Source organism: Wujia chipingensis (assembly GCF_014337155.1).
In the GTDB taxonomy this organism is placed as follows: domain Bacteria; phylum Bacillota; class Clostridia; order Lachnospirales; family Lachnospiraceae; genus Coprococcus_C; species Coprococcus_C hominis.
Genome location: NZ_CP060632.1, coordinates 1,740,074 through 1,855,416, shown reverse-complemented (window position 1 = coordinate 1,855,416; position 115,343 = coordinate 1,740,074). Strand labels below are relative to the sequence as shown.

Below are 115,343 nucleotides of genomic sequence, written 5' to 3'. Positions count from 1 at the left end.
CGAGATGCGCTGAGTGATTTCCTCTGGAAGAAGATGAAGCGAAGCCCGATGATTCTGCCGATTATCACAGAGGTTTAATATGAGACAGGTTATTAACGAGAGCAAACAATTAAATGAACATATCCGGGCATCTGAGGAGTACCGCACTTACCTGCGGACAAAACAGGCGCTTCTTGAAAATGAGGAATTGAGCAGACATCTGCAGGAATTCCGTGCCAAGAATTACGAGCTTCAGAATCGGCAGGGCGTAAACCCTTACGATGAGATGATAGAACTGACAAGGGAATACGATGAACTGCTGCACAACTCTGTGGTAAGTGATTTTTTGCAGGCAGAACAGCAGATCTGTAAGCTGCTGCAGCGGGTGTTTGATTCCATAGCAGAAGGATTGGAGTTTGATTACATCAATGAGTGAAAATGTGAAAAAAACAACAAATGGAATAGCAAAGAAAAAAACAAGCAGGAAAAATGTGCGTAAAAAAGAGGAGAATCTGCGAAAAGGTTTAAAGAATTCTTCTGGGTTTATGTTCAGTTTATTTGTCAATATACTGATCGTATTTTTGATCGTAAAGCTGTTTACATATTCTTTTAATTTTGCTTATGGCGTATTTGGCAATGTTGCATACCATCCGGGAAGCCAGCAGTATATCGTGGTCGATATTCCAGCAGATTCCTCGATCATGGAGATTGGAAGTGCTTTGCAGGATGCGGAGATTATTGAAGATAAGTACGTCTTTTATGCCAAGGTAAAGGTAAAGGGCTATGGAAATAAGATCACAAGTGGAAAATATCATTTGTCAGCCAGCATGACCTATGATGAGATATTGCAGATTATCTGTAATATAGATACAAGCAGTGACGAGGAAAACGAATAAGTATGAATGAGTTTGCGAGAATTACATCCTTTGTCCGTTCGATGGCAAAGGAGGATGCCGGGGCGTTGGGAGAATTATATCGGGATGCTGTAAAGCACGGTGTTCCGGTGATCCGGCCAGAGGCAAGAGAATTATTAAAGACACAGTTACTATTGAAAAAGCCGAAGCGTGTTCTGGAGATCGGAACAGCCGTCGGCTATTCTTCTATCTACATGACAGGATTTCTGTCAGAGGATGCGCAGATCACAACGCTAGAATTGAGCGAGGAACGGACTGCGGAAGCAAGAACAAATATCAAACAGCTTGGAAAAGAGATGCAGATTCAGGTGATCTGTGGAGATGCGGCAGAGACGTTGAAGGAGCTTCCAGATGATACTTATGAATTTGCGTTTGTCGATGCAGCAAAGGCACAGTATATTTATTATCTGCCAGATGTGCTGCGCGTGTTAAAACCGGGCGGTGTGATCGTATCGGACAACATCCTGCAGGAAGGGGAAGTATTAGAATCCCATTTTCTGGTGGAAAAGCGGAACCGCACGATCCATGACCGGATGCGGGAATATCTGTATGTGCTCACACATGATGATCGGTTGGAGACAGCCATTCTGCCAGTTGGGGATGGCATGGCAATCTCGGTTGTGCGGGAATTATGTAAGGAAAGTGTATTATAGTATATCAGGATAGCAGGTATGTGTATGATTTTGTTGAGAAATCAGGATACATACGGATGAAAGAGGATCGAAGATGGATAAGTTACAGAAACCAGAATTACTGATACCTGCCGGAAGTCTGGAAGTATTAAAGGTGGCAGTTGATTATGGCGCAGATGCAGTCTATATCGGCGGCAAGAATTATGGACTTCGTGCGAAGGCTGGGAATTTCACAATCGAAGAGATGCATGAGGCAGCAGACTATGTGCATGCGCATGGAGCGAAGCTGTATGTGACGGTAAATATATTTGCACACAATGAGGATATCGATGGAATCAAGGCGTATTTCCATGAATTGAAAGAGACTGGACTTGAAGAGAAAATAGATGCATTTATCATTTCAGATCCGGGTATTTTCACATTGGCGAAGGAAATCCTGCCGGGCATTGAGATTCATGTCAGTACACAGGCGAACAATACGAATTACTTGATCTACGATTTCTGGAGAAAACAGGGCGCGACGCGTGTGGTAGCGGCGCGGGAACTTTCATTAAAGGAAATCAAAACGATCCGGGAACATATTCCGGCAGATATGGAGATCGAGGCATTTATGCATGGAGCGATGTGTATATCTTATTCCGGAAGATGCCTGCTCAGCAGTTATTTTACAGGCAGAGATGCAAATCAGGGAGCCTGCACGCATCCATGCCGTTGGAAATATGCGGTTGTGGAGGAGAAGCGACCGGGCGAATATCTTCCAGTGGAAGAAGATGACAGAGGCACGTATATCTTTAATTCCAAGGACCTCTGCATGATTGAGCATATCCCGGATATGATTGACGCAGGAATCAACTCTTTCAAGGTAGAAGGACGTATGAAGACAGCACTGTATGTAGCAGTTGTTACCCGGACATACCGGGAGGCAATTGATGATTACTATACATCGAAGGAATTGTATGAGAGCAAGATGGAACATTACCGTGAGGAAATCGCAGCATGCACATTCCGTCAGTTTACAACTGGTTTTTATTATGGAAAACCAAACGAGGAGACACAGATTTACGACTGTAACACCTATGTGAAGAACCGTGTCTACCTTGGTACAGTTGAAGAAGTGACAGCGGCAGGAGAACTGGTTATCCACCAGAAGAATAAATTCTGCGTGGGTGATGCGATCGAGGTTATGGCGTTTGACGGCGAGAATGTGGACGTAGAGGTTCTTGCAATTCATGACGAACACGGCACAGAGATGGAATCTGCACCGCATCCAAAACAGTTACTCTGTGTGAAGGTTTCAAATTCAGAGAAAATCAGAAAAGGTATGATTATACGCACAAGGCACTGCGCAGCTTAAGCAGTGCCTTTTTCTCTATCCGTGAGACATAGGAGCGCGAGATATGGAGTAGGTTTGAAATCTCTTTCTGCGTAAGCTCCTGATTGTCATATAAACCGTAACGGAGCGCGATTACCTGCTGCTCGCGGTCATCTAATATTTCGGTAAACAAGTCATTGATATTTCTGAGACTTTCGGACGTGATAACATTCAAAAGCACATTTTCTTCGTCGATTCGGATGACATCCATCAAACTGATCTCATTTCCTTCCCGGTCAGTGCCGATTGGTTCATATAGGGAAATCTCGCGCACTTCCTTGCGCTCCTGCCGCAGCCGCATCAAAAGTTCGTTTTCAATACAACGGCTGGCGTAGGTGACCAGCTTTGAACCTTTGTCAGTATCATATGTATTGATCGCTTTGATCAGACCGATGGTGCCGATGGAAATCAGATCCTCGGTGGAGCGGTTTCCAGTCTGATATTTCTTGACGATATGCGCGACGAGACGCAGATTGTATTCTACAAGGATATTGCGCGCGGATAGATCGCCCGCCTTTGCTTTTTGCAGATAATGCGATTCCTCTTCGGGAGAGAGCGGGTGATGAAAAGTCTGCATGGCTGCCTCGCTATCCCTCTTTGTATATACTATGACGAATGATGGAAAATAGTGCTTTTCCAAGATGGAAAAAGATGGTATGATGATTCTAATAGTTTGGGAAGGAGAGGGTTATGTTTCATTTAAAACACGATGTGCAGATACATCTAAAAAAAGAAAAAGAAGTTTTTCAACTTGTTCGGTTGTTTTTGTTTACATTTATATTATCGGCTGTGCTGATGGGGTTACCTGACTATATTTGGAATATGCATTTATATAGAATATCGTTAATAGTAGTTCCGTGGCTGATAGCAGTCCCATCTATTGTTTATTGTATTAAACAAAGAGTTCAATTAGTTAATAAAAAATGGATTCTTGATTTTGGAATTGGTATAGTAATTGGAGTAGCACTTTCTTGTTTGTGGCTTGTGATTGCAAATCAAATGGGAATAACAGTGGGAAGATTTTATACCAATAATATGTGGACAATAGTCTTCTTTTTTATATATTACGTTTTTTCGGTTGGACCTGCAGAAGAACTCATTTATAGAGTGGCATTTAAAGAAAGCTTGGAAAGTGTAACAGATAAGGCAAAATGGATAGCTCCGATTTTAGCAAACGTTTTATTTGGACTATCACACTTATTTCAACATAATATATCAAACGCGGTATTTGCGTTTTGCGTCGGGGCTATATACACGCTATTATACAATAAATGGAATAAATGCAATTATATTATGGTAGCAGCGATTCATGGAATGTATGACTTTGCTATATGCTTTATTCCGTATATGCTGGATAAGGTGTAGGCTTGGATAAATGAAAATCTTGAAGAACCATAATGTTATGTAAAATAAACGACTTAGACAGATTTAAACAGATATCAAAAAATTGCTTTTTTTTTCAAATAGGCTATGCTATAATTATACATACTATAAAATTTATGAGAGGGTATTGCTATGCGAATAACTGGAGGAAGAAAAAAGATTCGTATAGGTGATTTGCTTGTTGAAGCGGGGGCTATTACGGAAGAAGAGCTTCAGGAGGCACTTGCCTATCAGAAGGAAAATGGTGGACGTATCGGTAATGTAATCATGGAGCTTGGCTTTATCAGCCAGGAACTGTTGATCACAGTATTGACGACACAGATGGGAATTGATTACATCGAGCTGAAAGCCTGCAAGTTGGATGAAGATTTGTTGAAACAGGTACCGGAAAACCTGGTCAACAAATACAAGGCAATCCCGATTGGGTATGATGAGAATAATCCGAATATCCTGCGAGTGGCAATGGTAGATCCAATGGATTTAAATGCTATCGATGATATTGGTATTGCGACGAATACACAGGTAGAACCATTGCTTGCCATGGAAGATGATGTCATGGAGGCAATTGGTAAATATTATGGTAATGCACAGGCGATGGAGGCTGCTGAACAGTACCGTAAGGAGATGCAGGAGAACGGCGTCAATGATGCGGATGAAGAGGCGCTGAATGAAGATATCGAGAATTCTCCAATCGTACTTCTGGTAAAACAGATTATCGAGGGTGGTGTCAGACAGAGAGCTTCCGATATACATATCGAACCGCTGGAGAGTAGCGTTCGAGTTCGTTACCGTATTGATGGTGCGTTGAAGCATGTTATGACCTACGATATTGGACTTCTGGCAGGTATCAGTGCCCGTATCAAGATCATCGGCGGTATGGATATCGCAGAGAAACGTAAACCACAGGATGGTCGTATCACAATTATGGTTGACCGGAGAGAGTACGATGTCCGTGTATCTATCCTTCCAACTGTATATGGTGAGAAAACCGTTATGAGACTTACTTCCAAGGACGGTCTGACGAAACCGAAGAGCGCGCTTGGATTTGGACCAAAGGAATTAAAGGTATTTGATGGTATCCTGAGTAACCCACATGGAATCATCCTTGTAACAGGACCAACCGGTTCCGGTAAATCAACTACACTGTATACATCATTGAGTGAGTTAAATACCGAAGATGTAAATATTATCACGGTAGAAGATCCTGTCGAGGCAAATATCGACGGTATCAATCAGGTTCAGGTAAATGTAAAAGCAGAGATGACTTTCGCGGCAGCCCTTCGATCTATCCTCCGTCAGGATCCGGATATTATTATGATCGGAGAGATTCGAGACAGTGAGACTGCACAGATTGCTGTTCAGGCGGCTATCACCGGACATTTGGTAGTATCCACACTGCATACAAACTCAGCCGCATCTACGGTTACACGTATCATCGATATGGGTATTGAGCCTTATGTAGCGGGCGATGCGTTGGTGGGTGTTATCGCACAGCGACTTGTTCGTAGACTTTGTAGCTCTTGCAAACAGGCAAGATTAGCAGAACCGGAAGAAAAGAAGATTCTTGGCGTCAAGCCAGAGGATATGGATGATGATGTCATTATCTATGAGCCGGTTGGATGCCCGCTTTGCGGAGATACTGGTTATGCAGGACGAATTGGTGTATATGAGATGATGCCGGTATCCAAGGAATTGCAGGCGGTTATTTCTAAGGGCGCTACGGCAGATGTTATTGAGAAACAGGCATTAAAAGAAGGTATGCTGACCTTGAAGATGGGTGCAGCACAGCATGTACTGAATGGTATTACGTCGATTAGTGAGATGAAGAAAATCACATATGGGACGGGTGATGAATATTAAAACTATAATGTAAAAGAGGGAGAGAAAAGAACATGATAGACATGAAAGAACTTCTGGCATTCGCCGTAGAACAGAATGCATCCGATATCCATATTGCGGTAGGTATCCCGCCGAAACTTCGTATCAACGGTCGGTTGACAGAGGTAGAACTTCCGGCAATGACACCGGCAGATGCAGCAGAAGCAATTGGTTCGACGATGCATGATCGTCATAAGCAGATCTTAAAGGAACGAGGAGAGGTCGATTTTTCCTTCGCATCTCCAGAAACTGGTCGATTCCGTGTAAACGTATTTATGGATCGTGGAAATATGGCGGCTGCTTACAGAAAGGTCGATACCATTATTCCTAGACCGGATCAGTTAGGAATTCCAGAAGCAGTTGTACAGTTGTATAAGAAGAAAAGAGGCTTGGTGCTTGTAACAGGACCAACCGGTTCCGGTAAGTCGACAACACTTGCTTCTATTATCAATAAAGCAAATGAAAACCTGACCGATCACATCATTACACTGGAAGATCCAATCGAGTATATCCACAAACATAAAAAATCAGTTGTAAACCAGCGAGAAGTTGGTATGGATACACTCTCTTATGCAAATGCACTTCGTGCAGCCCTCCGTGAGGATCCGGATATCATCCTCGTAGGAGAGATGCGTGACCTGGAGACAATCTCTACAGCGATTACGGCTGCTGAGACTGGACACCTGGTATTCTCCACACTGCATACAATTGGTGCGGCATCTACGATCGACCGTATCATCGACGTGTTCCCAACACATCAGCAGCAGCAGACACGTATCCAGTTAGCGATGATTCTGGAAGGGGTTATCTCACAGGCACTGATTCCGACAGCAGATGGGCATGGACGAGTGGCAGCGTTCGAGGTTATGCTTGCCAGCCCGGCAATCCGAAGCTTGATTCGTGAGCAGAAGAACCATCAGATCCAGTCTACGATTCAGACAAGCCGTGCACAGGGTATGATTACACTGGATGATTATATCTTGGATTTGTATAAGAGTGGAACGATCACCAGAGATATGGCACTTGTGTATGCACAGGATCAGGTTGCAATGAAGAAACAGATGTAACATTTGTGCAAGTTTCACAAAATTAAATTATTTTATTGAACTTTATTGCAAAAAACTATCAAATAGAGTAGTATCAGTATATAAATTGTTCATAAAATGTTCATTTTTTAGAAAAATAAGAGGTCGGAGGAGTTAAAATGGCACAATACAATTACAAAGCCATGGACAAAAACGGCAAGGCGAAAAAAGGCTCGATAGAGGCGATTAACCTTGACAAGGCAAAAGAAAAGCTGAAGTCCGAAGGACTGATTGTCCAGGATATAAAAGAACAGGGCGCCGGAAAAAAGGGAGGCGGCAAGAAAGTCAAAGACAAAGATTTGGCAGTGTTCTGTAAGCAGTTCTCGGCAGTTCTGAATGCAGGTGTTACGATTATCAGTGCGTTGGAAATGATGTCAGAACAGCTGGAAAACAAAACTTTGAAACGCGCATTACAGGAAGCTCAGTCGTATGTGCAAAAGGGTGGTACACTGGCGGATGCATTCAAATTGAATCCAAAGGTATTCCCACCGATTATGATCAACATGACAGCGGCTGGTGAGATGTCCGGTAATCTGGAAATCTGTTTTGATCGTCTGACAACACACTTTGAGACAGCAAATGCACTGCATTCAAAGGTGAAAGGTGCAGTTACATATCCAATCGTTATCTTGATTGTCGTTGTAGCGGTTGTAGCAGTGTTACTGGTTGGCGTTATCCCACAGTTTTCACAGATGTTTGACGATTTGGGATCAGAACTTCCGGCGGCTACACAGATGCTTGTAAACTTAAGTAACTTCTTGCAGCATAAGTGGTATATCTTGGTGATTATTGTTGCAGCGATCGTATTTGGCTTGAAAGCATTTGGCAAGACAGAACCTGGATCATTGATGTATGCAAAGATTGGCATTAAATTCCCATTGTTTGGTAATCTGACGATTAAGTCAGCCGCAGCAACATTCTCTCGTACGATGGCAACTTTGATGGCTTCTGGTATCAGTTTGATCGATGCAGTGGAGCAGGTCGCAAAGATGATCAATAACCGGATCATTCGGGAAGCACTTTTGGATGCGAAGACACAGATTGCAAAAGGTGTTCCGCTTTCCAAACCACTTCGCGATTGTGGAATCTTCCCACCGATGCTTCCTCAGATGACAAAGATTGGTGAGGAAACTGGTAATATCGAAGATATGATGGACAAGGTTGCAGATTACTACGAGATGGAAGTAAATGATGCAACAGATGCACTTACAGCAGCAATGGAACCACTCATCATCGTAATCATGGGTGTTGTTGTCGGTGGTATTGTAATGGCTATCTACAGTCCAATGCTCAGCATGTACGACGCAGTTGATAGTTATTAAAGTGAAATTGGATACAAACCGTTGGGCGAGGACTTCGGTTTTATCATAGAAAAAACTATATAAAGAAAAGGAGAGTAAATTTATGAAGAAAACAAACAACAAAGGTTTCTCACTCGTAGAGTTGATTATCGTTATTGCTATCATGGCAATCCTTGCTGGTGCAATCGCTCCTGCATTGATTCGTTACATTGATAAGTCAAGAAAGTCTAACGATGTTAGCTCATGTAAGACAATTAAGACAGCAGTTGAGACTGCACTTGGTAATGAGGATGTATATGCATTCTTGACAAACTGCGGTGATGATGATGCTAATTTTACACTCATCACATTTAATCCAGGAGAATCTACATCAACAGCAACAATGTCTAACGATGCAATGACAATTTCAGGTTGTACAGAGCCTACTACAGGTGTTAGCGTTGCAGATGTTGGAACTTTGGCATTGACAGAAATTGGTACAAACATTGGCGAGAAGATTCCAAAGCTTAAGTACACAAAGGCTAACAAAGATGATAGCGCAGCAGCATGTACAGTTAAGCCGGAGAAGTTCTATGCAGCAATCACTGCAAAGGGTACAGTATATGTAATGATCGGTTCCGATACAGCTCCTTCAGCTACACCATCTGGAGCAAAGGTTGCTGAGTATGATTCTGCATACATCATCAGCCCAGAGTGCTGTGCAGCATATCAGTAAAATATGTGATTAAATCACAAAAACAGATTCCACTCGAATGATCGGGTGGAATCTGTTAAAAATGAGACGGAAAGGTTAGGACGATGTTAGTAACAATAGTATTTAGCATTTTTTTTGCGTTATATGGAATTGTAATCGGTAGTTTTGTCAATGTTTTAATTTTAAGACTTCCGATAAAAGAAAGCATAACCTTAAAACGGTCTCATTGTATGACATGTGGGCATACCTTATCCTGGTATGAACTCATACCTTTATTTAGTTATTTATTTTTAGGTGGAAAGTGCAGGCATTGTAAGGCACATATTTCAGTACAGTACCCGATTGTGGAGGCTGCAAATGGAATCATATATGTGGTTGTCTTCCTCGCAAAAGGAATCACATTGGAAACGTTCCTTTATTGCCTGTGTGCTTCTGCCTTACTAGCGTTAAGCGTCATAGATTGGCGTACACAGGAAATCCCCTTGGGATTCAATATTTTTATACTAATTTTGGGACTGGTTAGACTCTTTACAGATATAAGTAATTGGAGTCAGTATGTAATCGGTTTGTTTGCTGTCAGCGTTTTTTTACTTCTCATTAATCTTGTTACAAAGGGGAGAGGCATAGGACACGGTGACATAAAGCTTATGGCGGCAACCGGCTTACTGATGGGCTGGAAACTAATTACGGTAGCATTTATCATGGCGTGTATCATCGGAACGGTGGTACATCTCATACGAATGGCTGTTAAGAAAGCTGGCAGAAAGCTGGCTTTTGGCCCATATTTATCTATGGGTATATTTATAGCAATGATATGGGGTGAACAGCTCGTGAGCTGGTACCTATAAGTATATGGACGAAAGTCCTACATATAAAATCACTGATTAGCGAGGGAGGCTATAACGAATGGCAAAAAGCAATAAAGTGTTATCGATTGATATCACAAACGAAAGTATTACAATTATTGAGCTGACTGCTTCAGCAAAAAAGCAGACGATGATTCATAATATCATCATTTTTGAAACACCAGAAGATTCCTATGAAGATGGTGTATTAAAGGAGCCAGAGAAGATTGCAGAGGCAATTACACAGCAGTTGATGGCTCGCGGTATTAATAATAAGAATGCGATCTTCGTTCTTTCATCGACAAAGATTGTAAACAGAGAGGTTATGATACCGTTTGTTCCAGAGAAAAAGATCAGAGGAATTATCAATTCAAACTCATCCGAGTATTTCCCTGTAAATATAGAAGATTATGTTGTTTCTCATTCTGTGCTTGAGACTGTAACAGATGAAGAGAATAACAAGCAGCTTCGCGTACTGGCAGTCGCAGCACCGGAGCATATGGTAAAGTCTTATTATGACTTAGGTCAGATGGCTGGATTGAATGTTGTTGCACTGGATTATATCGGTAATGCAATGCTCCAGCTTATTAAAACACAGACAAATCAGAACACAACAACCATGGTTATCCAGTTAGGTAGCGAGAGTACAGTATTGAATATTGTACAGGGCGATAACCTGCTGTTACAGAGAACGGTTCCATATGGTACAAACTCTGTTGTAAATGTAGTCATGGATGACAAGGGCGTTGATGCAACAACCGCTATGACATTGCTCCAGAACGATCGTTTGATCACTGTAGATTTTGATGATAACGAAGTAACTGGTGCATTCCGTTATTTGATTAACAACATTGGACGTGTTATGGACTTCTATGCATCAAAGAACCCGGACAAGCCAATTGAGGATGTATTCCTGACTGGCGATGGTGCGTTGATTCGCGGTATTGACGGACTCTTTAAGGTACAGTTGAATGTCAGCACACGAATTATGGATACATTGTACAATATCAAGTTTGATCCAAGTATCGACTTGAAAGTATACAATCCAGTATATCTTGTTACTCCAATCGGAGCAGCGTTTGCTCCAATGGGATTTGAACTTGCAGATGTAGCAGCATCCGCAACAAAGGCAGAGGGAAGTCTGGCTCCATTTATTGCATTGATCGCAGTTGCTGCAATTGGTGCAGCTGGCATGGCGTTCTATTCTATTAATAAGAAGAATACTGTGACTGAAAAACGAGATCAGTTAGAGTCAGATATTGCAAGAATCAGTGATATTGAAGATATTATCGATGCATATGATGCAGCTGAAGCAAAGTATACAGACATGGAGTCTATGTACTATACAACATACCAGTTGAACGAAAATGCAAGACAGTTTATCTCAGAATTAGAGAGTAAGATTCCTACAAGTATAGTCGTATCATCATTCTCATCTGATAACAACGGTGTATCAATGCCATGTGTATCAACAAGCTATGATGCAATTGCAGATTTTATTATGCAGCTGAAGACAATTGATTGTGTAGACAATGCGTATGTAGCAAGCATTTCAAAGAAGGATACAGATGGAGAAATCACATATGAATTTACTGTCACAGTCAACTATGTACCGATGATGGAAAACCCTGAAGCTTCAACTGATGATGCCGGGGATACTGAAACGACAGAAGCAGAAGCTGAGTAAGGGAGGGAGCAGAGTATGAAATTAAGCAAAAGTAATATTAAAATTATTTTATTTATCGTGGCAGTTGCAATTTTAGGCCTTACATATCTGTATGTATTTAAGGATAATATGAGCACTGCAGATTCAATTCAGTCAGAGGTAGACACATTACAGGCTCGCTATGATGAATTAAATGCAAAACAGAAAGATCGTGACATGTATGAGGAAAAGACTGCTGAATATGAAAAGCTTTTTGCTGACAGACTGGCATATTTCCCTGCAACATTGGATCAGGAAATTTCTGTTATGTTCATCAAAGGTGTTGAAAAGGATGAGGGGAATTTACAGTTTGGTGTAAACTCTGTTGGCCTTGGACAGCCTGAGACATTCTACAGTTTAAGTGCAGCAGCAAGTGCGTCTAATGATACAAGCGATACAGAAGAAGCAACAGATGAAGATACAACGACTGTTGCATCTGGTGATTATCAGTGTATGTCAGCAGCATTTCCTATTACATATACAGGATCATATGAAGGCTTGAAGGATTTCATTGATTATATTATGGGATATAAGTATAGAATGAATATTTCTTCTTTCAACATTGCATATAATTCACAGGATGATGTATATTCAGGAAGCATTTCTTTGAATGCATATTGCATAACAGGTGGTGGACGTGAAGCAGATAGTGTGGATGTAGATGTACCAGAAGGTGTATCGAATATCTTCCTTGGAGGTCCTGGTGCAGCATCTGTACAGACTTCCAGCCATGATGCAGGTCAGGGTGAAGATATCGCGAGTGATCATGATATCCTGATTGGTTTGAACAATGCAAATGGAGACAGCTCAGATGGTATTATTGTAAGTGCAGGAAGCAACAAGGTAAGCTCAACAGCAAACGATGTAGAGAAGGTTACACTTACAATTACAGATGAGGATGGTAAGAAAATGGTCGAGGTTGCAATGGGCAGCGATTCTTACTCATTTGAGCTGACAGATAAGGATTTAACAATTTATGTTGAGTCATCTGCTCGTGTAGATAATGATGACAAGAATGGAATTACATTGAGTGTAAGCAACTCAACAGATGTTCCGGTTTATGTGAAGGTTGCAGACGATGACAAGAGCGCTCCTAGATTTGCCTTAGGCAGCAAGACAGGTACTGTTAAGGTATACTAAGAGAGGGTGAGGATTTATGGCAAAAACAAATAATAAAGGTTTCACTTTGATTGAAATCGTCATAGCTGTTGCCATATTGTCAGTCCTTTTAACTCCGATTTTAAAACAATTTGCCAATACCCTGGAGACAAGCCGGAAGGCAAAAGCTCTCCAGGAGGTAAATGAGATGGCTGGTAGTGAGATGGAGGAATTCCAGACGGTTTCAAAAGAAGACTTGAATGATCGATATGGAGATCCTACGATACATGCAGATCTTTCAGTTACCATGTATGATACATCGGCAAATGAAATCGCAACGGATCTTACATATTCTGCATATGAATATCAGTTACCGGAAAGCGAGATTGGAGCTAAGAGAGATAAGTATTCAAATGTTGTAGTACTCGATGACTTGTCAAATAAAGTACGTGCGTATGGTGGAGAGAGTGCACCAAAACATTATAAAGTTGCATATAATCTGACAAGCACAGAATTGGCAGCCTTTGGCGAAGGGTTTGAACTCACCAATGAAGGTTCGATTGTAAAGTATAATGATGAAGGTTATGTATCAGCAGTTGTATGTACAGATACCAATTCCGATGGATCGGCAGTAAGTTATGTACAAAATCCGAATGATGTAAATCTGGGTAATATGCATGATCTTGATAAGAATACGGTTGCGCTTATATTGGGCGGTACATCCAGCTTTGACTCAGAAGCATTTTCGGCTTTGTTCTCCAAAGCAATGGATCATCTTCGTGAATTGGATTATGAATCATGGCAGCAGGCATTGCTGAATGTTGATAATGAGTCAATATTGTCGCAGGATAGTATGAACAATTCAAAGAGATTAATCAAGATATATACGGATAAGGCAACAGATGCTTCAACAGGAAAAGATTACTATATTGTAAAAGCGGATGTATATTATGATTATACATATAGCTTGATTGTTGATGGTGCTGCGACGAGTTCCTATCATGATATGGTAAGTTATACAGTTTTCAGTCAGAAATTCTATACAAAGCAGGCACCGGAAATTTATTTTGAATACCAGCCGTATTGTATTTCTGGCGCAAATACTGAGAATGCGGTATATCAGAGTGATGATTATATCTTATTTGATAACAATGTAGATGAGAGCAAACTGTATCTCTATAAACCGTATAAGGATCAGCAGAATGCCAAGGCAAGCTTGGATGATTATTATACGATAGATTCAGATGGAGATGGAGTTCCTGATAAGAAAGCAGAATATTATACATACTATACTGATTCAACACAGACAAGAAAAGTTACGATACATCTTGCAAGTAAGAATAACAATACATCTGTAGAACTTGATAGCACTGGTAAGGCAACAAATCCAGATGGCTACAAACGTATATACATCTTTACAAATCTTGATACAAATGGTTATTATGATGGAGATAATGATTCTCAGTTCCAGTCAGATGCATTTTCAGGAGTGTTTGATTATGTAAAGGGAGAGAAAGAATCAAGAAGTTCCGTAGAAAATGAAGTGGATGCGGTTTATCTCAAATATGCATTGGGTAATTCTTATGTTACAAATACAGTATCTTCCGATGGAACAACAACGACTGGAGATATGAAGGTTCTGTATATGCTTAGCGAAGATACACGAGAATCAGAAAGATTATACACAGTTACAGTAAAATTAACACCGGACAAGGAGAGTTTGAATACAGTTCGGTTATCTGGAGCAAAGGGGGCTAATTAGTTGAAAAAATTCAAAAAACTGTTGAAAAAACTAAAAAGTAATGCCGGCTCCAGTATTGTAATGGTAGTCGTTTCTGTTGCGTTTATTGGAATTATTGTTGGAGCGTTGTTAGCAGCTGCAGTTCAGTCTTATCGGTTAAAACTACAGGAGCTGAATGACCGGGATAATTTCTATTATGTTGAGCAGGCGTTAAATGAAATTTATGCAGGTGTGGGTTCACAGACAGTGGAAGACTTGCAGGATGCATATGTTTATACGGTAGAGAATATGGTTGAGTATGATCTGATTAAGGGACGTTATGTGACGAAAACACAGGACGAGGCTCAGGAGATGTTCTCAAAAGAGTTCTACCGTCAGCTGCAGAATAATCCATTCTTTAAAGTAAGCTTGGATGATTTGGCAGTAAAGTTGACATCTTATATCACAAATGATTCGGTAAAATTGGATGCGAGCCGGATACAGGTTGTAGATTATGAAGATGAAAACAATAATAAGGTTGGTAAGATCATTAAGAATCTGAAGTTAAGCCGTACGCAGGAATACAATCGTTCATCTGCAAATGGTGTGTTTACACAGAGCATCACAACAGATATCGTAATTGGCAATCCTGATTTTGCAGTATTGTTCGATTCTATGAATGATACAGATCCTAACATTTTCAAGTATGCTTTAGTAGCGGATATGGGTGTTGAGGTTGATCAGCCAACAGTTCCGCTTACCATTGCTGGTAATGTATATGCTGCTTCTGATTATTATAATAAGCAGTATAACGAAAGCACATGGGATGAAGATGTAAGTGATGATAGTAAAAAGCTTACCACATCCGACACTTATGAGATTGAACAGGAAGATGGAGAAAATGTTAATATTGCAGAATTATATCAGCATGGCAGTGTAACATCAAAGAGTGCCAAGGGAGAGAAAACTTCAAGTACATATACCTATTATAATAATTATGCAACACAGAACAATCAAACGGAGGTTGCAGGAAGAAACGATTATTATGATGGTGCAACAATTAAGAGTAAATACTCAGGATTCTATGTAAATGGTTCTCAGGTATCTATTATGGCAGATACGGTTATTGTACCAGGTACAATGGCAGTTATGGATAAGGGATCTCTTTCTGTCTATGGTAAGAATGGAAGCCAGACAGCAGAATCTGAGGTATGGACAGACAATATTGTATTAGATGGTTATAGTACAGTTAAGGATAATACAGCAAAAGATGGTACTGTCACAACAACATACAAAGGCGCAGAGGCAATTATGAAAGCAAATATGTATGTAAAAGATGACACGGAAGTAAATGCTGCAGGATCTTCTTTCCAGTTAACTGGTAGCTATTTTGGCTATGGAGACAGCACAGAGAAAGATGATCGTAAGTTTACACCAGTTGTGGATGCCGCAAACTTCCAGATTGAAGTTACAGATGCAGCAGGTAATAAGAAAACAGAAAATCGCGGGCATTATAACAGTAGTGCTATTATCGTAAATGGTGAGCAGTCAACATTGAATCTGGCACAGGCAAAAACATTGTTCTTAGCAGGACGTACATACATTGAGCTTTCAAAGGATGTAAACAGCGTAGATGGAACGACAAGAGAAGATGATGCAGTTGTAAACACAGTGAAGGATACATATGCATATCATCCAACGGATTATAATCCGGAAATGCCAGATGCATTGCGGACAGATGATAATAAGACTACAACCATCCGCGATTATAAGATGGGTGAGAGTATTTCATTAAAGAGTAACCAGGAAGCTTATATTCCAGTAACCTATAATGGAATCCCTAAGCTTGCTAAGAATGACAAAGGGGAGTCGCTTGGATATTATCTTGCAGAACTTCCACCAGCATTAAAGGGCAGTGATTTGTTTGAAAAGTATTTCCCATCTTATCAGTTTGATGGTAAGGTACCATGTGTATTGCAGGAAATATCTGGTAAGAAGTATTATTATTATGATTTCCAGACTGCATACACTCAGACGGAACTGCTGTATCGTGCTAGAGTAATGGCAGGACAGATGACAAATGCAGAGTATAGTGCATGGTTAGATGAATTCCCGTCTGCACAGTATTTTGCTGCAGGCTTTATTGAAGATTATGATGCTGAATTGGAAATGCATAGAAAATATGTAGCAGCAACAAATAAGACCGGGCTTACAGATAGTGTAATTGCAGAATATTTGGTAGATATTGGCGATTATGAGGATTTTGATGCTGGAAATATTGTTCTTCCGGATGCAGATCTTGATCCAAATGTAAGTATTTATTCCAGCGGTGCAATTACAACGAAGAAAGATACAACATTTAGTATTGTCAGAGCAGACAATACAGATGCACTTACAAAGCTTTTGACTTCTGATAGTCTGAAGGACATGAATGAGGGAAATAGCTGGCTTGGTTCAGTAGATGCAAACGGAAAGGAATCAAAGTATACAGATGCATATCAGCTTTCCAATGATTTGGAAATGGAATATGACTATATGAAGTGGAATCTGGGACATTATAGTCAGGATCCTACATTAGATTCGGTTACACTTGCAAACAATGCAGTAGAGAAGCAGTATATTAAGGCGGTTGTCAATGATGAAGATCTTGGCGATGGAAGTATCACACCAATTAATAAGTTCCTGGATATGTCGAAGATAACAGAGAGCACAAACATTACACCTAATATTTCTGGTACAGATTCGGGCGCAAATGTTATGGATCTTGCATCTGGGTACTCTGTATGGATAAGTAATTCAGATGTAGTTGTCAAGGCAAAGAAGGAAGATAAAGGTGAGGTACGAGGCGTTGTAATCACAAAGGGAGATGTATACTTTGATACATCGGCTGAGAATGGTGTCACAGATTTTGAAGGTGTGATTATTGCTGGTGGTAAAGTATATGTTGCAGGAAATGTAAAAACAATTGCTTCTTCCGCTGAGATTTGTAGAGCAGTATTGCGTGAATGCTTACTGACTGGAGATGATAATTCAAAATTGATATTGAGTCTGTTCCGTGGATATGAGCCAAAGGAAGAGGATGCATCTTCCACAGACGCCTCCGAAGCAAAATCAATTGATATGATTGATTATACAGATGTTGTAAGCTTCGCAAACTGGATGAAGAATGTGGAATAGAGAGGTGGCCTATGGAGAAGAGAAGATTTATGAAGGATAACAAAGGCTACACACTCATTGAGATGATTATCGTTATAGCGATTATTGCAATAATGACTGGCGCGGCTATGGTAACAATCACGATTTTGCATAATGCAAAAGCCAAGGAAGCTTCTATTACATTGGAAACAGCATTGTCTGAAACACAGAAAAATGCCAAAGGGAAAATGTGTGTGGTAGCGGATACACAGCAGCCAGATTACAAATTTGCATTAGCTGTCTATAAAAGTGGTAGTAAGTATTATGTAAAGAAGGGTTATTATATAGGAAATGGTAATGATATGTCGCTGAATTCCAGTTATGTATTTGATGATTCAGAGAATGCAAACAGTGGAAAGGGCGAGAGCTTTTCGGCATATGTAAAGGTGAAGTACAAAGATTCATCTGGTACGGAACAGGATATTACCGGAATTGATGAAAAGCCTGTATATATAATTTATGACCGTCAAGGCATGTGTATATATGGTGATGGTCAGTATGAGTTTTATCGTAACAGCAAAGACTCATTGTTAAATACCGTGGTTTTGAATAAAAATGGAAGCCATACATTACATTAAGGAGGGGCGTGAAGATGAATAAAGATAATAAAAACAGCGGCTTCTCCTTGGTGGAATTAATTATAGCTATAGCAGTGCTTGCGTTCTTGATGTTAGCAGTTTCTTCCTTTATGGGATCGAGCGTATCACAAACAAGGAAAGAACAGGTGGATGTTAAGTTACAAACACAGGCTCAGGAAACATATAGCTTAATTACAGACACTATCATGCAGGCAAATGATATTGTGATGGTTGGATATACAGCATCAGAACAGTTGAATTTTGCAACGGTAGGAGAAGAGACAAGTGCAACAATGGCGAAGAAGTTCTATGTGAAAGATGAGGCAACAGCAAAAGCACTTGTAAAAGATCCATCTTTATATGGAATTACTGATTCAGTTTCAAAGGCAGATGTAATATGTTTTAAGGATATTGATGTAGACGATCCAATATATATATCATATCTGCGAATTGAAAGTTCTGTTCCGTTGGATATGAATCTGGTACCGGGTGGAAACCCAAGCATTTTGTCTGAACAGGTAATAACTAATTCATTGACAGGGGAAGCAACAAAGGTACAGTGCACAGAACAAAATTCCAAAATTGTATACAGCATAAATGACACATTAGTTTCTACCTTTTACTTCGAAAACAATAACATGTATTATGGCAGAAAATATGCATACATGACAATGTCAGATGATGAGGTGGATATGTCAGATTCAAATTCAAAGTTTGTACATCTGTATAATCCATATTTGTCATATGTTGAAGCAAAGCTAGGAGCGATAGGCGTTGGTGTTGCGGGATGTACAGCAAACATTGATGCAAAAAACAATTCAGTTAAGCTGGATATATACTATAATCAGTCTAATATGACGTATACAACGAATGGAAGAGTGAATCCAAGAAATTCGTATGTATTAGTACCAAAAAAGTAGGGAGGGGAAGTAGAACATGAAACGTAAAACAAAGATTTTGATATCTGCATTATCTGTAATGTTCGTTGCGGCGATTGCAGTTGCAATTGCATCGTTCTCCTTCGCTGGAAATGGTGACGAAGACGGCTTGCTGGAGAATGGCGAAATTATCGCAGATGCAAGTCAGAATGTGGATACAAAAACGATTATCGATTACATTATCGATAATTCAAATTCAGAAGATCCAGAAGTAGATAAGATTTATCATATCGCAGAAATTTCATCTTCTTCTGCTTCAAGCTTAGAGACATTTGTTAGTTCCAATGGCTTTAAGGATTATGTTATTGATGGAAACCGTACAATCGAGCAGGCGATGGCAGATGGTTGTATCGAATACAAATGTTTTGGCGGAAATGTAACAAGTGATGCAGATCTTGCTTATATTTCAAAGGCAGATTTCATTTATGTAAGTAATGATTCTGCATCGAAATTTACAAAAGACAATGACATGAGCGAGAAATTATATGATCTTTTGCATACATATGCAGTTGGCGATTTTAAGCCTTTAGTCATTGATAGTCCAAATGCAACAACCGTTGATCCGTCGACATCAAAGAATATGAAAGATCTTGCATCTTCTGTATTTGGCCCAAATGAAAAGTATTATTACACATTCAAGTGGGCAAGCAACTTAAGTGCAGATCAGTATTTGCAGCATGCAGGTGGTTCTTTGTATCTGGGAATTAACGGTCAGACACAGAAGACAAATGGTGTATGGACGGAAGTATATGAGTCAGACCCGACTGCCTCTGCTTCAGATGGATCCTCAGCGCAGCCGATGTCTATGGCGAAGATTTTGACAATTGGCGTCAATACTACATATACAAAGACAGATGCGCTGTTAGCAGGAAATCCGTCAGCAACGGGGTTGTATGCAGCAGATGGTTCTGCAATTGCAGATACTGCTACATCAAAATATTATAAGCTGGATGCAAATTCAATCTTCTATAAGAATGGTTATAATAACCGTGTCGGTGTAAGACCAACTTATATACAGAATGATATTGTAACATTGGCTGATTCAGAATCCGTTGATTTTGATCAGTACGACATGATTGTGATTGAAGATTCTTGTTATAATCAGACAATCACGGCAGATCTCTATAAGAAATTTGCATCAGCAATGTATGGTAAGCTCCATATTGTATATGGTGCAGATATGGGAACATCAACAGATGCAGCGATTGAAGTTCCGGACGACTTAAAAGAGACAAACTACTCTAAGTTATTTTATATGGTAGCAACAACAGAGTATGTTGCACGATATGAGAATATTATGGTAACTTCAAGAGCTGACTTTAGTGTTGTTACGACTTCAAAGAGTGCAGCGACAGCAAAGGTTATTGCAGATTTGATCAATGCATCGAAATATCGTGGAATTGGCGGTAGAGGTTCTTCTTCCTCATCCTTTACGGTGTTAGAGATTCAGCCATGCTATCCAATTGATGAAGCTGTGGCACAGGAAGTAGGCAAGGCAAAGCCAAGAAGTGGTAATGCATCAAGTATTTATGGAAGTGGAAATTATTATACAGCTCCAGCTAATGTCGTGAATGGAAAGACAAAAGAACAGTTAGCTGAAAATACAGAGTACTATGCCTGGGAGCTCTCTAAGGCAAAATTAGCAGATGCATTAAACTTACCAATTGATAAGATTAATTTGGTACAGATGTCATCCGAGGAGTTTGCGTGTGATAAATCAGAAGTTTTAGGAAAGTACGATTTGGTTTATATTGGTGGAAATACATCTGCATTAAAGGATGTGTTAGAATATCGTAGTTTGACAGGTCTTGCAAGATGGGGTGGGACATTGAAGTCTAATTCGGGTAGTTTGGATATGTCAAAGATTACAACTTTGCCAATCTACACGATGTATTCTCACAATGGTGATATTGTAAATCTGGATCTTTCAGCTATGGCACAGTCTCCAGGTCCTGCAAACAGTGGTACACCAACTGCGAAGGTTCGCCTGAATGGAAATTATACAGATACGTTTACAGTATTGAATGGTAATGATATCACATATAATCGGTATGAGGCATTAAAAGAATATGTTGATGCAGGAATGCCGGTTGTAGTAAGTAAGAATCTGACAACAGCATATACTCTTGCAAAGACAGATGGCTATTTGCAGAACTCGATTGATCCGGATTCTAATATGTATAAGTTATTGGCAGCATGTGAAGGCACTGATAAAGATAATGTACAGTGGAACTTTAATCAGACGGATGTGGAAGATATTTTAAGTGATGGTTCACTTGGTGATTCATTAACAGGATATGTCTCAGTGTTCAAGGGTGGTGCAGCAGATACTCCAAAGAATGAGTTGAGTTCAATCTATGCAACATCAGTGAAGAGACCAAAGCTGACAATCACAAGTATGCCGGCAACTTATAATCGGTATGATGAAACATCACAGATTACAGATGGTACATTGAAATTTAAATATACAGTCACGGGAAGTGCCAATTATACGGTTAAACTGTATATTGATGATGATGGAAATAGTACTTTTGATCGAAAAGAAGAGTACATGACATCAGGAGATGCGAATTCACTTACTTATCAGTGTGCGGACAGCTTCTATGGTCCACTGTATTGGATGATTGAGGTTGTTGATACAAATGGAAATTCAGTCAGCCAGACGGGTATTGCTTATGTCAAGAACAAGACTGACGAAAAACAGCAGGTAAATGTATTGCAGATTATGCCGGGAGGTAAGGCAAACCAGTGGTCAAATAACGCACTTGGCGAAGGCGCAGAAGGTTACAACTCCTTGTATTTCTGTACTGTATGTCAGCAGGCATATCAGAGACTGGAGTATAACCCATATACGAATTCAGGAAATCGTACAGCGTATGGAGCTCTTTATGGTGGTAATTTCCAGGATTCGAAGGATGGTATGCTGGGAAGTCATTACTTAGGTAAGCATGAGCATACGTTTGGTATCGTAAGTTATGACAGTCAGCTTGTTGTACCTGGAAAAGGTGTCAAGGGTATGGATGACTGGGATAACAACCTTGCAGATCAGGTAAATGATTTGTATGACTTTGATGTCGATATTATGCTGCGTAATGAGTTTGAGCAGGCTGCAAAGGATGCAGAAGCTGCATATGATTACAAGGTTGACAATGGAGAAGTTAATTACTCTTCAGCAATTACAGATGCAGAAAAAGAGGCACTTGTAAATTCATTTACAATTGATTCAACGGATACTGATTATGATAAGTATAATGCACTCACAACAGTGGAAGATAAATATAAATTTATTAAGAAACGTGAGTATGAGCAGTTGGCAGGCAAATATTGGCAGTTGTATCAGTTTATGAAGAATGAGAGTGCAACTGGAACATCCAGCATGAAGGATGAAACAGGTGTTGATATTCAGAAAACAACCGTTGATGCAAGAAAGGAACTTGATGAAGAAATTGATAAGTTAATTGCCGGAATTCAGTCAGGAAGCACAAATTCAGGCAAGACAACCTTCTCAAGTAATACATCAAAAGAGACTTTGATTCAGGAATTGAATCGTTTGAAGACAAAATCAACGTACAGTGATTATTATTCTATTGATGGTAACGCTGCACAGTATAATGATGTATCACAGGCATATCTTCCAAATGGAGAGAGTATGAACACTTATATGGAGGAGTACTTTAAGGTAAAAGATAAAGAACTTGAGTATAAGGAGCTTTACAAGAAATACACAAGATATGCAGCAGGTGCCGATTGGTTACAGGAATCATATAGTACAATTATTCTTGGACCATCTGAAGATTTCGGTGGAGATGATATTACAAGTCCGATTGCACTTGCAGATTTGAAGTCTTACATCGAAGATGATGGACAGCTCCTGTTGTTCCATGATACATTGACAAAGTTCTCTGATAAGGGTACTTCTACATTGACAGCAACACTTCGCTCATACTTTGGTATGGATCGGTATCACTTTAATGATCCTGTGACAACAGATGCAAGTCAGAATTATGTGAAGTATACAACTACACAGGATAGTGACAAGTACTTTATGACGAATCTGTCGACAACGAAAGATGAAAATCGGTATACAAGCTGGCTTTCAGATATGAAAAAAGTGTTTGGATCAACGCCAAGCAAATATCTGACATCCGTGGCATATACAGATGCGGTAAATGTCAGTGGTAATGATAATCCATATGCAATTCCTTATCGGTATGCCGATTTGAGCTGGGCAATCGCAGGATATTGGTACAATGCAGCTAGCTTTTCTGCAAAGGAGAATACAAAGTATGGTACTGATAAAGCGAGTCAGAACAATCAGGGTATTGTAACATTGTTCCCATTCACATTGGCATCTGAGTTGAATATTTCAGGAACGCACTCACAGGCATATGCGCTGGATGTTGAAAATGATGACATGACAGTGTGGTATTCTCTTGCAGGTGGTAATAATACAAAGGACGGTTCTTCCATCTATGCAGCATCACCGAGAGATGGTATGGACAACTACTTTATTTACACTTATAAGAACGTAAACTACTGTGGTGCCGGACATTCGAAGGTGACTGGTGTAGGAAAGGATAATAATGATGAGCGTTACCTGTACATCAATATTATTTGTAACTCGGTTCGTAACAGTGTAAAACAGCCAACCATTTATGTATATGACTATGGTAAAGAAACAAATAATATCATCAAACGTGATGTAAACGATGATTATTATACAAAGGTTGAGGAGAATACTTCATATCCAGAGTTTAGTTTTAAGGTAACTGTAGACCAGGATGCAACATTAAAGCAGGTTCGAATCTACTATGATTTGGATTACTCAGAGACAAATCGTGATAGTTCATATGTAGCAGATAAGAATCATGTATTGATTGCGGATTGGAATTCTACACAGGTAAAGGAAGGTATCATCAAGGATGTATTCCGATATGATTCTTCTCTTGAGAAGCTGTTGAATAAGGATGGCGGACAGATTGCTGAGAAGTATGTAGATTCTGATGGTAAGGAAGTTACAGTAGCGGCAACGAAATTGAAGCTTCAACCATCGTACTTTGAGAATTACAATAATGAATATACATATATTGTAATTGAAGCAACTGATTCCGAAGGTAACAAGGTTTACCAGAGAATTAAGGTTATGTTGAAGGATTATCTCTTTGATTTAACTTAAATATATTTAAAAAAGCATGGGAAACTCTGAAAAGAGTCCCATGCTTTTTTGCCATTTGATTGACTTTTTTATAAGAATCGTTATAATTAAAATATGTATGTAGTTAGGAATCAGGCGATATATGCCACAACGTACAAAATAATATGAAAGGGGAGATACTATGCGAAAACGCAAAATGAATCGAGCACTCGTTGTCGCACTGAGTGTTGCTATGGCATCAAGCAATATAGCACCAACAGTTACATATGCGGCGGAGTCATCTCAAATTTTCGAAGCGTCAGAACAAGAAAATCCACAAGAAGAAACAAGTGAACAGGAATCCAAGACAGAGGTTGAAACTGTAAGTGAAGATTTACAGCAGGCAGAGCAAACTGTTGCAGAAGATAAGACGATTACAGAAGAAACGTATTTAGAGTACACACCTGAAGAGGGAAATTATACTCTGTCTTATCAGATTCGTGTAAATAATGGAAAAAAGGAAGCTATTATTAAGGGATATGGTAAAAATAAGACAGATAGAAATATTACTATTCCAAGTGAGGTAAGTGCTTCCAGTGAGTACACAAATGCTGCAGACTATCAGAATATTCCAGTTACAGCGATTGATCAGGGTGCATTCGCATTGACGGAATGTCCGAGAGGCGTGAATATTCCTGCCTCTATAGAATCCATTGGTACAAATGCATTTGCCGGAGGAGAAAAACAGAAAGTTTACATATTGCAGTCCGTTACAATTGAGGAAGGTTCAAAGCTGAATTGGATTGGAGAGGCTGCATTTCAAAGTCAGGCAGGATTGAAAAGTGAAATTGTGATTCCTGATGGTGTTACCAAAATTGGTAAACAGGCATTTTATAATTGTGAAGGCTTGACAAAGATTACATTTAATGGTGGAGGAATCATTGGTGCGCAGGCATTTTCTGGTTGTAGAAAAGTCAATATGGAAAATGGGTTAAAATTTCCACTTAATGTAACAGAAATTGGTGATGAAGCATTTTTGAATTATGGGGCTTCCTCAACAAATGCAGGAGATCTTGCGCTTCCAAGTGGACTTACATCAATCGGAAAGAAAGCCTTTTCTGGCGCAAAGCTGAAAGGAAATCTTGTTATCCCAAGTTCCGTTGCGTTCATGGGAGATTCTGCATTTCAAAGTGCATATGCCGATACCGACAAATCAAATATGGGGATGTTATCGTTTGAAAACGGAAGTAAATTAACGAGTATTCCAGCGTATGCATTTGATAAGTGCCTTGCGTTTAAGGGCTCGATTGTAATTCCAGAGGGGGTTACAAGTATTGGGCAATATGCATTTGAAAAGTGTTCAGGGATGGATGGAACGCTTTCTTTGCCATCAGGGTTGGAAACAATTGGCAATTATGCTTTTTCTGAGTGTTCAAAGCTGACAGGAGGAATTACACTTCCAGATACGTTGACACAGCTTGGTACGTATACATTTAATAAATGTAGTAATATTAATGGAGAACTTGTATTAAGTAAGAATTTAAAGAATATACCACAGGCTGCATTTTCAAACTGTTCTAGCATGATTGGAAGTGTGGATATTCCAGAAGGCGTACAGAAAATAAATGCAAACGCATTTCAGGGATGTTCTTCGTTAAATGGAACATTAACAATCCCGGAAACGGTAGATACGATTGGTGCCTATGCCTTTGATCAATGTAGTTTACTCACCGGGACTTTAACAATACCGGGAAAGGTAACTAATGTATCGAATTATGCATTTGACGCATGTTCTGGATTTGATGCATTAAAGCTTTCGGATAGTATTACAACTATCGGAAATTATGCATTTGCAGATTGTGATGGTTTTAAAAATGAATTTGTACTTCCTGCAAACCTGAAGACGGTTGGAGAGTTTTCATTTAGTGGTTGTAGTGGACTTGTTGGAAATCTGGCGATGCCGGATACTGTCACTTCAGTTGGAAAGTCTGCTTTTGCAGGGATGTCCGGATTAAATGGATATATGTATTTGTCAAAGAAACTTACATCCTTTGGAGAGCTGTGCTTCTATGGTTGTTCGAAATTAACAAATCCGAAGGATGAGCAGGGTAACATACAAATTATTGAGATTGCAGAGGGAACAACGGCGTTACCACAGCAGATGTTTGGAAATTGTAAGATGCTGACAAAAATACAGGTTCCAAAGACTATTAAGACAATCAATACTGGTGTATTTATTGGAACGAACTCTGCACTGGATCTTTATGTATATGCGGGGTCTGATGGAGCTGCGTGGGCAAGAAATTTGTCCACAGAGCAGAAAACGTTTGATGTTATTTATTTGGATGCATTAGCTTCAATCAAGCTTTCCAATAACGCATACACAATGCGAGTTGGCTCAGAGAGAGACTTGTCTGCAACTATCAAATATTATAAAGAAGAAAATGGTGTGGATGTACCATATGAAGTTGCAGAGAAAGATGCACCAGATAAATTAACATGGACTATGAATAATAAAGATACAGGTACCTATGCATCCTATGCAGATGGCAAAGTATCAGCAATCAAACAGGGAACGGAAACAATCAAGGCAACATCACCGGATGGTAAGACAAATGGTATGTGTAAGGTAACAGTGTTTAATAAATATGTTACACAAATGTCGTCCTCTGATCCAGCAACAACAAAACTGAATGCTTCAAAGGATGGAGAGCAAACAACGATTACAGCAACAATCAAATTGCAGGGATTCAAAGAAGCATTGGAATATGGTGAGATTAAAGAGGAAGATGTGACACTTACATGTACACCATCTGTAGAAGGTGTGGTTAAGATTGAGACGGGAAAGATTGTGTTTAATGAAGATTATACACAGGCTACAGTTTCAACAGTAATTACACCGGTAAAGAGTGGAAATACAGTTATTACATTTGCTACAAGTGTACCTGGTGAAACGGAAACGAAATTTACAAAGACGATAAATGTCTATATGCCGTTACAGAGTATCAGTATTCCTGAAACAGCAACTGTAAAGGTTGGCGGCGAGAAGTTGAAGTTGACAGCGACATTGAATCCAGAAGGAGCAACCACACAGAAGGTCACATGGAAGAGTTCGGATACATCGGTTGCGACTATTAAGTCTACGACCGGAGAAATTACAGCAAAGAAGGCAGGAACAGTCACTATTACATGTACACCTTCAAACAACTCGAATTATGGTGATACGGCAGAAGCTGTTACCTGTACATTGACGGTTTTGCCAAAGGATGGAACAACGCCAACACCGACACCAGATCCAACACCAAATCCAAATCCGAATCCGGATCCAAAACCAACTCCGGATCCAAAACCAACTCCGACACCGACTCCGGAAGTGAAAGTTCCAACAATGTCAGTGAGCTATCGTACGCATGTACAGACATTTGGATGGGAGAAGTCATGGAGTAAGGATGGCGCTATGTCCGGTACGTCCGGAAAGGCAAAACGTCTGGAAGGCATTGAAATAAATGTCAGCGGAAATGATAAGGTTGGCATTCAGTACACGACTCATTGCCAGAGCTACGGCTGGCTGCCATGGTCATCAAACGGAGACATGAGTGGTACAGAAGGCGAAGCAAAGCGTCTGGAGGCAATTAAGATTCAGCTTACAGGTGCAGATAAGGATAAGTATGACATTTATTATCGTGTACATGCACAGTCTTATGGCTGGCTTGGTTGGGCGAAGAATGGCGCACCAGCAGGAACTGCAGGTTATGCAAAACGTCTGGAAGGAATTCAGATTGTAATTGTTAAGAAGGGCGAGAAGATTGACGAGAATAAGAATGGCATTAAATCTGTCAATAAAAGTGCATATATTGCATTATCTGGAACGTCACCAGTTGTGAATTCGAAGCCGACATCTTCAATGAATCCTACGATTGAAGGAAACAGTACACCAAATGTTACATACAGAACGCATGTACAGACATATGGCTGGCAAGGTTGGAAGTTTAACGGAAGTATGAGTGGTACAAGTGGACAAGCAAAACGTCTGGAAGGTATCGAAATTAAACTGACAAACAAGCCTTATAGCGGAGGCATTAGTTATACAACACATGTACAGTCCTATGGATGGCAGGGAAATGTGAATAATCCTTCTACTTGGAGATCAAATGGTGCAATGTCCGGTACAAGTGGTGAGGCAAAACGTCTAGAAGCGATTTGTATTACTTTAACAGGCAAGATGGCAGAGCACTATGATATTTATTATCGTGTACATGCGCAGACATTTGGCTGGCTTGATTGGGCAAAGAATGGTGCACCAGCAGGAACTGCAGGTTATGCAAAACGTTTGGAGGGCATAGAAATTAAGCTTGTTCCAAAGGGTGGACCGGCACCTGGTAAAACAGCTAGACCGTATGTAAGTAAGTAATTATTATATTATTAGTAAAATAAAATCCATGAGTGACTTCGATAATATCGGAGTTGCTCATGGATTTTTGTATGTAATAAATATGTTATATAAAATTCATTAGATAAATAAAAAATAGAAGAGACCATATAGATTCCCCAATCTATATGGTCTCCCTATGTAAAACATAGTTTGAGTTGTTGCGTCCGAACATCAACAACTCGCTCTCCCCAAGATGTCCAAGGACTGATCCTCGAACAAGATTATCGTAACATATAATTGATAAAAATCAAGGGGGCTGGCACAATTGGCGCTCTACAGAGCATACTTTTTTATTTGTTGCATTTTTGCGTTGTATTTCCAAATCTATGATTGTATACTACTACAGTAGGAGGCTTGATAGACATGAAGGAACAACTGGTACAAGTTATTGATAAAAAGGATTTACAGGTACTGATTCTGACGGATGGATATAACATCCATCATCTGTCTGGGTATCGGGGACATACAGGAATGCTTGTGGCGTTTCAGGGAGAACAGTATATTTTGACAGACAGCCGGTATACAGAGCAGGTAGAACTGGAAGCACCGGAATTTACCTGTGTGGATATTGGACGGGAAGGATATTCCAAGACGATCGCGGCGATGGTGCAGAAGGCATTTGCAAAAGAGGGCAGATCCACACTTCGAATCGGATTTGAGAATAAAGAGATTTCGTATATGCAGTATCAGGCTTTTGTAGATACATTTGCAAAAGAATTGACGGGAATGCAGGTGGAGTTTGTGCCACTGGAAGATGCAGTTAATGTGTATCGGGAAGTAAAGACAGAGGACGAGATTGCGAAGCTGGCACGTGCAGAGCAGATTGGCGATGAGGCGTTTACAGAGATTGTAAAGTTTATCCACGAGAACTGGAAGGATGGATTGACGGAACAGCGAGTTGCCTTGCAGTTAGAATATGAGATGCGGCTGCGTGGTGCCGAGGGAACGAGTTTTGATACGATTGCGGCAAGTGGTTCAAACAGCAGTCTGCCACATGCGATGCCACAGCCGAAGCTGCTTACGGAAGGTGATTTCCTGACGATGGATTTTGGCTGTATGTATCAGGGATATTGTTCGGATATGACGCGGACGATTCATATTGGAGAAGTGGTAGAATCAGAGCAGAAGAAGGTGTATGATACCGTGCTTCAGGCACAGCTTGCAGCACTTTCCGTTGTGAAACCGGGCATGGTATGTTCGGATGTCGATAAATGTGCACGTGACATCATCGCAGACGCCGGTTATGGAGATTATTTCGGACATGGACTCGGACATAGTGTGGGACTTTTTATTCACGAGGAACCTCGTTTTTCCATGAAATGTGATGCTGTGTTGAAGCCGGGTGTTGTGATCACAGTGGAACCGGGTATTTATCTGCCGGGCAGATTTGGTGTACGGATTGAGGATATGATCGTGGTGACGGAAGATGGATATCAGAATCTGGCATCTTCCCCGAAGGAACTGATCTGTGTATAATAGTCTAAAATGAAATATAATTTTGAAAAAAGTATTGACAACTCCATACCTGCATGCTATAGTATGCAAGTATGTTGATGAAAGCAGAGTATCCACTCTCACCTTAGCGCATAGGCGACTCGGGTTATGTAGTAAGAGAATATATAGATTTCTTATTATAACAATGTGTGGATAGTTTGTCTATCCACTTTTTTAATGCATTGATAATGGGAGGTGTATATTATTAGCGATTTAATGATTAACGAGCAGATTCGTGACAAAGAGGTACGTGTGGTAAGTGAGACAGGAGAGCAGCTTGGTATCATGTCATCCAAGGACGCTCAGAAGCTCGCAGATGAGCAGGGTGTTGATCTGATCAAGATTGCACCGACAGCAAAGCCACCTGTTTGCAAGATTATGGACTATGGAAAGTTCCGTTATGAGCAGACACGTCGCGAGAAGGAAGCAAAGAAAAAGCAGAGAGTCATTGAAATCAAAGAAGTTCGTTTGTCACCAAACATCGACAATAACGATCTGAATACGAAGGCAAACATGGCAAGAAAATTCCTGACTAAGGGCGATAAGGTAAAAGTTACACTTCGTTTCCGCGGTAGAGAGCTTGCGCATGTGGATAATGGTAAAGCGATTCTGAATTCCTTTGCCGAGATGCTTTCAGATGTTGCTGTTGTAGATAAACCTGCAAAGTTTGAAGGTAGAAGTATGATCATGTTTTTAGCTGAAAAACGTTAAATTCATATAAATAAGAAATTACCATGCATATGCATGATTTTTAAGGAGGAAAAGAAATGCCAAAGTTAAAGACAAAAAGAGCAGCTGCAAAGCGTTTTAAGAAGACAGGAACCGGTGAGCTTAAGAGAAATAAGGCTTACAAGAGCCACATTCTTACTAAGAAGACTACAAAGAGAAAGAGAAATCTTAGAAAAGCAACTATGACTGATTCTACAAACAGCAAAGTTATGAAGAAGATTTTACCATATTTATAGGATATTAGGAGGAATGAACGATGGCAAGAATTAAAGGCGGCGTTGGCGCTAAGAAGAGACATAATAGAACATTAAAGCTCGCTAAGGGATACAAGGGAGCAAGATCTAAGCAGTATAGAGTAGCAAAGCAGTCAGTTATGAGAGCTTTGACATCTTCTTATGCTGGTAGAAAGCAGAGAAAGAGACAGTTCAGACAGCTCTGGATCGCTCGTATCAATGCAGCAGCAAGAATGAATGGACTTTCATACAGCAAGCTTATGTATGGATTGAAGCTTGCAGGTGTAGATCTTAACAGAAAGATGCTTTCAGAGATGGCTATCAGCGATCCAGAAGGTTTCGCAAAGGTAGTAGAGGTTGCTAAGAGCAAGCTCGCTTAATAAAAGATTGTATTCAAAACCCGTTGTCTTCGGACAGCGGGTTTTGTTATAATAGGGGTGTAAAACTGTTGACCGGAGAGTACAAGGAGCAAAGGATGAATAAAAAAGTAACAAAATGTATAATCATGCTGTTGTGCACGATCTTTATCTGGACGGGGAATATGACAACTTATGCAGCAGAGACGGCGGATCCGGAGACATCGGATCTGAAGCCGTTGGAGCTTTACCAGATTGATGAAAGCTATGGAGATCTCGATGAGGCTGCCATGTCAATCAGTGATAGTAGCAGTGGAACCGCACTATCTGGTGTCTATCGTACGAATTGGGACTCATATGGAGATGATTATTGCTATCAGAATCTGAGTACAACATGGCAGGAACTCTATGATGAGATGAACTTGTATTGTACAGCGTATATGAATACATGTGTGGATGCGAAGGTGTTATCCGTTAATGGCAGGGCTGTTTCTGGTATCGGTCCAATCCGCTATGAAGGGTTGACATCGGAGGAGTTATCATCTCTGGTTTACATATTCACCTATCAGAATCCACAGTTTTATTTCATCAAGAATGCTCTGTATTACAATAGTAAAGTTGTATATCTGGGCGTATATGATACTTTTGCGGATGGAGATACCCGTTCCAATGCTTCCGTGCAGATGTTTAACCGGGTGGATGTATGGGTGCAGACGATTCAAAAAGAATCAACTGCGTATGCAAAGGAGAAGAAAGCACATGATATCATCTGCGAATATGTAGAGTACGAAGAGGGCACCTACGATCAGACAGCATATAGTGCTGTCATGCAGAAAAAAACGGTGTGCGCCGGATATGCGAAGCTGTATAGTATGTTGACGAATGCTGCAGGGCTTGAGACGGTATCAGTTACGAGTGCCACACACGGCTGGAACCGGACGAAGCTTGGAAATCAGTGGTACAATGTGGACCTCACGTGGGATGATGGAACGCCGATATCCTATCAGTTCTTCAATAAATCTGATGCTACGATGGAGAAGTACGATGGCTCTTCCCGGGAATCGCATACGCAGAATCACTATTATGATGGCGTAGCTCCTGGTTGTGAAAGTGATTACGGAGCTTCTGTGACGGTTGTGGATGCAGAGCAGATTCATGCGGATACAGCGACAGTCGTATTGGATCTTGTGAATAATCAGTCAGGGCAGATACGAACCAGTTTTGTGCCCGCAAATGTTACGGACAAACGGTTGGGATATGTGTCAGAGAATACAAATATTGCAACGGTCAGTGCATCCGGGCTTGTGACTGCGGTTGCACCGGGTAAAACATCCATTACAATCCGTAAACTGACAAACAATCAAAAGGCAACCTGTACCATAGAGGTATACGGATGGCAGGATGAACCGGAGACTCCGACGGTTGCAAAGTACGGTTCAACTTGGATTACATTGGACACACAGAGTGGCTGTGTGTATTCTGTGGATGGAATCCACTGGCAGTCAAGTCCGGCTTTTGTGAATCTCAAACCAAATACAGAATATACCTTTTATGTAAAACGTCCAACGAGCGGATATTATCGGGAGAGCAAAGCAGTGTCTGTCCGTGTGCGTACTCTGACGGAAGAAGTACAGGCGGCACCTGCAGTGACAGTGCGATATCGGACGCATGTGCAGACCTATGGATGGCAGAAGCAGGTGACAAATGGCACGATGAGCGGTACAAGTGGACAGGCGAAGCGCCTGGAGGGGATCGAGATCGCTGTGAGTGGCAACCAGAAGCTTGGAATCCAATATACGACGCACTGTCAGACCTATGGATGGCTGCCTTGGTCGTCGAATGGAGAGATGAACGGAACCGAGGGAGAGGCAAAACGTCTGGAGGCAATTAAAATCCAACTTACGGGCGCTGACAAAGATAAATACGATGTGTATTATCGTGTGCATGCGCAAAGTTACGGCTGGCTTGGATGGGCGAAGAATGGTGCGCCAGCAGGAACTGCGGGATATGCAAAGCGTCTGGAGGGTATTCAGATCGTGGTTGTAAAGCGTGGTATGCCAGCACCGGAAGTTGATTATGCTGGTGTATATGCAAGTGCGACTGTGCGTCAGACCGCCTCGTATATCGCGAAGAATGGAACATCTCCTGTGCTTGGTAGTTCCACAACCACAAATGCAAATCCGACGGTGAGCGGAGAGAATACGGTAAATGTGGCGTATCGCACCCATGTACAGACGTATGGCTGGCAGGGCTGGAAATATAACGGTCAGATGAGCGGCACAAGTGGACAGGCAAAGCGCCTGGAGGGAATCTGTATCAAGCTGACCAATAAGCCATACAGTGGTAATATCGTTTACACAACCCATGTGCAGACTTACGGCTGGGAGGGAAATATAAATGATGTGTCCACATGGAAGCAGAATGGAGTTATGAGTGGTACAAGTGGACGTGCAAAGCGTCTGGAGGCAATCTGCATCAATCTGACAGGTGAGATGGCAGTACATTATGACGTTTACTACCGTGTGCATGCACAGACGTATGGCTGGCTTGGATGGTCTAAAAATGGAGCGCCAGCGGGAACTGCGGGTATGGCAAAACGGTTGGAAGGAATTCAGATTGTGCTTGTTCCGAAGAATGGCGCAGCACCGTCTGTAAATTATCAGGGCATTCGCAGTGTGCAAAGTCGGTCGTATATCCAACGATAAAAGCACGGATTTATGCGCATTATAGTAGATGGTGAAAAAATATTTACAAAAATAGAAAAAAGTTGTTGACAAAGGGCAATCAAAATGATAATATATGTCTTGCGTTGAGCGTGAGCGACACGCAAGAGAATGCGGGAGTGCTGGAATTGGCAGACAGGCTAGACTAAGGATCTAGTGATGGCAACGTCGTGTGGGTTCAAGTCCCATCTCCCGCACGAAGAGAAAGAGAGATAGCAATTATCTCTCTTTTCTTTTTATATACATATGTTAAAATAGCAGCAGGAGCTGGATAAGGAGATAAAAGTCATGGCAAAGACGAAAAAATCAGACAATTTGGAATATTGCAGAGGAATTCGTGTGATGGATGTCGCGGTGTATGTATTTGCATTGTTGGCGTTTGGTGTGTATCCACTGATTTACGATGACCATTATTTTAATATTACGATCACAAAATATCATTTCTTTTTATATGCGGCCGGTATCTATCTGGCGCTTGCATTGATCGGTTATGTTGTGGAGGCAAATCTGAAGAATTATTATAAGTATGATTCTTTGCTCGTCGAGGATAGCGGGAAGAAACGGTTTTTTCGACCGGAGTTTTATGCACTTGCATTCCTGATGGCAAACTTTTTTGCATGGCTTTGTGCAGATAATAAAAAAGATGCTTTTTATGGCTTGCAGGGCAGACGGATGGGTCTTTGCATGTATCTGGTTCTGATGATCGTATTCGTTGTGCTGGCACAGCGTGTGCGTCCACAGATGATCATGTTTATCTTTTTTGCTGCGGCAAATGCATTTGCGTATGCGGTTGCAATCGGACAGCATATGGAGCATGATTTCCTGAATCTGCGTTATAACATTGCATCAAATCAATATACGAAATTCATATCAACATTCGGAAATATCAATATGTATGCAAGCTATCTGTCGATATCGATTCCGGTGTTGTTGGCAGTGTTTGCATTTTGTAAGAACTGGTTTTCGCGTATTCTGTCAGGAATCCTACTGATCGCGGCTGGCTGCAATATTCTGATCGCAAACAGTGATAGTGTATTCCTTGGTATTTTTGCTGGCGTTGTTGTGGTGACAATCCTTGCATTTATGCAGGGTAGACTGCGGTATAGTTCGTTTGCAGTGTTTTTATTGTTTGTCGGCAATCTGGTGCTTGGGTTTATCAATAAATATGGACATACAAGATATGACAAGAAACGGGGCGGACTTGCAATCGTCTTAAACCGGCTGGATATTGCATTTGTGTTATGTGGAGCAGCGCTGCTTGTATTTGCAGTTGTGTGTGTCTGCAACTGGAAGCTTGGCACGAGGGTTGCAGCATGGAATAAAAAGAAGATTGTGCTGATTGTCTGTGGTGCGTGTGTGGCGCTTGGCGTGATTGGTATTATTGTTTTGGCGGTAACTGGCTCTTCGTTACTGACATTCAATGATAAATGGGGCAGTTATCGTGGTTACATCTGGAGAAAGATTGTGGAAGTGTATGGTGATGCACCGTTTGTAAATAAGCTGTTTGGATATGGAAATGAGTCGGTACGTGTGACACTCAAGGCGGCATGCTACAATGAGATGGTTCAGGTCACGGGTAAAGTGTATGACAATGCGCATAACGAGCTGTTGCAGTACTTATTTACCACAGGTATTGTTGGTCTGCTTTCTTATCTGGCATTGGTCGGAAGCAGTATCGTCTATATGTTTAAGCATGCAAAGGAGCATGCATGGATCAGTGTGTGTCTGGCAGCGACAGTTGGATATTTCGCGCAGAGCATCCTGAATCTGAATCAGCCGATTACAACACCACTGTTCTTTGTATTTATGGCAATGGGCGTTGGTACTGTGAATTATTGTAGAAGAGTGAAGGAGTTAGAGAAACGTGCTTGAATTTCTGGTTCATAAGTGCATAAAGGATGCGGATGAGATCGAACGCCCGGAAGTGCGGAAACGGTATGGTTTTTTCTCCTCCATCGTCGGAATCATCTGCAATGTGATCTTGTTTGCAAGTAAGCTTGCAATCGGTCTGATCGCGGGCTCGATTTCGATTGTATCAGATGGTGTGAATAACTTATCGGATTGTGCGACTTGTATCGTGACGATGTTTGGGTATAAGATGGCAGCGAAGCCAGCCGACCGGGATCATCCGTTTGGACATGGGCGGATGGAATATCTGACTTCGCTTGTGATCGCGGCTGCGGTTGTGGCGGTTGGATTTGAGTTGCTGCGAAGCTCGGTGGAGAAGGTCATGCATCCGGAGCGTGTAACGTTTTCATTTCTTGCTCTTTTGGTGCTGGTGCTTTCCATGCTGGTGAAGATTGGGATGGGAGTTATGAACCGGAAGCTTGGCACGAAGCTTTCTTCGTCCATTATGCTTGCAACCTCTAAGGATAGCTTTAGCGATGTGTTTGCAACACTGGCAACCGCAATCGCACTTGTGATGTCGGCATTTTCAGATCTGCCGATGGATGGAATCATGGGAATCGTGGTGTCAGTCATGATTATGCTTTCCGGTTTTGGTATTGTGAAAGATACGGTGGATCAGCTGCTTGGACAGCCGGCGGATGAGGAGTTAGTTGCAAAGATCCGGGAGCTTGTGATGGAGAATATGTTCTGTCATGGCATGCATGATCTGATCATACACAGCTATGGTCCGGGAAATCTGATTGGTAGTGTGCATGTGGAAGTGGACTGTCATGAAAATATCATGGAGATTCACGATGCGATTGATGAGTTAGAACGGAACATCTACGATGAATTGCAGGTACATATGACGATCCACATGGACCCGATTGATTACGATGATGAGAAGACGAATGTTTGCCGTGATATGATGGCGGGGATTTTAAAGGAAATCGATGAAGGTCTTACGATGCATGACTTTCGGATTGTGTCGGGACCAACGCATACCAATCTGATCTTTGATGTGCTTGTGCCATATGAATGTAAGAAGACAGAAGCACAGATTAAGTCTGAGATCCAGCAGAAGCTTGCGGAGAAACAGGATACATATTATACAGTAATTACGTTTGATAAAGGATATTGTTGACAAACGGAAAATCATCATATATAATTTTCATATCATTGTGAATGATAGCAAAGGCGAGGAAGAGAACAAGTAGTGTTTGCGAGCAGCTGCCACAGAAAGCAGCCGGTTGATGAGAGGCGCGGTAAGTCGGAAACATGAATACATCTCGGAGCTGCTCCCTGAACGCTTGTCAAGTAGGGGCAGACGGATTGGCACACGTTACAGAGGCTGAAGTATTGATATCGATACTTGCAAAGGCGGTTATCGTGAGGTAAGCGTGAAATAAGGTGGTAACACGGAGTATACTTCGTCCTTATATTTTTATAAGGGCGTTTTTTAATGCCCAAAAAAGAAAATATATTTTGGAGGAAAGAAAGATGACATTGTACGAAGAACTTGTAGCAAGAGGTTTGATTGCACAGGTAACAAACGAAGAGGAGATCAGCCGTCTGATCAATGAAGGAAAGGCAACGTTCTATATTGGATTTGATCCGACAGCAGACAGCCTGCATGTAGGACATTTTATGGCACTTTGTCTGATGAAGCGTCTGCAGATGGGTGGCAATAAGCCAATTGCTCTGATTGGTGGAGGTACCGCAATGATCGGTGATCCATCCGGAAGAACCGATATGCGTCAGATGATGACAAAGGAGACCATTCAGCATAACTGTGATTGCTTTAAGAAGCAGATGAGCCGTTTTATTGATTTCTCAGAGGGAAAAGCGCTTATGGTAAATAATGCGGACTGGCTGCTTGATCTGAATTATATAGAGGTATTGCGTGAGGTTGGAGCGCATTTCTCTGTCAATCGTATGCTGACGGCTGAATGCTACAAGCAGCGTATGGAGAAGGGACTTAGCTTCCTGGAGTTTAACTACATGATCATGCAGAGCTATGATTTCTATGCGTTGTTCCAGAAGTACGGCTGTAACCTGCAGTTTGGTGGCGACGATCAGTGGTCGAACATGCTTGGTGGTACAGAGCTGATCCGTAGAAAACTTGGCAAGGATGCACATGCGATGACAATCACACTGCTCTTAAATTCTGAGGGTAAGAAGATGGGTAAGACACAGAAGGGTGCTGTATGGCTTGATCCAAACAAGACAACACCGTATGAGTTCTTCCAGTACTGGAGAAATGTCGACGACGCAGATGTTATCAAGTGTCTCAAGATGTTGACATTCCTTCCATTGGAGCAGATTCAGGAGATGGAGCACTGGGAAGGCAGCGAGCTGAATAAGGCAAAAGAGATTCTTGCCTATGAGCTGACTGCACTTGTACACGGCGAGGAAGAAGCGAAGAAGGCACTTGACGCAGCGAAGAATATCTTCGGTGGCGGAAATACAGAGAATATGCCAGTTGCTGAAATCACAGCAGATATCTTCAATGATGGACAGACAGATCTGATGTCGATTATCGTACAGGCAGGACTTGCAGCATCCAAGAGCGAGGCAAGACGTGCGATGGAGCAGGGCGGTGTCTCTGTCAATGGCGAGAAGATCACAGATGTGAAGAAGATGTTCACACCGGATGATTTCGCAGGGGAGTTCGTATTGAAGAAGGGAAAGAAGAATTTCCGTAAGGTTGTATATAAGGCGTAATGATTCGAAAATGTGTCAATACAATTAAATATGGAACGGCAAAGGCAAGGGCAATCGTGCTCTTGTCATTGCTGTTCGGAATCGGAACTGTCGGTGCGATTGTGTGTGCAATCGTGTTCCGGCAGATTCTGTTTATTTTTGCAGCAGTCGTATGTGTGTTTGTTGTGATTACGCTGGCGCAGACGCTTGTGATTCAGGGTGGTGTTGTGGAAGATGCGAAGAACGCAGAAACGCAGGACACAAAACGTTCCAAACGTACGAAGCCACAGGATGCGGACAAGAAAGTCGATCATATGAAGCCGCCGGTATTTGCGAAGCGAAAGAACGAGAAAGAAGCTTCGAATGTCGAGGAAGAACACAACCGGCACAAGCGGAAGAAACAGCAAAAGAAGGACGCAGATGAGGGCGGACAGGAGTCGCAGGACAGAGAGGAACGGATGGAAGAACAGTCGATTGTTGCTCTTACGCAGGAAACTGTCACAACATACGACCGGAAGAAGGTCAAGAAGACGCTGCATAAGTTCAAGGTGCGGCGGGAGCATCGTATGATCTTCGTAGATCGTTCCGAAAAGCTCAAGGCAAATCAGACACCTGCCTATATCTGGGTAGAGAAAAAGGATTTTCATCTGTTGCTGATTGAACAGGAACCGCGGCACATCACGATTCCACTATATCAGATCAAGAATATTACATATCTGAAGAAGCAGCCGGCAAATGAAGATATCGATTATGCAGCGTATAAGGGCAGCAGCGTACTTGCGGATATGTTCCGCCCGTATCTGCCGGATTATGCGCACAGTACGGTTGTGGATGATCTGTCTGCCTATAAGAATTTGTATGGAATCGGAAATGATATCTATGTGACAAACCGGTCGGCATCGGCGCTATTTGACCTGTTAGGGGTAGAGTTTCAGGTGGATGACCGGGTAACAATGTCCAACAAGGTGAATATTTATTTTAAAGAAGCATACAAGTCGAATATCTTATTACGGGACAATGTGATTGATGCGAACGGATATGCAGACCGGATCAGCAAGACGCTGGATAATCTGGCGCATTCGACAATCAGCTATGCAGAATTTAAAGATACGCTCAACCTGATGATACGAAACAAATTGATTACACAAGAGTTTGCCTCGTATTATATGGGTGTGAGAGATGATTTGACTAGATAAAAACAAGTAGAAACGGACTTTTGATGCGGTTTCACAAGTTAAGCGTTGCGAACGCCTATATTTACTTGCGAAAACGACACAAAAGTCTGTTTTTGCATACGATTCGCAAGTTGAAACTTAATAATGTATAGTAAAAATTCGATTTGACGTAATTTATGAAAGAAAAAAGACGGTTTTTTCAGTTTGCGTTTTCCTTAGACTTGAGTTATCTTAATTACGAGTTAAAGATAATTAAAAAAATTAAGGAAAAGGAGAATACGAGTATGGAAGTTACAGCAGAAGATTTAGGAAAGCGTTCATTTTGTGAGGCAGTCATGCGTGCAAGATTGCCAAAGGCAGTATTCAAGGAATTAAAGAAGACAATTGATTACGGTGCACCGCTTGACGCAGCGATTGCTGATTCCGTAGCGATTGCCATGCGGGAGTGGGCAAAGGAGCTCGGCGCAACACACTATACACACTGGTTCCATCCACTCACAAACCTGACAGCAGAGAAACATGATTCTTTCATGGATCCGGTTGGTGATGGTACATTCATCACAGAGTTCACTGGCAAGGAATTGATCAAGGCTGAGCCAGATGGTTCTTCCTTCCCTTCCGGAGGAATCCGTGAGACGTGTGCAGCAAGAGGTTATACAGTCTGGGATTGTACATCTCCTGCATTTGTCAAAGAGATTCCGGATGGCTGTAAGGTTCTTTGTATTCCGACTATTTTTATTTCATATACAGGCGAGTCTCTGGATCACAAGACACCACTTCTTCGTTCCATGGATGCCGTTAACAAGCAGGCACTTCGTATCCTGAAGCTGTTTGGTAAGACACCAGCGAAGGTAACTGCTTCCGTTGGACCAGAGCAGGAGTACTTCCTGATTGACAAGGATAAGTTCAATCAGAGACTTGACCTGAAGCTGACTGGACGTACATTGTTTGGTGCACCGGCACCGAAGGGACAGGAGCTTGACGATCAGTACTTCGGCGTGATCAAGGATAAGGTTTCTCATTTCATGAGAGAGCTGAACAAGGATCTGTGGGAGTATGGTATTCCAGCGAAGACACAGCATAACGAGGTTGCTCCTTCTCAGCATGAGATCGCACCAATCTATGGTACAACAAATGTAGCAACGGATCAGAACCAGTTGCTGATGGAGACATTGAAGAAGGTTGCAGAGAGAAATGGATTTGCATGTCTGCTTCATGAGAAGCCATTTGCAGGTGTCAATGGTTCTGGTAAGCATAATAACTGGTCTATCTCAACATCCGATGGCGAGAATTTGATTGATCCAGGCAAGGAGCCAGAGAAGAATCTGCAGTTCCAGGTATTCTTAGCTGCAATTCTGGAGTCTGTTGATAATCATGCTGCATTGCTTCGCCTGTCAGCAAGCTCTGCTGGTAACGATCACAGACTTGGTGCAAATGAGGCACCTCCAGCAATCATTTCTGCTTACCTTGGTGATCAGCTTGCCGATGTTGTTGATCAGATCATTGCAAATGGAGAGGCAACAAGCAGCTTGAAGGGTAAGGTTTACAAGTCAGGATGTTCAGTCATCCCTGAGTTCAAGATGGATGCGACAGACCGTAACCGTACATCACCATTTGCGTTTACCGGTAATAAGTTCGAGTTCCGTATGGTTGGTAGTACACAGTGTATTGCACAGCCAATGATGACTTTAAATACAATCGTTGCTGACACACTTTGCAATTTTGCAGATGTGCTGGAGAAGGCAGATGATTTCGAGGCAGCCGCAAAGAAGCTGGTTGCAGATAAGTTGAGAGAGCATCAGAGAATCATCTTCAACGGAAATGGTTATTCTGAGGAGTGGGTAAAGGAAGCAGAGCGCCGTGGACTCCCAAATATCAAGTGCATGGTTGATGCGGTTGATTACCTCGCAACACCGGAGAATATCGAAATGTTTGAGAAGCATGGTGTAATGTCTAAGCGTGAGCTGGTTGCAAGAGGCGTTGTTATGTATGATAACTACGCAAAGCAGATCAATATCGAGGCTAAGACAATGATCGAGATGTCCACGAAGCAGATTATTCCGGCTGTTATGAAGTATGAGGGTACTCTGGCTGCTTCTGTGAAGGATTTGAAGGAGCTTGGTATCAGCGCAGATACACAGATGGAGATTCTTTCTACCATCGATACAAAGCTTGCGGAACTTAAGAAGGCAACTGCAGAGCTTGAGGATATCGTAGCGAAGGCTGCTGAGAAGGAAGATGATCCAAAGGCTTGGGCAAAATATTATCACGATGTGGTATTTGCTTTCTTCGATACGGTTCGTAAGCCGGCGGATGAGCTTGAGAAGATTGTGGATGCAAAGGCATGGCCATTCCCTACATATGAAGAGCTGTTGTTTGAACAGTAGAATATGCTATAGACCATTTGGTTTATATATTTTCCCCCAGGGGCTGCTTTGGCAGCCCCTTTTTTACGTAATAGGAGATATTATGTGGAATGTTTTCAGTATTGAAAGTGAATTTTTTAGATTTGAATTGGAAATTTGGTTTATCGAGATGAGTTTTTCTGTTTGGGGCGATGGCAAATGGGCGTAGAATGGAGTATAATTATGAAAATGCCCACAACGTGGGCGTAGGACGTGGAAAGTAAGCGGAAAAACCCATCCCGGAAATTTTAAGCGAATTTCAGAGTGGATTCTGTATATCCACTCAGATGTACATATATAAAGATAAGAAGAGGATGAGACATGAAAATAAGGAACATTATATTTGATTGTAATGGCACGATGATTTTTGATGGCAAATATCATGATATTGCATGGCGGACATATGTGAGTAAGCTGGCTGGCAGGGAACTTACCAAAGAAGAATTCCAGCATCAGATACTCGGACATACGAACCGGGATATTTTCGAGTGGCTGCTTGGGAAGGGTGCTTTGTCCGAGGAGAAGATCATGCAGTTGACCGAAGAGAAAGAGGTTCTATACAGAAGCATGTATCAGGAAGATCAGGACGCCTGCAGGCTGGTGAAGGGGTTACCAGAATTTCTGGATGAGTTGCAGCGAAGAAATATAAAATGCAATATCGCAACGGCATCTGGTCTATCCAATGTCGACTTTTATTTTGAACGGTTTGCACTTGCAAAATGGTTTGACAAATCAAAGCTTGCCTATGATGATGGAACGATGCGGGCGAAACCAGCACCGGATATGTATATTCGTGCGATGGAGCGCATCGGGGCGGAGCCATCTGAGACGATGGTGATCGAAGACAGCCCATCCGGTGTGAAAGCCGCCGTTGCTGCGAACGCAGCTTGTATTGTAGGAATCTACGGCGATTCCGATAAAAAGCTGCTGCAGGATACAGGCGTGTGCGATTATCTGATTGAGGATTATACACGAAATTATGTTGGATATATAGAGCGGAATCTGTTAGAATAGAGTAGCGCATAAAGTTACAGCGTTGCATGAATTACGGATAAACGCGGAACAGCAATTGGTATGCTATGGAACGAAAAAGTATAAGGTAATACAATACAGGAGGACAAAAACATGCAGGTAACTATTTCGGATGCAATTCGTTATATCGGAGTGGATGATAAGGATATTGATTTGTTTGAGAGTCAGTACGTAGTACCGGAAGGCGTATCATACAATTCATATGTGATTCTGGACGAGAAGATTGCGGTTATGGATACAGTTGATGCCAGAGGCATGGAAGGCTGGGAGGATAAGCTGCTTCAGACATTGAATGGGGCAAAGCCGGATTATCTGATTATCTCGCATCTCGAGCCTGATCATGCGGGAAGTATCGGAAGAATGGTCGAGCTTTTTCCGGAGGTAAAGCTGGTTGCAAGTGCAAAGGCGATTGCGATGCTGCCACAGTTCTTTGAGGATAGATTGGATGCGCAGGAGAAGATTGCGGTCAAGGAGGGCGAAGAGTTATCGCTTGGAACCCATACATTGGTGTTCTATATGGCACCGATGGTACACTGGCCGGAGGTCATGGTGACCTATGAGAAGAGCGAGAAGGTGCTGTTCTCAGCAGATGGATTTGGTAAGTTCGGCGCGCTTTCCCTCACAGAAAATGAGGACTGGGCATGTGAGGCAAGACGGTATTATTTTAATATCGTCGGTAAATATGGCATGCCGGTGCAGACACTTCTGAAGAAGGCAGCAGGACTTGATATCGAGACAATCTGTCCATTGCACGGTCCGGTATTGAAGGAAAATCTCGGATACTATATTGGACTTTACGATACATGGAGCAAGTATGAGCCGGAGAATAAAGGCGTGCTTGTTGCGTATGCATCGATCCATGGCAATACGGCGAAGGCAGCTAAAAAGCTTGCAGACATGCTTCGCGCAGAGGGCGTAGAGAAGGTCGTTGTCAGTGATCTGGCGAGAGAAGATATGGCTGAGGTAATCGAGGATGCATTCCGCTATGACCGGATGGTGCTCTGTGCCGCAAGCTATGATGGTGGGGTATTTCCATGCATGCAGGATTTCCTGAATCATCTGCAGTCAAAGGCGTACCAGAAGCGTACCGTTGGTATCCTGGAGAATGGCAGTTGGGCACCATGTGCCGCCCGCACGATGAAGACGATTCTTTCTACGATGAAGGATGTCACGATTGTGGAGCCAACCGTTACGATCATGTCTACGATGAAGGAATCTGATTACCCAGCGATGGAAGCCTTAGTGAATGCAATCAAATAAGGAGAGTTTTAAGTGAAGAATTTGTACATAGCAGAGAAACCCAGCGTTGCCCGTGAGTTTGCAAAAGCGCTCGGCATGAAGGGGGCTGCAACTGCCGGTGCAAGGGACGGATACTTAGAGAACGAGGATACGGTCGTGACATGGTGTGTCGGACATCTGATCACGATGAGCTATCCGGAGGTCTATGATCCAGCCTTGAAGAAATGGAGCTTTGATACGATTCCATTTATACCGGAGGAATATAAATATGAGATTATTGATGCGTCAAGCAAACAGTTTCAGATCGTAAGCAGGCTGCTGAATCGTGAGGATGTTGGACGCATCTATGTCTGCACTGACTCGGGACGAGAAGGAGAATATATTTACCGTCTTGTCGAGCAGATGGCAGGCGTGGACAAAAGTAAAAAAGACCGGCGGCGTGTGTGGATTGATTCGCAGACCGAGGAAGAAATCATGCGAGGTATCCGGGAGGCGAAAGAGCTTTCTGCCTATGATAACCTGAGTGATGCGGCATATCTGCGTGCGCAGGAAGATTATCTGATGGGAATCAATTTTTCCCGTGCATTATCGCTGAAATATAGCTACACAGTCCGGAATTATCTTGGCATGGATCGATGCGTGATCGCAGTTGGACGTGTCATGACATGTGTACTTGGCATGATTGTGAAGCGGGAACGGGAGATCCGACAGTTCGTGCCGACACCATTTTACCGGGTGCTTGCCAGCACAGAAGGATTTGAAGCAGAGTGGAAGACGACGAAGGATTCTGCCTATCTGGATTCTCCTCTTCTGTATAAGGAAAATGGTTTCAAAAAAGAAGAGAGTGCTAAGCAGTTGATTACTGAATTGTCTGCGGATGCACCGATTGAACTGATCGTGCAGAAGGTAGAGAAAAAGACAGAGAAGAAAGCACCACCGATGTTATACAACTTAGCGGAGCTGCAAAATGACTGTTCACGGTTGTTTAAGATTAGTCCGACCGATACGTTGAATACCGTGCAGACACTCTATGAGCGAAAGCTGGTAACATATCCAAGAACGGATGCCCGTGTGCTTTCCACAGCCGTTGCGAAAGAAATCGGGAAAAATATCGGTGGCTTGCAGAAATATGAACCACTTGCACAGTATGCGCAGTATATTATGCAGCAGGGCGGATACAAGGGTGTTGCCAAATCCAAATATGTCAATGATAAACAGATTACCGACCACTATGCGATCATTCCGACCGGACAGGGACTTGGGAATCTGAATGGGTTAAATGATATTCAGCGGAAGGTGTATGACATTATTGCACGGCGGTTTTTGAGCATTTTCTTTCCGGCAGCAGAGTATGAGAAAGTAAGCCTTGTGTTGTCAAGACAGATTCATACGGTGGTTGGCGAAAAAGAAAATGGAACCGAAAGCTTTTTTGCAAATTTCAAACGACTGAAAAATCCAGGGTATCTGACGATAGCCGGACTTTCGTCTGACAAAAAACAGGAAGAACAGAAGCTGACGGATGAGGAGTTGGCGAAGTTTGCATCTTTGAAGAAAGGTGATGCGATTCCAGTACAGACATTCAATATCAAGGAAGGAGAGACATCTCCACCGAAGCGATATTCTTCGGGTACATTGATTCTGGCGATGGAAAATGCCGGACAGCTCATCGAGGATGAAGAGCTTCGAAGTCAGATCAAGGGCAGCGGTATTGGAACGAGTGCGACACGTGACAGTATCATCACGAAGCTTGTGACGAACAAATACATTGCATTAAATAAGAAAACACAGATCGTGACACCGACGTTTCTTGGAGAGATCATCTACGATGTATGTTTAAATTCCATTCAGAGTTTGCTTTGGGCGGAAATGACGGCATCGTGGGAGAAAGGGCTTTCCGGTGTTGCGGAGGGAACGATTTCGAAGGACGAATATACAGCCAAGATGAATAAATTTGTCTGTGATAACACGAATGCCGTGAAGCAGATACGAAATCAGAATCAGATCACGCGATTGTTTGACCGGACGAAGCCATTTTATGAGAAGGCGGGAGCGAAGAAGGCTGCAAAGAAATCGTAGATATATTGAAAAATGAGCAGAATCAGATGTTTCATATGCATGAAATAAGTTTCATGCGTATGGTTCAATAGATGGATGGAGGATAGAAAATGAAAAGTGTAAATGCAGTAACAATCAAGGAATTATATGATCTTTCCCATACGGAGGCAAAACCTTTGATGGAGCAGTATACCTATCCGTGGGAGGTGCTTCCACATATTGGAGAATTTATCGTTAAGCTTGGGGAGTCTCTTCCGAAGGAAGAGTATACCGAAGTAGCGGAGCATGTCTGGGTGCATAAGACAGCGAAGGTATTTGCATCAGCATATCTGGCAGGACCGGCAATCATCGGCGCCGAGACAGAAGTGCGCCAGTGTGCGTTTGTCCGCGGAAATGCGCTGGTTGGAAAAGGCTGTGTGATCGGTAATTCCACAGAGCTGAAAAACGTGATCATCTTTGATAATGTGCAGGTGCCACATTATAACTATGTTGGCGATTCTATCTTGGGATTTAAGTCGCATATGGGTGCTGGCTCGATCACATCGAATGTAAAGAGTGATAAGACACTTGTCCATGTGAAAGGAATGGATCCAGAGACAAATGAGAAGTTTGATCTGGAAACTGGTTTGAAGAAATTTGGAGCAATGCTTGGAAATCATGTAGAGGTTGGTTGTAATTCTGTATTAAATCCTGGTACAGTTATTGGCTCAAACAGTAATGTCTATCCGCTTTCCCCGGTACGTGGATTTGTACCGGCAGAAAGCATCTATAAGACGGGTGGCGTAATCGTAAAGAAACACGCATAAGTGGTTAGTTTGTATCAATCCGGGCAGATTGTGCTGCCTGGCGGGCGGCTTCCAGTATGAGCAGTGTGGTGTACTGGTTGTCGCTTGCATATGTAACAGAATCCAGATCACCGGTGATCTGTAGCTGCTCATTGATGGCATCCACGGAAGGTGTTAAAAGCGGATACATGGCTGTGACGGTTTCGTTTGTGTTTGATACTTCGATGTGTGTGACTGCATGTTTGTCGATGGTCGTCTGTAATTCCAGTGTGGTGCCACCAAGATTTAACTGCGAGGTATAGACACCTGGCTGGTATGTGGCAAATGTTTCCGTTGAGATGCTTGTATCTGTGGTATCCTTTTCGTTCTCCTTTGGCGAGAACATATACCAGAGCAGCAGGATCAACAGGATGCCGAGGACGATAAATATGCCAGTGTAGATGAGTTCTTTTGATTTTAAGACGATAATTTTCGTTTTGGATGACATAATAAAAAACTCCCTGTTCAGAATTAGTATAATATATTCTGAATAGGGAGTTTTTATTACTTTAGAATTAGGAAAATCAACACTTACAGGGAAGAATATCCGTGGCTGTTGATGATTCCCTTGATTGGTATGCCGGCTTTGCAGAGTGGGCAGTCAGCAGCAGAGTGTGTTTCGTAATTCGGGATATCCTCGGTACGGAAGATGGTGTTGATCTGCTCGTCGTGAATTTCATCGGCTGCGGAGAAAATCGAAGATACACCGACCACTTCACCACCGTAATATTCGATACACTCGAGTGCGGTCTGCAAGGTCTTTCCGGTTGTAGCAGTTGCTAACAATACAAGGACATGCTTGCCTTTGATCATGGAAAGATAATTCTCGCGGAATATAAGCTGTCCGCCAGAGTGCTGCTCCGGGGAAATGATGTATGCAGTATTGTGCAGGTTCGCAGATAAGATACCTGTGTTAAGAAGTTCGTCTGCAAGATAAGCACCGATCACATTTGTACCGTCCAGACAGACGATCGTATCAATGATCGTTGTAGCAGCGTAGCGGGCAGCCAGCACTTTGGCAGCGGCATGTGCTTCGCTTCGACGGCTCTTCAGACTTGTCATATCAATATAGTAGTTGATATGAGAAGAAGATGTTGCGTAGTGACCAGGTGTTACATTCAGTGAGATTAAGTTGCTGGATGTAGACTGTACCTTGAATGTATTTGTGTTTTCCATAAATAGTACCCCTCCTGTGCGTTTTATGACATACTGATATTATAAATGGTATACGGGATTTATGCAAGCAAAGTAGCACAATACACAGAAAATTCACCGTATATTTTCTCCGATTTTTGAGACACCGACATAGATCTGGGAGATCTTATACCACGTTGGAAAATCGACGATTCCACTTACCGGAAGGTTAAAAATAGACTGAAAGGCACGCACGGATTCTGCGGTTGCGGAACCATAGATACCATCGACTGTGACAGTCGGAATCGCCGGGTAATTCTGCGCAATACGGTTTAACTGCTCCTGAATCGTGATGACCGGTTCGCCGGAGCTTCCGATCGTCAGATCATAGCCCGGATAAGAGGATGGGATTCCGGAGACAATTTCTGCTTCATTTACATACATATCGGATCCGTAATAGTAGTGGATGATATCTATGGCAGAGAAACCATCATCCCCGAGTGCTTTAGAACCCCACTGTGTCATCCAGTTTGGACAGGAGACGCGCTTGCCATCGCAGTATTGTGTGAGAATCGGCTGCTTGACATTTGGACGGGCGAGATAGCGGTTGTAGAGCCGGTCGGCAATCTGCGAGATATTCTCGTAAATGGTCTTGCCGTAGATCCATTTGTGATCGTAAGCGGTGGAGGATGTAATCGTGAAATTATAGCCTTTGTTCCGGTACCATTCTGTATATACCCGGTTTAAAGTGAAGGACATGATTGCCAGAATATTGGCTTCGATCGTGCTTTCTGGCCAGGTGGAGTAGATCTCGCAGCAGGCGACATTTTTGATGTAGTCGATGTATGGGACATAATAATCGGTAGCAGTGGAGTCGCCGGGGACACCGTCGTGTACGACAATCGTTTCTGGTACGACGACGCGTGAGAGGACGATCTCGCCACTTTCGGATAAAGGCTTGATCTCCGGCTCGGCGATTTTCGGTGGATAGTATTCCCAGAGCGTGTGTCCGCCGATGACGATTGGGTTATAGACATAGTCAGGTGTCTGCTCGGATGGCTGCAATACGATGGACTGCAATCCGTTTTCGCCAGAGAATATCTGGACGCCCGAGACAAGTCCTTCCTGATAGCCGGGAGCGGAGATCTTTACATTGTATTCAGAATAGGGCTGGTTGTCAGTTGGCTCCATGCTGTATTCACGCGGTGGTGCGGAAAGCTCGATATTTCCGGTCTGTCCGTTTCGGTCTGTGTTGACGGATTCTAAGATCCGGTTTGGCTCTCCTGTGTTTGCGATTTCAATAGTAGCAGAAGAAAGCGGAGAGTAACTGTCTGTGCCTGTGACTATGACATTTAAATTTCCTGTATCACTAGAATATTGATCCATACGAGATACCTTGATTTTTCGTCCATATAATATATGAAAAAGCGTGGAGAATTATGTAAATAAAAAATTATACATGTTAAGAAAAAACACTTGACAAGCAGAGAAAAAGCATGTATGATGCAAAAGGTTTGTAAATGAAAAATACTTTACAGGTGATTCAGATGGAGAAGTTTGTACGTCAGTCATTGCTCTATGATTTTTATGGAGAGCTGTTGACGCAGACACAGAAAAGTATATACGAAGATGTTGTGATGAATGACCTGTCCTATTCGGAACTGGCAAGGGAATATGGAATCTCCAGACAAGGCGTGTTTGATATGATGAAGCGCTGTGACAAGAAGCTGGAGGACTTTGAGAAAAAACTGAAATTAGTAGAAAAATTTGAGAATGCCAGAGAGAAGGTAGCCACGATACAGACTGAGATTCAGGCATTGCGGGAACGCAATGAAAATCCGACGCTGGATGGAGCGTTTGCGGATATTGACACGAATCTGACCGGGCTGCTGGATGATTTTTAAAAGTTCGATGTTTGGTTTTGTTTGGGAGGAGACGCATGGCGTTTGACAGTTTAACAGACAAATTGCAAAACGTGTTCCGGAAGTTGAGAAGCAAAGGAACGATTACGGAAGCGGATGTAAAGGAAGCGATGAAAGAAGTAAAGCGTGCGCTGTTGGAGGCGGATGTAAACTTCAAGGTCGTAAAACAGTTTATCAATTCGGTTAGTGAACGTGCGGTTGGAGAGGAAGTCTTGAAAGGATTAAATCCCGGACAGATGGTAATCAAGATCGTAAAAGAAGAGATGGACAAGTTGATGGGCTCAGAGACAACCGAGCTGAAGCTTCTGCCATCCAATGAAATCACGATTGTGATGATGTGTGGTCTGCAGGGTGCAGGTAAGACAACGACTGTTGCAAAGCTTGCAGGCAAGTTTAAAAACAAGGGTAAAAAGCCGTTGCTTGTTGCATGTGACGTTTATCGTCCGGCGGCAATCAAGCAGTTGGAGATTAACGGTGAAAAAGTCGGAGTTCCTGTATTTTCGATGGGAGATGGACATAAACCGGTAAATATTGCGAAAGCAGCGATTGAGCATGCCGCAAAGAATGATATCAATTTAGTATTTTTGGATACTGCAGGTCGTCTGCATGTCGATGAAGACATGATGAACGAACTGGCAGAGATCAAGGAAAATCTGAATGTGACATACACAATTCTGACTGTCGATGCGATGACTGGTCAGGATGCAGTCAATGTAGCGACATCATTTAATGATAAGATTGGCATTGATGGCGTGATTTTGACGAAGCTCGATGGTGATACCCGTGGCGGTGCCGCACTTTCCATCAAAGCGGTGACAGGAAAACCAATCCTGTATGCCGGAATGGGAGAGAAGCTCACGGATCTGGAGCAGTTCTATCCGGATCGTATGGCGAGCCGAATCCTCGGCATGGGCGATGTGGAGAGTCTGATCGAGAAAGCACAGTCAGCAATCGATGAGGAAAAGGCAAAGGAGATGGAAGAGAAGTTTAAGAAGGCTTCTTTCGATTTCAATGATTTTCTTGATCAGATGGAACAGATGGAAAAGATGGGTGGCATGAATGATATTTTGAAGATGCTGCCTGGATTTGGAAATAAAAAACAACTCCAGAATCTGGAGATTGACGACAATGCGATGAATATGCCGAAGGCAATCATTTTGTCGATGACGAAGCAGGAACGTTCGCATCCGGAGATCATCAATCCGAGCCGCAAGAAGCGTATTGCAGATGGTGCAGGCGTTCCAATCAGCGAAGTAAATAAGCTGATTAAGCAGTTTGAACAGTCCAGAAAAATGATGAAGCAGATGTCCGGTATGATGGGTGGAAAGCGCCGCGGCGGATTCAAGCTTCCGTTTGGATTTTAATTTTTGATAATAGTATAACTATTATATATAGACGAAAGAATTTTAAGGAGGTGAAATTTAACATGGCAGTTAAAATCAGATTAAGAAGAATGGGATATAAGAAGCATCCTTTTTATAGAGTTGTAGTAGCTGATTCCAGATCACCAAGAGATGGTAGATTCATCGATGAGATCGGAACATATGATCCAAATCAGGAGCCAGCATCTGTAAAGATCGACTCTGATGCAGCTAAGAAGTGGCTTGCTGATGGTGCTCAGCCTACAGATACTGTTGCAAAGCTTTTGAAGCAGGCAGGCATCGAGAAGTAAGACTGATGTGCAAGGGAGGTGCAGGTTATGAAGGAATTAGTAGAACTGATTGCAAAATCCCTCGTTGATTATCCGGATGAAGTTGTTGTAAAAGAGACAATCGATGGAGATACCATAACAATCGAACTGAACGTTGCAGGAGATGATATGGGTAAGGTGATCGGCAAACAGGGCCGAATTGCCAAATCCATTCGTACTGTGGTGAAGGCGGCTGCATCAAAGGGTGATAAAAAGGTAATTGTAGACATCAAATAATTCTTAGATTCCCGGTGCCATATGGCATCGGGAATTCTTTTATCGGAGGAATGAATGAACGAAGATATGTTTCGAATTGGCGTAATCACGTCGACACATGGATTAAAGGGTGAGGTCAAGGTATTCCCGACGACCGATGATCCGGCACGATTCAAGAAGCTGAAAAAATGCTTTATTCGTACAAAAAGTGGCGATGTACCAGTGGAGAAAAAATCATGCAAGTTCTTTAAGAACATGGTGATTCTTTCTTTTTCGGAATTTAATGATATAAATGAGATAGAAAAATACAAGGGCTGTGAACTGTATGTAACACGGGAAGATGCAGTTCCACTCGAGGAAGATGAGTTTTATATTGCAGATGTGATCGACGCAGAGGTGTTCGAGGATAACGGCAAAAAGCTTGGGACACTTGTGGATGTGATGCAGACAGGTGCAAACGATGTGTTTGTCGTGAAGATGGAGAATGGCAAGGAAGTGTTGCTTCCGGTCATTAAGGATTGCGTGTTGGATATCAATGCAGAAGAAAAAAAGATTGTTGTTCACATGATGAATGGACTGCTGGACTAACGATATCGGAGGCAGATATGTATTTTCATATTATGACATTATTTCCGGAGATGGTGCTTGGAGGATTAAATGAGAGCATTACCGGAAAGGCAATTGAAAAAGGACTAATCGGTGTAGATGCTGTGAATATCCGTGATTTTGCAGGTAATCGGTATGGGCACGTTGATGATTATACCTATGGTGGCGGTGCAGGTATGCTGATGCAGCCGGGACCGGTGTATGATGCGTACCAGCATGTGCTTGCGCAGATTGCAGTACGTAAGGAAAAGAAAGGAACATCGGCACAGGCGAAAAAAGTACGTGTGCTTTATATGACACCGCAGGGACAGCCGTTTAAACAGTGCATGGCAGAAGAGTATGCGAAAGAAGAAGATCTTGTGCTTTTGTGTGGACATTATGAGGGCATTGATGAGCGTGTGCTGGAGATGATTGTGACCGATTATGTGTCGATTGGCGATTTTGTACTGACGGGTGGCGAACTTCCGGCGATGATGATTGTGGATGCAACAAGCCGTCTTGTGCCGGGCGTGCTTGGCAGCGATGAAAGTGCGGTATATGAAAGCTTCTATGATGGCTTGCTGGAATATCCGCAGTATACCCGTCCAGAAGAATTTATGGGGAAGAAAGTACCAGAGGTGCTGCTTTCCGGACATCATAAGAACATCGAAGAGTGGCGGTATGAACAGTCGATGCAGCGGACACAGGAACGGCGCCCGGATCTGTATGAGATCTATGTGGAGGTACACCGGGAAGAGCTGGAAAAACGCAGACGAAAAAAAGAAGAAAAAGAACGAAAGCGGCTCCGTCGGGAGCAACGTGCAAAAATGCAGACAAATGAATAACTACTGCTTGTCTTGCAGAGAAATATGGTATATAATTTTTATAATATCGAAAGAAAAACGGGAGAGAAAAACCATGAAAAAAAGAGTATATATTGCAGTTGTTACACTGGCACTTGCTAGTCTGTTTGCAGGCTGTGGAAAGAAATCCGCGGATGCAGCCGTTTCGGTAAAAGATGATGTTGTGGAATTCGTAAATGAAGAGCTTCCAGCAGCAAAGGCAGATCATGACAATGCGATTGGCATTTACAATGCATATTTTGCAGGAAGCAGTGATCAGGATCTTGATGCATTTAAGACATCTTTGCAGGATACCGCAATTCCAGCAATGGAGAATTGTATCACAACGATTTCTAATATCGAAGTTGCAACAGATGAGGTAAAAGCGTTAAAGGATTCCTATCTGCAGAGCGTACAGAAAGAATGCGAAGCCATGAAGATGGTTGTCTCAGCGATTGATGGAGAAAATGCAGACTATCTGACACAGGCAGACAGCTTGATTGCAGAGGCAGCTACACTTCGGAGTGACTACCAGACAAAACTTCAGGCAATTGCGAATGAGCAGGGAATTGTAGTAAATCAGTAATGGTAAGAAAGCTGTCGGTGAAACATCCGGCAGCTTTCCTGCGTTATATGAGGAATTTGCGTATGGAACAGACAGAACGTGAAAAGAAAGAACAGGCATATATCACACAGTTAAAGAAGAATATGAACCCGGAGGATGTCGCTGGACTGTATCACCTCTATCAGAAGCTGACAGAGAAAAGCTATTTTCGGACAGATGTGGGATTTGGATTTTTGGCGGAGCTGCGCGATTATCTGGTGAAAAATGGTTACCAGATTGATGCTTATACAATGCCGCAGTCACAGGCAAATAAAAAGGTATCAGAGACGCACACAGATGCGCATTTGCGCAGGAAATATGAGCGGCTGTGTGAGAAACAGGAACAGACGGAGAAGGAAGTGGAACGTTTGAATCTGCTTCGTATCCGGCTGACAATCGCGGTTGTCGCACTTGCGGTGGCTGTGATTGGTATGATATTTATTGCAGTGACAAATAAAAATGTTGGATACTTTCATGCTGAACAGAAAGTGCAGGATAAATACGCATACTGGGAGGAACAGTTGGATGCACGCGAGAAGGAATTGCAGGAGTGGGAAGAAGAGCTGAGTGAACAGGCAGAAAAAAACAATGACGCAAAGACACAAAATTGACAAAAATACATGCTATAATCGGGTACAATAAATGATAGAAAATGGTAGTTAGGAGGAACTGGGATGAATGATTTAAAAGTACTGGTCGTGGATGATGAGAGTCGTATGCGGAAACTGGTTCGTGATTTCCTTGTGAAAGACGGATATTCGGTTGTGGAGGCTGCGGACGGTGAAGAAGCGGTCGATGTATTTATGTCGGACAAGGACATCTCATTGATTATTCTGGATGTTATGATGCCGAAGCTGGATGGATATGGTGTTGCGGAGGAAGTACGGAAAATGTCCGATGTGCCGATTATCATGCTGACGGCAAAAAGTGATGAGAGAGATGAGCTGCGTGGATTCGATCTTGGAATTGACGAATATATTACGAAGCCGTTTTCTCCCCGGATTCTGGTGGCAAGAGTAGAGGCAGTGCTTCGCAGAACGCAGGCAGATGCAGATTCAAATGTGATCAGCGTAGATGGAATCGAGATGGATATTGCAGCCCATCAGGTAAAGGTGGATGGGGAACCAATCGAACTTTCCTATAAGGAATTTGAACTGTTAAATTATTTCTTACAGAATCGTGGCGTAGCTTTGTCCAGAGAAAAAATCCTGAACAATGTCTGGAACTACGATTATTTTGGAGACGCCAGGACAATCGATACCCATGTGAAGAAGCTTCGTAGTAAGCTTGGAAGCAAGGGTGACTATATCAAGACAATCTGGGGTATGGGTTATAAGTTCGAAGGCTAAGACCCGAAACTCAATTCGGGTCAAGATATCCATGATGGTTGTTTTTTTCTCAGTATTTATAATTGCGGCATCCTGGCTGCTTTGCAGTTATGTACTTGGAGGAGTATTTCGTTACAGCATAAAAAACAACTTGATCACAACGTACAATTCCTGCAATGAGCTGTTTCAGGATGAGAGCGGAGATTTGTTTGAAAATGGTGATCTGTTTGGACAGATTAAAAATCCGCAGGATGCAGTTGTGATGATCGTGGATTCAGATAATGGAAAATTATATACATCTATCAACGACGAAGGTCAGATGATGGAGGGTATGCGCAGTCTTATGAACAGCATCCGCAGTGAGGATAACGAAAGTCAGTTTGGCACGGGTGAATATATCATCCGAAGAAACCATGATACAATAACGAATGCGGATTATTATGATCTGATTGGAAGACTGAACAATGGATATGAGGTTTTGCTGCGTACACCGATTGCACGTGTCGAATCGGTTATGCAGGTTATGACGCATTTGTTTATCTATATCTGTATCGGGCTTATGGTATTTGGAACATCCTTTATGCTGTTGTTCAGCAATATTTTCGCGGCACCGATCAAGCGGATGTCCAAGGCTGCAAAAAGGATGAGTGAACTTGATTTTGACGTAAAGATTCCGGTTACAAGTAATGATGAGATCGGAGAACTTGGAAACAGTATGAATGAGATGTCTGAGAAGCTGGAACAGACAATCTCGGAACTGAAAGCAGCCAATATCGAGTTGCAGCGGGATATTGCAGAACGTCGTAAGATCGACGATATGCGGAAGGAATTTCTGTCACATGTATCGCATGAATTAAAGACGCCAATCGCTCTGATCCAGGGCTATGCAGAAGGTTTGAAAGATGATATGTGTGACGACAAGGAAAGCCGTGATTTCTATACGGATGTTATCATTGATGAGTCACATAAGATGAACACAATGGTCAAGCGTCTGCTTACGTTAAATGAGATTGAATTTGGCGATACGAAGCTGAATATCGAGCGGTTTGAACTGGTTGGTTTTGTGAATTCGATTCTGGCATCCACCAAGATTCTGGCAGAGGAAAAGGGTGCGGAGATTATATTCGAGGAAGAACCACCTGTGTATGTATGGGCAGATGAGTATATGATTGAGGAAGTCTTTACGAACTATCTGACAAATGCAATCCATTATGTACGAAAAGATGGTGTGATCCGTATCTCATTTAAACCGATGGGCAACGATATCCGTGTCTGCGTTTACAATCAGGGTGACTGGATCGCCGAGGAAGATATTGGACGTGTGTTTGAGAAATTCTATAAGGCAGATAAGGCACGGACAAGAGAGTACGGTGGTAATGGAATCGGTCTTTCCATTGTTGCGGCGACGATGGAAGCACATGGAAAGAAATATGGCGTGGAGAATGTAGCAGACGGAGTGCTTTTTTACTTTGATTTGGATGCTAATGTGCTTGCCGATAAGTAAAATAAGTGGTAAAATTATTTTATCCTTGTGGGTAAAGAAATAGGCAGTGCATATGACATGAGAAGATAGAGTATGAGAAAAAAGCAGGAAGCAAAACACGCAAATAAAAAAATATGGAAACGGCGGCTGCTGGCAGGGCTGATCGCATGCGGCATATTTGTGACGACTGGTTGCGGACAGGTGATTGACCTGACCGATGAGGAGAATCATCTGATCGCAGAATATGCGGCAGAGTTGTTGCTGAAATATGACCGGAATTATGATACCCGTTACAATCCAGATGAACTGGAGGATACGACGGAGACTATGACCGATACCGATGCGACGACAGAAGCAACTACAGAGATGGTGACGACAACGGAGGCTGCAACGACAGAGCAGGATGTACCTGCGGATGGTCAGACGACGCAGGCGCAGCCGGTGACAGACGAAGCAGTTAAGGAAGACATCGGAGCAACTGTGGATTCGGATTTTGATATCGCTGCATTTGTCGGGGAGAGCCGCATCTCTGTCCGGTATGCATATTACATGGTGGTGGACAGTTATCCATCGTATGATCAGGATGGTATGTATATCGAGGTGCAGGCACCGGAAGGGTATAAGCTGTTAGTATTGAAGTTCGAGGTAGAAAACAAGACAAACGAAGATCAGGCTGTTGATCTGTATAATAAAGATGTCAATTATAATATTGTCGTGGATAACAGCCGGACAACCAAGCAGATGCTGACGATCTTAGCAGATGATCTGTATACTTATGACAAGACGATTCAGGCGAGCAGCCGGGAAGAAGCGGTGCTTTTGTATACGGTTTCTGATTCCGTGGCAAACAAATGGACGGACTTGAAATTACAGATAAAATATGGCGGAACAAGTGCTGTGTTACAGCTTGAACAGTAAGAGCGGTCTTACATAGAGGGCTTGCATAAAGGAGGGTACATATGGATTCAAATATTTTATTGGAGAGCGGTACAAATGAACTTGAGGTTCTTGAGTTCATCATAAATGGCAATCATTATGGAATCAATGTAGAAAAGGTGCGGGAGATTCTTCCATATCAGGAGATTACACCGGTTCCAAATTCGCACCCATGTATTGAAGGAATCTTCATGCCACGTGGGGATATCATTACAGTTATTGATCTGTTCCAGACGCTGGGATTCCCGAATCCGGATAAGCAGAATAACTTTTTGATTGTGACGAACTTTAACAACTTAAATATTGCATTTGATGTACAGGCAGTGCTTGGTATCAACCGTGTATCATGGAAAGATGTTGTGAAGCCAGATGCAACGGTCAGTGGCCCGGGAACCGGAATCGCGACAGGTATTATTAAGAATGAGGACAATCTGTTGATCATTCTTGATTTTGAACGGATTGTGGAGGGTATCTGTCCGGAGACAAGTTTGAAGATTTCTCAGGTGACAGAGTTGGAAGACCGTGAGCGTAACAGCATTCCAATTCTGGTTGCAGAGGATTCCATGATGCTCTGTAAGCTGATTGAGGATGCGCTACACAGAGCCGGTTATACAAAGCTTACAATCAAGAACAACGGACAGGAAGCATGGGATTATCTGTGTGAACTGAAGAAGAATAATGGTGTAGAATATGGCGCGAAGTGCCTGATTACAGATATTGAGATGCCACAGATGGATGGACATCATCTGATCAAGAAGATTCGTGAGACAGAAGGATTAAAGCAGATTCCGATTGTGATATTCTCGTCTTTGATTAACGATGATATGAAGCGGAAGGGTGATCTGCTTGGCGCAGATGCACAGATCAGCAAACCGGAAATCGGTCAGTTAGTAGGAATTCTGGACAGTCTGGTGGCAAGCCAGATATACGGAACAAATAAGTAATATTATGCCGGCAGGTTTCCTGTCGGCATCTGAAATTTATAGCATATGAGGTGAGAGAGATGGATTTGAAGAGTACCGGAAAGACAAAAGAAGAAATCAAAGAGATGTATAACAAATACTTCTATGAGACATTTCAGCGTTTTGATTTCATTGCAGAAAAAGGCGAGGATGACTATGTCATCGATGAGACTGGAAAACGGTATCTCGATTTTATGGCGGGTATTGCGGTTAATTCAGCCGGACATTGCAATAAGAAGGTTGTGGAAGCAATCATGGAGCAGTGCCAGCAGATGATGCATGCGTCCAACTATTGTTACACGATTCCGATGGTTATGCTTGCACAGCGTATCTGTGATGCTATCGGTATGGAGAAGATTTATTTCCAGAATTCCGGTGCAGAGGCAAATGAGGTTATGATCAAGCTTGCCAGAAAATATGGAAAAGATAATTTTGGACCAAACCGTTATCATATTGTAACAGCCAAGAACAGCTTTCATGGACGGACACTTGCGACTCTGGCAGCAACCGGACAGCCGGGAACAGCAATCCAGAGAAACTATGATCCGATGATTCCTGGATTTTCTTATGCAGAGTTTAACAATGTACAGGCATTTGCAGATGCGTGTACGGACGATACGATTGCAATCATGGTAGAGCCGGTACAGGGAGAAGGCGGTGTGATTCCTGCAACGAAGGAGTTCTTACAGGGCTTGCGCAAATTGTGCGATGAGCGTAATATGCTGTTGTTATTTGATGAGGTGCAGACTGGCTGGGGAAGAACCGGAAGTCTGATGGCATATATGGGATACGGTGTGAAGCCGGATTGTGTCAGCATGGCGAAAGCAATGGGCGGCGGAATGCCGATCGGTGCAATGTGTACAAGTGCGAAGCTGGCGCTTACATTTGGACCAGGTGCACACGGAAGCACCTATGCAGGAAATCCGGTTGCCTGTGCGGCAAGTTATGCACAGATCGGAGAAATCATAGATCAGAAGCTTCCGGAAAATGCAGATAAGATCGGTGCATATTTCCGTGAGGAACTATTGAAACTTCCATGTGTGAAAGAGGTACGTGGACGTGGACTTATGATTGGCGTTGAGTTCAACAAGGATATTGCAACTGACGTGAAGTATCAGTCTGCCGACGAAGGTCTTCTGATCACAGCGGTTCGACCAAATGTGATCCGTCTGGTTCCACCACTCAATATTACAGAGAAAGAATGCGATGAAGCATTTGCAATTTTACATAAGGTTGTATCAAAGTTGGTATAATGAAGGTAAAGTGTTTTTGACAGGAGGCTATGACAATGAGACGTAAAAATGCATGGACAACGTACAATAAAAAGCAGTTAGATGAGCTGGAGAAGCTTTGTAAGAACTATCTGAAGTTTCTGGATAAAGGAAAGACGGAACGTGAGTGTGTAAAGCAGATTGTAAAGCAGGCAGAAGAAAAAGGCTATGTGAATCTGGCAGATATCACAAAGGATAAGAAAGCACTCAAGGCAGGTGATAAAGTATATAGCGTCTGCATGGACAAGACAGTTGCCCTGTTCCAGATTGGAAAGAAGAAGCTTGAAAAGGGTATGAACATCTTAGGTGCACATATTGATTCGCCTCGTATGGACGTAAAGCAGAATCCGTTGTATGAGAGCGAAGAGTTTGCATATCTGGATACACATTACTATGGTGGTATCAAGAAATATCAGTGGGTAACATTGCCACTTGCATTGCATGGTGTGGTTGCAAAGAAGGATGGAACTGTGATCACAGTCAATGTCGGTGAGGATAAGAATGATCCGGTCTTCTGTGTGACGGATCTGTTGATCCATCTGGCTGGTGAGCAGATGGAGAAAAAGGCAAACAAGGTAATCGAGGGAGAAAACCTGGATGTCCTCGTAGGCAGTAAGCCTTTGGAAGGAAAGGAAAAGGATGCAGTGAAAGAAGGTATCCTTGAGATTCTGAAAGAGAAATATGATATGACAGAAGAGGACTTCATGTCTGCAGAGATCGAGGTTGTTCCAGCCGGACATGCACGGGAGGCAGGTCTGGATCACAGTATGGTTATGTCTTATGGACAGGATGACCGTGTCTGCGCATATACATCTCTGGCAGCGATGCTGGAAGTGGAGGAAGTAGAAAAAACAACCTGTTGTCTGCTTACAGACAAAGAGGAGATCGGAAGTGTCGGTGCGACAGGTATGCAGTCCCGTTTCTTCGAGAATTCCGTGGCAGAGCTGATGGATGCAATGGGAGAATTCAGCGAGTTATCGTTGCGCAGATGTCTGGCAAACTCCAGCATGCTTTCATCCGATGTAAATGCAGCGTATGATCCTTTATTTGCAAATGCATTTGAGAAAAATAACGCGTCTTATTTTGGACGTGGTGTTGTATTCAGCAAGTTTACCGGTTCCAGAGGAAAATCTGGAAGTAACGATGCAAATGCAGAATACATTGCGCGTATTCGTAAGATGATGGATAAAAATGAGGTCTGCTTCCAGACGGCAGAACTTGGAAAGGTCGATGTCGGTGGTGGCGGAACGATTGCCTACATCCTGTCATTGTATGGCATGGAAGTGATCGACTGTGGAGTTGCAGTTTTAAATATGCATGCACCTTGGGAAATCACATCCAAGGCAGATATTTACGAGGCGTACAAGTGCTATAAAGTATTCTTAAAAGAAGCATAAACAATGAAAGATAAAGATTGATACCAATATGATAAAGAATAAGTGGAACAATCATAAATTGGCAGCAGAAAGTATGGCATTCCTTATGGTATGCCTTTTTCTGCTGTTTTCTTTTTGGAATCCGGTTATGTCCTATGCGAAGGATTCTTTTCTGGCTGGTTATATGCAGTCTGTATATAATCAGAAATCAGGCATCGGCAGCAATGAGGTAAATTGCTTGTATCAGTCGTCGTCTGGATATATATGGGCAGGAACCGATGGCGGACTTTATCGTTCCAATGGTTCCGGATTTCAGAGCATTGACCTGTGGGATACGGATCGTACGGATCTGTATTCGATCAATTGTATCATGCAGGATCAGGATGGACGGATGTGGATCGGCACGGACAACTATGGATTGTTTTATATCGAGGATGGACAGACACATCATCTGCAGGAAGAATATTACAATGGAAATAAAACGATTCTTGCAATCACGGAAGGACAGGATGGGACAATCTATGTGGCATGTACAAGTGGCTTGTTTGTGGTTGCACAGGCAGATCAGGATAAACGTTCAGATACTTCGGCGTATTGTCTCGCTGCGTATTCGGATGCAGTGCTTGCAAGTATGGAATTCCGTGGGCTGACTGCAAAAGACGATGAGATCTGGGGACTTGCTGCAGGTGGAAAAATCTATGTATTTAATCAGGAAGGTGTGCTGCACGAGATTACAGAGCAGGAAGAGTCGGGAGAAGAATGGAACACGATTCAGACTTGTCAGGATTATGTTTATGTAGGAAGCAGCGGCAGGGAAGTCCGTGCGTACCGGACAGCAACAAGCAAACGGACGCTGGCAGCCGGTGTTGAGGGCATTAACAATTTCATGCAGGATGCAGAAGGCAGACTGTGGGTGTGTGCAGATAACGGATATGGATATTTTGATAAGCAGTCAAATTTTGTTCGCATCAATGACAGCCAGATTGATACGTATATCTCCGATATGATTCAGGATTACGAGGGGAATTATTGGATTGCATCTTCTCGTCTTGGACTGCTGCTTTTGACGAAAAGCAAATTCTCTGATTACAATATGGCAAGTGGCATGGCTGAGAGCATGGTAAATGCTGTATATGAATATCGTGGGAAGAAATACATTGCAACGGATGATGGACTTTATATCTACAATGCAAAGGAAGAGCAGGAAGTCAATGATCTGACAGAACTTCTGAAGAATGTTAGTGTACGGCATATCACTGCAGACGATTCTGGTACATTGTGGATATCGACCAATCGAAAATATGGCGTTGTGAAATATCAGGCAGACGGAACGATCACGGTGTACGGAAGATCGGATGGATTGCCGGGTATGGCGGTGAATTGTACGCTGCCATTGTCTGATGGCAGGCTTGCGGTTGCTACGACAGAAGGACTTGCAATTCTGGATGAGACTGGAAAAGTGGAACAGGTTTATCATAGCGGGGAGGAACTTGCCGAGGTTAATATATTGTCGCTGTTTGAGACACGGGAGGGCGATATACTGGCAGGAACGGACGGTGAAGGAATCTATGAATTGGAAGCTGGAAAGGATACCTTACTGCATTACAGCACCGAGGATGGTTTAAATTCGGATGTTGTATCCTGTTTTGCACAGGGCGATCAGGGTGTCTGGATTGGGACAGACAGTGGTTTGTGCTTCTATAGCGAAGCGTTTCGTATGATCAGTAATGTAGAATATTCAAACAGTGTGTATGATATCGAGATCGCGCGTGGGTCTGTCTGGCTGATTGGTTCGATGGGCGTGCTTCGCTCTTCGGAAGATGAGCTGCTTGGAAGTAACGGAATATCCGGGCGGTATTTTGCGACGGGAGACGGTCTGACGAAGACGATCAATACGACCGGAAATGCATGTATTGATACAAAAGGAAAACTGTATATTTGCTGTAATGAGGGCATTTCAGTTTTAGATACGGAACATATCTGGTACAACGAAGTGCAGCCGATTATTAAGGTTACACGGATTGATATTGATGGAACTTCCTATGAATTTGATGATCTGAATGATGGTCTTGTGATCAAAAGTGATGCATCGAAGGTGACAATTGATTTTGCGGTATTTTCCTATACAAACCGGTCGAATATCAAGGTGGAGTACCGGTTGGAAGGATTTGAGTCCAATCCGACCGAACTGCACGGTGACGATGTGCTGCAGGCCGTTTATACGAATCTGGACGGTGGTGTTTACACATTTACTGTGAACGCGTATAATGGCGACGGAACTGCGTGTGCAGAGCCACTTTCGTTCGTGATTGAAAAGGAGAAGAGTGTCTTTGAAAGTCCGATGGCACGTATTATCCTGATATTCAGTCTGGTAATTGTATTTTTACTTCTGGTCCTCACGGTGATCCGTGTCAGACGGATGCTGAAATCCAAGACCTCTGCGTTGGAGCAGTTGTCGAGAGAGCATGAAGAAGCGGTCAAGACAAGTACCGCGAAGAACGATTACTTAGCAAACATGAGTAATGAGATCAAGACACCAATTCATGCGATGATGGTGAAGGCAGATGAACTTCTGCATATGGTAGATAAGGATTCTCCATATCGAAAGGATATCCGCGGTATCTATGATATCGGAAATGATATCCTGGCGAGTGTCGATGATATTATATTGCTTGCCAAACTGGAATCTGGACGTTTTGAGTTGGAGGAGAGTAATTACGCAATCTCGGATCTGGTAGCGGATATGTCGGAGCTTGCATTGCAGGAGCTTGCCGATAAGGATAAGTCTGTAAAGTTCTTTGTAGAGCTTGGTGAAAATGTAACAGACAATCTGATCGGCGATGTTGATAAGATCCGAAATATTCTGGTGCGTCTGCTGGACAATGCGATTCGCTATACGAAGCAGGGAAGTATTACCCTGTCTGTGGACAGCTATGGGTATACGGATCATGCACATCAGGATATGTTAAATATTGTATTTACGATTGCAGATACTGGTATTGGAATTCAGGAAGAGCGGCTGGATAATATATTTGATCTGTATGAGAGTGGAGACAGCATGAAAAACAGTACCCATCCGGGACATGGCGTTGGACTTGCAATTGCAAAGGGTTACGCGGATATTCTGGATGCGGAGTTATCTGTGGAAAGTGTATATGGCGCTGGTTCGACCTTTGTTTTGTCATTGAACCAGAAGCCGGCTGTAAAGCTGAGCAGTGGACAGGTTGTATCGAAGATCGAGGATACCGTATCCAAGGAGGATGCGGAGAAGCTGTGGCTGCCGGAGGTATCCGCACTGCTGGTCGATGATGATGAGGTCAGCATTGAGGTTAGCCGCAAAGTGCTTACATCCTTTGATATGAAGCTGGATGTTGCGACATCGGGACTTAGCGCAATTGATATGGTATTGAATCATGAGTATGATGTTGTCTTTATGGATTTGTCAATGCCGATCATGAATGGTATTGATGCAATGAAGGAAATTCGGGAACTGGATGATATCAGGTATGCGATGTTACCGATTATTGCGCTTGATCCAGATGCTATTGAGGGAAATCGTGGCAGTCATATATCGGCTGGATTTACAGACAGTATGGTAAAACCGATCGAACCACGACGGGTGGCAGCCATATTAAAGGATTGTCTGCCAGAGGATAAGTTACAGGAGCGTTCGGATGATATCCGCCTTTTGATCGAGGGCTCACGGTTCCGGGAAGGACTGCTTCGCCTACAGGAATCGCTGGATGTGGAAGAAGCAATTCAACGTATCGGTGGAAGTATCGAAGTGTATAATAAGCTGATACAGGCATTTTATTCACAGAACAAAGATGTAGCGAACACCCTGGCAGAGAAGTCAACGCGGGATATCCGGGCATTTAAGACGAAGATTCATTCGATTCGTACGTTATCGAATAGCATTGGCGCATATGAGCTTGCAAGATATGCAGCAAGAATGGAGACGTCAATCAATGTTGGAAAGCGTGACCAGCTGCGGCAGAATCTGCGAGGATTCATTGACGAGCTTGTATATCTGCTTTTGATCTTGGAGGATTATGAGCGGTTTGTTGATGAGGTATCCGGTATGACGGATGAAGAGTATGCGGCAAAGATGGCACAGCAAAGTGAAAAGGAAGCCGTCGTGGAAGATGAAGATTCTGACCAGGCAGAATCCGACGAAGCTATGCAGATACCACAGGATCTGACGGTAATTTCAATCGCGGTGCTTGATAAGATGGCGGAATTTGCCAAGACAGGGGATTTTGAGCAGGTAAGAACACATCTGGATCGCCTGAAAAGCTATGGCTATGATGGAGATAATCTGGAGTTTTTACAGGCACTTTCTGAGGCGACAGAATCAGAAAATGCCGATATGATCACAGAGCTTGTGAACACATACCAGGATTTGAAACTGTAAATAAAAAGGGGATGAAAAAATGGAGCATGAACAATTTGATGAGGCTTTGATGCAGTGTATCCATACACTTCGTGCGGGAAGTGATATGGATCACGCAATTCAAAATCTGCTGGAAATCATTGCGGAATTTCACGATGCAGATCGTGCGTACATTTTCGAGTTTGCAGAAGATGAAATTCATATGGATAACACCTATGAATATTGTAAGGCTGGAATCACACCAGAGAAAGATATGCTGCAGAACCTTGAGATATCCACGATCGACCGGTGGTTGGTTTTATTTGAGGAGCAGGGAGAGGTGTACTTAAATTCCAGAGATGGAGAACTGGATGAAAACTCTGAGGAGTACCGGCTGCTTAAAATGCAGGGCGTAGAGAGTCTGATGGTGGCACCGCTTTATTCAGAGACGAAGCTGATCGGATTTATCGGTGTGGATAATCCGAACGAAAACACTTATACACTGTCATTGCTCCGGTCTGTTGCTTCGCTGATCGTAAACGATATTCAGAAGCGAATCACACTGGAACAGCGTGTGATCAATGCGCTGGCACGTATATATATTTCCATGTATCTGGTGAATATTCCGGCGGATACACAGAAAGAATTTAACAGTAACAGTGATGTGCGAAAATATGTCAAGCAGACGGAGCATGCTTCAGAACAGATGCGTACCGCGATGGAGCATATGACAGATGCGCAGTATTGGGGTGGCGCACTTGCATTTTCCGAGCTTACAACGTTAAATGAGCGGATGAAGCACTGTGACTATATCAGCCATGAGTTTTACAGCTCCACAGACAAGTGGTGCCGTGCGAATTTTATCGTCGTTGACCGACTGGAAAATGGTGATCTGAATAATGTAATTTATGGTGTGCAGTTGATTGATGATGAGAAAAAGAAGGAGCTCGAATATCAGGCAGCCCTCGAACATGCATTGGCAAATCAGAATGAGATTTATGGAGAACTGCTTCAGATGCAAAGTGGCGGTGTGATTGCCGTCGAAATCAAGACGAACCGGATTCTTGTGATTAACCGTGCGTTGTTGGATATGCTTGGAATTGATGAGACAAAGAAAAACCAGCTTACACATGAGGATTTTCTGTCCCATTTTGTGGATAAAAAGGCGATGGAAAAGTATCTGGCAGTACGCGATACACTTGTGGAGCCGTATGTGCGGGAATATGAAGTCATGCGCGGCGATGAGCATGTGTTTGTGCTCTGTCATACAAAGCTGATTACGCTGGCAAATGGAGATCGTGTCAGTCTGACAAGCGTCATGAATATTACAGAGAATAAAAAGTTTGAACAACGTCTGCTTGTACAGTCCCGGATGGATGCTTTGACAAAGATCTGTAATCGCGGATATGGAGAAGCACAGATTGAAAAGTTGTTAAAGGCGAAGAAAAATGGTATGTTCCTGTTGTTTGATGTCGATAAGTTTAAGCATATCAATGATACATATGGACATAGTATTGGTGATGAGGTTTTGATACAGGTTGCAGATGCATTAAAGCGGACCTTCGAACAGGCGGGTGTCTGTATGCGGCTTGGTGGAGACGAGTTTGCGGTATATGCACCGGAGATAACGGAACAAATGCAGGCGGAAACGATGATACAGGCATTTTTTGAACGGATTCGGAATATTGCAATCCCTCAGATGGAAGGGGATGCTATCTCTGTCAGTCTGGGTGCAGTACTTTGTGCGCCAGATAGGGAGCATGTATTTGAAAAGGTATACCAGCGGGCAGATGCTACGATGTATACCTGCAAGAAAGTAATAGGAAACAGTTATGATTTTTATACAGGGAGGAACCCCGCATGAATATAGAATTATCTGGGAAAAATAAAACAGTTGCTGATGGAATCACCGTTGCAGAACTGATTGCGCAGGAGCAGTTAGAGACGCCAGAGCATGTGAAGGTGGCAGTGAATGATGATTTTGTGGAACGCGAACAATTCGCAGATACCAGATTGCACGACGGCGATGTGGTAGAATTTCTGACGTTTATGGGTGGCGGATGCAGATAACTGAAAAAGTACGGACATAAAAGGGGTAACAGTTTTGATTCGAAGCGTGTTACCTGGATTTTAGCTCGGAGGATAAGGACATGTACGATATTTCACCAGAAGAATTAAAGGATTATAAGGCATATACGATTGTGGATATCCGGGACAGTATGTCGTATGCATATGGACATCTGCCGGATGCGATTTCCGTACCACAGGCAGAGCTTTCCACGTATATTGATGAGTGGAAAGATGCAGGCAAGATACTGATCTACTGCAAACGTGGAGAGGCAAGTCTGGATGCGGTGCTGATGTTACGGGAACAGGGTGTGGAAGCCTATAACTTAGACGGCGGCTATATGGCGTGGCTGATGCTTGCCATGCAGGAACCGGCGGAACAGACAGATGTGGATTTTGCAAAGGATGTAGAGAACAGCATACGGAAGCGGTTCCGAAAGAAAATCTGGTGCAGGTTCACGAAAGCAATCAATGAATATGAACTTGTGAAACCGGGAGATAATATCGCAGTCTGTATCTCTGGTGGCAAGGATTCAATGTTGATGGCGAAGCTGTTCCAGGAGCTGAAAAGGCATAATAAGTTTCCTTTTGGTGTGCAGTTTCTGGTGATGGATCCGGGCTACAGTCCGGAGAACCGTCAGGTGATCGAGACGAACGCGAAGAACTTAAATATTCCGATCACGATATTTGAGTCGGATATATTTGAATCAGTCTTTCATGTCGAGAAATCGCCGTGTTATCTGTGCGCGCGTATGCGGCGCGGACATCTGTACAGTCAGGCGAAGGCACTTGGCTGTAACAAGATTGCCTTAGGACATCATTATGATGACGTGATTGAGACAATCCTTATGGGAATGTTATATGGGGCGCAGGTGCAGACGATGATGCCGAAACTCCATAGCACGAATTTCGAGGGCATGGAACTGATTCGTCCGCTGTATCTCGTGCGTGAGGACGATATCAAAGCTTGGCGCGATGCGAACCATCTGCATTTTATCCAGTGTGCGTGCAAATTTACAGATACCTGTTCTTCATGTGATAAGGATGGACAGAGTAATTCCAAACGTCTGGAAGTGAAGAAACTGATCCATGAGCTTGCGAAGACGAATCCATTTGTGGAAGGAAACATCTTCAAGAGTGTGGAGAATGTGAATCTGAGTACGGTGATCGCATACAAGCAGAATGGTGTGAAGCATCATTTCTTAGATGACTATGATAAAGAGTGAAAATACAAGAGAAAAAGGAGACGAGAAAAATGGCAACAATGATGGAACTGGCAGAGGAAATCATAAAGGGAAGAAGAATCACAAAGGACGATGATCTGTCTATATTTCTGACATGTGATCTGGATGAGCTGCGGGCAGGTGCAGATAAGATCCGTGAATATTTCATTGGTGATGATGTAGATCTGTGCTCGATCATCAATGGTCGAAGCGGCAGATGCCCGGAGGACTGTAAGTTCTGTGCACAGTCTGCGCACAATCATACAAACTGCGAGGTGTATGATTTCTTGGACGAGGAGAAGATCATGGAGGCATGCCGTTTCAATGAAGAGCATGGGGTACACCGGTTCTCAATCGTAACAAGTGGCCGTGCGCTGACCGGAGAAGAGTTCGAGAAAGCCATCCATGCATTTGAGCGGATGCATAATGAATGTAAAATCGATCTCTGCGCGTCTATGGGATTTCTGACACCAGAGCAGTTGCACCGTCTGCATGAGGCAGGTGTGACAAGTTACCATCATAATATCGAGACTTCGAGAAGAAACTTCCCGAATATCTGTACCACACATACTTACAATCAGAAGATCGAGACTTTGAAGGCGGTTAAGGCAGAGGGCATGTGTCCTTGCTCTGGTGGTATCATCGGTATGGGTGAGACATGGGAGGATCGTCTGAGCATGGCAGTTGATCTGGCAGAAGCGGGCGTGGAGTCAATCCCAATCAATGCGCTGATGCCGATCAAGGGAACACCGCTCGAAGATCGTGAGTCTTTGACCGAGGATGATATCCTGCGTACGATCGCATTCTTCCGTTATATCAACCCGGAGGCAAATATCCGTCTGGCAGCCGGACGCGCCCTTCTGACAAACGATGGTGAGATCGCGTTCCAGTCCGGTGCATCTGCAACGATCACAGGTGATATGCTGACGACCGTTGCCTGCGCAACAATTGCAAGCGACAAGGAAATGCTGGCAAAGCTTGGAAGAAATGCAACACCAGCGTATGTAAATGAGAAATAGTTGAGAAGTAATTGAGAAAACATATCAAATAAACCTGTTGACAAATACCCCCTACCGGTATACATTATATACCCGTAGGGGGTATTTGTCTTATGGAAGAAAATAAAGAAGAGAAGAATTGTCCTTGTTGTTCGGGGAAACATAAAGAACGACAGGAAAAAGAAAAAAAGGATTTGATGAACCGGCTGAAGCGTATCGAAGGACAGGTGCGAGGCATCGAGAATATGCTGGAGAAGGATGCATATTGTACGGATGTATTGATACAGGTTTCTGCGGTCACATCCGCACTCAACAGCTTCAATAAGGTACTGCTCGCCAACCACGTAAAAACCTGTGTGGCTGACAACATCCGCCAAGGAAACGACGAAGTGATTGACGAGTTAGTAACACTTTTACAAAAGTTAATGAAGTGAAGATGGAAATATATGTTAGGTAATTCCATACAACTCATTGGAAAGGAGAAAAATTATTACATGGAACAATATAAAGTGAAGGGTATGAGCTGCGCCGCCTGCAGTGCCCGTGTCGAGAAAGCGGTCTCCGCGGTGGATGGCGTGACAGATTGTACTGTGAGCCTGCTCACCAATTCGATGAGTGTGGAAGGAACGGCAGATGCAGCGACGATTATCCGTGCGGTCGAGAAAGCCGGCTATAAAGCCTCGAAGATGAAGGCTGGAAAGCAGTCTGGCGGTGCGACGGATGAGGATGACGCACTCAAAGACACCGAGACACCGTTGATGCGGAAACGTCTGATCGCATCGGTAGTTCTGCTGATCCCGCTCATGTATGTGTCAATGGGACATATGATGTGGAACTGGCCGTTGCCACCGTTTTTCGAGGGCAATCACGTAGCGATGGGACTTGTACAGCTTCTGTTCACGGTTGCGATCATGGTCGTAAACCAGAAGTTCTTCGTAAATGGTTTCAAAGGACTCATACACCGGGCGCCAAATATGGATACGCTCGTGGCACTTGGCTCTGCGGCGTCGTTTATCTACAGTGTGTATGCGCTGTTTGCAATGACCGATGCAGTTGTCAAGGGACAAGAGACACAAGTCATGCATTACATGCATGAGTTTTACTTTGAATCTGCGGCGATGATCCTGACACTGATTACAGTCGGTAAGATGCTAGAGGCAAAATCGAAGGGCAGGACGACCGACGCGCTAAAGGGCTTGATGAAGCTGGCACCGAAGACCGCAGTCTTAGTCAAGGATGGTGTGGAGCAGACAGTGCCAATCGAGCAGCTCCATATCGGCGATTTGTTTGCAGTCCGTCCGGGTGAGAATATTCCGGTGGATGGATTTGTTAAGGAAGGAAACAGTGCAGTCAATGAATCCGCACTGACCGGAGAGAGTATCCCGGTTGACAAGAATCCGGGCGATCCAGTATCTGCTGCGACACTCAATCAGTCCGGATATCTGCTCTGTGAGGCAACCCGTGTCGGCGAGGATACGACGTTGTCACAGATCATTCATATGGTAAGTGATGCAGCGGCAACGAAAGCGCCGATTGCGAAGGTCGCAGATAAAGTATCCGGCGTATTTGTACCAATCGTTATCAGCATTGCAATCGTGACATTTGTGATCTGGATGCTCGTAGGAAGACCGGTAGGATATTCGCTTGCAAGAGCGATTTCCGTTCTGGTTATCAGCTGTCCGTGTGCACTTGGACTTGCAACTCCGGTTGCCATCATGGTTGGAAATGGTGTGGGTGCAAAGCATGGAATCCTGTTTAAGACGGCCGTTTCGCTGGAGGAGACAGGCAAGGTACAGATCGTTGCACTCGATAAGACCGGTACGATCACGAAGGGTGAACCGCGTGTAACGGATATCTTTCCGGTAGGCTGTGAGGAAGCGTATCTGATGCATGCCGCATATGCGCTGGAACAAAAAAGTGAGCATCCGCTTGCGAAGGCAATTATCGCATGGGGCGATGCGAACAACCAGACGGAGGCAGGTGTCAGGGAGTTTCAGGCAGTTTCCGGAAATGGTCTGATGGGCGTCCGCGATGGAAAGCATCTGCAGGGTGGAAACTGGAACTATATTTCCGGGCAGATCAGGATAGCAAAAGAGGAAGAAACTGAACTTCGGAAGCAGGCAGAGGTCTATGCATCCGAAGGAAAGACACCATTATTCTTCGCGGAGGATGGCAAGATTCTTGGAATGGTGGCAGTTGCCGATGTGATGAAGGAGGACAGTCCGGAAGCAATCGCAGAGCTCAAAAATATGGGTATCCATGTTGTGATGTTGACCGGTGATAACGAGCAGACGGCTCAGGCAATCGGCAAGCAGGCAGGTGTCGATGAAGTGATCGCAGGTGTGCTTCCGGATGGTAAGGAGGCTGTGATCGCCAATTTGCAGAAGAAAGGAAAGGTTGCGATGGTCGGCGATGGCGTGAACGATGCCCCGGCACTCACACGTGCAGATATGGGTATCGCAATCGGAGCAGGAACCGATATTGCTATTGACGCGGCGGATGTCGTGCTGATGAAGAGCCGGTTATCGGACGTGCCTGCAGCAATCCGGCTTAGCCGGGCAACCTTGCGGAATATCCACGAGAACCTCTTCTGGGCATTTATTTACAATATTATAGGAATCCCGCTTGCGGCAGGTGCGTGGGTTCATTTATTTGGCTGGACATTGAATCCGATGTTCGGTGCAGCAGCGATGAGTCTGTCAAGCTTTTGTGTTGTGACCAATGCACTTCGTCTGAATCTGTTCAAATTCGGCAAGAAGCAGCGAGAGACAGCATAGGAGAGGTTGACATTCTATATAAATTCATGTAGTTTAAGGAGGAAAACAAAATGGAACAGATTATTGCAAAAATCGATGGTATGATGTGTGGTATGTGCGAGTCGCATATGAACGACATGGTAAGAAATAATTTCAAAGTGAAGAAAGTCACTTCTTCCCATGCGAAGAAGGAGACAGTGATCGTAGCGGAAGAAGGCTTCGATGATGCAAAATTTACAGAAGAAGTTGAGAAGCTTGGCTACAAGGTGCTGGGCATCGAACATCAGCCTTATGAGAAGAAAGGGTTATTTCACAGAAAATAGCAACTAGCAGATGAACGTGGGAAAGAAACTAAGAAAGTTCATATTTTTAAATGTATTTGCGATGATGGGCATGTCGTGCTACATCCTCGCAGATACATTTTTTATCTCCGTGGCAAATGGAACCCTTGGTATTGCGGCATTGAATCTGACACTGCCGGTTTATGGGTTGTTATTTGCCATTGGTTCGTTAATCGGGATTGGTTCCGCAACGCGGTATTCGCTTTGTAAGATGACCGATAATGAGACATCGAAGCTGTATTTCTCGAATGCCTTGATGTTTGCGGTTCTGATCGGAATCGGATTTACACTGCTTGGAAACTTCTTCCCGGCAGAGATTTTGAAGCTGATGGGAGCGGATGTGGATATCCTGTCGATCGGAACGGAATATCTGCAGATTGCGATGCTTTTTTCCCCATTTTTTATTGCAAACTATACCTTTACTGCGTTTGTAAGAAATGATAATGCACCGAATATCGCGATGGCGGCAACGTTACTCAGCAGTTTGTTCAATATTGTATTTGATTATGTATTTATGTTCCCGATGCATATGGGAATGCGTGGCGCGGCACTTGCAACTGGCGTGTCACCAATTATCAGCATCGGTATCTGCATGATCCATTATCTATCGAAGAAAAATACGATCGTATTCAAATGGCATCTGCCGAGCTTCAAACTGCTTGCTTCCGCAGCAGGTCTTGGCGTAGTGGCATTTGTCGGTGAAATCGCAAACAGTATCACAACGCTTGTGTTTAATTTTATTCTGCTTGCGTTATCCGGAAATAATGCAGTTGCCGCATATGGTGTGATCGCGAACATTGCACTCGTCGGAACGGCAATCTTTAATGGTGTATCGCAGGGCTTACAGCCACTTGCGAGTACCTCGTACGGACATGGCGACAAAGAGGATGTCAAGAAGATCTTACGTCAGTCGCTGGTGATCGCAGTTATCCTGTCAATCGTGCTTGTGTCTGCGGTATGGGTGTTCGCACAGGGACTGGTTGGTATCTTCAACAGTGCCCAGTCGGCGGAGCTAGCGAAGTTTGCCGTGCCGGGACTCCGGATTTATTTCTTAGGGTTCTTAGTGGCGGCGGTCAATATTGTACTGGCGGGATTTTTCAGTGCGACCGGACAGGCACTTGCATCTTCCCTGATCGCGGTATCGCGTGGAATCATTGTGATCAGCCTGATGGCATTCATGCTGTCGAAGCTTTTTGGTGTAACTGGTGTCTGGATGGCATTTCCGGTTACAGAGGTCGTGACATTTGGTATTGCGATGGGAATTCAGGGTGTGAGTAAAAGAAAAGAATAGGAGTGGCATATGACATTACAACAGCTACGGTATGCAGTGACAATTGCAGATATGAAGTCGATGAACAAGGCGGCGAGCGAGCTTTTTGTATCTCAGCCGGCATTATCGAATACAATTCATGATTTAGAGGAAGAATTACAGATAGAGATCTTTCTGCGGACGAACCGCGGTATCGTTGTGACAACCGAGGGCGAAGAGTTCTTAAGCTATGCCAGACAGATGGTGGAGCTGCAGCAGATGATGGAAGAAAAATATATGGGTGCTGCAGAACACAAGCGGAAGTTCAGCGTATCCATGCAGCATTATTCCTTCGCAGTGGAGGCGTTCATCAAGCTGGCGCGGAATTTCTCACTGGACGAGTATGAGCTTGCTGTCCATGAGACGAAGACCGGTGAGGTTATCGAGAATGTCAAGAATTTCCGGAGTGAGCTTGGCATCCTGTATCTGAACAGCTTCAACCAGAAAGCCATGCAGAAGGTATTTGATGCAAATGAACTGGAGTTTAAACCGTTGTTTGACTGTGCGGTTTATGTGTATCTCGCAAGTGGACATCCACTTGCGGGGAAGGAGTCCATTTCCTTCTCGGATTTAGAACCGTATCCGTGCCTGTCATTTGAGCAGGGCAATAAGAATTCCTTTTATTTTGCGGAGGAGGTATTAAGTAACCTCGAATATAAGCAGACGATCAAGGCGGACGACCGTGCGACGATGTTAAATCTGATGACAGGGTTAAACGGCTACACCTTATGTTCCGGTATTATCTGTGAGGAGTTAAACGGCGATGGGTATACGGCAGTACCGTTTGCAGCCGAGGAGACGATGACGATTGGGTATTTGAAACGGAAGGGAATCCCGCTCAGCCATCTTGGAAGCCGCTATATTGAGATCTTGAAGCAGTATGAAAAGCACTGCAAATGAAATTTATTCTCATTATAAATGAGGGTGGTTTCGTTGACTTTTGAAACATGTCTGATTATAATTTTTCATGGACAAAAGTAAAGAATTAAGGAGGCATTCATAGCAATGAGTGAGTTAATTTATTTAGATAATGCGGCGACAACGAAAGTTGCACCGGAAGTATATGAAGCAATGAATCCGTATTTCGAAGAGTACTATGGAAATGCGGCAAGTGTATACCGCTTTGCCGGCGAGAGCAAGAAAGCGGTGGAAGATGCCAGAAAGGAAGTTGCGGATTTTCTTGGCGCAAAGCCAAATGAGATTTATTTCACGGGTGGCGGAAGCGAGTCAGATAACTGGGCTTTGAAAGGAATCGCATTTTCCCAGAGAAAGAAAGGAAAACATATCATCACGTCTGCCATCGAACATCATGCAATCCTGCATACATGCGAGTATCTAGAGAAGCTTGGTTATGAGATTACGTATGTCGGCGTGGATGAAAATGGTATCATCAAATTAGATGAGCTTGAAAAATCAATCCGCGAGGATACAATTCTGATTTCGGTGATGTTTGCAAATAACGAGATCGGAAGCATCCAGCCAATCAAGGAGATTGGCGAGATCGCGAAGAAGCATAAGGTTCTCTTCCATACAGATGCGGTACAGGCATATGGACATGTGCCAATCAATGTGGATGAATGCCATATTGATATGCTTTCTGCCAGCGGTCATAAGATCAACGGACCAAAAGGAATCGGTATCATGTACCTTAGAAATGGTGTGCAGATTGAGTCCTTTGTCCATGGTGGTGCACAGGAGCGTGGAAAGCGTGCCGGTACACACAATACACCGGGTATCGTAGGCTTTGGCCGTGCGACAACACTTGCAAAAGAGAAGATGGAAGAGCGTACAAAGAAGGAAGTCGAGTTGCGTGATTACCTGATCAAGCGTGTCTTAGATGAGGTTCCATATACGAAGTTAAACGGCGACAAGGTAAAACGTCTGCCGAACAACGTGAACTTCAGTTTCCGGTTCATCGAGGGCGAGTCCCTTCTGATTATGCTTGACCAGAAGGGCATCTGTGCATCCAGTGGTTCTGCATGTACATCCGGATCACTCGATCCATCGCATGTATTGCTTGCCATCGGTCTGCCACATGAGATTGCACACGGGTCACTTCGCCTGACATTATCCGATGAGACAACAAAGGAAGAAATCGATTATACAGTGGAGGCAATCAAGACAGTTGTAGAGCGTCTGCGCAGTATGTCACCGCTTTACGAGGACTTCGTAAAGAAGAACAAGCAGTAAGTTCATACACGGGATACTGATTATATTTAGGAGGTAATGACGATGAGTCAGATTATAGATTACAGTGAAGAAGTTATGGAACACTTCACCAACCCAAGAAACGTAGGAGAAATCGAGAACGCCAGTGGTGTCGGTACAGTCGGAAATGCGAAATGTGGCGATATTATGCGTATTTATCTTGATGTCGATGACAACCAGATCATCCGTGACTGCAAGTTCAAGACATTTGGCTGCGGTGCCGCTGTTGCAACAAGCAGTATGGCAACGGAGATGATCAAGGGCAAGTCCATCCAGGAAGCATTGAAGCTTACGAATAAGGCAGTTATGGAAGCACTTGGCGGATTGCCACCGGTCAAGGTACACTGTTCCCTGCTTGCAGAGGAGGCAGTTCATGCAGCACTCTGGGATTATGCACAGAAGCACAACATCACGATCGAAGGCTTAAAGCCACCGGTGAATGATATCGATGAGACCGAAGCTTTCTACGAGATGCCGGGTGCAAATGATTAGAAATTTAATTCTATGAGAAGGCTTGCCACAGACGATTATGTATTGATTTACCGGGGATAGATATATGGGAGGAAATCTGTGATTTATACGAGTATGACAATCAAAGCAATGAAGTTTGCTTACAAAGCACACGAAGGTCAGGTGGACAGAAGTGGTGTGCCGTATATCTTTCATCCGATTCATCTGGCAGAACAGATGGATGAGGAGATAAGCTGTACGGTGGCACTTCTTCATGATGTTGTGGAAGATACGGAAGTCACACTTGCGGAGTTAGAACAGGCGTTTCCTCCGGCAGTAACGGAAGCTGTATGTCTCCTGACACATGACAAATCCGTTGATTATTATGATTATGTCCGGAATCTGAAACCGAATGTGATAGCAAAGAAAGTAAAACTCGCAGATCTCGCGCATAATTCCGATGAGATCCGCTCGAAGGCGGCCGGCTGCTCCGAAAAGCAGATTCTGCATTGGAGAGAGAAGTACAGCCGGGCAAAAGAAATTTTGTTATCTGAGTAAAACTATCAGCAGTTCTCTTTGACGCGGGCGCAGGATTCCCGGATGACAAGCGGACATGGAATTTTAGCTTTTAAAGGTGTCTTGATGCTTAAGTTCGATGCAACATAGACAAGATTCGCACCATGCTGTCCCATATCATAGGATGGGGCATGAATGGTCGTAAGCGGAGGGGTTATGAACGTACTGGACTCTTCGTCGTTGAATCCAACGATGGAGATATCCCGTGGGATTTTATAACCTCTTTCTTTGATTGCTTTCATAGCACCTAATGCAATTGCGTCATTTGCGGCAAATACAGCTGTTGGCAGGTTGCTGCTGTCAAGCAGATCCATCATCATATCATAGCCGGATTTGGCAGTGAAGCTGCCTTCCCGCACATATGTATCGGCATCCATTTCCCGGTGCTCCATGTATTTCTTATAAGCGACAGTTCTTGCGTCAACAAGACGTTCCCCATCTCCGACATATTCACACCCGACAAGCAGGGCAATCTTCGTATGACCAAGTCCGGTCAGATAGTCCATGACGTCATAGACGGCACGCTCAAAATCAAGCGTTAAGGATGTAATGTTATATTCATCGACAACCATATCCAGGAATACAATATTACTGCAGATGCCAAGAAATGTATCAATTTCTTTTTTGGAGAACTTGCCAAGACAGATTAATCCATTCACGGAGGCAAGCTGCTTAAGACCATCCGGTTCATTTGGAAAAATACGTACGACGCGGATGGCATTTTTCATACAAAAATCTTCCACACCCTGTCTGACTCGGAGATAGTAGCTGTCCTTTAATTCCTGCTCCGCCGTATACCAGAGTACGATTCCCATTGTAAATGTATTTTTTGCCATCGCTTTTGTGCGGGAGGATTTGGTATAGTTTAATTTTCTGGCAATCGCAAGCACATGTTCCCGCGTTTCCGGAGCGACACTTAAGGTAGCATCATTATTTAAAATTCTGGATACGGCACCTGCCGATACGCCAGCTTCTTTTGCAATATCACGAATGGTAGCCATAGAAAACTCCTTTCAATATGTTTACTAAACAAAATATACCACATATAATATGAAAAAGTCTATATTAATTTGAAAAATATTATAGTAAACTTTAGTAAAAAGGTTGACACGTTTACTAAACACATGATATATTGGGTGTAACAAGGAGGAACCGGTATGATTGTATTCGGAACCGGTTCTGGCGACTTACTGCAACGAGATAGTTATACATGTGATTAAAGGAGGAACGATATGATACAGACAACAGAATTAAAGAAGAATCTACAGGCAGGTGCATATGATGATGTATTGCTTGATATCTATGTGGATGCAGATGTGCTTCCATATCAGAAGGATCGTTATGTGGCAGCGATTGAAACGTATGAGAAGTTATATGGAGCAGATGCAGTGGAAATCTATAGTGCACCGGGCAGAAGTGAGATTGGCGGAAACCATACTGATCATCAGCATGGTGAGGTACTAGCAACATCCATCAACTTAGATGCAATCGCAATCGTGAAGAAGCTTCCGGACATGCAGATTCGTCTTGTATCGGATGGCTATGATGAGATCGTAATTGACGGAAATGATCTTTCTCTTAAGGAAGAGGAGAAGGAAACGACAACCGCTCTGATTAAGGGTGTGCTTGCGGGAGCGAAGGAACGAGGCTACGCAGTTGGCGGATTCCAGGCATATATCACAAGTGATGTCTTAATCGGTGCAGGACTTTCCTCTTCAGCGGCCTTCGAGACAGTGATTGGAACAATTGTTTCTTATCTATATAATGATGGCACGATTGATGCAGTCACAATCGCAATTATCGGACAGTATGCAGAGAATGTGTATTTCGGAAAGCCTTGCGGATTGATGGATCAGATAGCATGTTCGGTAGGAAATCTTGTACACATTGATTTTGCAGATGTGAAGAATCCAAAGGTGGAGAAAGTAGCGTTTGACATGAATGCATACGGATACAGCCTTTGTATCACAGATACGAAGGGCTCCCATGCAGATCTGACCGCCGATTATGCAGCCATTCCGACAGAGATGAAAGCCGTTGCATCATATTTTGGCAAGGAAGTCCTCCTTGGACTTACGATTGAGGATATCTTAAGCCACGCACAGGAGCTGCGCGAGAAGCTTGGTGATCGCGCCGTATTGCGAGCCCTGCATTTCTTATGTGAGGATGTGCGTGTAGAAGAGGAAATAGATGCGTTAAAGGCAGGCGATATCGATGCATTCCTGCAGAAGGTAAAGGAATCCGGCGATTCTTCGTTCAAATATCTGCAGAATGTCTACACAAGCCATGATGTGATGCATCAGAACGTGTCACTGGCGCTGGCGGTCAGCGAGATCGCGCTTGCAGGTGGAGCTGGCGTTGCCCGTGTGCATGGCGGTGGATTCGCAGGTACGATTCAGGCATTTGTGAAAAACGAGGCTGTATCCGGATATCGTGCAGCGATGGATCGGTTGTTCGGTGCAGATGCGTGCAAGGTGCTTAAGATCCGTAAGTATGGTGGTATGAAGGTGCTGGCGTAATTTTTGCGATGGTAGTGATGTGACAGGAAAGAATGTTGATATAGAAGCATGATGATTTGAAAAGCATGTGACATCACATATATAAAACCGCCGGTTTAGATGAAACGGACGTTTTGCTTGTAAAATAAGATGGAAGATAAAGAATGGAGGAATCACTATGATTACAGATCTGATTCGTGAATTAGTGATATATGGTAAGAACAATGGTCTGATCTGCGAGGCAGATGAGGTGTATGCGACGAACCGTCTGCTGGAGTTGTTTGATGTAATGGAGTATGAGGAGAACCCGGAGATTACAGAGTCAAGAGCTGTCTGTGAGATTTTAGAGGACATGATGACATATGCGCATGAAAATGGCATCATGAAAGAAGATACCATAACAGCAAAGGATTTGTTCGATACGAAGATTATGGGCTGTATTACGCCACCGCCAAGTGTGGTACGGGCAGAATTCGCGAAGCGTTATGCGGAAAGCCCGAAGGAAGCAACCAATTATTATTACCAGTTTAGTCAGGCGACGAACTATATCCGGAAAGACCGTATCGCAAAAGATGAGAAATGGGTGACTGACACTGAATATGGTCCGATCGACATCACGATCAATCTGTCCAAACCGGAGAAGGATCCGCGCGATATCGCGAAGGCCGGACAGGCGAAGAAATCCGGATATCCGGCTTGCCTGCTTTGCAAGGAGAATGAAGGCTACGCAGGACATTTCTCACACCCGGCAAGACAGAATCACCGTGTGATTCCAATCAAGCTGGATGGACAGAACTATTATTTACAGTATTCGCCATATGTATATTACAACGAGCATTGCATCATCTTCAATGAGCAGCATATCCCAATGAAGATTGATTATGCGGTGTTCCGCAAACTTTTGGATTTTGTCAGACAGTACCCACATTATATGGCTGGTTCCAATGCAGACCTTCCAATCGTCGGTGGTTCGATCCTGAGCCATGACCATTTTCAGGGTGGTGGCTATGTGTTCGCAATGGCAAAGGCAGATTATGAGCGTAAGTTTGTGATTCCGGGATTTGAGAGTGTCACAGCCGGTATTGTGAAATGGCCGATGTCAGTCATCCGTCTGCAGGGCGATGATATGGAAGTGATGGCGAAAGCTGCCGACCATATCCTTACAAGCTGGCGGGCATACACGGATGCGGATGCATTTATCTTCAGTGAGACGGACGGTGTCCCACACAATACGATTACACCGATTGCGCGGATGCATGACGATAAGCTCGAATTGGATCTTGTACTCCGTAACAACATTACAACCGAGAAATGTCCGTGGGGCGTTTATCATCCATCGGCAGACCTGCATCATATTAAGAAGGAAAATATTGGTCTGATCGAGGTTATGGGACTTGCCGTACTTCCAGCACGTCTGAAGGGCGAGATGGCAGAATTATCCAAGGCAATATTAGCAGGCGAGGATATCCGCAAGAATGCACTCATTGAGAAGCACGCAGACTGGGTAGATTCATGGATTGGCAATTATGAGATTACCGCGGAGAATATCACAGAGATCCTGCACGACGAGATCAGCAAGGTATTCGTAAAGGTACTTGAATGTGCAGGCGTATATAAGCGGACAGAAGAGGGACAGGCTGCGTTTATGCGGTTTGTGGATTCTTTGTAGGAATAAGGACTGAACATTCTGATAATTATAGTTTTGATTGTGGATATGATTATTAGATGTGATTATATAGGGCTTTTTAGAAATTATGGTGGAGACAGGAATGCGGTTTATGAAGGCATTCCTGTTTTCGCTTTATGAATTCCTGCTGGCAGGCTGAAATTTTAATCAGTAGCAAATTTTCTGTTTGGAGCAAGTACATGAAAAAAGAAGAGAATACTCCAAACGCGGACTCAAACGGACTCAAATTGCATAAAATAAAAAATCCGTAAAGCTAGTATTATCAATGCTTTACGGAGAATAAAAAAGAGCGCGAGACGGGGATCGAACCCGCGACCCCCTCCTTGGCAAGGAGGTGCTCCACCGCTGAGCCACTCGCGCAAATAAAACAAACTATTTAATTTTTGAGAGCGCGAGACGGGAATCGAACCCGCGACCCCCTCCTTGGCAAGGAGGTGCTCCACCGCTGAGCCACTCGCGCATTTTGTCGTTTTGTACTTCGTACCGACGACGTGTTATATATTAGCATAGTAGTTCTATATGTGTCAACAACTTTTTGAAAAAAATTTTAAAATTGTAGCTTGCTTTATACAGGCATTTCTCCTATAATTGAGTATCATTATAAAGATTATTATTGAAGGGGCGGTAAAATGTCTGAGAAGATAATAAAGGATCAGGAAGAAACAAAAGAAGAAACGAAAATCGGGTCTGAAGAAATCGTAAAAAATGGAGAAACGAAAACCGGGTCTGAAGAGATTGTCAAGAATGAAGAAAAAGAAGTACCTGAGAAAGTGGATGCAAATTCATCGTTCTGGTCAAAGGTAAAGCATTTTTTGAAATATTCGATTCAGACATGGATCGCACGGTGTTTTCTGATTGCATTTGGCCTGGAGCTTCTTATGGAGATATTGGGCAGGCGGTCGCTGGTACTTGGTGTGAAGTTTATGGTATCTTCGCCAATTGTGTTCTTATATAATACCTCCATCATATTCTTTACCTTATTGTTTGCGCTGTTCTTAAGAAAGCGGGTATTCGGTATCGTGTTGATCAGTATTGTCTGGCTGATCTGCGGTTTTGCAAACTTTGTGGTACTTGGCTATCGTATCACACCATTTGCGGCGATTGACCTTCTGATGGTGAAGGACGTGATATCCATGCTGGACGTATATTTCTCTAAGGTACAGCAGGTGCTTTTGGTCGTGGCAGCGGTGGCGGTGATCGCCGGAATCGTGATTTTGTTCCGGAAATCTCCGAAGTTTGAGGGGAAAAAGCATGTCATGCGGACGATGGTTGTTTGTATTGTTATGTGGATAGGCATTATGCTCTTTACGAACTTTAATGTGAGCCATAACATCATCTCGGACGATTTTGCAAATCTCGGTATGGCATATCAGGATTATGGATTTGCTTATTGCTTCACGAACAGTATTATTGACAATGGTATTTCAAAGCCGGATGATTACGATGAAACGACGATGCTCCATTTGCGGAATAAGCTGAACAGTGAGGAACTGGAAGCAGATACATCGAAGAAAAAGACACCCAATATTATCTGTGTACAGTTAGAATCGTTCTTTGATCCTAAGGTTGTGAAGGGATTGACGCTTTCGGAAGATCCTGTTCCGAATTTTACAAGATTGAAAGAAAAATTCCCGTCCGGATATCTGACGATGCCTGCACTCGGTGCAGGTACCGCAAATTCGGAATTCGAGGTTTTGACAGGCATCCGATCGGCGTATTTTGGAGCAGGAGAGTATCCATACAAGACGACGGTGAATAAAAAACCGATTGAAGGCATGTGCAGCCTGCTTGAGAAGGAAGGCTATCATACTTTCGCCATGCATAACAACAAGTCCTCGTTCTATGACCGGAAGGATGTCTATAATGAGATGGGGTTTGAGCGCTTTATCTCGCTTGAATATATGTACAATGTAGAGAAGACTTCAACCGGTTGGGCGAAGGACGAAATATTGGTCAACAATATTAAAAACTGTCTGCGGAGTACGGAAGGTCAGGATTTTGTATTTACAATCAGTGTACAGGGACATGGAAAGTATCCGGAAGAGTTAGGCGCCTGTGATGAGAAAATCAAGGTCAGTTATCCGCAGGATCCGGTAAAGGAAAACCAGCTCACATACTATGTAAATCAGATTCATGAGATGGATCAGATGATCCATGACCTGATCAATGCTCTTGATAGTATAGGAGAAGATTATATTCTGCTTTTATATGGAGATCATCTGCCAACGATCACATTTGATGATGATCAGTTACCGCACAGCCAGTTTCAGACAGAATATATTCTGGTCAATAATATGAATCTGGATATCCCGGATGAAGATATCCGGGCGAGCGAGGTATCGACAAAAATATTTAAAGCATTGAATCTGAATATGGGATATGTGCAGCGGGCACACTGCTTGTATCAGGATAACGAAGAAGAACTTGACCATGCGGTGACATTGCTGGCATATGATATGCTGTTTGGAGATGATTATGTTTATGATGGTCAGTCGCCGGTTCCGGAAGTTGGGGAAAAACCGATGATTATGGGATTGGAGGAGATTGGAATCAGCCGGGTTTCCAACGAAGGCGATCATGCCGTGGTACGGGGAAGAAACTTCAATGAATATTCCAAGGTGTATGATGGCGAGGATCAATTAGAAACGCTCTATGTTGATCGAAATACATTGATGGTACAGGATCAGACATTAAGTGATGGAGCCTTAATCACAGTCAAACAGGTGGATGACTCGGGACATGTTTTAAGCTCATCTTCGTACTATACATTTCATTGAGGTACAGATACACGGATTTAATGACAAAATTAACAACAATTTGGATTTAGTGTTTGAATACTCGATAGAGGTATGTTATAATTATCGTTAACCTATTTCAAAATAATACTAAGGAGAGGGCACATGGTACCTGCAATGGATGTAAAGCACATTAACCCTTTTTTGCAGTCGAGTATTTCTATTGTAGAAAGTGTTACTCAGGTGAAGTTGACAGTTGGCAAGCCTGAGATGACAGATTTTCATTTACATGACAAATATTATGCAATTCAGGTCGGCGTAGTGGGAGAAATGAAAGGTCAGGTAATTCTGGCAATCCGGGAGAACAATGCAAAGGATATTGCATCCCGTATGATGTTCGGAATGCCGGTCAATGAGTTGGATGAGATGGCATCCTCCGCATTAAATGAACTGGGGAATATGATTATGGGGAACACGGCAACGATTTTTTCCACACTTGGAATTATCATCGATATTACGCCGCCACTTGCTGTATATGGCGATGACTTACAGTTGAAGTCGGATATAGATGGAATTAAAGTACCTTTGATGTATGGCGGGGAAGAATACATCGGACTTTACATCTGCGTTTACGAGGATAAGTAATACCTGAACCTTCATCGGTTCGAATTACCTAATATAATCAGACTAAAGAAAGGAAAGGAAAAAGACAAATGGGTAAGATTATTGGTAAGGGAATCACATTTGATGATGTTTTATTAGTACCACAGTTTTCAAGTGTTATTCCAAATGACGTTGTTCTATCAACACAGCTCACAAAGAAAATCAGGTTGAATATTCCTCTTATGAGTGCCGGTATGGACACTGTCACAGAGCACAGAATGGCAATCGCCATGGCCAGACAGGGTGGAATCGGAGTTATTCATAAAAACATGTCGATTCAGCAGCAGGCAGAGGAAGTTGATAAAGTAAAACGTTCAGAGAACGGAGTTATCTCTGATCCATTTTCTCTTTCACCAGAGCATACACTTGATGATGCAGATAAGCTGATGTCGAAGTTCCGAATTTCCGGTGTGCCGATTACAGAAAACGGCAAATTGGTAGGTATTATCACGAACCGTGACTTGAAGTTCGAGACAGATTACTCAAAGAAGATCAAGGAGTCCATGACATCTGAGAACCTCATTACAGCAAAAGAGGGTATCACACTCGAGGAGGCAAAGGCAATTTTAGGCAGAGCCAGAAAAGAGAAGCTTCCTATCGTTGATGACAACATGATGTTGAAGGGACTTATCACAATCAAGGATATCGAGAAGCAGATTAAGTATCCAAATGCAGCCAAGGATGCACAGGGCAGACTTCTCTGTGCCGCAGCTGTGGGCGTTACACCGGATATCTGCGACAGAGTAGACGAACTTGTTAAGTCTAAGGTGGATGCAATCGTTATCGATACAGCACATGGACATTCTGAGAATGTTCTTAAGACATTTGCCATGATCAAGGAGAAGTATCCGGATCTTGATGTTATCGCTGGTAACGTAGCTACAAAGTCCGGTACACAGGCTATGATTGATGCAGGCGTGGATGCCGTAAAGATCGGTATCGGACCTGGTTCTATCTGTACAACGCGTATCGTAGCCGGTATCGGTGTTCCACAGATTACAGCAATCATGCAGGCATATGAGGCAGCACATGCAGCAGGAATCCCAGTTATCGCAGATGGCGGTATCAAGTATTCCGGCGATATCACAAAGGCACTTGCAGCCGGCGCGAATGTATGTATGATGGGCAGCCTGTTCGCGGGTACGGATGAGAGCCCTGGAGATTTCGAGCTGTATCAGGGAAGAAAATACAAGGTATACCGTGGTATGGGTAGTATCGCAGCGATGGAGAATGGTAGTAAAGACCGTTACTTCCAGGCAAATGCAAAGAAGCTTGTGCCGGAAGGTGTCGAAGGCCGTGTGGCATACAAGGGTACCGTTGAAGATACTGTATTCCAGTTGATCGGTGGACTTCGTGCAGGTATGGGTTACTGTGGTGCGAAGACAATCGAGGAGCTTCATGAGAAGGCAGAGTTCGTTGAGATTTCAGCTGCTTCTCTGAAGGAGAGCCATCCACATGATATCCAGATTACAAAGGAAGCACCAAACTACAGTGTGGAGTAATCGGAAAATCTCTATATAAAAATCAGAGACATTCTGTGAGAGAAATCTTGCAGGATGTCTTTTTTATGCATTTTTTTCCATATATATGATTGTATCAAATTCTATACAATTATCCTCCAAAAATATATTTACAAATGATAATTGAAATGTTATATTGCGAAATGGATGGTATTCGAAAGAAACTATACTGGGAAATGAATATGGTGCACACCCCTTTGGTCAGAAGGAAGAGGTGATGGTATGAAGATTGGATTGATTGGAGCTGGCAGAATGGGCTTTACGCTCGGCAGACATTTATCCGATTTCGCAAAGTCACATGCAGAGATGCTCTGTGTGGAGGGCTTCTATAGTCGGAATCCGGAGAGTGCGAGAGAGGCAGCGAGATTTACTGGTACGAAATACTATGAAGACATGGAGACATTGGTTCAGGCGTGTGATACTATATTTTTAACGGTTCCGGACGGACAAATCGCGAACGTGGCAGAAGAGATTGCAGCTAGTTCGGTGTGTCTGGATGGAAAAACGATGATTCATACAAGTGGGGCTCTTTCCTCACGTATATTTTCTGGTATGGGTAGTCGCGTAAGCGGGTATTCAATACATCCTATTTATGCAGTGAATTCGAAGACGGATTCCTACATACATTTCCAAGACTGTTACATGACGATTGAAGGCGAAGGAACGAAGACGCAGGAACTCATATGTCTGTTTGAGAAAATGGGACATACGATCCGGCAGATTTCCGCAGACCAAAAGGCGAAATATCATGCATCGGCAGTATTTGCAAGTAATCTGGTGATCGGACTATATAAGATGGGGACAACCCTTCTTTCGGAGTGCGGATTTACACCGGAGGAGGCAGAGCACGCACTGATGCCGCTCTTTGCAAATAATGCAGAGAATATGGAACGCTTTGGCTGCGAGAAAGCATTGACGGGACCGGTCAGCCGCGGCGATGTGGCAACGGTGGAGAAACATCTGCAGGCACTTGACGGTGATGCGCGCGAGGTGTACCGGCTGCTTTCGAAGCAATTGTGCAATGCGGACAGTCAGGCAATTCAAACTATATTGGATATGAAGGAGTAAACCATGAAAAAAACAGTAACTACTTTTGCAAAGGCAAAGGCTTCCGGCGAGAAGCTTACGATGTTGACAGCATATGATTATTCGACAGCCAAGCTGATGGACGAGGCAGGTGTGGATTCGATTCTGGTCGGCGATTCTCTCGGAAATGTCGTGCTTGGATATGAGGACACAGTTTCCGTAACAATGGAAGATATGATTCATCATGGCGCCGCAGTTGCACGTGGTGCGAAGGAAGCTTTGGTCGTGATTGATATGCCGTTTATGTCTTATCAGACATCGGTCTATGATGCGGTTGTAAATGCGGGACGTCTGATGAAGGAAGGTCGTGCCAATGCAGTGAAATTAGAGGGTGGTGTGGAAGTAGCACCACAGATTAAAGCAATCACACAGGCAGGTATCCCGGTGTGTGCACATATCGGACTTACCCCACAGTCTATCAATGCATTTGGTGGATTCAAAGTACAGGGAAAGACGGAAGCGGCTGCACAGAAGCTGATTGACGATGCGCTGGTTGTACAGGATGCGGGTGCATTTGCAGTGGTACTCGAATGTGTACCGGAGAAGCTGGCTACGCTTGTGACAGAGAAGTTAGATATTCCGACCATCGGTATCGGTGCCGGAAATGGCTGCGACGGACAGGTGCTTGTATATGCAGATATGCTTGGCATGTTCAGTGATTTCACACCGAAGTTTGTAAAGCGGTTTGCAGAGACCGGCGCGATGATGAAGCAGGGATTCGAGCAGTATATCAAGGAAGTAAAGGAAGGCACATATCCTTCCGCAGAGCATACTTATGCAATCGCAGATGATGTAATCGAGAAATTGTACTAAGGTGCGAAAACATTTACGTGTTCTAAAAGAGTTGTACATAATTTCAAATTCCACGCAGACGCGCTCTCGCTCGGTTCAGCACGCAATGGTACTAAACTCGTGACAACAGGTTGTCACTTGTTAAGTACCAGCGTGCTTCAACGGTCTGCGCTAAAATTTGAATTATGTACAACTCCATATACACCTATTATGTTTTCGTTGCTTTACAATAAAACTTTGAATATTGAAAGGAAGAAATAACATGGAAATCGTAACAACAGTGAAGGAAGTTCGGGATAGAGTCAAAGCATGGAAAAAGGAGGGCAAGCAGGTTGGTCTGGTGCCGACAATGGGATATCTGCATGAGGGACATAAGAGCCTGATCGACAAGGCAGTTGCAGAAAATGATGCGGTTGTAGTCAGCGTATTTGTTAATCCAATGCAGTTTGGACCGACTGAGGATCTGGCAAGCTACCCAAGAGATTTAGAGGCAGATGCAAAGCTGTGCGAGGCAGCCGGCGCAAGTCTGATATTCCATCCGGAACCGGAGGAAATGTATAAGGATGGTTTCTGTTCTTTCGTTGATATGAACGGACTTACCAATGCACTGTGTGGATTGTCCCGCCCGGTTCATTTTCGTGGTGTATGTACGGTAGTGAATAAGCTGTTCAATATCGTACAGCCGGATAAGGCATATTTCGGTGAGAAGGATGCACAGCAGCTCGCTGTAATCAAGCGTATGGTTACCGATCTGAACATGGATATCGAAATCGTTGGATGCCCGATCATCCGAGAAGCAGACGGACTTGCAAAGAGCTCCAGAAATACATACCTTTCCCCGGAGTCCAGAAAGCAGGCAGTGATCCTGTCCAAGGCCATCTTCCTTGGTAAGAAGATGGTAGAAGATGGCGAGCGTGACGCAGCGAAGATCAAGAAGGCTATGACCGACCTGATCAACACAATGCCGCTTGCAACGATCGATTATGTGGAGATCGTAGATGGTATGACCATGCAGAGCATCGACACATTGAAGGGTGACATCCTGTGTGCAATCGCAGTCAATATCGGCGGCGAAGCAAGACTTATTGATAATTTCCACTATACAGTTTAAGAGTTAGATAAAAAAGGAGATACATGTATGACAGTCAATATGCTGAAAAGTAAAATACATCGCGCAACGGTAAAGCAGGCGGAACTGCAGTACGTCGGCAGCATCACGATCGATGAGGCACTGATGGAGGCGGCTGGCATCTTCGAATATGAGAAGGTGCAGATCGTCGATATCGAAAATGGAAACCGCTTCGAGACGTATGTGATCGCCGGTGAGCGTGAGAGCGGCATGATCTGCTTAAACGGTGCTGCCGCAAGACAGGTGTGTGTCGGAGATAAGATCATCATTATGTGTTATGCAGATATGACGCCGGAAGAGGTACAGACACATAAGCCGAAGGTTGTATTTGTGGATGAGGAGAATAAGATTTCGAGACTGACAAATTACGAGAAACATGGTAGACTAGAGGATATGTGAAATATTTCTTAACTAGGAGGAACATTATGCTTACAGGAAAGAAGATCGTGCTCGGTGTAAGTGGTGGTATCGCAGCCTACAAGATGGCGAATGTTGCAAGCATGCTTTCCAAGCTGCATGCAGACATCCATGTTGTGATGACAGAGAATGCGACACATTTTATCACACCGGAGACATTTGAAGTACTGACAGGAAACCACTGTTATACAGATACATTTGACCGTTGCATGGAACTGCATGTACCGCATATCGCGCTCGGTACGCAGGCGGATGCAATCTTGATCGCACCTGCAAGTGCGGATGTCGTTGGCAAGATCGCGAATGGAATTGCGGATGATATGCTCACGACCTGTGTGCTTCCTGCAACCTGTCCGGTTATGCTTGCCCCATCCATGAATGTACATATGTACGAGAATCCAATCGTGCAGGATAACATGAAGAAGCTTGCCTCCTATGGATATGAAATCATCGAGGCGGACGAAGGATATCTGGCATGCCGGGATATCGGCAAAGGAAAGCTTCCACCGGAGCATGTACTTGTGGATTATATTATCCGTGCCTGCGCAATGGACAAAGACCTTGCAGGTAAGAAGGTGCTTGTGACAGCAGGTGCCACACAGGAGTCCATCGATCCGGTCCGTTATATCACGAATCATTCGACCGGCAAGATGGGGTATGCATTGGCACGTATGGCGGCATTCCGTGGCGCCAAGGTTACACTTGTGGCTGGACCGACGAATCTGGAGGATCCATTGTTTGTCGATATGGTGAAGGTTGTTACAGCGGAAGATATGTATGAGGCAGTGACAAGCCGGAGCGCGGATATGGATATCATCATCAAGGCAGCGGCGGTTGCCGATTACCGTCCGGAAAATGTCAGCGATGAAAAGATCAAAAAGCAGGATGGCAGCATGGCTATTCCGCTCACAAGAACAAAGGATATCCTGTCATATCTTGGCGAGCATAAGAAGGACAGACAGTTTATCTGCGGATTTTCTATGGAGACAGAGCATATGGTAGAAAATTCGAAGAAGAAGTTAGAGAAGAAGCATATTGACATGGTTGCTGCGAACAACCTGAAGGTAGAGGGTGCCGGATTCGGCGTGGATACGAATATTATGACACTCATAACAAAAGAGGGAGAAAAAGAACTCCCTCTGATGAGCAAAGAAGATGTCGCAAATGCGATATTGGATGAAATTATAGCAAAGATAAACTAATCATTTGGTATATCATGAAATCTGCCAGCGAGTTCTTCGGTTTTGACGATATTGATAAACGCATGTGAATCAATCGAACGAATCAGAGGAATGAGCTGGCGTTTTGCTTCTGTATTGATGACAGAGTAGATCAAAGTTTTCTCTTTTTCTTCATAACAGCCGATGCCCTGAAACAACGTCGCGTCGTGGTTGGTTGTTTCCCGTATTGCTTTATAGATCTGTTCGGAGTAATCCGAGATGATAAATAATGTTTCTTTTTTGTATCGTTTATAAAGAATCTGAATCGCCTGTGTGCTGCAGAACTGGAAGATGATCGAATAAAGCGCAATCGACCAGCCGAAGAGGTAACCGGCCAGAATCAGCAGCATGACATTTCCAAATAATATATAGTTCCAGGCATCAATTCCTTTGCGCTGGGACAGATAGATGCTGATGAAGTCTGTACCGCCGGTTGTTGTGCCGACATTTAGACACAGACTGATGGCGAATCCGTTGATCAGACCGCCGAACACACTGTTCAGCATGGCGTCCTGTGTAAATACATAGGCAGGCAGTATGTCGACGAAAATACTCGACAGAATGATCGTGAGAATCGAGTAGAGTGTGAATTTCCGTCCGATGAATTTGAACCCGATGTAGACTGGGATGATATTTAACAGGACATTCAGCAGTGTGTATGGAACATGAATGTGCAGGAATTTCTGGAAGATCTCCTGCAGAAGCAGAGATAATCCGGAGAAACCGCCCGGAAATAATCCCGCAGGACGTGCGAAACAGCACAGGTTCCATGCGAAGATGATGGACGCGAGGATAACGATGAAGATCCGGAATACCTGATAGAATTTCGGGTGTTTGTATTCAATGGACTGGAACATGGTGAACCCTCCTTTGCGGTGTGTGGAATTGGTGGATATGTTGGTATTTCATTGCAGTAATATGAGATGTATTGAAACTAAGAAGTACTAGATGTTCTGATATAGATAGTTGTAATTGTACGCAACCGCCGCCAATTCGCCATCCGTGGCTCAGTGGCGGCTTGTTTGAACATCGTGTTCAAACATTGCTGATTATACTCAGAACATCAAGAACTTCTAAGTTCCAAACATATCCATATTACTGCAATGAAATACAACCATATATCCACAAATTACAGAACATCTTGATGTTTGATTATTTGTTTCTTTTCTTCAAATTATAAATATAGTATACTATGATTAGTTGAATTTATAAATATGAATTAGGTAAAAAAGAGGAACGAAAGTGAAGAAAAACGATAGCATAGAATTAGTGATAGAGGATATGGGAACAGACGGCGAAGGAATCGGACATGTAGCGACCGAGGACGGCAGAAGCATCGCAGTATTCGTGAAGGATGCTGTGATGGGCGATACGATCCGTGCCGCAATCACAAAGGTCAAAAAGCAGTATGTGTATGCGCGGTTGGTGGAAGTAATTAAACCGTCACCATATCGCGTAGAACCGAAATGCCCGGTGGCAAGACCATGCGGAGGCTGTACCTTGCAGCATGTGAGCTACGAAAAACAGCTTGATTACAAATGGAACAAAGTTAAGAACTGTCTTTCGCGTATCGGTGGAATCGAGCATCCGGAAGATCTGATGGAGCCGATCATCGGCATGGAGAATCCGTGGAATTACCGGAATAAAGCACAGTTCCCGGTGGGACGGGACAAGGAAGGAAAGGTCGTAACCGGATTTTATGCAGGAAGAACGCATACGATCATTGATACGCCGCATTGTGATATTCAGGCGGAAGGCAATGATACAATTATTAAATGTGTGCGGGATTTCCTGCAGGAATATAATATTTCAACTTATGATGAGGAGACGCATACTGGTCTGATGCGTCATATCCTGACGAGGGTAGGATTTACAACCGGTGAGATCATGGTGTGCCTGATCATCAATGGCACGAAGCTCCCACATGCGGATGTGCTGGTAGAGCGGTTGCGCCAGATCGATGGAATGACGAGCATCAGCATCAATATCAATCAGGATAAGACGAACCGGATTCTGGGAGATACATGCAAGACCTTATGGGGACAGGATTATATCACGGATTATATCGGTGATGTGAAATATCAGATATCACCATTGTCGTTCTATCAGGTAAACCCGGTGCAGACAAAGAAACTGTATGACAAAGCCTTGGAATATGCAGATCTGCAAGGCGGGGAGACAGTCTGGGATCTGTACTGCGGTATCGGAACTATTTCGCTGTTCTTGAGCAAAAAGGCGGCGAAGGTGTACGGCGTGGAAATCGTCCCACAGGCAATCGCCGATGCAAAGGTAAATGCGCAGATCAATGGCATCGAAAATGTGCAGTTCTTCGTTGGCAAGGCAGAAGAAGTGCTTCCAGCCGAATACAAGGAACACGGCGTATATGCGGATGTGATCGTCGTCGATCCGCCACGCAAGGGCTGCGATGAGACATTATTACAGACAATCGCAGATATGCAGCCAAAGCGGATGGTCTACGTGAGTTGTGATCCAGCCACGCTTGCCAGAGACGTGAAGCGCATGGGCGAGCTTGGGTATCAGGTCGAGAAGGTTGCGGTCGTGGATCAATTTTGCCAAGGAGGGCATGTTGAGACGGTTGTATTGATGTCAAAGAAAGACACATAAGAGGCTCGAAAGCCCTTGATTTCAGGCGCTTTCCGGCTTTCGGCAGCTTCGAGAGCGTCGAGTGGATAATCGCTCTGCGGTAACTTATCCAAGGGCGTCTCCGGTAAAAGGTGTGAATGTTGAGTTGCCGAGATAGATGTCAATAAGTTGAGTTGCCGAGTTAGATGTTGGAGGTAAATTATGCTGGTATTGAAGATAGTGTCCGTTCTGTTGGGATTGTCATTTACTCTGTTCGGGTATTTTATATACCTCCGGAAAAAGTATAATCTCATCAATTGTTTTGAAGCTGATTTCAAAGCAGGGAGAAAAAATGAAGAGTATGCAAAACGCGTCGGAATGGTGGAATTTGTCATTGGTATAGCGGTTTTGGTTGCTGGAATCGTTCTCATCATATTTACATAAAGATGACAGTTGATGGCGCCACGCTGCCAACAGCGGAAGTATGGAGTTCATTATTCTTGACTCAACCAGCGGTAGAGTAAGCAAAAATCAACTGATGGTTCGTGTGAATTTACATGAATTCCGGATATGCTTGAGTCATGAAAGGAGGTGCCCGATATGGATCAAATCAAAATTGGAAAATTCATAGCGTCCTGCAGAAAGGAACAGGGCATGACTCAGGCAGTCCTTGCTGAGCAGCTCGGAATCAGTGACCGGGCAGTATCAAAATGGGAGACCGGAGTTTCCCATAGTTAAAGATACCACACCAAATATGATGAACCCACGCTTATACACTACCAGCTATAATAAACCGCAAGGACAGCAATTTGATGATACTGCTGTCCTTTCTTTTATAAAATTGCAGTACACATAAAAAAGCTGTAATATGATAAATATATTTGTCCTTGTAACAATTCTCGGACATTTGCCTGTTATACTATCTGCAAAAAGCAAAGGAAGTGAGGATATGAAGCAGATTTTAATTGTCGAGGACGACAGTTTTTTGAATAAGATGTTAGCCTATAACCTGACCGCAGACGGCTACGGCGTGACTTCTACTCTAAATGCCAGAACCGCAGCCGAAGCCATCCGCCAGCGGGAATTTGATTTAGTGCTGTTGGACATTAACCTGCCAGATGGGAACGGTTTTGAGCTGTGCAAGCTGATAAAGCCCCAGCACCCGGACACCATCGTAATATTCCTGACCGCCAACGATCAGGAGAGCGACCAGATACGGGGCTATGAGGTGGGCGCGGTGGACTACATCACAAAGCCCTTTGTGATCGGGGCCTTGCAGCGAAAAATCAAAGCCATGTTCGCTATGCTGGAACACCACAAACCGGCCAAGGACATTTACGACGACGGGCGGCTGTTTCTGGACTTCTCGGAGCAGACGGCTTCCCTAAACGGCAAGCCCCTGACCCTATCCCCGATGGAGTATAAAATGCTGAACCTGTTCCGCAAAAATCCCCGGCAAGTGCTGACCCGTGGGCAGCTTTTGGAAAAGCTGTGGGATATAGACGAGAGGTTTGTAGACGAACACACCCTGACAACCTCCATCAGCCGGATTCGCAGCAAGATTGAATCTGACGGCGGCGCACCCTACATCAAGACTGTTTACGGCATGGGCTATCAATGGACGGGAGGCGAGGCAAAATGAAGTTTCAAAACCTCTCGGTAAAGCGGCTGTTTGGCCGGGTGGCAATGGAGCTTGTCCTCTCCATGTCCGGGATCACCATAGCCCTGTTTCTTGTGACAAAACAGATTGCGGTGCTGCTGACAGGCGGGACGCTGCTGCTGTGCGCCCTTGTGGGGATTTTTGTACTGACGCAGGCGTTTGGAAAGCGGCTGTCGCAGTTTACCGCTGACCTGTGCCAGACCTTAGACCACATGATCGCCGGGAATGAAGCGCCCCAGCGGCCAGAGGACAGCGAAACCCAGCTTGCCAGAATCGGACACCGGCTGGCAAGGCTTTACCAGATCATGCAGGAGAACCGCCGCCGGGTGGACGAGGAACGGCAGGAGTTACAGACCCTTGTATCGGATATTTCCCATCAGGTGAAAACGCCGGTAAGCAATCTGAAAATGGCGACGGACACCCTGCTGGAAAAGCCCATGACCGAGGCGGAGCGCACCGACTTTATCCGGGGAATCCGCAGCCAGACGGATAAGCTGGACTTTCTCTTTCAGGCCCTTGTGAAAACCTCCCGACTGGAAACAGGCGTGATCCAGTTGGATAAGAAGCTGGGCCGTCTTTTTGATACTGTGGCGCAGGCCATGAGTGGGATCGTGTATGCGGCGGAGAAAAAGGAAATCGCCGTGTCCGTGGACTGCCCGGAGGATTTGACCGTTTCCCATGACAGCAAGTGGACATCGGAAGCCCTCTTTAACCTGCTGGACAATGCGGTGAAGTACACCCCGGCAGGCGGGAAAATCGCTGTGTCGGTGGTGCTGTGGGAAATGTATGTGGAGATCAAAGTGACCGACACCGGCAAGGGCATTTCCGAAAGCAATCAGGCTGCCATCTTCCGGCGCTTCTATCGTGAGGAAGAAGTACACGAACAGCAGGGCGTGGGCATTGGCCTGTATCTGGCCCGCGAGATTGTAATGCGGCAGGGCGGCTATGTCAAAGTGGTTTCGGAGCCGGGCAAGGGTTCGGAATTTTCCATTATGCTGCCTACAAAATGAAAGTAAACAAGCGAGGTGTTTCTATTATGAATGAACGAGAAAAAATAATCCGACTGTGGTTTGATATGTGGCTTTATCAGAAAGATATGGGCATTGATGATATTTTTGCGGAAGATGTACTCTATACAGAAAGTTGGTGTCCCCAGTATAGCAATCGTAAAACAGTAAAACATTGGTTTCAGGAGTGGAATACCCGTGGAAAGGTGGTAGTTTGGGAAATCAAGCAATTTTTCCATAAAGAAAATCAAACGATTGTAGAGTGGTATTTCAAAAATGGAATGAACAATGGGGATATAGAGGAATTTGACGGTATTTCTTTGATTGAATGGACAGAGGACAATAAAATAAAATCATTAAAAGAGTTTGGGTGTAACCGTAATACCTACAATCCTTATCAAGAAAGCGATACTCCTCAATTTAGAAATCAAAAGGCGAATTGGTTTTAGAACAGATCATGAGCTACGGCGGACGGCCATTTCCGGCTGCCCGCCGTAAATTTTTTTGAAATGTCCGAGCGCTGTAACATTTCACCCCGATTTTCAATGAAATTTTTTGGCCGCTGTAACATTTCGCGGACATTTGGGTTTTACAATGACCTTATCAACAGGCAGAAAGCCTTGAAAGGAGTTTTGAGTATGAGCGTTTTGCAGACGATTGATCTGAAAAAGTATTACGGCACAAAGCCGAATATCACCCGCGCCCTTGACGGCGTGAACTTCTCCGTAAATGACGGTGAGTTTGTGGCCGTTGTGGGAACCTCCGGCAGCGGCAAGTCCACCCTGCTTCACATGATGGGCGGGCTGGACACTCCCACCAGCGGAACAGTGATTGTCCGAGGCGAAGAACTGGCAAAGAAGAACGACGAGCAGCTTACCATCTTTCGCCGCCGCAACATCGGCTTTATCTTCCAGAACTATAACCTTGTTCCGATCCTGAATGTGTATGAGAACATCGTCCTGCCGGTGGAGCTGGACGGGGACACGGTGGATCAGAAGTTTTTGGACGAGATCGTTCATCTGCTGGGGCTGGAAGATAAACTGAAAAATATGCCGAACAATCTTTCCGGCGGACAGCAGCAGCGTGTGGCTATCGCCCGCGCCTTGATTACCAAACCGGCTATTGTGCTGGCCGACGAGCCGACCGGCAACCTTGACAGCAAGACCAGCGCCGAGGTGCTGGGGCTTATCAAGCGCACCAGTGCAGAGTTCCGGCAAACTGTTGTGATGATTACGCACAATGACGACATTGCCCGCCTTGCAGATCGGATTGTCCGCATTGAGGACGGCAAGATTGTGGAGTAAGGAGGTGGCAGGCTATGACATGGCCTTTTGAGAATGATACCAGCGCCATTACAAAGAAGCTGGCAAAGAAAAGTTTGCAAAGCGAGAAGCGCCGGAATCTGATGGTGGTGATTGCCGTTGCGCTGGCGGCATTTCTGATCTGCTTTACGGGAATTGTGTCTACCTCCCTGACACAAATGCAGCGCAATCAGGTTGTCGATACTTATGAGGCGGTCTGGCTGGGCGTAGAGGAAAACGACATTGAAACCCTGAAAGGACTGCCGGAGTTTGAGCGCGTAGGCGGCTACTATATGCTGGGTGAGGAGCTTTCAGAACAGGGCTATCATGCGTCTTATGTGTATTGCGACGCGCAAATGATGGAGATTACCAAGGCGCAGATGGAGTTGTTAGAGGGCCGGGTTCCTGAAAAAGCAAATGAAGTTGTTGTAAGCGAATACTTTCTTTCCACCTATGGAAACAATGCCAAGATCGGGGACACTGTGACCTTAGATACAGAGAGTTTTCATGGTGATTATGTCGTTACCGGCATTATGGACAGCGTAAATGAAAAAGAAGCGAATACCTGCGCTATCATTCTTTCCAACGCTGCCCTGACAGGATGGAAAGGGTTTGACCCGACTGGCTATCGCGCCTATGTCCATTTCAAAAACAGCGACCAGTTGGGCGAAGAACTGATGACCTCTTATTGCAGGGAGATTGCGGAGGAATATCAGCTTCCTATGCCCAAAATGAACAGCAAGTATTTTGCCTATGCTTCTAAATCCTTTGATTTTGCACTGATGGCTGGCGTGATTGCCATTGTTCTGATCGGCGGCTATATTGTGATCCAGAGTATCTTCCGTATCTCCATCAATGACAAAATCAAGAGCTACGGGCAGCTACGGACGATTGGTGCAACGCCAAAGCAAATCAAGCGGATTGTAAAGCGGGAGGGGCGTAAACTCGGCAGTATCGGGATTTTGATTGGTACAGTGCTGGGTGTATGCGGCGGTTTTCTTTTGTTTCCCAAGGGATTTAATGCTGTTTCCTATGTGGCAACGATTATTTTGACACTCATAAGCAGTTGGATCATGGTATCTGTTTCCATCCGTAAGCCGATAAAAATTGCGGCAGGGATTTCCCCGATTGAAGCCGTCCGTTTTACCCCGGCACAAAAGGACATCCGAAGCCGAAAAAAGAATATCAAGCTCAATCCTGTTTCAATGGGAATTGCGAATTTTAAGCGTGACCGAAAAAAGACCGTTGCTATTGTAGCCTCATTGAGTTTGGGCGGAATTATTCTGCTTGTGGTATCCTCCATTGTTTTGCTGCGTTCTCCAGAGGCGCTTGCAAGACGGTTTTTCCCGGACGGCGACTATAAAATTTATTTGGATTCTGAAATGACAGAAGAAAAGGTTATGGCAGCGGGAAATCCGTTGAATGAAGAATTAAAACAGGAAATCTTATCTATTGATGGTGTTACAGATATAATTTCAAGCAGACAATCTCTCTATGCAACCCTTAAGACGGACATTTACCAAAGCGGTGGTATGTGTGATATGCTGACCGACCAGAATTATGCAACAGTTGAAGCGGCTCTGACAGCAGGAACGATGCCAAAAGATTCCCGTAGTATTGTAATTGACTATAATGTGCTAAAGCAGAATGAGGATATGGGTGTTGGTTCAACAGTTGACTTTTATTTTGGAGAGGGGCAACCGCCTGTTTCCGTCACTGTATCAGGATTGTTTGATTCCAACAAGACGCCTTCCGGGCATGGAAAACTGGCCCTCGATGGAGTACTCTTTTTCGCACCAGAAGCATTGTTCCATGAACTGCACCCGGAAATCGCTTCTTTCGACTATTCATGGAGCATTGTAAACGATCCGAAAAAAACGGACTATGTGGGAGCTGAATTGAAAAATATTGTTGCCAGCCATAGTAATATTGCCTTAGATGAAATCAATACAGTGATTGAATATGAAGAAATGACAAATTCTTTTGCGTTTGGCAGTATGGAGATACTTTCATGGTTGGTATTTCTCTTTGGCGTTATCAACCTTATCAATACGACACTCTCTAACCAGATAGCCCGAAAGCAGGAAAACAGTATTCTGCGTTCTATCGGCCTAACACAAAAACAGCTATGTGAAATGAACATCTGTGAGGGGCTGTGCTATGCGCTCTTTGCAACATTGGCGACGCTGATCGTTGGGCTTCCGGCTTCCATCTTTGCTTGCAGAAAAATGAGTATAGGAGCTTTTGCCGGAAATGTAGTGCCTTACAAATTCCCGGTTTTGGAAATGGGACTGTTCATTCTGGTATTGTTCGGAATGGAACTGATCTTGTCTGTATGGACAATCCGCAGACAGAAAAAGCAATCCCTGATCGAACAAATGCGGGCGATGGAATAACCGTATGGGATCGGCGGGGCGGCGTGTGCTGCCCCGCTTTTTTCGCCATTTCTCAAAAAATTTTTGAAATGTCCGAGCTTTGTAACAATTCAGCCTGTTTTTTTGTTGAAATCAAAGGCACCTCGGACATTTATAGTTCTTCCAAAAGTTTGATGATAATATTACCATTCATGGAAGAAGCAATCTGTTATTGCAATAATGCGAAATTGACGATAGAAAGTTTTTCATATCTCGGTCAGCTCAACAATTACATTACTCTGCTGATACAGCCAGTCCGTAAATTCTTTCGGGCTGGCCGTTCCTGTTTTTACAGCCTTTTTTCTCTGTAAGGCTTCTTTCTTAAAGTCGGAAAAGGAAGCCTGTATTTTTTCCAGACGGTCAGCCGGAAAGCCTGCGGTATTTTTTACCCGGTTTATTTTGTTGCGCCAGTTCTGGCATTCATTTTTATAAAGCAGGTCATAGTTATTTTCTCTTGACCTCTCGTCAAATTCCCGCTTGTTTTGAAGCGCCTGTGCTTTTCGGCACTTGTCGCTGCACAGCTCATACCGCTGGCTCTTTGCCAGAAAATATTTTCCACAGACCTTGCACCGCCGGAAGCAAAGCCCCCAGTCATTCAGCCTGTTCAGATAATAGGTAATCAACGGGTAGAGGGACGCATAGGCAGACACACATTCTTCTGTGCGCCGGTTGTCCGGGAACCAGAGGTCAAGCCGGGTATCTTCTGACGGTGCGCCTTTGAAATAAAGGCTGCCAGCTTGAAATTGTTTCGGTTTTCCTGTCTCCCTGTCAAAGCTCATGGTTTCGTTTTGGAATACCCCGGTCAGTCTGCTCATTTTATCCATGAAGCGGTCACAGGCAGCGTTACGGTCACGGGGTTCTCTGGCAAGCAGATAGCTGTTCCAGATACGGAACGCCACATACATTTTCAGAGGGTCGTTGCTAAGATATTTCTCCCAAAGAAATTCGCTTGCCGCCTGCTCCAGCTCCGGCTGTTTCCATCGGTTGGAGTGGAGAGCTTGCCGCAGCGGAGAAAGCCCGTATAAGTTCCAGTCTCTGTCCGTGTCACGCTCAAAGTTTATCAAAAAAGTTCCCAGTGGGCGTGTCATATCACAAAGCACCTCTGCGTTTTGGCTCCCGTTCAGACGGAAGCGGATCTGCTGTTCTTCCCCAATCAAAATCCGCTCTTTCATTTTCTTCCTGTCCAGCGTCAGGACAAACAAAATCCTCTCAAAACATGGCTCATGCCGTATAAACTGATTCTCCATCCCTATCCCCTGCCTTTGTTTATGGTAATTATATAATTCAGTTATATCCGTTACACTCATGGTATCGCAGAATCATTGTTTTGTCAAGGATAGTACGCTATGATGATTGCGGTTGGTAATTTCGTACCGCACAGTACCTTGACAAGTGAATGACCGTCCAAAAGGGATATGACCGGCAGGAGAAGTGACGCATTCGGCGCACCAATGCAGGGAAACACCGCAGGAATGGGGCAGGAAAACGGCTTTTGGGGAGAACGGCAACAGGAAGCATTTTAACCTATTTGATTTATGGGAGGAACAGAATGAACGATAAAAAGAGATTGAACAGCTACGAGGATTTACCGCTGGTTCTGGATGTGGCGGACATTCAGCGGATTATGGGAATTTCAAGAGCGAGCGCCTATGAGCTGGTACACACACCCGGCTTTCCAGCGTTCCGCAGGGGCAGACTTATCAAGGTCAGCAAAATTGCTTTCTTTGAATGGATGGCAAAAGGCTCCGAAACCGTACCGGGAAGCGACAAATAAGCGTGAGGTATCATTCCCTGACTTGCAATACTGCCGCACTTTCCAAAGGGGCATACAGAGGGAAAAAAACTTAAAAATGATACCGAGACGCTACATCAAAACAGCCTATCTGCGTACATCAGATAGAAACGGAGAAAGGAGCCGGTTATGGCAAGAATGAGTAACAAGCGGCGGTTGGAATGGTCTTTCTTCTTAAATGACCGCAGCCGTATCACTTACAACGAACTGTGCCGGAAATGCCAGCACGAATGTAAACAGAGCTTCCGGGCGGTTGTGGTTGACTGCCCGAAGTATCTTTCCAAGCGTTCCAAGAAAAAGGACAAGACTGCCGGAAACGGCAAAATCCCTTAGGAACTAAGGGCGCACTTCTATACATAGTCTAAAGACCATGTATCGTGCGTCCTGCGGAGCTTACCTCTGCCGCTGATAAAATCAGCAATCCGAGGTCTGCGTTCGCTTCGCTCCGACAAGGTGGCTACACCCCCTTGCGCCGCTAAAGCGGCTATCCCCTGTGTATCCGCCGCAAAGAGAAATCCGCTCTGCGGTTTTCCCTTTTCATCGGGTTTTATAGAAGCACTGACACACGGACTGTCTGCGGATGGTCTTTCTTTATCTTATCAGCAAAGGATGTGAGAACATGGAAAAATCTTTGGAACAGTTGAAGCAGGAATATGAAAAAACCACTGTCCTGCTGGAACAGGAAAAACGGAAAATGCAGCGTTTGAAAAACCGGCAGGCGTATCTGGAAAGCGGTTCCCGGAAACAGAGGACGCACCGGCTGATTACCCGTGGGGCAGCTATTGAGAGCATTGCACCACAGACAAAGGAGCTATCCGAAGCGGAATTTTATTCCCTCATGGAAAGCATTTTGAATCTGCCGCAGGCGGAGCATTTCATCCGGTCTGCCACAGAGAACCACGCCCGTATTTCCGGGCAGGAGAAAGGCGGTGACTAAGGATAGCACTTTATCATTTTTCAATCGCACAGATCAAGCGCAGCGCCGGTCAGAGCGCCATTGCCAGCGCAGCCTATCGAGCCGGGGAGCGTCTTTACAGCAGCTACTATGGAGAAGTCAGCGACTACACCAAAAAGGGCGGCGTGATCGCTTCGGAAATCATGCTGCCGCCCCATGCGCCGGAAATATATCTTGACCGGGCGACCCTCTGGAATGCTGTGGAGAACTGCGAGAAACATCCAAAAGCACAGCTTGCCTATTCCTTTGATATTGCCATGCAGAATGAATTGACGCTGGAAGAAAACATGGAGCTGGCGAGGAAGTTCGTACAGGAGCAGTTTGTGACAAAAGGCATGATTGCCGACCTTGCTTTTCACAGCCCGGAGAAAGAGGACGGCGGCATCCCTAACCCGCATTTTCATGTGATGACAACCATGCGCCCTTTGAACCCGGATGGCACATGGGGACAAAAACAGCGTCGGGAATATCTTCTTGATGAAGATGGAAACCGAATCCGGGATAAAAACGGCGATTATATGTTTAACGCGGTCCATACAACAGACTGGCATGAGCCGGAAACGCTGGAACACTGGCGGGAGCAGTGGGCGGCTGCCGTTAATACAAAATTTGAGGAAAAAGGGCTGGATGTGCGTATCGACCACCGTTCCTATGTGCGGCAGGGGCTTGACCTGATACCTACTGTCCACGAGGGAGCTAATGTCCGGCAGATGGAAGCAAAGGGCATCCGCACCGAGAAAGGGGAACTGAACCGCTGGATTAAAGCCACCAACCGGCTCATGCAGGATGTGAGGAAGAAGATCAAAGCCCTGTTTGTCTGGATGGCAGAGGTAAAAGAAGAACTTTCCAAACCGCAGACACCGAGCCTTGCCGACCTGTTGATCGCTTATTACAACCAGCGCAACGCAGGGGCATGGAGCAATAAAGCCAGAACCGGAAACTTAAAGCAGTTTGCCGAAGCCGTCAATTATCTGACGGAAAACAAGCTGCTCACATTAGAGGATTTGCAGGAGCGTCTTTCCTCTGTCAACGAAGAATTTGAAGCGTTAAGCGACTCCATGAAAAAGAAATCTGCCCGGATAAAGGAATTGCAGGAATTGATACGGGAGGGCGAGAATTACCAGCGGCTAAAACCTGTTCATACGGAATTGAACAATATCAAGTTTAAGAAACAGAGGGAGAAATTTGAAACATCCCACGATGCGGAGTTACGGCTGTTTTATGCCGCCCGCCGTATTTTGAAAGAAAAACTGGACGGAAAACCCATTGCCCTGAAAGCATGGAAACAGGAATACGCACAGTTAAAAACAGAGTATGCCGAACTGTCTCCGCAGCACAAGCCACTCCGGGAGGAAGTCATACGGCTACGGCAGGTGCAGAACGCCGTAGATACCGCACTGCGCCGGAGGGAGCAGCCACAGGCAGTACAGAGAAAGAAACATGAGATGGAGCTATGATATAACCGGCAGCTTTACCGCTACCAGTATTTTTATGGAGGGAGCATTTGAATGTATTTGAAGCGGTGAAACAGTCTGTTACCACCCGGCAGGCTGCTTCATTCTATGGAATCCGGGTGGGGAGAAACGGCATGGTCTGCTGTCCATTCCACAATGACCGCACGCCCAGCATGAAAGTGGACAGCCGCTTTTACTGCTTCGGCTGCGGGGCTTCCGGGGATGTGATCGACTTTGCCGCTTTGCTGCATGGATTGGGGAAACGGGAAGCTGCGGTCAGGCTTGCGGAGGACTTCGGCGTTTCCTATGAGAAATCCGGCAATGCGCCGCCAGATAGGAAGCGTCACAACAGGTCACAGCCCCGACAAAAATCAGCGGAGCAGAGATTTCAGGAAACGGAACGGTATTGTTTCCGGGTGCTATGCGATTATCTGCGCCTGCTGGAGCATTGGAAAACAGCACACGCCCCACAGCCGCAGGATGCCATCTGGCATCCTCTTTTTGTGGAAGCGTTGCAGAGGATAAGCTACACAGAATACCTTTTGGATATTTTGTTATACGGAGAAATAGAAGAAAAAGCGGCATTGATCGCCGCACAGGGAAAGGAGGTGTTGCGGCTTGAACAGCGAATTTCAGAGCTTGCCGCCGGAAACGCAGGAAGCGGTCAAAAGGACGATGGACACAATGGAACCGGCGCAGACACCGGCAGAAATCCGGGAAACATTAGAGGGGACGCAGAAAGGCGGCGTGAAGAACAGCATCCGAAACTGCCTGACGGTGTTCCAGCGTGACCCTCTGTTTCGCGGGGCGCTGCGCCTGAACCTTTTGACGGAGCAGATTGACATTGTGAAGCCGCTGGGCTGGGAGCGCACCAGTACCACGCTGACCGACATGGACATGAACTACCTGCTTTTGTATCTGGAAGAAAATTACGGGCTTACCAGCGAGAAAAAGGTGCAGAGCGCCATCAAGATTGTTGCCAATGAAAACCGCTACCATCCAGTCAGGGATTACCTGAACAGCCTGCAATGGGACGGCACAGAGCGCATCCGTTACGCCCTGCATCACTTTCTGGGAGCCGATACGGACGAATACACCTATGAAGCCTTGAAACTGTTCCTGATGGGAGCCATCCGGCGGGTATTCAGACCGGGGAGCAAGTTTGAGGTCATGCTCTGTCTGGTTGGTGGTCAGGGAGCCGGGAAATCTACCTTTTTCCGGCTGCTGGCAGGCAGGGACGAATGGTTTTCAGACGATTTGAAAAAGCTGGACGATGAAAATGTGTACCGCAAGCTGCAAGGGCATTGGATTATCGAGATGTCGGAGATGATTGCCACAGCCAACGCCAAGAGTATTGAGGAAATCAAGTCATTCTTAAGCCGCCAGAAAGAAACCTACAAAGTGCCGTATGAGACACATCCGGCAGACCGGCTGCGGCAATGTGTATTTGGAGGGACGACCAACCGGCAGGACTTTTTGCCCCGTGACCGCACCGGCAACCGGCGCTTTCTCCCCGTGACGGTGTACCCGGAACGGGCGGAGGTTCACATACTGGACGATGAAGCGGCGGCGAGGGCGTATATCGAACAGATGTGGGCGGAAGCCATGACGGTTTATCGCAGTGGGAAGTATAAGCTGTCATTCAGCATGGAAATGAACCGATACCTGAACGCCCACCAGCAGGACTTTATGCAGGAAGACACACAGGCCGGCATGATCTACGCCTATTTGGAGGACTACACCGGCGACAGGGTATGTTCCAAGCAGCTTTATGAGGAAGCGCTGGGGAACTTAAATTCCCCGGCAGACTGGGAGACACGGGCAATCTGCGAGATTATGAATACCGGCATTGCGGGCGGCATCATACAGGGCTGGGTAGCCTACAAAAGCCCGAAGCGGTATAAGAAATACGGTTCTCAAAAAGGCTGGGAGCGTGTCAACCAAGCTCCGCCGGAGGGGGACGGTTTTCAGGAAATCACGGAAGAAGAAGCCCGGCAAATGGAACTTCCATTCTGAAAAGCCACCGGTTGACAGTTTGGTTGACGCTTTGGTTGACAGCCGGTTGACGGGGAAAAGCCTGATATTTGGGGCATTTCTCTCCTTTGTCAACCATGTCAACCAAGAAATCAAAGAAAAAGTAAAAAGTAATAATAGAGCGCCTATGGATTGTTTTCAAAGTCTTTTCTGCCGGTTGACACGGTTTGGTTGACACGGAGACAGTCTGCGGCTGTACACCTGTCTGACATTCCCTTGTCGGGCATATTTCATTTATGGAGGTAACTGCCTATGGCAAAAAGCAAAAACGAGAGCAATAACAAAAACAGCGGCACCCTGCTTACCGAAAAAGACGGCACCCAGTATTTTGTCATGGGGAAAGTCCGTATCAAGGTATCGGAGCATTTCGCACAGGATGGGAAGCCGCTTGACAGCCTGCTGGAAGATGTGATCCAGCACGCTGCCGCCGCTTCCTGAAAAAATACGGAATAACGACTGTCAATCAGCCCACGCTTATGATATACTTGTACCAGCGAGTATTGTATAAGCGTGGGTTGTTTCTTTTAGAAGGAGGATTTTTAACCGTGAAACAACCATACAATACAACGATTTATAACACTGCACTATATTTGAGATTGAGCCGTGACGATGAATTACAGGGGGAAAGCGGCAGTATCCAGACCCAGCGCATGATGCTTAGACAGTATGCCGCAGAGCATGGGCTGACCGTTGTAGACGAGTACATTGACGACGGATGGAGTGGGACAAATTTCGAGCGTCCAAGTTTCCAAAGGATGATTGATGACATCGAAGACGGGAAAATCAACTGCGTTGTCACAAAGGACTTATCCCGTCTGGGAAGAAACTATATCCTGACCGGTCAGTACACGGAAATCTATTTCCCCAGCAAGGGAGTACGCTACATTGCCATCAATGACAATGTGGACACCATCAACGGAGAAAGCGAGCTTGCACCGTTCTTAAACATCCTGAATGAAATGCACGCCCGACAGACCAGCAAAAAGGTCAAGGCTGCCATGCACACAAGATTTGCCAATGGCGCACACTATGGAGCCTATGCACCGCTGGGCTATGTAAAAGACCCGGACAAAAAAGGTCATCTTCTGATCGACCCGGAAACACGCTGGATTGTAGAGAAGATTTTTGACCTTGCTGTACACGGGCGTGGAGCCGCCAGCATTACACGGATTCTGGTGGAGGAAAAAGTACCTACCCCCGGCTGGCTGAACTATGAAAGATACGGGACTTTCGCCAATATCTACGCCGGTGCGCCCGCAGAAAAAGCCTATGCGTGGACGATTGCACAGGTCAAGAGCATTTTGAAAGAGGAAACCTACATCGGTCACAGCGTTCACAACAAGCAGAGCAACATTTCATTCAAGAACAAGAAAAAGGTGCGGAAGCCGCAGGAAGAATGGTATCGTGTGGAAAATACCCACGAAGCCATCATTTCCGAAGAAGTGTTCCAAAAAGTTCAAGAGCTGATTGCAAGCAGACGCAGGAAACGCAGAAACGGTACGACACAGATTTTCGCAGGATTGATAAAATGTGCAGACTGCGGATGGTCTTTAGCCTATGGGGAAAACAAGCAGAACAAAAACCCATACGGGTACTACCATTGCAGCAAGAACGGACAGGGATTACGCCAGTGTTCCATGCACTATATCCGCTATGATGTACTGTATGCCTATGTGCTTGCAAGACTGCAATACTGGTCTATGCTGGCACAGAAAGATGAGGACAAGCTGCTGAAACGGCTGCTCAATGTCAGCGACAGGGAAAGGAACTCTGCGAAGAAAAAGCAGGCTGCGGAGCTGAAAAAGGCAGAGAAGCGTAAAGCCGAGGTTGACGGGCTGTTTGCTAAAATGTATGAGGACTGGTCTGCCGGACGCATAACCGAGTATAACTTCAATATGCTGTCCGAGAAGTACCAGAACGAGCAAAAGGAGCTTGAAACAAAAATAAGACAGCTTCACGAAATGATGGAAGCCGCCGTACAGACCGCAGCGGATGCTGAAAAGTGGATTGCCCTAATGAAACAGTATGTCAACCCTGTGGAGCTGACCGCCGAACTTCTGAACACTCTAATTGAAAAAATAACCGTCCACGAAGCTGTCAAGGGCGAGGATGGAAGCCGTGAGCAGGAAGTAGAAATCTACTACCGCTTCATCGGCAAAATCGACTGACCTTTCTTTTTTTACCCAACAATATCTTTAATTAAGGGAAACGGGAAAGTCCATCCCGGATTCCGGGATCATGCTGGAGCTGTGTGAGCTTCTTAAAATTAACGTCAACGAACTCCTGTCGGGCGAAAGAATTATGGCAGAAGCATATGACAAGCGGGCAGAAGAAAACCTGCTGGCAATGAGACGAGAGGTTGAAGAAAAGAACAGGCAGATGCTCAGGACGGAATACTGGATTGGAGCTCCGGCAACTATTGCAGGACTGGTTATGTGTGCCGTAGCCGCATATGTCGAGATGGCGGTGTGGCTCAGGATTGTCCTTATTGTGTTTGCTCTGGTAATGATTGTCGCCGTTGCATTTATAGCAGTGGGGATCGAGCAAAAGGCCGGATACTATGAATGCCAGAATTGCCACCACAGATATATTCCTACATACTGGCAGACAAATCTTGCTATGCACATGGGCAGGACAAGATATATGAAGTGTCCGGAATGCAGCAAATGGAGTTGGCAGAAGAAAGTCCTCTCCAAGGAAAAGGAGGTGCAGTAATTCAAGAAAAAAGAGCCTGTTACATCGATACTGATCGGCGCGGCAACATTCTTGGTATTTACATTGATACTTGAAAAGCCTATTCAGAACGTGCTGGCGTTTCCGACAGCAATGGGTCTTTCGGATCACGCCGTCAGCCGGTTCCTGAACGCAAACCCTGTTCTACTGGCACTTGTAGCCGGTCTCTTTCCGGGATTGTTTGAAGAGACAGGGCGATTGGTTGCGTTTAATACCGTTCTCAAAAAGCGTAAAAACAGAGAAACATCGATCTCCTACGGCATCGGACACGGCGGTTTTGAGGTAATTCTGATATTGGGTATTACGTATATCCAGTATATTGCTTATGCCGTCATGATCAACACCGGCACTTTCGGAACTTTGGTTGAACAAGTTGCTGTACAGGCACCGGAACAGGCGGCTACTGCCAAGGCATTGGCGGATACGATTGCAGCGTTCTCGTTCTCTGACATTGGAATAGCTTTTGTTGAAAGAGTATTTGCTGTTTTGTTCCATATTGGCGCATCGATACTTGTGTTTTATGCCTGCAAGGATAAAAAACATTTCTGGCTGTATCCTCTTGCGATCATCCTTCATACCGGAATGGATTTTATCGGTGGACTGTACATCTTTAATGTTATCAGCCTGTCTCCGTGGATGCTGGAGGGTATTGTTTCTGTATTCGGACTGGCGGTATTTTTCGGATCATACCTGCTGTTTTATAAGAAGGACGTCGGAGTTCTGACAAAAGAAGATTAAGACAGACCAAGGCTCCTCACTACTGATTAGGTTCAGTGGCGAGGAGCCTTTTTACGCTTCGATGTCGATTGTGAGGCCGGACTTAAATTCCACGGTGAAGTGGTCGGCAAAGACGGCGATCTTCTCGATGAGCTTTTTGACCTATAAAAAGGAACTGGAGAGATATGGCTTCAAAATCGGGAAAATATCCCTGAAGGAAAAGACCGTGAAAATCGAGCGATTAATAGATATCAGTTAGGAGGTCACATGATAAAAATAGAAAAGTTCAAAAGTGATAGATTAATAATCTGTGCACAATTTTATGATCACGTGATTACTGATACTCCCGATATGGATAAGTATGGCCGTTGGAAAAGAGGTCTGTGTCTGTATAAAAACAAAGGGTTTGTGTATCGTGGAATGCAAAACTTGTATGCAGTAAATAATTACTTGAAAGAGTTGGTAAACCGAAAGAATTTTGAATTGAATAAAAATTTTGTGGGCTTTTGGATGATGAATAACAGTTGATATGGTACAATGTATGTGAGCGCACCAACTATGACGGCGCAAACTGTAATAATGATATGAACCATGCAATAGCAGGCCATTTATGAAAAGTTACGCAGATTTTATGTATTGCTATGGGCGACCTGAATATCAATGCAGAAAATACGGAGCAGTTTTCGTATGAGCATATGGTGTTTGGAAGATATCTGGACGACATATATATGGCTCGGCAAAAGGTGTGGCTGTTATTATAACTATGATCGTTTTGTTTATTGGTTGTACATGTGTCCTGACATACTTCGGTTTACTTTTTTTGGCATTTTTATTGTTTTATGTCGATGTCTGGATTTACTGTCTGTGGAAAAACCACGTGAAGCGCACATTTTGCAAAGTACCAGATGGTGCAAAACGGTGTGAGCTTATTTATGTGAATGATATAGCATTTCTTGATTTGCTCGATTCCCAGACTGCACTTTGCTACTTTTCAAAGCCAAGTGACGAGATGCTTGATTTTTTATATAACCGATTTTATAGTGAAACATTAAATCAGAAGCGCTTGCTTATGAACGAGAATCCTAAAATTTATGTGGTAAATGGCAGGGTTTTTAATGAAAAGTACGGCATTTCCAAATATGACTTACCGATGTCGGATGAAGAATGTCTGCTTTGTATTCTGCCTGACGAACTGAATCCTGAGGTTATGAGTAGCAAGGAAGTTGCATTAAGAGATTATGAGATTCGTGGGGGTCTGTTTTCTGAGTATGTATAGAACTGTCCGGAGTTGATGTAGTTGTGAAGATGAAGAGGATACAAAAATGAATGATAATTCTTTGAAATTACCCATATTTAAATATCATCCCAATGTTTACGATAAAGAAAAAGTTTTAGATGCAGTTCAGTTCGATAATAATGTATGCCAGTGTTGTGGCAACAAAACAGATGTGTATGTGTCAATGTTCTTGGCAAGGCGAATATTGGTTGGCATGTTGCGATAACTATTGTGAGTAAGTGTACGGACGAGGATCTTGACCCGCATACAATGACTAAATAATCGGAGGTAGTTACGGTGGTAAAAAAGAAAAATGAAATAAGCATTCGTTCAAGCGCAGCAGAGTATCTTACCTATGTTGCTTCTGTCGGAGAGCAGGAAGATAGCATTGAAATGCGCTATGAAGATGAAAATATATGGCTGACACAGAAAATGATGGCTACGCTTTATGATGTAGCTCTTCCTACAATAAATGAGCATATCAAAAAGATATACGCAGATAGCGAATTAGAAGAAGAGGCAACTATTAGGAAATTCCGAATAGTTCAAACCGAGGGTTCTCGTCAGGTTCAGCGAGAAGTAAATCATTATAACCTGCAGATGATTATTGCTGTCGGTTTCAAGGTGAATAATGAGCGTGCGGTGCAGTTCCGTAAGTGGGCAAATGGTATCGTAAAGGATTATACCATTAAAGGCTGGGTTATGGATGATGAGCGTCTGAAGAGAGGTACTTATCTGACAGACAAGTATTTTGATGAGCAGTTAGAACGCATCAGGGAAATTCGTGCAAGCGAAAGAAAATTCTATCAGAAAATCACAGATATTTATGCCACAGCGATAGACTATGACAAAACATCTGCAACAACGAAAAGATTCTATGCCACAGTTCAGAATAAAATGCATTTTGCAGTTCACGGTCACACGGCTGCTGAATTGATTGTGGAGCGAGCCGACCACCAAAAGGAACATATGGGACTTACCACCTGGGCGGATGCTCCGGATGGCAAGATTAAGAAAAGTGATGTAACGATTGCAAAAAATTATCTGAGTGAAAATGAATTACATCAGCTGAACCGTATGGTAACAGCGTATTTGGATTTTGCAGAAAACATGACTTTAAGACGTATTCCTCTTACTATGGAGGACTGGGAGAAGAGACTCAACAGCTTTATTGAAATGTTTGATTATGGTATTTTGCAGGACGCTGGGAAGGTTTCTGCTGAAATAGCCAAGCTTCATGCCGAAACGGAGTTTGAGAAATACCGGATTGTGCAGGACAGATTATTTATGTCAGACTATGACAAGTATCTGCTGGAGTTAGAAGAAAAAGCAAAGAAGTAAAAGTGACACCATTGGTGACACTTTTGAACTGAAAAGATATCTGGAATATTGGACATATTCCCATAAACGGCGAAAGTGTGAAAAAGGTTATTGATATATTCCCTTGAACCTAAAATCAGCCGAGAAATTCAGCGTATCCAGTCGAGCCATGTCGAGTGCGGTAGTTGCACTACATCGGGTCGATATGTAAGAATCCTTGATTTGCGCGAAGGCAACGAGGAGAGTTCCGTAGAAACAACTGGCTGTAAAGCCAGTGTTTATGCGGAATTCGACGACTGCCCGCGAGTCGGGAAGTTTGTAAAACTTCTCGACTTCCGGCACTTTGAACGACATATGATGTTCTCATAGAGTGACCGGAAAACCTACAAAAAGGCGATTTCGGACGGGGTAAATGTCTCGGTCGTTCTGGATGTGGGGTGTGGGAACACATAAAAGTACAATTAATATTTTGAAGTGCAGCCATGTATCAGATGCAGCAGGCTTTCTTTCAGGCGGGATTGCAGGCTGGAGGGATAATGTCTTATCCGTATCAGCACAGGAATCCGAGAGCTGTGACACCGGTGGGTGTAAAGCCTGTTACAGAACCGACACAGAGCAATGAACAGCCGATAGAAGCTGGAAAACAGGAGCAAATGGAGCCGGAAGAGAATGAGTTTCTGGATTACTCGTTTGGTGTGTAAATTTTTGAAAAGGAGTTGATATTATCATGAAAACTGGATATACTATAAGTAGGGCAAGTAGGAAATACCCTACTTTTAAGATTTTGAAAGGAGTGAACGACATGGCAAACATGATAGTAGATAACGCAAAGGTAATGTCCAAAGGACAGATAACTCTTCCAAAGGAAATCAGAGAGCAACTTGGAATCGGAACAGGAGACAGAGTAACACTGATTTGTGAAGGTGATCAGGTTGTAATGATGAATGCAGCAGTTTATGCTATGAAAATGCTTCAAGGCGGTATGCAGGGAGAAGCAGCAAAGAGTGGTCTGGAAACAGAGGAAGATATTGACGCACTTGTAAGAGAGGTAAGAGAAGAAGTGGAGGGTTTATGAGAATACTGATTGATACCAATATTCTGATTTCAGCAGCGCTCAATTTCCATGGAACGCCATATAAGGCATACCTAAAGGCAGTTACCTATCCAAACAAGGGAATTATCTGTGACCAGAATATTGAAGAACTATGGAGAATCTTTAATCGGAAATTTCCGACTAAGATTTCCATGCTGGAGAAATTTCTTGCATATTCGCTGTCAGTCATTGAAGTAGCAACAACACCGGAAATGGAAGAAGATGCTGAAAAGCTGATTCGTGATGTTAAGGACAGACCAATATTGCGAGCAGCATTAAATGCCAAAGCGGATGTGTTACTTACAGGAGATAAGGATTTTCTTGAATCGGGAGTGACAGATCCCAAGATAATGACAGCAGCAGAATTTTTAGAAATGTAGTAATGGAATTTCTTAAATAGCCGACAGTAACTATTCAAATAAGCAGCTACAAAGTCGGCTATGATTTCTCTGGAGCGAATGCGATAAAGGACAGAAAAATGCCAGACCGCCCTTTGATTGGTCCGGTATTTTTTCTGTCCGGGGGTCTCGGGGGCGTAGCCCATGAGCAGGTAGCACCGATGGCGAAGACAATGAGGCGGAAATAAAATCAGGGTACCGGAGGGGACCCTGATTTTATTTTTGACGAGTTGGCAAGCCAGCGGTACTACCTGTCTATATCATCCACACCACATCGGAAAGGAAATAGAAGATTTCAATAAGTAGGAGAAGAGGCTGTTTCATCATATACGGAGACTCCTGTTATTGATGAAGTGGTTGCGGGGAATGAAGAATCTGTGGTTGGGATAAATGATATAAGTGTAGAAGAATCCTTCCGGCACCTACGGATGATTTTGAAGCAGAGTTTAAAGCATTTAAAGAGCGTATGGGT

102 protein-coding genes, 3 tRNA genes, 1 pseudogene and 1 other annotated feature (1 of these 107 cut by a window edge) are annotated in these 115,343 nt (G+C 44.0%); of the genes and pseudogenes, 97 read left to right on the top strand and 9 right to left on the bottom strand.

Annotated features, from left to right (window positions below):
• The 5 genes from H9Q76_RS08680 to H9Q76_RS08660 form a co-directional block, all read left to right on the top strand.
• Positions 1-78, top strand: the end of a protein-coding gene (locus H9Q76_RS08680; RefSeq protein ID WP_117780643.1) for a ribonuclease J. The gene continues 1,584 nt to the left of window position 1, outside the view; 78 of the gene's 1,662 nt are visible here — the last part of the coding sequence; its start codon lies off the left edge, out of view; the stop codon is at positions 76-78.
• A gap of 1 nt (position 79) precedes the next feature.
• The gene (locus tag H9Q76_RS08675) at positions 80-415 is read left to right on the top strand and encodes a YlbF family regulator (protein ID WP_021985215.1); all 336 of its coding nucleotides are present in this window, start codon (positions 80-82) and stop codon (positions 413-415) included.
• Positions 396-875 carry an endolytic transglycosylase MltG gene (locus tag H9Q76_RS08670; protein WP_147353258.1) on the top strand — a complete coding sequence of 160 codons (480 nt, stop codon included), beginning with the start codon at positions 396-398 and terminating at the stop codon, positions 873-875. The genes H9Q76_RS08675 and H9Q76_RS08670 overlap by 20 nt, the downstream gene beginning before the upstream one ends.
• Positions 876-877: 2 nt before the next feature.
• Positions 878-1,546, top strand: a complete 669-nt coding sequence (locus H9Q76_RS08665; RefSeq protein ID WP_249320949.1) for an O-methyltransferase — start codon at positions 878-880, stop codon at positions 1,544-1,546.
• 73 nt (positions 1,547-1,619) lie between these two features.
• Positions 1,620-2,879, top strand: coding sequence for a peptidase U32 family protein (locus H9Q76_RS08660; RefSeq protein ID WP_021985212.1), 1,260 nt, complete (start codon positions 1,620-1,622; stop codon positions 2,877-2,879).
• Here H9Q76_RS08660 and sigK read toward each other — a convergent pair.
• Positions 2,851-3,474: an RNA polymerase sporulation sigma factor SigK gene (gene sigK, locus H9Q76_RS08655; protein ID WP_249320948.1), complete on the bottom strand. Its 624-nt coding sequence runs from the start codon at positions 3,472-3,474 to the stop codon at positions 2,851-2,853. The two genes, H9Q76_RS08660 and sigK, sit on opposite strands and share 29 nt — an antisense overlap.
• A 113-nt stretch (positions 3,475-3,587) precedes the next feature.
• Between sigK and H9Q76_RS08650 the strand changes: the two genes are divergently transcribed.
• The 29 genes from H9Q76_RS08650 to H9Q76_RS08510 all read left to right on the top strand — a co-directional run bounded on the left by H9Q76_RS08650 (position 3,588) and on the right by H9Q76_RS08510 (position 47,720).
• Positions 3,588-4,262 carry a CPBP family intramembrane glutamic endopeptidase gene (locus H9Q76_RS08650; RefSeq protein ID WP_249320947.1) on the top strand — a complete coding sequence of 225 codons (675 nt, stop codon included), beginning with the start codon at positions 3,588-3,590 and terminating at the stop codon, positions 4,260-4,262.
• 150 nt (positions 4,263-4,412) lie between these two features.
• Positions 4,413-6,140: a GspE/PulE family protein gene (locus H9Q76_RS08645; RefSeq protein ID WP_249320946.1), complete on the top strand. Its 1,728-nt coding sequence runs from the start codon at positions 4,413-4,415 to the stop codon at positions 6,138-6,140.
• 32 nt (positions 6,141-6,172) lie between these two features.
• Positions 6,173-7,225 (top strand): type IV pilus twitching motility protein PilT, encoded by a 1,053-nt coding sequence (locus H9Q76_RS08640; protein WP_021985208.1) that lies wholly within the window; start codon positions 6,173-6,175, stop codon positions 7,223-7,225.
• Between the two features lie 137 nt (positions 7,226-7,362).
• Complete coding sequence (locus H9Q76_RS08635) at positions 7,363-8,565, top strand: type II secretion system F family protein (protein WP_021985207.1); 1,203 nt, start codon at positions 7,363-7,365, stop codon at positions 8,563-8,565.
• 82 nt (positions 8,566-8,647) lie between these two features.
• Positions 8,648-9,259 (top strand): type II secretion system protein, encoded by a 612-nt coding sequence (locus tag H9Q76_RS08630; protein WP_118544847.1) that lies wholly within the window; start codon positions 8,648-8,650, stop codon positions 9,257-9,259.
• An 83-nt stretch (positions 9,260-9,342) separates the two neighbouring features.
• On the top strand, positions 9,343-10,086 hold the full coding sequence (locus H9Q76_RS08625; RefSeq protein WP_021985205.1) for a prepilin peptidase: 744 nt from the start codon (positions 9,343-9,345) through the stop codon (positions 10,084-10,086).
• Positions 10,087-10,144: 58 nt separating this feature from the next.
• Positions 10,145-11,770: a type IV pilus assembly protein PilM gene (pilM, locus tag H9Q76_RS08620; protein WP_118544848.1), complete on the top strand. Its 1,626-nt coding sequence runs from the start codon at positions 10,145-10,147 to the stop codon at positions 11,768-11,770.
• Between the two features lie 15 nt (positions 11,771-11,785).
• Positions 11,786-12,928 (top strand): hypothetical protein, encoded by a 1,143-nt coding sequence (locus H9Q76_RS08615; RefSeq protein ID WP_249320945.1) that lies wholly within the window; start codon positions 11,786-11,788, stop codon positions 12,926-12,928.
• A 16-nt stretch (positions 12,929-12,944) separates the two neighbouring features.
• A complete protein-coding gene (locus tag H9Q76_RS08610) occupies positions 12,945-14,648 on the top strand; it encodes a type II secretion system protein (protein WP_249320944.1) in 1,704 nt (567 codons plus the stop codon).
• Complete coding sequence (locus tag H9Q76_RS08605; protein WP_227573266.1) at positions 14,649-17,783, top strand: hypothetical protein; 3,135 nt, start codon at positions 14,649-14,651, stop codon at positions 17,781-17,783.
• Positions 17,784-17,794: 11 nt separating this feature from the next.
• Positions 17,795-18,379 (top strand): prepilin-type N-terminal cleavage/methylation domain-containing protein, encoded by a 585-nt coding sequence (locus H9Q76_RS08600; protein WP_021985200.1) that lies wholly within the window; start codon positions 17,795-17,797, stop codon positions 18,377-18,379.
• Between the two features lie 14 nt (positions 18,380-18,393).
• A complete protein-coding gene (locus H9Q76_RS08595; RefSeq protein WP_021985199.1) occupies positions 18,394-19,299 on the top strand; it encodes a PulJ/GspJ family protein in 906 nt (301 codons plus the stop codon).
• A 16-nt stretch (positions 19,300-19,315) separates the two neighbouring features.
• Positions 19,316-24,493, top strand: a complete 5,178-nt coding sequence (locus H9Q76_RS08590; RefSeq protein WP_249320943.1) for a DUF5057 domain-containing protein — start codon at positions 19,316-19,318, stop codon at positions 24,491-24,493.
• Positions 24,494-24,653: 160 nt separating this feature from the next.
• The gene (locus H9Q76_RS08585; RefSeq protein WP_249320942.1) at positions 24,654-28,862 is read left to right on the top strand and encodes a leucine-rich repeat protein; all 4,209 of its coding nucleotides are present in this window, start codon (positions 24,654-24,656) and stop codon (positions 28,860-28,862) included.
• Between the two features lie 384 nt (positions 28,863-29,246).
• Positions 29,247-30,359 (top strand): M24 family metallopeptidase, encoded by a 1,113-nt coding sequence (locus H9Q76_RS08580; RefSeq protein ID WP_021985196.1) that lies wholly within the window; start codon positions 29,247-29,249, stop codon positions 30,357-30,359.
• A gap of 234 nt (positions 30,360-30,593) precedes the next feature.
• Positions 30,594-31,088, top strand: coding sequence for a translation initiation factor IF-3 (gene infC / locus H9Q76_RS08575; protein ID WP_117780625.1), 495 nt, complete (start codon positions 30,594-30,596; stop codon positions 31,086-31,088).
• A 56-nt stretch (positions 31,089-31,144) separates the two neighbouring features.
• Positions 31,145-31,342, top strand: a complete 198-nt coding sequence (gene rpmI / locus H9Q76_RS08570) for a 50S ribosomal protein L35 (RefSeq protein ID WP_021985194.1) — start codon at positions 31,145-31,147, stop codon at positions 31,340-31,342.
• Positions 31,343-31,362: 20 nt separating this feature from the next.
• Positions 31,363-31,719, top strand: coding sequence for a 50S ribosomal protein L20 (rplT, locus tag H9Q76_RS08565; RefSeq protein ID WP_021985193.1), 357 nt, complete (start codon positions 31,363-31,365; stop codon positions 31,717-31,719).
• 95 nt (positions 31,720-31,814) lie between these two features.
• A complete protein-coding gene (locus H9Q76_RS08560; RefSeq protein ID WP_249320941.1) occupies positions 31,815-34,400 on the top strand; it encodes an Ig-like domain-containing protein in 2,586 nt (861 codons plus the stop codon).
• Positions 34,401-34,531: 131 nt separating this feature from the next.
• Positions 34,532-34,615 (top strand) — tRNA-Leu (locus H9Q76_RS08555).
• 91 nt (positions 34,616-34,706) lie between these two features.
• Positions 34,707-36,290 carry an O-antigen ligase family protein gene (locus tag H9Q76_RS08550; protein WP_249320940.1) on the top strand — a complete coding sequence of 528 codons (1,584 nt, stop codon included), beginning with the start codon at positions 34,707-34,709 and terminating at the stop codon, positions 36,288-36,290.
• Positions 36,283-37,449 (top strand): cation diffusion facilitator family transporter, encoded by a 1,167-nt coding sequence (locus H9Q76_RS08545; RefSeq protein WP_118544855.1) that lies wholly within the window; start codon positions 36,283-36,285, stop codon positions 37,447-37,449. Before H9Q76_RS08550 ends, H9Q76_RS08545 begins: the two co-directional genes overlap by 8 nt.
• Before the next feature lie 47 nt (positions 37,450-37,496).
• Positions 37,497-37,746: a binding site (T-box leader), on the top strand.
• Positions 37,747-37,805: 59 nt separating this feature from the next.
• Positions 37,806-39,029, top strand: coding sequence for a tyrosine--tRNA ligase (tyrS, locus tag H9Q76_RS08540; RefSeq protein ID WP_249320939.1), 1,224 nt, complete (start codon positions 37,806-37,808; stop codon positions 39,027-39,029).
• Positions 39,029-40,204: a hypothetical protein gene (locus H9Q76_RS08535; protein WP_021985188.1), complete on the top strand. Its 1,176-nt coding sequence runs from the start codon at positions 39,029-39,031 to the stop codon at positions 40,202-40,204. Before tyrS ends, H9Q76_RS08535 begins: the two co-directional genes overlap by 1 nt.
• A 263-nt stretch (positions 40,205-40,467) precedes the next feature.
• Positions 40,468-42,570: a glutamine synthetase III family protein gene (locus H9Q76_RS08530; protein ID WP_249320938.1), complete on the top strand. Its 2,103-nt coding sequence runs from the start codon at positions 40,468-40,470 to the stop codon at positions 42,568-42,570.
• 339 nt (positions 42,571-42,909) lie between these two features.
• Complete coding sequence (locus H9Q76_RS08525) at positions 42,910-43,602, top strand: HAD family hydrolase (protein ID WP_249320937.1); 693 nt, start codon at positions 42,910-42,912, stop codon at positions 43,600-43,602.
• A gap of 111 nt (positions 43,603-43,713) precedes the next feature.
• Positions 43,714-44,880: an FprA family A-type flavoprotein gene (locus tag H9Q76_RS08520; RefSeq protein WP_249320936.1), complete on the top strand. Its 1,167-nt coding sequence runs from the start codon at positions 43,714-43,716 to the stop codon at positions 44,878-44,880.
• Positions 44,881-44,892: 12 nt separating this feature from the next.
• Positions 44,893-46,935 (top strand): DNA topoisomerase, encoded by a 2,043-nt coding sequence (locus H9Q76_RS08515; protein ID WP_118734249.1) that lies wholly within the window; start codon positions 44,893-44,895, stop codon positions 46,933-46,935.
• 89 nt (positions 46,936-47,024) lie between these two features.
• Positions 47,025-47,720: an LbetaH domain-containing protein gene (locus H9Q76_RS08510; RefSeq protein WP_117780618.1), complete on the top strand. Its 696-nt coding sequence runs from the start codon at positions 47,025-47,027 to the stop codon at positions 47,718-47,720.
• A 4-nt stretch (positions 47,721-47,724) separates the two neighbouring features.
• Here H9Q76_RS08510 and H9Q76_RS08505 read toward each other — a convergent pair whose 3' ends face one another.
• The 3 genes from H9Q76_RS08505 to H9Q76_RS08495 all read right to left on the bottom strand — a co-directional run bounded on the left by H9Q76_RS08505 (position 47,725) and on the right by H9Q76_RS08495 (position 50,258).
• Positions 47,725-48,186 carry a hypothetical protein gene (locus tag H9Q76_RS08505; RefSeq protein WP_117780617.1) on the bottom strand — a complete coding sequence of 154 codons (462 nt, stop codon included), beginning with the start codon at positions 48,184-48,186 and terminating at the stop codon, positions 47,725-47,727.
• An 83-nt stretch (positions 48,187-48,269) separates the two neighbouring features.
• Positions 48,270-48,914, bottom strand: coding sequence for a type I phosphoribosyltransferase (locus tag H9Q76_RS08500; RefSeq protein ID WP_021985181.1), 645 nt, complete (start codon positions 48,912-48,914; stop codon positions 48,270-48,272).
• Positions 48,915-49,007: 93 nt separating this feature from the next.
• Positions 49,008-50,258, bottom strand: a complete 1,251-nt coding sequence (locus H9Q76_RS08495) for a peptidoglycan-binding domain-containing protein (RefSeq protein ID WP_021985180.1) — start codon at positions 50,256-50,258, stop codon at positions 49,008-49,010.
• A gap of 161 nt (positions 50,259-50,419) precedes the next feature.
• On the opposite strand from H9Q76_RS08495, the gene ylxM reads away from it, so the two are divergent.
• From ylxM to H9Q76_RS08360, 27 genes are all read left to right on the top strand, one after another.
• Positions 50,420-50,776 carry a YlxM family DNA-binding protein gene (ylxM, locus tag H9Q76_RS08490; protein ID WP_117780670.1) on the top strand — a complete coding sequence of 119 codons (357 nt, stop codon included), beginning with the start codon at positions 50,420-50,422 and terminating at the stop codon, positions 50,774-50,776.
• Positions 50,777-50,811: 35 nt separating this feature from the next.
• Positions 50,812-52,158, top strand: coding sequence for a signal recognition particle protein (gene ffh / locus H9Q76_RS08485; protein WP_021985178.1), 1,347 nt, complete (start codon positions 50,812-50,814; stop codon positions 52,156-52,158).
• Positions 52,159-52,220: 62 nt separating this feature from the next.
• Positions 52,221-52,466, top strand: a complete 246-nt coding sequence (rpsP, locus tag H9Q76_RS08480) for a 30S ribosomal protein S16 (protein WP_021985177.1) — start codon at positions 52,221-52,223, stop codon at positions 52,464-52,466.
• A 27-nt stretch (positions 52,467-52,493) separates the two neighbouring features.
• Positions 52,494-52,721: a KH domain-containing protein gene (locus tag H9Q76_RS08475; RefSeq protein WP_021985176.1), complete on the top strand. Its 228-nt coding sequence runs from the start codon at positions 52,494-52,496 to the stop codon at positions 52,719-52,721.
• Positions 52,722-52,775: 54 nt separating this feature from the next.
• Complete coding sequence (gene rimM, locus H9Q76_RS08470; RefSeq protein WP_021985175.1) at positions 52,776-53,288, top strand: ribosome maturation factor RimM; 513 nt, start codon at positions 52,776-52,778, stop codon at positions 53,286-53,288.
• 17 nt (positions 53,289-53,305) lie between these two features.
• Complete coding sequence (trmD, locus tag H9Q76_RS08465; RefSeq protein WP_249320935.1) at positions 53,306-54,130, top strand: tRNA (guanosine(37)-N1)-methyltransferase TrmD; 825 nt, start codon at positions 53,306-53,308, stop codon at positions 54,128-54,130.
• Positions 54,131-54,203: 73 nt separating this feature from the next.
• A complete protein-coding gene (locus H9Q76_RS08460; protein WP_021985173.1) occupies positions 54,204-54,713 on the top strand; it encodes a hypothetical protein in 510 nt (169 codons plus the stop codon).
• A 62-nt stretch (positions 54,714-54,775) separates the two neighbouring features.
• Entirely contained in the window at positions 54,776-55,342 is a 567-nt protein-coding gene (locus H9Q76_RS08455) for a hypothetical protein (protein ID WP_147341763.1), read from the top strand.
• Between the two features lie 63 nt (positions 55,343-55,405).
• Complete coding sequence (locus H9Q76_RS08450) at positions 55,406-56,080, top strand: response regulator transcription factor (RefSeq protein ID WP_021985171.1); 675 nt, start codon at positions 55,406-55,408, stop codon at positions 56,078-56,080.
• Positions 56,081-56,111: 31 nt separating this feature from the next.
• Complete coding sequence (locus tag H9Q76_RS08445) at positions 56,112-57,563, top strand: sensor histidine kinase (RefSeq protein WP_117780614.1); 1,452 nt, start codon at positions 56,112-56,114, stop codon at positions 57,561-57,563.
• A 72-nt stretch (positions 57,564-57,635) separates the two neighbouring features.
• Entirely contained in the window at positions 57,636-58,460 is an 825-nt protein-coding gene (locus tag H9Q76_RS08440) for a hypothetical protein (RefSeq protein ID WP_118373421.1), read from the top strand.
• Between the two features lie 41 nt (positions 58,461-58,501).
• The gene (locus tag H9Q76_RS08435) at positions 58,502-59,422 is read left to right on the top strand and encodes a chemotaxis protein CheV (protein WP_117780612.1); all 921 of its coding nucleotides are present in this window, start codon (positions 58,502-58,504) and stop codon (positions 59,420-59,422) included.
• Positions 59,423-59,481: 59 nt separating this feature from the next.
• A complete protein-coding gene (locus tag H9Q76_RS08430) occupies positions 59,482-60,693 on the top strand; it encodes an aspartate aminotransferase family protein (protein WP_021985167.1) in 1,212 nt (403 codons plus the stop codon).
• 35 nt (positions 60,694-60,728) lie between these two features.
• Positions 60,729-62,108: an aminopeptidase gene (locus H9Q76_RS08425; RefSeq protein WP_118373419.1), complete on the top strand. Its 1,380-nt coding sequence runs from the start codon at positions 60,729-60,731 to the stop codon at positions 62,106-62,108.
• A 28-nt stretch (positions 62,109-62,136) separates the two neighbouring features.
• On the top strand, positions 62,137-66,501 hold the full coding sequence (locus tag H9Q76_RS08420) for a two-component regulator propeller domain-containing protein (RefSeq protein WP_249320934.1): 4,365 nt from the start codon (positions 62,137-62,139) through the stop codon (positions 66,499-66,501).
• A 19-nt stretch (positions 66,502-66,520) separates the two neighbouring features.
• Entirely contained in the window at positions 66,521-68,323 is a 1,803-nt protein-coding gene (locus tag H9Q76_RS08415; protein ID WP_249320933.1) for a sensor domain-containing diguanylate cyclase, read from the top strand.
• Positions 68,320-68,529, top strand: coding sequence for a sulfur carrier protein ThiS (thiS, locus tag H9Q76_RS08410; RefSeq protein WP_021985163.1), 210 nt, complete (start codon positions 68,320-68,322; stop codon positions 68,527-68,529). The genes H9Q76_RS08415 and thiS overlap by 4 nt, the downstream gene beginning before the upstream one ends.
• Positions 68,530-68,609: 80 nt before the next feature.
• Entirely contained in the window at positions 68,610-69,752 is a 1,143-nt protein-coding gene (locus tag H9Q76_RS08405; RefSeq protein WP_021985162.1) for an ATP-binding protein, read from the top strand.
• 29 nt (positions 69,753-69,781) lie between these two features.
• Positions 69,782-70,768, top strand: a complete 987-nt coding sequence (bioB, locus tag H9Q76_RS08400) for a biotin synthase BioB (RefSeq protein WP_249320932.1) — start codon at positions 69,782-69,784, stop codon at positions 70,766-70,768.
• 92 nt (positions 70,769-70,860) lie between these two features.
• Positions 70,861-71,181 (top strand): metal-sensing transcriptional repressor, encoded by a 321-nt coding sequence (locus tag H9Q76_RS08395; RefSeq protein WP_021985160.1) that lies wholly within the window; start codon positions 70,861-70,863, stop codon positions 71,179-71,181.
• Between the two features lie 60 nt (positions 71,182-71,241).
• Entirely contained in the window at positions 71,242-73,524 is a 2,283-nt protein-coding gene (locus tag H9Q76_RS08390) for a heavy metal translocating P-type ATPase (RefSeq protein WP_249320931.1), read from the top strand.
• Positions 73,525-73,574: 50 nt separating this feature from the next.
• Positions 73,575-73,826, top strand: a complete 252-nt coding sequence (locus H9Q76_RS08385) for a heavy-metal-associated domain-containing protein (RefSeq protein ID WP_021985158.1) — start codon at positions 73,575-73,577, stop codon at positions 73,824-73,826.
• Between the two features lie 10 nt (positions 73,827-73,836).
• Positions 73,837-75,135 (top strand): MATE family efflux transporter, encoded by a 1,299-nt coding sequence (locus H9Q76_RS08380; protein WP_249320930.1) that lies wholly within the window; start codon positions 73,837-73,839, stop codon positions 75,133-75,135.
• 9 nt (positions 75,136-75,144) lie between these two features.
• Positions 75,145-76,053, top strand: coding sequence for a LysR family transcriptional regulator (locus tag H9Q76_RS08375; protein ID WP_117780606.1), 909 nt, complete (start codon positions 75,145-75,147; stop codon positions 76,051-76,053).
• A gap of 105 nt (positions 76,054-76,158) precedes the next feature.
• Entirely contained in the window at positions 76,159-77,343 is a 1,185-nt protein-coding gene (gene nifS, locus H9Q76_RS08370; RefSeq protein WP_021985155.1) for a cysteine desulfurase NifS, read from the top strand.
• A gap of 42 nt (positions 77,344-77,385) precedes the next feature.
• Positions 77,386-77,853: a Fe-S cluster assembly scaffold protein NifU gene (gene nifU, locus H9Q76_RS08365; protein ID WP_021985154.1), complete on the top strand. Its 468-nt coding sequence runs from the start codon at positions 77,386-77,388 to the stop codon at positions 77,851-77,853.
• Between the two features lie 78 nt (positions 77,854-77,931).
• Positions 77,932-78,369, top strand: coding sequence for an HD domain-containing protein (locus H9Q76_RS08360; RefSeq protein WP_249320929.1), 438 nt, complete (start codon positions 77,932-77,934; stop codon positions 78,367-78,369).
• A gap of 5 nt (positions 78,370-78,374) precedes the next feature.
• Here H9Q76_RS08360 and H9Q76_RS08355 read toward each other — a convergent pair whose 3' ends face one another.
• The gene (locus H9Q76_RS08355; RefSeq protein ID WP_118373412.1) at positions 78,375-79,388 is read right to left on the bottom strand and encodes a LacI family DNA-binding transcriptional regulator; all 1,014 of its coding nucleotides are present in this window, start codon (positions 79,386-79,388) and stop codon (positions 78,375-78,377) included.
• 231 nt (positions 79,389-79,619) lie between these two features.
• Between H9Q76_RS08355 and H9Q76_RS08350 the strand changes: the two genes are divergently transcribed.
• Both H9Q76_RS08350 and galT read left to right on the top strand, forming a co-directional pair.
• Positions 79,620-80,906: a galactokinase gene (locus H9Q76_RS08350; RefSeq protein WP_249320928.1), complete on the top strand. Its 1,287-nt coding sequence runs from the start codon at positions 79,620-79,622 to the stop codon at positions 80,904-80,906.
• A 157-nt stretch (positions 80,907-81,063) separates the two neighbouring features.
• A complete protein-coding gene (gene galT / locus H9Q76_RS08345) occupies positions 81,064-82,554 on the top strand; it encodes a UDP-glucose--hexose-1-phosphate uridylyltransferase (RefSeq protein WP_118373411.1) in 1,491 nt (496 codons plus the stop codon).
• A gap of 306 nt (positions 82,555-82,860) precedes the next feature.
• Here galT and H9Q76_RS08340 read toward each other — a convergent pair.
• Positions 82,861-82,932, bottom strand: a tRNA-Gly gene (locus tag H9Q76_RS08340).
• 28 nt (positions 82,933-82,960) lie between these two features.
• Positions 82,961-83,032 (bottom strand) — tRNA-Gly (locus H9Q76_RS08335).
• Positions 83,033-83,201: 169 nt separating this feature from the next.
• On the opposite strand from H9Q76_RS08335, the gene H9Q76_RS08330 reads away from it, so the two are divergent.
• The 8 genes from H9Q76_RS08330 to coaBC all read left to right on the top strand — a co-directional run bounded on the left by H9Q76_RS08330 (position 83,202) and on the right by coaBC (position 92,116).
• On the top strand, positions 83,202-85,349 hold the full coding sequence (locus H9Q76_RS08330; protein ID WP_249320927.1) for an LTA synthase family protein: 2,148 nt from the start codon (positions 83,202-83,204) through the stop codon (positions 85,347-85,349).
• A gap of 123 nt (positions 85,350-85,472) precedes the next feature.
• Positions 85,473-85,952: a chemotaxis protein CheX gene (locus H9Q76_RS08325; protein ID WP_177980765.1), complete on the top strand. Its 480-nt coding sequence runs from the start codon at positions 85,473-85,475 to the stop codon at positions 85,950-85,952.
• A 68-nt stretch (positions 85,953-86,020) separates the two neighbouring features.
• Positions 86,021-87,472, top strand: a complete 1,452-nt coding sequence (gene guaB, locus H9Q76_RS08320; RefSeq protein WP_177980764.1) for an IMP dehydrogenase — start codon at positions 86,021-86,023, stop codon at positions 87,470-87,472.
• Between the two features lie 240 nt (positions 87,473-87,712).
• Positions 87,713-88,558 (top strand): Rossmann-like and DUF2520 domain-containing protein, encoded by an 846-nt coding sequence (locus tag H9Q76_RS08315; RefSeq protein WP_118544877.1) that lies wholly within the window; start codon positions 87,713-87,715, stop codon positions 88,556-88,558.
• A 3-nt stretch (positions 88,559-88,561) separates the two neighbouring features.
• Entirely contained in the window at positions 88,562-89,389 is an 828-nt protein-coding gene (gene panB / locus H9Q76_RS08310; protein WP_249320926.1) for a 3-methyl-2-oxobutanoate hydroxymethyltransferase, read from the top strand.
• Between the two features lie 241 nt (positions 89,390-89,630).
• Entirely contained in the window at positions 89,631-90,479 is an 849-nt protein-coding gene (gene panC / locus H9Q76_RS08305) for a pantoate--beta-alanine ligase (RefSeq protein ID WP_117781682.1), read from the top strand.
• Positions 90,480-90,506: 27 nt separating this feature from the next.
• Positions 90,507-90,896, top strand: a complete 390-nt coding sequence (panD, locus tag H9Q76_RS08300) for an aspartate 1-decarboxylase (protein ID WP_117781681.1) — start codon at positions 90,507-90,509, stop codon at positions 90,894-90,896.
• Between the two features lie 26 nt (positions 90,897-90,922).
• Positions 90,923-92,116, top strand: a complete 1,194-nt coding sequence (coaBC, locus tag H9Q76_RS08295) for a bifunctional phosphopantothenoylcysteine decarboxylase/phosphopantothenate--cysteine ligase CoaBC (RefSeq protein ID WP_249320925.1) — start codon at positions 90,923-90,925, stop codon at positions 92,114-92,116.
• Here the strand turns inward: coaBC and H9Q76_RS08290 are convergent.
• A complete protein-coding gene (locus H9Q76_RS08290) occupies positions 92,113-92,991 on the bottom strand; it encodes a YitT family protein (protein ID WP_117781679.1) in 879 nt (292 codons plus the stop codon). The two genes, coaBC and H9Q76_RS08290, sit on opposite strands and share 4 nt — an antisense overlap.
• A gap of 424 nt (positions 92,992-93,415) precedes the next feature.
• Here H9Q76_RS08290 and rlmD point away from each other — a divergent pair, with 424 nt between their 5' ends.
• The 8 genes and pseudogenes from rlmD to H9Q76_RS08250 all read left to right on the top strand — a co-directional run bounded on the left by rlmD (position 93,416) and on the right by H9Q76_RS08250 (position 101,081).
• Positions 93,416-94,759, top strand: a complete 1,344-nt coding sequence (gene rlmD, locus H9Q76_RS08285; RefSeq protein ID WP_249321892.1) for a 23S rRNA (uracil(1939)-C(5))-methyltransferase RlmD — start codon at positions 93,416-93,418, stop codon at positions 94,757-94,759.
• Positions 94,760-94,939: 180 nt separating this feature from the next.
• Positions 94,940-95,161 (top strand): DUF3784 domain-containing protein, encoded by a 222-nt coding sequence (locus H9Q76_RS08280; protein ID WP_117781678.1) that lies wholly within the window; start codon positions 94,940-94,942, stop codon positions 95,159-95,161.
• A 156-nt stretch (positions 95,162-95,317) separates the two neighbouring features.
• Positions 95,318-95,446, top strand: a pseudogene (locus tag H9Q76_RS08275) (helix-turn-helix domain-containing protein); the annotation flags it as partial.
• Between the two features lie 220 nt (positions 95,447-95,666).
• Positions 95,667-96,359, top strand: a complete 693-nt coding sequence (locus H9Q76_RS08270) for a response regulator transcription factor (protein ID WP_117447642.1) — start codon at positions 95,667-95,669, stop codon at positions 96,357-96,359.
• Positions 96,356-97,387: a sensor histidine kinase gene (locus H9Q76_RS08265; protein WP_117447643.1), complete on the top strand. Its 1,032-nt coding sequence runs from the start codon at positions 96,356-96,358 to the stop codon at positions 97,385-97,387. Before H9Q76_RS08270 ends, H9Q76_RS08265 begins: the two co-directional genes overlap by 4 nt.
• 26 nt (positions 97,388-97,413) lie before the next feature.
• Entirely contained in the window at positions 97,414-97,833 is a 420-nt protein-coding gene (locus H9Q76_RS08260; RefSeq protein WP_044946403.1) for a nuclear transport factor 2 family protein, read from the top strand.
• 189 nt (positions 97,834-98,022) lie between these two features.
• Positions 98,023-98,688 carry an ABC transporter ATP-binding protein gene (locus H9Q76_RS08255; protein WP_002586595.1) on the top strand — a complete coding sequence of 222 codons (666 nt, stop codon included), beginning with the start codon at positions 98,023-98,025 and terminating at the stop codon, positions 98,686-98,688.
• A 14-nt stretch (positions 98,689-98,702) separates the two neighbouring features.
• On the top strand, positions 98,703-101,081 hold the full coding sequence (locus tag H9Q76_RS08250) for an ABC transporter permease (protein ID WP_117447644.1): 2,379 nt from the start codon (positions 98,703-98,705) through the stop codon (positions 101,079-101,081).
• Positions 101,082-101,305: 224 nt separating this feature from the next.
• Here H9Q76_RS08250 and H9Q76_RS08245 read toward each other — a convergent pair whose 3' ends face one another.
• Positions 101,306-102,346, bottom strand: coding sequence for a DUF6076 domain-containing protein (locus H9Q76_RS08245; protein ID WP_008816376.1), 1,041 nt, complete (start codon positions 102,344-102,346; stop codon positions 101,306-101,308).
• Between the two features lie 302 nt (positions 102,347-102,648).
• Here H9Q76_RS08245 and H9Q76_RS08240 point away from each other — a divergent pair, with 302 nt between their 5' ends.
• From H9Q76_RS08240 to H9Q76_RS08155, 18 genes are all read left to right on the top strand, one after another.
• A complete protein-coding gene (locus tag H9Q76_RS08240; protein ID WP_005362423.1) occupies positions 102,649-102,873 on the top strand; it encodes a helix-turn-helix domain-containing protein in 225 nt (74 codons plus the stop codon).
• Positions 102,874-103,020: 147 nt separating this feature from the next.
• Entirely contained in the window at positions 103,021-103,224 is a 204-nt protein-coding gene (locus H9Q76_RS08235) for a hypothetical protein (protein ID WP_004614949.1), read from the top strand.
• 286 nt (positions 103,225-103,510) lie between these two features.
• A complete protein-coding gene (locus H9Q76_RS08230) occupies positions 103,511-103,828 on the top strand; it encodes a DUF3847 domain-containing protein (protein ID WP_008816380.1) in 318 nt (105 codons plus the stop codon).
• 2 nt (positions 103,829-103,830) lie between these two features.
• Positions 103,831-105,303 carry a MobQ family relaxase gene (gene mobQ / locus H9Q76_RS08225; RefSeq protein WP_074104019.1) on the top strand — a complete coding sequence of 491 codons (1,473 nt, stop codon included), beginning with the start codon at positions 103,831-103,833 and terminating at the stop codon, positions 105,301-105,303.
• Positions 105,304-105,350: 47 nt separating this feature from the next.
• Positions 105,351-106,091 (top strand): CHC2 zinc finger domain-containing protein, encoded by a 741-nt coding sequence (locus tag H9Q76_RS08220; RefSeq protein ID WP_014079457.1) that lies wholly within the window; start codon positions 105,351-105,353, stop codon positions 106,089-106,091.
• Complete coding sequence (locus H9Q76_RS08215; RefSeq protein ID WP_009321442.1) at positions 105,976-107,316, top strand: virulence-associated E family protein; 1,341 nt, start codon at positions 105,976-105,978, stop codon at positions 107,314-107,316. Before H9Q76_RS08220 ends, H9Q76_RS08215 begins: the two co-directional genes overlap by 116 nt.
• A gap of 270 nt (positions 107,317-107,586) precedes the next feature.
• Entirely contained in the window at positions 107,587-107,772 is a 186-nt protein-coding gene (locus tag H9Q76_RS08210; RefSeq protein ID WP_004849804.1) for a hypothetical protein, read from the top strand.
• A gap of 107 nt (positions 107,773-107,879) precedes the next feature.
• Entirely contained in the window at positions 107,880-109,502 is a 1,623-nt protein-coding gene (locus tag H9Q76_RS08205) for a recombinase family protein (RefSeq protein WP_071431012.1), read from the top strand.
• 133 nt (positions 109,503-109,635) lie between these two features.
• Complete coding sequence (locus tag H9Q76_RS08200) at positions 109,636-110,049, top strand: hypothetical protein (RefSeq protein ID WP_243275652.1); 414 nt, start codon at positions 109,636-109,638, stop codon at positions 110,047-110,049.
• 51 nt (positions 110,050-110,100) lie between these two features.
• Entirely contained in the window at positions 110,101-110,805 is a 705-nt protein-coding gene (locus H9Q76_RS08195; protein WP_249320924.1) for a YhfC family intramembrane metalloprotease, read from the top strand.
• 61 nt (positions 110,806-110,866) lie between these two features.
• Complete coding sequence (locus H9Q76_RS08190) at positions 110,867-111,043, top strand: hypothetical protein (RefSeq protein WP_181985573.1); 177 nt, start codon at positions 110,867-110,869, stop codon at positions 111,041-111,043.
• 8 nt (positions 111,044-111,051) lie between these two features.
• A complete protein-coding gene (locus H9Q76_RS08185; protein ID WP_117781675.1) occupies positions 111,052-111,312 on the top strand; it encodes a hypothetical protein in 261 nt (86 codons plus the stop codon).
• A gap of 349 nt (positions 111,313-111,661) precedes the next feature.
• A complete protein-coding gene (locus H9Q76_RS08180; protein ID WP_147341891.1) occupies positions 111,662-112,060 on the top strand; it encodes a hypothetical protein in 399 nt (132 codons plus the stop codon).
• A gap of 46 nt (positions 112,061-112,106) precedes the next feature.
• The gene (locus tag H9Q76_RS13885) at positions 112,107-112,286 is read left to right on the top strand and encodes a CbrC family protein (RefSeq protein ID WP_242995546.1); all 180 of its coding nucleotides are present in this window, start codon (positions 112,107-112,109) and stop codon (positions 112,284-112,286) included.
• A 71-nt stretch (positions 112,287-112,357) separates the two neighbouring features.
• Positions 112,358-113,401: a virulence RhuM family protein gene (locus H9Q76_RS08170; RefSeq protein WP_117781673.1), complete on the top strand. Its 1,044-nt coding sequence runs from the start codon at positions 112,358-112,360 to the stop codon at positions 113,399-113,401.
• A gap of 461 nt (positions 113,402-113,862) precedes the next feature.
• The gene (locus H9Q76_RS08165; RefSeq protein ID WP_181985572.1) at positions 113,863-114,081 is read left to right on the top strand and encodes a hypothetical protein; all 219 of its coding nucleotides are present in this window, start codon (positions 113,863-113,865) and stop codon (positions 114,079-114,081) included.
• A gap of 101 nt (positions 114,082-114,182) precedes the next feature.
• Complete coding sequence (locus tag H9Q76_RS08160; protein ID WP_117781671.1) at positions 114,183-114,455, top strand: AbrB/MazE/SpoVT family DNA-binding domain-containing protein; 273 nt, start codon at positions 114,183-114,185, stop codon at positions 114,453-114,455.
• Positions 114,452-114,853, top strand: coding sequence for a putative toxin-antitoxin system toxin component, PIN family (locus tag H9Q76_RS08155; RefSeq protein ID WP_117781670.1), 402 nt, complete (start codon positions 114,452-114,454; stop codon positions 114,851-114,853). The genes H9Q76_RS08160 and H9Q76_RS08155 overlap by 4 nt, the downstream gene beginning before the upstream one ends.
• Positions 114,854-115,343: the final 490 nt, after the last annotated feature.

Bases quoted from the DNA above. Each gene is read 5' to 3' on its own strand.
- H9Q76_RS08675 (WP_021985215.1), top strand. From the start codon at position 80: ATGAGACAGGTTATTAACGAGAGCAAACAATTAAATGAACATATCCGG.
- H9Q76_RS08665 (WP_249320949.1), top strand. From the start codon at position 878: ATGAATGAGTTTGCGAGAATTACATCCTTTGTCCGTTCGATGGCAAAG.
- H9Q76_RS08660 (WP_021985212.1), top strand. From the start codon at position 1,620: ATGGATAAGTTACAGAAACCAGAATTACTGATACCTGCCGGAAGTCTG.
- sigK (WP_249320948.1), bottom strand. From the start codon at position 3,474: ATGCAGACTTTTCATCACCCGCTCTCTCCCGAAGAGGAATCGCATTAT.
- H9Q76_RS08650 (WP_249320947.1), top strand. From the start codon at position 3,588: ATGTTTCATTTAAAACACGATGTGCAGATACATCTAAAAAAAGAAAAA.
- H9Q76_RS08645 (WP_249320946.1), top strand. From the start codon at position 4,413: ATGCGAATAACTGGAGGAAGAAAAAAGATTCGTATAGGTGATTTGCTT.
- H9Q76_RS08640 (WP_021985208.1), top strand. From the start codon at position 6,173: ATGATAGACATGAAAGAACTTCTGGCATTCGCCGTAGAACAGAATGCA.
- H9Q76_RS08635 (WP_021985207.1), top strand. From the start codon at position 7,363: ATGGCACAATACAATTACAAAGCCATGGACAAAAACGGCAAGGCGAAA.
- H9Q76_RS08630 (WP_118544847.1), top strand. From the start codon at position 8,648: ATGAAGAAAACAAACAACAAAGGTTTCTCACTCGTAGAGTTGATTATC.
- H9Q76_RS08625 (WP_021985205.1), top strand. From the start codon at position 9,343: ATGTTAGTAACAATAGTATTTAGCATTTTTTTTGCGTTATATGGAATT.
- pilM (WP_118544848.1), top strand. From the start codon at position 10,145: ATGGCAAAAAGCAATAAAGTGTTATCGATTGATATCACAAACGAAAGT.
- H9Q76_RS08615 (WP_249320945.1), top strand. From the start codon at position 11,786: ATGAAATTAAGCAAAAGTAATATTAAAATTATTTTATTTATCGTGGCA.
- H9Q76_RS08610 (WP_249320944.1), top strand. From the start codon at position 12,945: ATGGCAAAAACAAATAATAAAGGTTTCACTTTGATTGAAATCGTCATA.
- H9Q76_RS08600 (WP_021985200.1), top strand. From the start codon at position 17,795: ATGGAGAAGAGAAGATTTATGAAGGATAACAAAGGCTACACACTCATT.
- H9Q76_RS08595 (WP_021985199.1), top strand. From the start codon at position 18,394: ATGAATAAAGATAATAAAAACAGCGGCTTCTCCTTGGTGGAATTAATT.
- H9Q76_RS08590 (WP_249320943.1), top strand. From the start codon at position 19,316: ATGAAACGTAAAACAAAGATTTTGATATCTGCATTATCTGTAATGTTC.
- H9Q76_RS08585 (WP_249320942.1), top strand. From the start codon at position 24,654: ATGCGAAAACGCAAAATGAATCGAGCACTCGTTGTCGCACTGAGTGTT.
- H9Q76_RS08580 (WP_021985196.1), top strand. From the start codon at position 29,247: ATGAAGGAACAACTGGTACAAGTTATTGATAAAAAGGATTTACAGGTA.
- infC (WP_117780625.1), top strand. From the start codon at position 30,594: ATGATTAACGAGCAGATTCGTGACAAAGAGGTACGTGTGGTAAGTGAG.
- rpmI (WP_021985194.1), top strand. From the start codon at position 31,145: ATGCCAAAGTTAAAGACAAAAAGAGCAGCTGCAAAGCGTTTTAAGAAG.
- rplT (WP_021985193.1), top strand. From the start codon at position 31,363: ATGGCAAGAATTAAAGGCGGCGTTGGCGCTAAGAAGAGACATAATAGA.
- H9Q76_RS08560 (WP_249320941.1), top strand. From the start codon at position 31,815: ATGAATAAAAAAGTAACAAAATGTATAATCATGCTGTTGTGCACGATC.
- H9Q76_RS08550 (WP_249320940.1), top strand. From the start codon at position 34,707: ATGGCAAAGACGAAAAAATCAGACAATTTGGAATATTGCAGAGGAATT.
- tyrS (WP_249320939.1), top strand. From the start codon at position 37,806: ATGACATTGTACGAAGAACTTGTAGCAAGAGGTTTGATTGCACAGGTA.
- H9Q76_RS08535 (WP_021985188.1), top strand. From the start codon at position 39,029: ATGATTCGAAAATGTGTCAATACAATTAAATATGGAACGGCAAAGGCA.
- H9Q76_RS08530 (WP_249320938.1), top strand. From the start codon at position 40,468: ATGGAAGTTACAGCAGAAGATTTAGGAAAGCGTTCATTTTGTGAGGCA.
- H9Q76_RS08525 (WP_249320937.1), top strand. From the start codon at position 42,910: ATGAAAATAAGGAACATTATATTTGATTGTAATGGCACGATGATTTTT.
- H9Q76_RS08520 (WP_249320936.1), top strand. From the start codon at position 43,714: ATGCAGGTAACTATTTCGGATGCAATTCGTTATATCGGAGTGGATGAT.
- H9Q76_RS08510 (WP_117780618.1), top strand. From the start codon at position 47,025: ATGAAAAGTGTAAATGCAGTAACAATCAAGGAATTATATGATCTTTCC.
- H9Q76_RS08505 (WP_117780617.1), bottom strand. From the start codon at position 48,186: ATGTCATCCAAAACGAAAATTATCGTCTTAAAATCAAAAGAACTCATC.
- H9Q76_RS08500 (WP_021985181.1), bottom strand. From the start codon at position 48,914: ATGGAAAACACAAATACATTCAAGGTACAGTCTACATCCAGCAACTTA.
- H9Q76_RS08495 (WP_021985180.1), bottom strand. From the start codon at position 50,258: ATGGATCAATATTCTAGTGATACAGGAAATTTAAATGTCATAGTCACA.
- ylxM (WP_117780670.1), top strand. From the start codon at position 50,420: ATGGAGAAGTTTGTACGTCAGTCATTGCTCTATGATTTTTATGGAGAG.
- ffh (WP_021985178.1), top strand. From the start codon at position 50,812: ATGGCGTTTGACAGTTTAACAGACAAATTGCAAAACGTGTTCCGGAAG.
- rpsP (WP_021985177.1), top strand. From the start codon at position 52,221: ATGGCAGTTAAAATCAGATTAAGAAGAATGGGATATAAGAAGCATCCT.
- H9Q76_RS08475 (WP_021985176.1), top strand. From the start codon at position 52,494: ATGAAGGAATTAGTAGAACTGATTGCAAAATCCCTCGTTGATTATCCG.
- rimM (WP_021985175.1), top strand. From the start codon at position 52,776: ATGAACGAAGATATGTTTCGAATTGGCGTAATCACGTCGACACATGGA.
- trmD (WP_249320935.1), top strand. From the start codon at position 53,306: ATGTATTTTCATATTATGACATTATTTCCGGAGATGGTGCTTGGAGGA.
- H9Q76_RS08460 (WP_021985173.1), top strand. From the start codon at position 54,204: ATGAAAAAAAGAGTATATATTGCAGTTGTTACACTGGCACTTGCTAGT.
- H9Q76_RS08455 (WP_147341763.1), top strand. From the start codon at position 54,776: ATGGAACAGACAGAACGTGAAAAGAAAGAACAGGCATATATCACACAG.
- H9Q76_RS08450 (WP_021985171.1), top strand. From the start codon at position 55,406: ATGAATGATTTAAAAGTACTGGTCGTGGATGATGAGAGTCGTATGCGG.
- H9Q76_RS08445 (WP_117780614.1), top strand. From the start codon at position 56,112: ATGATGGTTGTTTTTTTCTCAGTATTTATAATTGCGGCATCCTGGCTG.
- H9Q76_RS08440 (WP_118373421.1), top strand. From the start codon at position 57,636: ATGAGAAAAAAGCAGGAAGCAAAACACGCAAATAAAAAAATATGGAAA.
- H9Q76_RS08435 (WP_117780612.1), top strand. From the start codon at position 58,502: ATGGATTCAAATATTTTATTGGAGAGCGGTACAAATGAACTTGAGGTT.
- H9Q76_RS08430 (WP_021985167.1), top strand. From the start codon at position 59,482: ATGGATTTGAAGAGTACCGGAAAGACAAAAGAAGAAATCAAAGAGATG.
- H9Q76_RS08425 (WP_118373419.1), top strand. From the start codon at position 60,729: ATGAGACGTAAAAATGCATGGACAACGTACAATAAAAAGCAGTTAGAT.
- H9Q76_RS08420 (WP_249320934.1), top strand. From the start codon at position 62,137: ATGATAAAGAATAAGTGGAACAATCATAAATTGGCAGCAGAAAGTATG.
- H9Q76_RS08415 (WP_249320933.1), top strand. From the start codon at position 66,521: ATGGAGCATGAACAATTTGATGAGGCTTTGATGCAGTGTATCCATACA.
- thiS (WP_021985163.1), top strand. From the start codon at position 68,320: ATGAATATAGAATTATCTGGGAAAAATAAAACAGTTGCTGATGGAATC.
- H9Q76_RS08405 (WP_021985162.1), top strand. From the start codon at position 68,610: ATGTACGATATTTCACCAGAAGAATTAAAGGATTATAAGGCATATACG.
- bioB (WP_249320932.1), top strand. From the start codon at position 69,782: ATGGCAACAATGATGGAACTGGCAGAGGAAATCATAAAGGGAAGAAGA.
- H9Q76_RS08395 (WP_021985160.1), top strand. From the start codon at position 70,861: ATGGAAGAAAATAAAGAAGAGAAGAATTGTCCTTGTTGTTCGGGGAAA.
- H9Q76_RS08390 (WP_249320931.1), top strand. From the start codon at position 71,242: ATGGAACAATATAAAGTGAAGGGTATGAGCTGCGCCGCCTGCAGTGCC.
- H9Q76_RS08385 (WP_021985158.1), top strand. From the start codon at position 73,575: ATGGAACAGATTATTGCAAAAATCGATGGTATGATGTGTGGTATGTGC.
- H9Q76_RS08380 (WP_249320930.1), top strand. From the start codon at position 73,837: ATGAACGTGGGAAAGAAACTAAGAAAGTTCATATTTTTAAATGTATTT.
- H9Q76_RS08375 (WP_117780606.1), top strand. From the start codon at position 75,145: ATGACATTACAACAGCTACGGTATGCAGTGACAATTGCAGATATGAAG.
- nifS (WP_021985155.1), top strand. From the start codon at position 76,159: ATGAGTGAGTTAATTTATTTAGATAATGCGGCGACAACGAAAGTTGCA.
- nifU (WP_021985154.1), top strand. From the start codon at position 77,386: ATGAGTCAGATTATAGATTACAGTGAAGAAGTTATGGAACACTTCACC.
- H9Q76_RS08355 (WP_118373412.1), bottom strand. From the start codon at position 79,388: ATGGCTACCATTCGTGATATTGCAAAAGAAGCTGGCGTATCGGCAGGT.
- H9Q76_RS08350 (WP_249320928.1), top strand. From the start codon at position 79,620: ATGATACAGACAACAGAATTAAAGAAGAATCTACAGGCAGGTGCATAT.
- galT (WP_118373411.1), top strand. From the start codon at position 81,064: ATGATTACAGATCTGATTCGTGAATTAGTGATATATGGTAAGAACAAT.
- H9Q76_RS08330 (WP_249320927.1), top strand. From the start codon at position 83,202: ATGTCTGAGAAGATAATAAAGGATCAGGAAGAAACAAAAGAAGAAACG.
- H9Q76_RS08325 (WP_177980765.1), top strand. From the start codon at position 85,473: ATGGTACCTGCAATGGATGTAAAGCACATTAACCCTTTTTTGCAGTCG.
- guaB (WP_177980764.1), top strand. From the start codon at position 86,021: ATGGGTAAGATTATTGGTAAGGGAATCACATTTGATGATGTTTTATTA.
- H9Q76_RS08315 (WP_118544877.1), top strand. From the start codon at position 87,713: ATGAAGATTGGATTGATTGGAGCTGGCAGAATGGGCTTTACGCTCGGC.
- panB (WP_249320926.1), top strand. From the start codon at position 88,562: ATGAAAAAAACAGTAACTACTTTTGCAAAGGCAAAGGCTTCCGGCGAG.
- panC (WP_117781682.1), top strand. From the start codon at position 89,631: ATGGAAATCGTAACAACAGTGAAGGAAGTTCGGGATAGAGTCAAAGCA.
- panD (WP_117781681.1), top strand. From the start codon at position 90,507: ATGACAGTCAATATGCTGAAAAGTAAAATACATCGCGCAACGGTAAAG.
- coaBC (WP_249320925.1), top strand. From the start codon at position 90,923: ATGCTTACAGGAAAGAAGATCGTGCTCGGTGTAAGTGGTGGTATCGCA.
- H9Q76_RS08290 (WP_117781679.1), bottom strand. From the start codon at position 92,991: ATGTTCCAGTCCATTGAATACAAACACCCGAAATTCTATCAGGTATTC.
- rlmD (WP_249321892.1), top strand. From the start codon at position 93,416: ATGGGAACAGACGGCGAAGGAATCGGACATGTAGCGACCGAGGACGGC.
- H9Q76_RS08280 (WP_117781678.1), top strand. From the start codon at position 94,940: ATGCTGGTATTGAAGATAGTGTCCGTTCTGTTGGGATTGTCATTTACT.
- H9Q76_RS08270 (WP_117447642.1), top strand. From the start codon at position 95,667: ATGAAGCAGATTTTAATTGTCGAGGACGACAGTTTTTTGAATAAGATG.
- H9Q76_RS08265 (WP_117447643.1), top strand. From the start codon at position 96,356: ATGAAGTTTCAAAACCTCTCGGTAAAGCGGCTGTTTGGCCGGGTGGCA.
- H9Q76_RS08260 (WP_044946403.1), top strand. From the start codon at position 97,414: ATGAATGAACGAGAAAAAATAATCCGACTGTGGTTTGATATGTGGCTT.
- H9Q76_RS08255 (WP_002586595.1), top strand. From the start codon at position 98,023: ATGAGCGTTTTGCAGACGATTGATCTGAAAAAGTATTACGGCACAAAG.
- H9Q76_RS08250 (WP_117447644.1), top strand. From the start codon at position 98,703: ATGACATGGCCTTTTGAGAATGATACCAGCGCCATTACAAAGAAGCTG.
- H9Q76_RS08245 (WP_008816376.1), bottom strand. From the start codon at position 102,346: ATGGAGAATCAGTTTATACGGCATGAGCCATGTTTTGAGAGGATTTTG.
- H9Q76_RS08240 (WP_005362423.1), top strand. From the start codon at position 102,649: ATGAACGATAAAAAGAGATTGAACAGCTACGAGGATTTACCGCTGGTT.
- H9Q76_RS08235 (WP_004614949.1), top strand. From the start codon at position 103,021: ATGGCAAGAATGAGTAACAAGCGGCGGTTGGAATGGTCTTTCTTCTTA.
- H9Q76_RS08230 (WP_008816380.1), top strand. From the start codon at position 103,511: ATGGAAAAATCTTTGGAACAGTTGAAGCAGGAATATGAAAAAACCACT.
- H9Q76_RS08215 (WP_009321442.1), top strand. From the start codon at position 105,976: ATGGACACAATGGAACCGGCGCAGACACCGGCAGAAATCCGGGAAACA.
- H9Q76_RS08210 (WP_004849804.1), top strand. From the start codon at position 107,587: ATGGCAAAAAGCAAAAACGAGAGCAATAACAAAAACAGCGGCACCCTG.
- H9Q76_RS08200 (WP_243275652.1), top strand. From the start codon at position 109,636: ATGGCAGAAGCATATGACAAGCGGGCAGAAGAAAACCTGCTGGCAATG.
- H9Q76_RS08190 (WP_181985573.1), top strand. From the start codon at position 110,867: ATGTCGATTGTGAGGCCGGACTTAAATTCCACGGTGAAGTGGTCGGCA.
- H9Q76_RS08185 (WP_117781675.1), top strand. From the start codon at position 111,052: ATGATAAAAATAGAAAAGTTCAAAAGTGATAGATTAATAATCTGTGCA.
- H9Q76_RS13885 (WP_242995546.1), top strand. From the start codon at position 112,107: ATGAATGATAATTCTTTGAAATTACCCATATTTAAATATCATCCCAAT.
- H9Q76_RS08165 (WP_181985572.1), top strand. From the start codon at position 113,863: ATGTATCAGATGCAGCAGGCTTTCTTTCAGGCGGGATTGCAGGCTGGA.
- H9Q76_RS08160 (WP_117781671.1), top strand. From the start codon at position 114,183: ATGGCAAACATGATAGTAGATAACGCAAAGGTAATGTCCAAAGGACAG.
- H9Q76_RS08155 (WP_117781670.1), top strand. From the start codon at position 114,452: ATGAGAATACTGATTGATACCAATATTCTGATTTCAGCAGCGCTCAAT.